Annotated in this window: 71 protein-coding genes and 1 tRNA gene (1 of these 72 cut by a window edge); 50 read left to right on the top strand and 22 right to left on the bottom strand. The window is 60.5% G+C overall.

The window, feature by feature from the left end:
• From HCU66_RS02945 to HCU66_RS02925, 5 genes are all read left to right on the top strand, one after another.
• A partial coding sequence (locus tag HCU66_RS02945) for an Ig-like domain-containing protein (protein WP_205887074.1) occupies nt 1-2,526 on the top strand: 2,526 nt, incomplete at its 5' end.
• Between the two features lie 41 nt (nt 2,527-2,567).
• Nucleotides 2,568-4,082, top strand: coding sequence for a TolC family protein (locus HCU66_RS02940; RefSeq protein WP_205887073.1), 1,515 nt, complete (start codon nt 2,568-2,570; stop codon nt 4,080-4,082).
• Nucleotides 4,066-4,671 carry an adenylyl-sulfate kinase gene (gene cysC / locus HCU66_RS02935; RefSeq protein ID WP_205887072.1) on the top strand — a complete coding sequence of 202 codons (606 nt, stop codon included), beginning with the start codon at nt 4,066-4,068 and terminating at the stop codon, nt 4,669-4,671. Before HCU66_RS02940 ends, cysC begins: the two co-directional genes overlap by 17 nt.
• Nucleotides 4,668-5,453, top strand: coding sequence for an aspartyl/asparaginyl beta-hydroxylase domain-containing protein (locus HCU66_RS02930; protein ID WP_205887071.1), 786 nt, complete (start codon nt 4,668-4,670; stop codon nt 5,451-5,453). The genes cysC and HCU66_RS02930 overlap by 4 nt, the downstream gene beginning before the upstream one ends.
• Complete coding sequence (locus tag HCU66_RS02925; protein ID WP_205887070.1) at nt 5,441-6,385, top strand: sulfotransferase family protein; 945 nt, start codon at nt 5,441-5,443, stop codon at nt 6,383-6,385. Before HCU66_RS02930 ends, HCU66_RS02925 begins: the two co-directional genes overlap by 13 nt.
• 47 nt (nt 6,386-6,432) lie before the next feature.
• Here HCU66_RS02925 and HCU66_RS02920 read toward each other — a convergent pair whose 3' ends face one another.
• Together HCU66_RS02920 and HCU66_RS02915 are read right to left on the bottom strand one after the other, a co-directional pair.
• Nucleotides 6,433-7,191, bottom strand: a complete 759-nt coding sequence (locus HCU66_RS02920; protein ID WP_205887069.1) for a slipin family protein — start codon at nt 7,189-7,191, stop codon at nt 6,433-6,435.
• A gap of 22 nt (nt 7,192-7,213) precedes the next feature.
• A complete protein-coding gene (locus HCU66_RS02915; protein WP_205887068.1) occupies nt 7,214-7,738 on the bottom strand; it encodes an NfeD family protein in 525 nt (174 codons plus the stop codon).
• A 212-nt stretch (nt 7,739-7,950) separates the two neighbouring features.
• Between HCU66_RS02915 and HCU66_RS02910 the strand changes: the two genes are divergently transcribed.
• The 15 genes from HCU66_RS02910 to pgaD all read left to right on the top strand — a co-directional run bounded on the left by HCU66_RS02910 (nt 7,951) and on the right by pgaD (nt 24,063).
• Nucleotides 7,951-8,418, top strand: coding sequence for an aminoacyl-tRNA deacylase (locus HCU66_RS02910; RefSeq protein WP_205887067.1), 468 nt, complete (start codon nt 7,951-7,953; stop codon nt 8,416-8,418).
• A 132-nt stretch (nt 8,419-8,550) separates the two neighbouring features.
• Entirely contained in the window at nt 8,551-8,796 is a 246-nt protein-coding gene (locus HCU66_RS02905) for a DUF2789 domain-containing protein (protein ID WP_007899563.1), read from the top strand.
• A gap of 145 nt (nt 8,797-8,941) precedes the next feature.
• Nucleotides 8,942-9,187: a type II toxin-antitoxin system Phd/YefM family antitoxin gene (locus HCU66_RS02900; protein WP_007899564.1), complete on the top strand. Its 246-nt coding sequence runs from the start codon at nt 8,942-8,944 to the stop codon at nt 9,185-9,187.
• Nucleotides 9,177-9,458, top strand: coding sequence for a type II toxin-antitoxin system RelE family toxin (locus HCU66_RS02895; protein ID WP_007899567.1), 282 nt, complete (start codon nt 9,177-9,179; stop codon nt 9,456-9,458). Before HCU66_RS02900 ends, HCU66_RS02895 begins: the two co-directional genes overlap by 11 nt.
• Before the next feature lie 396 nt (nt 9,459-9,854).
• Complete coding sequence (locus HCU66_RS02890) at nt 9,855-10,280, top strand: MarR family winged helix-turn-helix transcriptional regulator (protein WP_205887081.1); 426 nt, start codon at nt 9,855-9,857, stop codon at nt 10,278-10,280.
• A complete protein-coding gene (locus HCU66_RS02885) occupies nt 10,277-12,349 on the top strand; it encodes an FUSC family protein (protein WP_205887066.1) in 2,073 nt (690 codons plus the stop codon). Before HCU66_RS02890 ends, HCU66_RS02885 begins: the two co-directional genes overlap by 4 nt.
• A complete protein-coding gene (locus tag HCU66_RS02880; protein WP_205887065.1) occupies nt 12,346-12,555 on the top strand; it encodes a DUF1656 domain-containing protein in 210 nt (69 codons plus the stop codon). The genes HCU66_RS02885 and HCU66_RS02880 overlap by 4 nt, the downstream gene beginning before the upstream one ends.
• Nucleotides 12,552-13,439 carry an efflux RND transporter periplasmic adaptor subunit gene (locus tag HCU66_RS02875; protein WP_205887064.1) on the top strand — a complete coding sequence of 296 codons (888 nt, stop codon included), beginning with the start codon at nt 12,552-12,554 and terminating at the stop codon, nt 13,437-13,439. The genes HCU66_RS02880 and HCU66_RS02875 overlap by 4 nt, the downstream gene beginning before the upstream one ends.
• Entirely contained in the window at nt 13,436-14,884 is a 1,449-nt protein-coding gene (locus tag HCU66_RS02870; RefSeq protein WP_205887063.1) for an efflux transporter outer membrane subunit, read from the top strand. Before HCU66_RS02875 ends, HCU66_RS02870 begins: the two co-directional genes overlap by 4 nt.
• A gap of 81 nt (nt 14,885-14,965) precedes the next feature.
• On the top strand, nt 14,966-15,601 hold the full coding sequence (locus tag HCU66_RS02865; protein WP_205887062.1) for an NADH:ubiquinone oxidoreductase subunit N: 636 nt from the start codon (nt 14,966-14,968) through the stop codon (nt 15,599-15,601).
• Between the two features lie 238 nt (nt 15,602-15,839).
• A complete protein-coding gene (locus tag HCU66_RS02860) occupies nt 15,840-17,345 on the top strand; it encodes a YdgA family protein (RefSeq protein WP_205887061.1) in 1,506 nt (501 codons plus the stop codon).
• Between the two features lie 346 nt (nt 17,346-17,691).
• The gene (gene pgaA / locus HCU66_RS02855) at nt 17,692-20,172 is read left to right on the top strand and encodes a poly-beta-1,6 N-acetyl-D-glucosamine export porin PgaA (RefSeq protein ID WP_205887060.1); all 2,481 of its coding nucleotides are present in this window, start codon (nt 17,692-17,694) and stop codon (nt 20,170-20,172) included.
• 12 nt (nt 20,173-20,184) lie between these two features.
• The gene (gene pgaB, locus HCU66_RS02850; protein WP_205887059.1) at nt 20,185-22,182 is read left to right on the top strand and encodes a poly-beta-1,6-N-acetyl-D-glucosamine N-deacetylase PgaB; all 1,998 of its coding nucleotides are present in this window, start codon (nt 20,185-20,187) and stop codon (nt 22,180-22,182) included.
• Between the two features lies 1 nt (nt 22,183).
• Nucleotides 22,184-23,539 carry a poly-beta-1,6-N-acetyl-D-glucosamine synthase gene (gene pgaC / locus HCU66_RS02845; protein WP_205887058.1) on the top strand — a complete coding sequence of 452 codons (1,356 nt, stop codon included), beginning with the start codon at nt 22,184-22,186 and terminating at the stop codon, nt 23,537-23,539.
• Entirely contained in the window at nt 23,536-24,063 is a 528-nt protein-coding gene (gene pgaD / locus HCU66_RS02840; protein ID WP_205887057.1) for a poly-beta-1,6-N-acetyl-D-glucosamine biosynthesis protein PgaD, read from the top strand. Before pgaC ends, pgaD begins: the two co-directional genes overlap by 4 nt.
• Here pgaD and HCU66_RS02835 read toward each other — a convergent pair.
• The gene (locus HCU66_RS02835) at nt 24,060-25,589 is read right to left on the bottom strand and encodes an FAD-dependent oxidoreductase (RefSeq protein WP_205887056.1); all 1,530 of its coding nucleotides are present in this window, start codon (nt 25,587-25,589) and stop codon (nt 24,060-24,062) included. The genes pgaD and HCU66_RS02835 overlap by 4 nt on opposite strands.
• Nucleotides 25,590-25,729: 140 nt before the next feature.
• Between HCU66_RS02835 and HCU66_RS02830 the strand changes: the two genes are divergently transcribed.
• The 5 genes from HCU66_RS02830 to HCU66_RS02810 all read left to right on the top strand — a co-directional run bounded on the left by HCU66_RS02830 (nt 25,730) and on the right by HCU66_RS02810 (nt 29,597).
• Nucleotides 25,730-26,290 (top strand): YbhB/YbcL family Raf kinase inhibitor-like protein, encoded by a 561-nt coding sequence (locus tag HCU66_RS02830; RefSeq protein ID WP_205887055.1) that lies wholly within the window; start codon nt 25,730-25,732, stop codon nt 26,288-26,290.
• Nucleotides 26,291-26,378: 88 nt separating this feature from the next.
• Entirely contained in the window at nt 26,379-28,100 is a 1,722-nt protein-coding gene (locus HCU66_RS02825) for a vWA domain-containing protein (protein WP_205887054.1), read from the top strand.
• Nucleotides 28,101-28,108: 8 nt separating this feature from the next.
• The gene (locus HCU66_RS02820) at nt 28,109-28,690 is read left to right on the top strand and encodes an RNA polymerase sigma factor (protein ID WP_205887053.1); all 582 of its coding nucleotides are present in this window, start codon (nt 28,109-28,111) and stop codon (nt 28,688-28,690) included.
• Nucleotides 28,687-29,307 carry a hypothetical protein gene (locus tag HCU66_RS02815; RefSeq protein ID WP_205887052.1) on the top strand — a complete coding sequence of 207 codons (621 nt, stop codon included), beginning with the start codon at nt 28,687-28,689 and terminating at the stop codon, nt 29,305-29,307. Before HCU66_RS02820 ends, HCU66_RS02815 begins: the two co-directional genes overlap by 4 nt.
• A gap of 20 nt (nt 29,308-29,327) precedes the next feature.
• Nucleotides 29,328-29,597, top strand: a complete 270-nt coding sequence (locus tag HCU66_RS02810; protein ID WP_241015327.1) for a hypothetical protein — start codon at nt 29,328-29,330, stop codon at nt 29,595-29,597.
• Between the two features lie 330 nt (nt 29,598-29,927).
• On the opposite strand, the gene HCU66_RS02805 is transcribed toward HCU66_RS02810, so the two are convergent.
• Together HCU66_RS02805 and HCU66_RS02800 are read right to left on the bottom strand one after the other, a co-directional pair.
• Entirely contained in the window at nt 29,928-30,923 is a 996-nt protein-coding gene (locus HCU66_RS02805; protein ID WP_205887051.1) for a restriction endonuclease, read from the bottom strand.
• Between the two features lie 182 nt (nt 30,924-31,105).
• Nucleotides 31,106-31,182, bottom strand: a tRNA-Arg gene (locus tag HCU66_RS02800).
• Nucleotides 31,183-31,531: 349 nt separating this feature from the next.
• Here HCU66_RS02800 and gabD point away from each other — a divergent pair.
• From gabD to HCU66_RS02785, 3 genes are all read left to right on the top strand, one after another.
• Nucleotides 31,532-32,974 carry an NADP-dependent succinate-semialdehyde dehydrogenase gene (gene gabD / locus HCU66_RS02795; protein ID WP_205887049.1) on the top strand — a complete coding sequence of 481 codons (1,443 nt, stop codon included), beginning with the start codon at nt 31,532-31,534 and terminating at the stop codon, nt 32,972-32,974.
• Nucleotides 32,975-33,149: 175 nt separating this feature from the next.
• On the top strand, nt 33,150-34,427 hold the full coding sequence (gene gabT / locus HCU66_RS02790; RefSeq protein WP_205887047.1) for a 4-aminobutyrate--2-oxoglutarate transaminase: 1,278 nt from the start codon (nt 33,150-33,152) through the stop codon (nt 34,425-34,427).
• A 136-nt stretch (nt 34,428-34,563) separates the two neighbouring features.
• The gene (locus HCU66_RS02785) at nt 34,564-35,778 is read left to right on the top strand and encodes a response regulator (protein ID WP_205887045.1); all 1,215 of its coding nucleotides are present in this window, start codon (nt 34,564-34,566) and stop codon (nt 35,776-35,778) included.
• Nucleotides 35,779-35,910: 132 nt separating this feature from the next.
• Here the strand turns inward: HCU66_RS02785 and HCU66_RS02780 are convergent, their stop codons facing one another.
• Both HCU66_RS02780 and desA read right to left on the bottom strand, forming a co-directional pair.
• Nucleotides 35,911-36,900, bottom strand: a complete 990-nt coding sequence (locus HCU66_RS02780) for a GGDEF domain-containing protein (protein ID WP_205887043.1) — start codon at nt 36,898-36,900, stop codon at nt 35,911-35,913.
• 239 nt (nt 36,901-37,139) lie between these two features.
• On the bottom strand, nt 37,140-38,321 hold the full coding sequence (gene desA, locus HCU66_RS02775) for a delta-9 fatty acid desaturase DesA (RefSeq protein WP_205887041.1): 1,182 nt from the start codon (nt 38,319-38,321) through the stop codon (nt 37,140-37,142).
• A 148-nt stretch (nt 38,322-38,469) separates the two neighbouring features.
• Between desA and dibA the strand changes: the two genes are divergently transcribed.
• From dibA to HCU66_RS02730, 9 genes are all read left to right on the top strand, one after another.
• Nucleotides 38,470-40,395, top strand: a complete 1,926-nt coding sequence (gene dibA / locus HCU66_RS02770; protein WP_205887039.1) for a phosphodiesterase DibA — start codon at nt 38,470-38,472, stop codon at nt 40,393-40,395.
• A 154-nt stretch (nt 40,396-40,549) separates the two neighbouring features.
• Nucleotides 40,550-40,732: a sulfur starvation response protein OscA gene (oscA, locus tag HCU66_RS02765; protein ID WP_205887037.1), complete on the top strand. Its 183-nt coding sequence runs from the start codon at nt 40,550-40,552 to the stop codon at nt 40,730-40,732.
• A 140-nt stretch (nt 40,733-40,872) separates the two neighbouring features.
• A complete protein-coding gene (locus tag HCU66_RS02760; protein WP_205887035.1) occupies nt 40,873-41,886 on the top strand; it encodes a sulfate ABC transporter substrate-binding protein in 1,014 nt (337 codons plus the stop codon).
• A 71-nt stretch (nt 41,887-41,957) separates the two neighbouring features.
• On the top strand, nt 41,958-42,776 hold the full coding sequence (gene cysT / locus HCU66_RS02755) for a sulfate ABC transporter permease subunit CysT (protein ID WP_205887033.1): 819 nt from the start codon (nt 41,958-41,960) through the stop codon (nt 42,774-42,776).
• 13 nt (nt 42,777-42,789) lie between these two features.
• Entirely contained in the window at nt 42,790-43,659 is an 870-nt protein-coding gene (gene cysW / locus HCU66_RS02750) for a sulfate ABC transporter permease subunit CysW (protein ID WP_205887031.1), read from the top strand.
• Between the two features lie 3 nt (nt 43,660-43,662).
• The gene (locus HCU66_RS02745; protein WP_205887030.1) at nt 43,663-44,652 is read left to right on the top strand and encodes a sulfate/molybdate ABC transporter ATP-binding protein; all 990 of its coding nucleotides are present in this window, start codon (nt 43,663-43,665) and stop codon (nt 44,650-44,652) included.
• Between the two features lie 279 nt (nt 44,653-44,931).
• A complete protein-coding gene (locus HCU66_RS02740) occupies nt 44,932-46,302 on the top strand; it encodes a cytochrome C (RefSeq protein WP_205887028.1) in 1,371 nt (456 codons plus the stop codon).
• Nucleotides 46,292-46,804 carry a sorbitol dehydrogenase gene (locus HCU66_RS02735; RefSeq protein ID WP_205887026.1) on the top strand — a complete coding sequence of 171 codons (513 nt, stop codon included), beginning with the start codon at nt 46,292-46,294 and terminating at the stop codon, nt 46,802-46,804. Before HCU66_RS02740 ends, HCU66_RS02735 begins: the two co-directional genes overlap by 11 nt.
• Nucleotides 46,801-49,023 carry a GMC oxidoreductase gene (locus HCU66_RS02730; protein WP_205887024.1) on the top strand — a complete coding sequence of 741 codons (2,223 nt, stop codon included), beginning with the start codon at nt 46,801-46,803 and terminating at the stop codon, nt 49,021-49,023. Before HCU66_RS02735 ends, HCU66_RS02730 begins: the two co-directional genes overlap by 4 nt.
• Before the next feature lie 44 nt (nt 49,024-49,067).
• Here HCU66_RS02730 and HCU66_RS02725 read toward each other — a convergent pair whose 3' ends face one another.
• Nucleotides 49,068-49,586 carry an Mpo1 family 2-hydroxy fatty acid dioxygenase gene (locus tag HCU66_RS02725; protein ID WP_205887022.1) on the bottom strand — a complete coding sequence of 173 codons (519 nt, stop codon included), beginning with the start codon at nt 49,584-49,586 and terminating at the stop codon, nt 49,068-49,070.
• Nucleotides 49,587-49,670: 84 nt separating this feature from the next.
• Between HCU66_RS02725 and HCU66_RS02720 the strand changes: the two genes are divergently transcribed.
• Nucleotides 49,671-50,357, top strand: a complete 687-nt coding sequence (locus HCU66_RS02720) for a Crp/Fnr family transcriptional regulator (RefSeq protein WP_205887020.1) — start codon at nt 49,671-49,673, stop codon at nt 50,355-50,357.
• An 86-nt stretch (nt 50,358-50,443) separates the two neighbouring features.
• Complete coding sequence (locus HCU66_RS02715) at nt 50,444-50,809, top strand: response regulator (protein ID WP_205887018.1); 366 nt, start codon at nt 50,444-50,446, stop codon at nt 50,807-50,809.
• Between the two features lie 81 nt (nt 50,810-50,890).
• Here HCU66_RS02715 and HCU66_RS02710 read toward each other — a convergent pair whose 3' ends face one another.
• Nucleotides 50,891-51,895, bottom strand: coding sequence for an AraC family transcriptional regulator (locus HCU66_RS02710; RefSeq protein WP_205887016.1), 1,005 nt, complete (start codon nt 51,893-51,895; stop codon nt 50,891-50,893).
• 100 nt (nt 51,896-51,995) lie between these two features.
• Between HCU66_RS02710 and HCU66_RS02705 the strand changes: the two genes are divergently transcribed.
• The 4 genes from HCU66_RS02705 (at nt 51,996) to HCU66_RS02690 (ending at nt 56,053) form a co-directional block, all read left to right on the top strand.
• Nucleotides 51,996-53,069, top strand: coding sequence for a fatty acid desaturase (locus HCU66_RS02705; RefSeq protein WP_205887014.1), 1,074 nt, complete (start codon nt 51,996-51,998; stop codon nt 53,067-53,069).
• Between the two features lie 366 nt (nt 53,070-53,435).
• Entirely contained in the window at nt 53,436-54,017 is a 582-nt protein-coding gene (locus tag HCU66_RS02700) for an alpha/beta hydrolase (protein WP_205887012.1), read from the top strand.
• A 57-nt stretch (nt 54,018-54,074) separates the two neighbouring features.
• Entirely contained in the window at nt 54,075-55,007 is a 933-nt protein-coding gene (locus tag HCU66_RS02695; RefSeq protein WP_205887010.1) for a sigma 54-interacting transcriptional regulator, read from the top strand.
• Nucleotides 55,008-55,270: 263 nt separating this feature from the next.
• On the top strand, nt 55,271-56,053 hold the full coding sequence (locus tag HCU66_RS02690; RefSeq protein WP_205887008.1) for a MetQ/NlpA family ABC transporter substrate-binding protein: 783 nt from the start codon (nt 55,271-55,273) through the stop codon (nt 56,051-56,053).
• 73 nt (nt 56,054-56,126) lie between these two features.
• Here the strand turns inward: HCU66_RS02690 and HCU66_RS02685 are convergent, their stop codons facing one another.
• Nucleotides 56,127-57,287: an AAA family ATPase gene (locus tag HCU66_RS02685; RefSeq protein ID WP_205887006.1), complete on the bottom strand. Its 1,161-nt coding sequence runs from the start codon at nt 57,285-57,287 to the stop codon at nt 56,127-56,129.
• A 227-nt stretch (nt 57,288-57,514) separates the two neighbouring features.
• Here HCU66_RS02685 and HCU66_RS02680 point away from each other — a divergent pair, with 227 nt between their 5' ends.
• The 4 genes from HCU66_RS02680 (at nt 57,515) to HCU66_RS02665 (ending at nt 65,085) form a co-directional block, all read left to right on the top strand.
• The gene (locus tag HCU66_RS02680) at nt 57,515-58,618 is read left to right on the top strand and encodes an efflux RND transporter periplasmic adaptor subunit (protein WP_205887004.1); all 1,104 of its coding nucleotides are present in this window, start codon (nt 57,515-57,517) and stop codon (nt 58,616-58,618) included.
• Nucleotides 58,615-59,682 carry an efflux RND transporter periplasmic adaptor subunit gene (locus tag HCU66_RS02675; RefSeq protein ID WP_205887003.1) on the top strand — a complete coding sequence of 356 codons (1,068 nt, stop codon included), beginning with the start codon at nt 58,615-58,617 and terminating at the stop codon, nt 59,680-59,682. The genes HCU66_RS02680 and HCU66_RS02675 overlap by 4 nt, the downstream gene beginning before the upstream one ends.
• The gene (locus HCU66_RS02670) at nt 59,679-62,732 is read left to right on the top strand and encodes an efflux RND transporter permease subunit (RefSeq protein ID WP_205887001.1); all 3,054 of its coding nucleotides are present in this window, start codon (nt 59,679-59,681) and stop codon (nt 62,730-62,732) included. Before HCU66_RS02675 ends, HCU66_RS02670 begins: the two co-directional genes overlap by 4 nt.
• A gap of 100 nt (nt 62,733-62,832) precedes the next feature.
• Nucleotides 62,833-65,085: a glycoside hydrolase gene (locus HCU66_RS02665; protein WP_420908034.1), complete on the top strand. Its 2,253-nt coding sequence runs from the start codon at nt 62,833-62,835 to the stop codon at nt 65,083-65,085.
• Nucleotides 65,086-65,100: 15 nt separating this feature from the next.
• On the opposite strand, the gene HCU66_RS02660 is transcribed toward HCU66_RS02665, so the two are convergent.
• The 12 genes from HCU66_RS02660 to HCU66_RS02605 all read right to left on the bottom strand — a co-directional run bounded on the left by HCU66_RS02660 (nt 65,101) and on the right by HCU66_RS02605 (nt 77,470).
• Nucleotides 65,101-65,730, bottom strand: coding sequence for a class I SAM-dependent methyltransferase (locus tag HCU66_RS02660; RefSeq protein ID WP_205886999.1), 630 nt, complete (start codon nt 65,728-65,730; stop codon nt 65,101-65,103).
• A 96-nt stretch (nt 65,731-65,826) separates the two neighbouring features.
• Nucleotides 65,827-66,471 carry a methionine ABC transporter permease gene (locus tag HCU66_RS02655; RefSeq protein WP_205886997.1) on the bottom strand — a complete coding sequence of 215 codons (645 nt, stop codon included), beginning with the start codon at nt 66,469-66,471 and terminating at the stop codon, nt 65,827-65,829.
• A complete protein-coding gene (locus HCU66_RS02650) occupies nt 66,461-67,582 on the bottom strand; it encodes a methionine ABC transporter ATP-binding protein (protein WP_205886995.1) in 1,122 nt (373 codons plus the stop codon). Before HCU66_RS02650 ends, HCU66_RS02655 begins: the two co-directional genes overlap by 11 nt.
• Nucleotides 67,583-67,584: 2 nt before the next feature.
• Nucleotides 67,585-68,394: a MetQ/NlpA family ABC transporter substrate-binding protein gene (locus tag HCU66_RS02645; protein WP_205886993.1), complete on the bottom strand. Its 810-nt coding sequence runs from the start codon at nt 68,392-68,394 to the stop codon at nt 67,585-67,587.
• 147 nt (nt 68,395-68,541) lie between these two features.
• Entirely contained in the window at nt 68,542-69,894 is a 1,353-nt protein-coding gene (locus tag HCU66_RS02640; RefSeq protein ID WP_205886991.1) for an LLM class flavin-dependent oxidoreductase, read from the bottom strand.
• The gene (locus HCU66_RS02635) at nt 69,894-71,087 is read right to left on the bottom strand and encodes an SfnB family sulfur acquisition oxidoreductase (protein WP_205886989.1); all 1,194 of its coding nucleotides are present in this window, start codon (nt 71,085-71,087) and stop codon (nt 69,894-69,896) included. The genes HCU66_RS02640 and HCU66_RS02635 overlap by 1 nt, the downstream gene beginning before the upstream one ends.
• A 5-nt stretch (nt 71,088-71,092) precedes the next feature.
• Complete coding sequence (locus tag HCU66_RS02630) at nt 71,093-72,334, bottom strand: SfnB family sulfur acquisition oxidoreductase (RefSeq protein WP_205886987.1); 1,242 nt, start codon at nt 72,332-72,334, stop codon at nt 71,093-71,095.
• Nucleotides 72,335-72,693: 359 nt separating this feature from the next.
• Nucleotides 72,694-73,458 (bottom strand): hypothetical protein, encoded by a 765-nt coding sequence (locus tag HCU66_RS02625; RefSeq protein ID WP_205886985.1) that lies wholly within the window; start codon nt 73,456-73,458, stop codon nt 72,694-72,696.
• Between the two features lie 494 nt (nt 73,459-73,952).
• Nucleotides 73,953-74,702 (bottom strand): L-cystine ABC transporter ATP-binding protein TcyN, encoded by a 750-nt coding sequence (gene tcyN, locus HCU66_RS02620; protein WP_205886983.1) that lies wholly within the window; start codon nt 74,700-74,702, stop codon nt 73,953-73,955.
• Nucleotides 74,703-74,706: 4 nt separating this feature from the next.
• Nucleotides 74,707-75,372 carry a cystine ABC transporter permease gene (gene tcyL, locus HCU66_RS02615; RefSeq protein WP_205886981.1) on the bottom strand — a complete coding sequence of 222 codons (666 nt, stop codon included), beginning with the start codon at nt 75,370-75,372 and terminating at the stop codon, nt 74,707-74,709.
• The gene (tcyJ, locus tag HCU66_RS02610) at nt 75,372-76,166 is read right to left on the bottom strand and encodes a cystine ABC transporter substrate-binding protein (protein ID WP_205886979.1); all 795 of its coding nucleotides are present in this window, start codon (nt 76,164-76,166) and stop codon (nt 75,372-75,374) included. Before tcyJ ends, tcyL begins: the two co-directional genes overlap by 1 nt.
• 311 nt (nt 76,167-76,477) lie before the next feature.
• Nucleotides 76,478-77,470, bottom strand: a complete 993-nt coding sequence (locus HCU66_RS02605) for a D-cysteine desulfhydrase (protein WP_205886976.1) — start codon at nt 77,468-77,470, stop codon at nt 76,478-76,480.
• A 190-nt stretch (nt 77,471-77,660) separates the two neighbouring features.
• On the opposite strand from HCU66_RS02605, the gene epsC reads away from it, so the two are divergent.
• The 3 genes from epsC to mgrA all read left to right on the top strand — a co-directional run.
• Nucleotides 77,661-78,590: a serine O-acetyltransferase EpsC gene (epsC, locus tag HCU66_RS02600; RefSeq protein ID WP_205886974.1), complete on the top strand. Its 930-nt coding sequence runs from the start codon at nt 77,661-77,663 to the stop codon at nt 78,588-78,590.
• Nucleotides 78,591-78,932: 342 nt separating this feature from the next.
• Nucleotides 78,933-80,888, top strand: a complete 1,956-nt coding sequence (gene betT, locus HCU66_RS02595; RefSeq protein ID WP_205886972.1) for a choline transporter BetT — start codon at nt 78,933-78,935, stop codon at nt 80,886-80,888.
• Nucleotides 80,889-81,023: 135 nt separating this feature from the next.
• Nucleotides 81,024-81,348, top strand: the beginning of a protein-coding gene (gene mgrA, locus HCU66_RS02590; protein WP_205886970.1) for an L-glyceraldehyde 3-phosphate reductase. 713 nt of this gene lie beyond the right edge of the window; 325 of the gene's 1,038 nt are visible here — the first part of the coding sequence; the start codon lies at nt 81,024-81,026; its stop codon lies off the right edge, out of view.

Below are 81,348 nucleotides of genomic sequence, written 5' to 3'. Positions count from 1 at the left end.
TTTACCCCGACCAGCGCCATCACCGACACCAGCAACGTCATCACTCTGGATAACAGCGGCGTGCAAAACGCCTCGGGCAACGCCGGCAGCGGCACCACCGATTCCAACAACTACGCCATCGACACCGTACGCCCGACGGCCACCATCGTGGTCGCGGACACGGCGCTGGCGGCGGGCCAGACATCGGTGGTGACCATTACGTTCTCCGAGGCGGTGACCGGCTTTACCACGGCCGACCTGACGGTGAGCAACGGTACCCTGAGCAATCTGAGTACCAGCGATAACATTACCTATACCGCGACCCTGACACCGACGGCGAGCATCACCGACGCAACCAACCTGATTACCCTGGACAACACCGGGGTGACCGATGGGGCCGGCAACACCGGCAGCGGCACCACCGATTCCAACAATTACGCCATCGACAGCCTACGCCCGACCGCCACCATCGTGTTGAGCGATTCGACCCTGAAACCAGGGGAAACCGCCCTGGTGACCATCACCTTCAGCGAAGCGGTGACGGGGTTCGACAATAGTGACTTGAGCATCGCCAACGGTACCTTGAGCGCGGTGAGCAGCAGCGACGGCGGCCTCACCTGGACCGGCACTTTCACCCCGACCGCCGGGATTACCGACACCAGCAACCTCATCACCCTGAACAACAGCGGCGTCTCGGACGTGGCCGGCAATACCGGGTCGGGCACCACCAACTCGGCCAACTATGTGGTGGAAACCCAGGTGCCGACCGCTACCATCGTAGTTGCCGACAATGCCCTCAAGGCCGGTGAAACGTCGCTGGTGACCATTACCTTCAGCGAAGCGGTGAGCGGCTTCAGCAACGCCGACCTGACGATTGCCAATGGCACCCTCAGCAGCGTTTCATCCAGCGATGGCGGCGTGACCTGGACTGCGACCTTCACCCCGACCGCCAGCATTACCGACACAACCAACCTGATCAGCCTGGACAACAGCGGTGTGATCAACGTGTCGGGCAACAGCGGCGTCGGCGTGACCGACTCCAACAACTACGCGATCGACACCGTTCGCCCGACCGCGACCATTGCGGTGGCGGACAATAAGCTGGGCATCGGCGAGACCACCACGGTCACGATTACCTTCAGCGAAGCGGTGTCCGGTTTCGACCTGTCGGACCTCAGCGTGGCCAATGGCGTGCTGTCCAGCCTGGCCAGCAGCGACGGTGGCGTGACCTGGACCGCCACGCTCACGCCGACTGCGAGCATCAACGATGCGACCAACCTGATTTTGCTCGACACCAGCACTGTGCTCGACGTTGCGGGCAATGCCGGCGCCAGCATCGCCATCTCCAACAACTACGCGCTCGATGCGACTCGCCCGACCGTTACCATCGTGGTTGCCAACCCGAACCTGGGCATCGGCCAGACGACGCTGGTGACCTTCACGTTCAACGAGGCGGTCAGCGACTTCGATTTGTCGGACTTGAGCGTGACCAATGGTGAGCTGACCAGCCTGGCCAGCAGTGACGGCGGCAAGACCTGGACCGCGACCTTCACACCCACCGCGAACATCACCGACCCGAGCAACTTCATTGCGCTGGACACCAGTAATGTCGCGGACCTGGCGGGCAACACAGGCGCCAGCGTCGCGGTATCCAATAACTACGCCATCGACGGCGAACGACCGACCGCCACGGTGGTGGTTGCCAATCCGAACCTGGGCGTCGGCCAGACCTCGTTGGTGACGTTCACCTTTAACGAAGTGGTAAGTGGCTTTGACCTCTGCGACATCAGCGTGGCCAATGGCAGCTTGTCCAACCTGAGCAGCAGCGACGGCGGTAGAACCTGGACCGCGACCCTGACGCCGAACGCCAATGTCAGCAGTAGCAACAATGCGATCAACCTGAGCGTCGCTGGCGTCAGCGATGGCGCAGGCAATGCGGGTAGCGGTGTCAGCCAATCGAACAACTATGCAATCAATACCGTCGTTGTACCGTCGTCGCCGATCGTCGTGGCACCACCGGATCCGGAATTTCGCGTCACCGTTCCTGTCACCGTTCCCGCTCAGCCCAACGTGCCCTTGCAGCCCATCGTCTTCACCCCTCCCACCGGCGATCTCGGCTCACCGCTGACCTTTCCCCCGCTGTTCGAACAACGGGTGATCGGCAACGGCATTCGGCCTCTGGGCGACATTTTCATGAACCATGGGGCGCTGACGCCGAGCTTCATCGCGCAGGTGTTCAGCAGCAGCGCAAGCGGTGGCGATGGCTCAGGCCACGGTTTCCTCGGCTTTGGCGGTGGGGATGGCGGGGTCTTCGGCACCAGCACGCTGTCGAGCCTGTTCAATCAGGACACTGGCAGCGAGGAGTCGCTGAACGCCTTCGGCAACAATTCAATCAGGACGGTGGACGCTTCCCAAGGGTTGCGCGGCGTGTTTGGCGCACCGAGTCTTGGTCAGCAGTTGCAACAGCTCAAAGACACCGAGCAGCGGCAGGTCGACAGCCTGGCCGCGGCTTTGCAGCAGGTCGGCATCAGTGAAATGCAGGCTTGAAAAAAACATTGAAGCATTGCGGCACCGGGGGCAATACAAGGATGAAAAAAAGTCAGAAGTTGTTCGGCGCCAGCCTGCTGGCCCTGGCGATCGGTGGTTGTGCAGTCACCAGCGCGCCGATCGAACGCAGCGTCAGTCAGCAGCGCGCCAAAAGCGATCTGCAAAACATGTACAAGGGGCAGGAGCCCCTCAGCGGCCCGTTGACGCTGCACCAGGCCATGGCCCGCGCGGTGAAATACAACCTCGAAGGCCGGCTCAAGATCATGGAAGAGGCCCTGGCCAAGCGCCAACTCGACCTCGCCAGTTTCGACATGTTGCCGCGCATGGCGCTGGACGCCGGATACGTGGGGCGTAACAACGTCAGCGCCTCCAGCAGTCAGAGCGTGGAAACCGGCGCACAATCCCTGGAGCCGTCGACCTCCCAGGACCGCGATCGCGAAGTGGCGGACCTGACCATGGTCTGGAACGTGCTCGACTTCGGCGTCAGCTACATCAGCGCCAAGCAGCAGGGCGATCAGCGGCTGATTGTGCAGGAACGTCGGCGCAAGGTGATCAACACCATCGTTCAGGATGTGCGCTCGGCCTATTGGCGAGCCGTGGCCGCCGAACGTTTGCTCAAGCAAATCGACAGCCTGATGGCTCGGGTCGAAACCGCCCGCAACAATAGTCAAAGCATGAGCGAACAGCGTATCGGCGATCCAATCCAGTCGTTGGCTTATCAACGCTCGCTGATTGACGCCACCCGGCAACTGGAAAAGCAACGCCGCGCGCTGTCATTGGCGAAAACCGAACTGGCGACCCTGATCAACCTGCCACTCAATACCGAGTTGAAGCTGGCGACCCAGGACGATTACGTTATTCCGGAACTCAAGGTCGACCTCGCCAGCCTGGAGCAGGAAGCGCTGACCAGTCGGCCGGAGTTGCGTGAGCAGGATTACCAGACCCGCATCAGTGCCGCCGAAACCCGCAAAGCCATGCTGCGCCTGCTGCCGGGGCTGGAGTTCTCCGCTGGCGGGCATTACGACAGCAACTCGTTTCTGGTGGAGCAGAGCTGGGCGGATTACGGGGTGAAAGTCACCTGGAACCTGTTCAACGTGATTTCCGCGCCCGCCGCGATCGACGTCGCCAAGGCCGGTGAAGAAGTCGCCACGGCACGCCGTCAGGCGATGTCGATCGCAGTGCTGGCCCAGCTCTATGTGGCCAACGCCAACTATCGCGAAGCACTGCGGCAATTCCAGACCAATCAGCAACTGTCGAACATCGACGGGCAAATCGTCGGCCAGCTGCGCAACCGCTATCAGACGGCCGGATTGGGCGAGCTGGATCTGATCAAGGGCGAGCTGAACACCTTGAAGGCGGATCTGCGTCGTGACCTGTCCTATGCCGACCTGCGCAATGCTTACGGGCAAATCTTTGCCAGTGCCGGTCTCGATCCATTGCCGGTCGAGGTGCAATCGACCGAAGTCCAGTCCATCGCCACGGCACTGGCCAATCGCGAAGCGGCGTGGGCGGCGGGCGATATCACGGTGCCGGTGGCCCATGCCCCGGTCCGCTGACCTGCTGGCGCCGACGGCGAGCATCAGCCGCCTCCAGCGAGAGGCCCGCAACGGCCATCGCGGCACGGCGATCCTGCTGACCGGTTTGCCGGCGGCGGGCAAGTCGACACTGGCCCAGGCACTGCACGCCGAACTGTTCGAACGCGGCGTGCAGAGTGTGGTGCTCGATGGCGATGGCCTGCGGGTAGGGCTCAATCGCGATCTGGGGTTTACCGACAGCGATCGCCTGGAAAACATCCGCCGCGCCAGCGAACTGGCGGCGCTGTTGGTCGAGAACGGGCAGATTGTCATCCTCGCGATGATTGCGCCCTTGGTGGAGTTGCGCGAAGTGTTCGCCCGACGGTTGGGCGAGGATTACCACGAGGTCTGGTGCAGCGCCTCTTTGGCGGTGTGTGAACAGCGTGATCCCAAAGGTCATTACGCCCGGGCTCGACGGGGTGAGTTGGCGGGGTTTACCGGTGTTTCGGCACCTTACGAACCGCCGCCGTGCGCGTCACTGGTACTCGACACGGGCGCGCAGCCGATCGAGGCCTGTCTCGACCGTTTGCTGACCTGGCTCGGCGAGTGCGCGGTGCTGCCGAAACGATGAGCCGGCCGGCCTTCTCCCGATTGCCGGTGACGGTGGATTTGCCGTTGCTGCTGCAGGCTCTGGCGGCAATTGGCGAGGGCGACTGGCACGGTCATTTCAATAGCGCTTACTACACGGGCGACTGGAGCGGCGTGGCGCTGATTTCCGCAGCCGATGCCTTGACTGAACTGGCGCCCGGTCGCGATGAGCCTCGGTTGCGTGAACCCTGGCGGCGGGATGTTCGATGGCAGCAAGGGCTGCGGGATCTGCGGCTGGAGATCATCTGCGCGCGCCTGTTGCGACTCGGCCCGGGCGGGCGTATCCACGAGCATCGCGACTATGACCTGGGTGAACCGGATGCGGACTTGCGTCTGCACATTCCGCTTTTCAGCCCGCCTCATGTGGACTTCATGCTGGATGGCCAGCGCATGCCGATGACTGCTGGCGAATGTTGGTATCTCGATCTGGCGCGGCCTCATCGCGTGGACAATCACGATACCCGGGAGCGGATTCATCTGGTGCTCGATTGCCGGCCCGGTGCCTGGCTGGAGCAGGCGATTATCGACGGGGTGGCAACCACGCCGTCGCCGGGTTTCTGCCACGGGGCTTTTGCACAGTTCAAGGCACTGCTGGCCAGCGATCCGCAGCTGTGCAAGTCCTTGCGAGGTGTGCAGGACCACGAAGCCTTTATCGCCCGCACCCTGGAACTGGCCACCGAGCGCGGACTTGCGTTCACCCGCGAAGAACTGCGCGCGGCAATGCGCGACGGTCGCCGCCAATGGACTGAACAATGGAGCGCTTGAACCTCGAAGGCTGGTTGCCGATTCGCGTGTGGCAAGAGGCCGGGCAATGGCAAGTCGACTGGTGCTGGTTCGGGGACACGCGGCTGCATCAGCCGTTTTTCCGTGACGCTGTGGAGGATGCGCTGCGGCTGCCGTTCAATCAGGCGTTTCGTCGAAAAACGGCCTTGTCGACCCTCGTTGACTGGCAGGTTTGCAGCCCCGGTCTGCCGCCGAGCGCCTTCATCTTTCACGCCTCCCGCTGTGGCTCGACCCTGATCGGTCAGATGCTGGCACAACTCGACAATCACATCGTCATCAGCGAACCACCGCCGCTGGATGCATTGCTGCGCAGTGATCTACCTGCCGTCGAGCGGCGTGCCGCCATCAAAGGGTTGCTGTCGGCCTATGGACAACGCCGACTGGGTGCAGAACAAAGACTGGTGATCAAACTCGACGCCTGGAATATCGGTGAACTGCCGTGGCTGCGCGAGTGCTTCCCCGAAACGCCGTGGCTGTTTCTTTATCGCGATCCGCTGGAAATTGCTGTCTCGCATCTGCGTCGCCCGGGCGTGCACATGGTGCCGGGGATGATCGGCGCCAGTGTGCTGGATGACGAACTTGCGTTCAGCGGCCGTGAAGATTACATCGCTCGGCGATTGGCGCGGTTACTCGCGACGGGGTTGGCGCAATGCCGGGCGTTTGGCGGCTGGGCGGTGAATTACAGCGAACTGCCGCAGGCCATGGCGGGGCGGTTGGCAGCGTTCTTTGCGTTGGATACCGAGCAGCGCAGGCAGGTATTTGCGGTGGTGGGGCAACATGCCAAGCAGCCGTCGCAGCTGTTCGTTGGCGACAGCGATGACAAGCGTCGCGAAGCCTCGATGCTGCTTCATGAACGGGTGGAACACTGGGCGCGAGAGTCTTACGAGGCGTTGGAGCAGTTGCGCAAGATATGATCTTTTTGTGGTGAGGGAACAAGCTCCCTCGCCACAGCTCATGTGCATCAGGATTTCGTCGACAAATCCGCCATCCCCTTGAGCAATTCAATCGGCAGCGGGAAGACAATAGTCGAACTCTTGTCCCCGGCAATCGAACTCAGCGTCTGCATGTAACGCAACTGCATGGCACCCGGCTGACGCCCGAGCATTTCGGCGGCCTGCATGAGTTTTTCCGAAGCCTGCAATTCGCCTTCGGCGTGGATCACCTTGGCCCGACGTTCCCGTTCGGCTTCGGCCTGTTTGGCAATGGCGCGGATCATTGATTCGTTGAGGTCCACGTGCTTGATCTCGACGGTGGCCACCTTGATGCCCCAGGCATCGGTTTGAGCATCGAGCACTTGCTGGATGTCGACGTTCAGCCGTTCCCGTTCGGCCAGCAATTCATCGAGTTCATGTTTACCGAGCACTGCCCGCAACGTGGTCTGGGCCAGTTGGCTGGTGGCCATGAGAAAGTCTTCGACCTGAATGATCGCCCGTTGCGGGTCGAGCACGCGGAAATACAGCACCGCATTGACCTTGACCGAGACGTTGTCGCGGGTGATCACGTCTTGTGGTGGAATGTCGAGCACCACGGTCCGCAGGTCGACGCGGACCATTTGCTGGACCACCGGGATCAACAGGATCAGCCCAGGGCCCTTGACCTGCCAGAAGCGTCCGAGCTGGAACACCACGCCGCGTTCGTATTCACGCAGGATGCGGAAGGTCGACCCCGCCAGTGCAATCAGCAATAACAGGAGCGCGGCAAAACCCAGTTGCAGACCCATGACTATTCTCCGTCATCATTGTTCATGCGGGCGCCGCGTCAGCCGCGACCACTTCCAGCAGTAAACCCTTGCGTGCCACCACCCGGACTTGTTGCCCCGGTTGCAGCGGTGTTTCGCTTGAAACCTGCCATTGCTCGCCTTGCAGGTGCACCCAGCCGATATAAGCATTACCGGCCTGCAACGACGTTATCGGCGTCACGCTGCCCAGCAATTCGTCGTCGCCGCTGACGTTGCGGCGCGGTCGGGTTTTCAAGGCGCGGATCAGCAGGAAAGTCAGCAGCAGTGCGCTGATCAGTCCCAAGCCGATTATCAACGGAATGGGGACTTCGGCACCGGTCAGAATCACCGCCCCAATCACGAACATCACAAGGCCGCCCAGACCGACCACGCCGTAATTGGGCAAGGCCGCCTCGGCGATCAGAAACGCAATGCCGAACGTGATCAGCCAGAGCCCGATGGGATCGGGAACCAGCACTACGACGGTGTCCGCCGCCAATACCGGTCCGCTCAAGGCCAGCAGCGCAATTACACAGCAACGAATGTTCACTTGACCCTCCGGGAGAGTCATCCGTCCGCGAGCCGTTCGTGGCTCTGTGTACTAGTCTAGTTGAGCCTGTAGCTGTATGAATTTTGAACAGTTGTCGACCGTCCGACGGGCGGATTTCCCGCCGGATCCCCCCAGCGGGCCTAGACTTTTAATGGAGAGAAAAAATTCTAACCATCGCCCGCCATTCGTGGTGGCGGACACCGAGGTGCATCATGCGTATGGCAAAAACCGTGCAGAACAGCCTGGAAAAGGCGCACTGCGAATATGACATCGTTTCCCATCCGCACTCGGCCAGCAGCCTTGAAACGGCGCGGCTCGCGGGCATTCCCGCTGAACGGGTGGCCAAGTCGGTGATCCTCGACGATCGCCATGGGCATTACTTGATGGCCGTACTGCCGGCCAGTCGTCACCTGGACCTGAGCAAAGTCCGTGGCAGCAGCGAATGGCAAGTCACCCGGGAAAGCAACCTGCCGCACCTGTTCGACGATTGCGAACGCGGCGCCGTGCCTGCACTGGGCGAATCCTATGGAATGGACATGGTCATCGACCCGATGCTGACCCGGCAGAAAGACATCTACCTCGAAGCCGGCAACCACAACAACCTGGTACACCTGAGCGTGCCGGAATACTTGAAAATGGTGCCGCATGCCGAGGTGTGCGAGTTGAGTCTGTCGGCCTAGCGTCGACATCACTGCATCGCGGGCAAGCCTCACTCCTACATTCGACCGCGTGTCCCGGTAGGAGCGAGGCTTGCCCGCGAATGGCCGCGCTGCAAATCACCTGTCCAATACGCGATTAAAAAGGAGCCAAACATGGAATCCCCCACCCACAGCCTCCCATCTCTCTTCAAACAACTCGGCCTGCCTGATGACGCCGAAAGCATTGATAAATTCATCGCCACCCATTCACCGCTCAAACCCGAACTGCACTTGGCGGACGCGTTCTTCTGGAGCGAGAGCCAGGCAGAGTTGCTGCGTGAGGAAATTCTGGATGACGCGGATTGGGCGGAGGTGGTGGATCAACTGGATGTAATGCTGAGGAAGGGGCGTGGAGTGTAAAAAAATCTGAAGAAAAATGGCGAAATGTAAAAAAAACTGGTGCATGGTAAAAAAATCTGAGCAGAAACTGAATTTGTTAGCTTTTTCCAGGTTGCTCAGAAGCAGTCAATAGACCAGAATCTAGACCTTAATTGAGGTCTTAATTATGCAAAGTGTTCTGGCCGATATGGCGGTTAGCGTGTCCGAGTTGAAGAAAAACCCATCTGCGGTTCTAAGCGGTGCTCACGGTGGGCCTGTGGCAGTGCTGAACCACAATCGGGTTATGGGATACATGGTCCCGGCCGATGTTTTCGAGCAAATGATGGAGCGCCTCGATGATTTCGAGTTGGCGGAAATTGTTCGCTCTCGTAGAAATGAAACGCCGGTCCCGGTAAGCCTGGATGACCTATAAGCTTGAATTCCTGCCGTCCGCACGCAAGGAGTGGGACAAGCTGGGGCATACGTTGCGTGAACAGTTCAAAAAGAAACTGGCAGAGCGACTCGAATTGCCTCGAATCCCTTCCGACTCACTGCATGGGATGCCTGATTGCTACAAAATCAAGTTGAAGTCATCGGGATACAGGCTTGTGTATCAAGTTTTTGACGAACGAGTAGTCGTTTCTGTGGTGGCGGTTGGTAAGCGCGAACGCAGCGATGTATATGACCGAGCCAAGAAGCGCTGATAATTCCTAGATGTCCATTTCTGCCGCTAGCGCCCGCTTAGCGGTAAATTCAGTTTCGATCTCTTCATGACTGCGACACTGTCCACCGTGTCGCGAGAGTCGTGCCGCGTCCACTTTCCTTTGCAGGAAATTGTGGTAACGATCCACCCCTCCAAAATCGAAGATATTTTCAGTTTCTGTTGTATCCCTGACAGGCATTGTTTGACTCTCGGTTCGGATAGCGCACGTTACACAGATTTCAAACCCGGCAGCGATCCCCATCGAACTCTGCGTCTGGCCGTTGCTCGCCAATTTGTTTCAAAACTTGACCGACTTTCCCCTCCAATGCCATATTGATAGTTAGCAAACTAACAGTGTGTGCATTCCCCCGTGCCAAAGAATCTCGCCGCTCTCCAGATGAACATCAGCAGCTCCATGGTGGTGGCCGCCAGGCATTGGCGCAAAATCTGCCAGACCACGCTGGTCAATTATGGAATCTCCGAAGCCTGCGCCGTGCCGTTGTTGATGATCGGGCGTTTGGGCGAGGGTGTGCGGCAGGTGACGGTCGCGCAGGCGGCGGGGATGGAGAGCCCGTCGCTGGTGCGGTTGCTGGATCAGCTGTGTCATGCCGGTTATGTCTGCCGTACCGAAGACAGCCATGATCGGCGCGCCAAATGCCTGAGCCTGACTGCGACCGGTCGCGAGTTGGTGCAGTCGGTGGAAGCCGAGTTGGTGCGTTTGCGTCAGGGCGTGCTCGACGGGATCGATCAGAGTGATCTGGAAGCGGCGCTTCGGGTACTCAAAGCCTTCGAAGCGGCCAATCATTCGGTGGCCCACCCTTGAGCGGTTTTTTCACCGGCGTGCCTCCGGCGCGGGACTGGTTCTACGGTGTGCGTACCTTCGCGGCCTCGATGATCGCGCTGTACATCGCCATGCTCATGCAAATGCCTCGTCCGTATTGGGCGATGGCCACGGTGTATATCGTTTCCAGCCCGTTCGTCGGCCCGACCAGTTCCAAGGCGTTGTACCGTGCGGCCGGCACTTTGCTCGGCGCGGCGGCGGCGGTTTTTTTCGTGCCGATGTTCGTCCAGAGCCCTTATGTGCTGGTGGTGGTCATCGCGCTGTGGACCGGGATTTTGCTGTTCCTGTCCCTGCATCTGCGCACCGCCAACAGCTACGCCTTGATGCTCGCCGGTTACACCTTGCCGCTGATCGCCTTGCCGGTGGTGAATAATCCGTTGGCGGTGTGGGACGTAGCCGAAGCGCGCACTGAAGAGATCTTCCTCGGCATCGCTGTTGCGGCAGTGGTTGGCGCCATGTTCTGGCCAAGGCGGTTAGCGCCGGTGTTCAACGATTCGGTGAGCAAATGGTTTGCCGATGCTTCGATCTACAGCCTGCGTTTCCTCAACCGCAACGTGCAGCCGGACGAAGTCAGCGCCCTGCGTTCATCGATGGTGGCGAACTTCAACAGCCTGGAGTTGATGATCGGCCAGTTGCCCCACGAGGGGGCGCGGCCGCAGACGGTGCGCAATACCAAGGAACTGCGCGGGCGAATGATTCATCTGTTGCCGGTGGTCGACGCCCTCGACGACGCGCTCTATGCCCTTGAGCGACGCACGCCAGAGCTCGTGGATAAGTTCGCGCCACTGTTGACCGCGACTACAGAATGGCTTGAGCACAAAGACGCTGACCTCGATCGCTGGCAGGCCCTGAAAAACCGGCTCCAAGCGCTGCAACCCAGTGCCGAGGCGCTGGACGATCGCAAGCAGTTGTTGTTCTCCAACGCCCTGTATCGCCTCGGCGAATGGATCGATGTGTGGCAAGACTGCCGCAGCCTGCAATACGCCATTCAATGCGAGAGCCAGGACAGTTGGCGCGCGGTGTATCGGCATTGGCGCCTCGGTCGGCTGTCGCCGTTTCTCGACCGTGGATTGATGCTCTATTCGGCGGCCTCTACGGTCACCGCGATCATCGTCGCCTCGGTGCTGTGGATTCTGCTCGGCTGGACCGACGGCGGCAGCGCGGTGATTCTGGCGGCGGTGGCGTGCAGTTTCTTTGCGTCGATGGACGACCCGGCGCCGCAGATTTACCGGTTCTTTTTCTGGACCGCGATGTCGGTACTGTTCGCCGGCCTTTATCTGTTTCTGATCCTGCCGAACCTGCATGACTTCCCGATGCTGGTGCTCGCGTTTGCCGTCCCGTTCATCTGCGTCGGCACCCTGACCGTGCAGCCGCGTTTTTACCTGGGGATGTTGCTGACCATCGTCAACACCTCGTCCTTCATCAGCATTCAGGGCGCCTACGACGCGGATTTCCTCAGCTTCGCCAACTCCAACCTGGCCGGGCCCATGGGGTTGCTGTTCGCGTTCATCTGGACCCTGATCGCCCGGCCGTTCGGTGCGGAACTGGCGGCCAAGCGCCTGACCCGTTTCAGCTGGCGTGACATCGTCGGTCTGACGGAGCCGGCCACGCTGGCCGAACACCGGCACATGGGCGTGCAGATGCTCGATCGCCTGATGCAGCATTTGCCGCGCCTGGTCATGACCGGCCAGGACACTGGCATCGCCCTGCGGGAAGTGCGCGTGGCGTTGAATCTGCTGGACCTGCTCGCCTATTCACCGCGAGTGCCCGGTGCGCCGCAGGCGCTGCTGCGCCAGGTGGTGGCTGAAGTCGGCGTGTACTTCAAGGCCTGTCTCAAGGCTGGCGAACGTCTGCCGGCGCCGAGTCCATTGCTGATGACCCTCGATCGCACCCGCCGCGCCCTCTGTGGCCAAGGTGATGACGAAACCCGTCTGCACCTGCTGCACGCCTTGAGCGGCCTGCGTCTGGCGCTGTTGCCGGGGGTCGAATTTGTCGGCACGGGCGAACTCGAAGAACCGCTTCCCCAAGGCATCGATGGAGCGCCTTTATGATTGGTGATCTGGATATCAGTGGGGTTTTCCTGCCCACGCTGCTGGTGCTGATGGGCATGACCTACGTGTTGTTCCTGTTGGTGCATGGGGTGCTGACGCGCCTGCACTTTTACCGTCTGGTCTGGCACCGGGCATTGTTCAACGTGGCTCTCTACGCCGTGCTACTCGGCGCCGTGGACTCACTCAGTCGATACCTGATGACATGAAAAAACCTATTTTGACCCTCGGCCGCGTGGTCCTGACGCTGCTGATCGTGACCTTCGCCGTTGTCGTGGTCTGGCGCATGGTCATGTATTACATGTTCGCGCCCTGGACCCGGGACGGGCACATCCGTGCTGACATCGTGCAGATTGCTCCGGATGTATCCGGCCTGATCCAGCAAGTGGAGGTGCGCGACAACCAATGGGTGAAACGCGGCCAGGTGCTGTTCAGCATCGATCAGGACCGTTTCAAACTGGCGTTGCGCCAGGCAAAAGCTGCTGTCGCCGACCGCCAGGAAACCCTGGCCCAGGCCCAGCGCGAGGCCAAGCGTAACCGTGGCCTCGGCAATCTGGTCCCGGCCGAGCAACTGGAAGAAAGCCAGTCTCGGGTTGCGCGCGCCGAAGTGGCGTTGATGGAGGCCCAAGTAACGGTAGACAGCGCCCAGCTCAACCTAGACCGTTCGGTGATCCGCAGCCCGGTGGATGGCTACGTCAACGATCGGGCGCCGCGCTCCCAGGAGTTCGTCAGCGCCGGGCGCCCGGTGTTGTCGGTGGTGGACAGTAACTCCTTCCACATCGACGGCTATTTCGAAGAAACCAAACTGGACGGCATTCATGTCGGCCAGAGCGTCGATATTCGCGTGATCGGCGACCGTGCGCGCCTGCGCGGGCATGTCGAAAGCATCGTCGCCGGCATCGAAGACCGCGACCGCAGCAGTGGCAGCAACCTGTTGCCCAACGTCAATCCTGCATTCAGTTGGGTGCGGCTGGCGCAGCGGATTCCGGTGCGGATTGCTTTTGATGAGGTGCCGGAAGATTTCCGCATGATTGCCGGGCGTACGGCCACCGTGTCGATCATCGATGATCAAACCGGGGGGGCGGCGAAATGAGCAGGGCCTCGGGTTTGGCGGTGGCCGGGTTAGGGCTGCTGTTGTCGGCCTGTCAGGTGGTAGGTCCGGATTATCATCTGCCGGACGAGGCGGCGGTGCACCGTGAAGATTTTCAGGGCAACCTGGCGGTGAACGGCAAACATGTCGTCTCGGCACCGGTGCCCAGTGATTGGTGGCGGTTGTATCAGGATCCGCGCCTGGACCAATTGGTGCAGCAGGCCATGGCGTCCAACACCGATTTACGGGTGGCGGCGGCGAATCTTTCCCGGGCTCGCGCTCAGGTCGACGAAGCGCAAGCCGCGGGCGGTTGGAGCGGCGGCGTGAAGGTTGGCGCCCAGCGCTTGCAGGAGTCTGGCGAAGCGTTCTTGCTACCGGAGAAAGTGCCGGTGGCCAACGTGGGTGACATCGGCATCACGACCTCGTATCAGTTCGACCTGTTCGGCACCTTGCAGCGCGGCATCGAGGCGGCCAAAGCCAATGCCGATGCGACGCAGGCGGCAGCGGATACCGCGCGCATCACCCTGGTGGCCGATGTGGTGCGGGCTTACACCCAGATCTGCGCGGCCAACGAAGAGCGGGAGATCGCGCAGCATTCCCTCGACCTGCAAGCCCAGAGCACCACCCTGACCCAGCGTTTGCGCGATGCCGGGCGCGGCGATGAAACCCAGGTCACCCGTTCGCAAACCCAATTCAAGTCCTTGCGCGCCGAATTGCCGCGTTATGAAGCGGCGCGTCAGGCCGGGTTGTTCCATTTGTCGATGTTGCTGGCCAAACCGGTCGAGCAATTGCCGTCCGGAACCGCCACCTGCGCCGAGCTGCCGAAAATCACCCAATTGTTGCCGGTGGGTGATGGCGCCACGTTGCTCAAACGCCGGCCCGACATACGCCAGGCCGAGCGCAAATTGGCGGCCGCAACCGCCGGTATTGGCATTGCCACCGGCGAGTTGTACCCGGACATCAGCATCGGCGCGACTGTTGGTACGGTCGGGATACTGGAAAACCTCGGCAAACCGGCGACCAATCGCTGGGGCTTCGGTCCGTTGCTGACCTGGACCGTACCGTCCAACGGCTCCCGCGCGCGAATCCGTGAGGCCGAGGCGGCGACCCAAGGGGCGCTGGCGCATTTCGATGGTGTGGTACTCAACGCCATTCGCGAAACTCAAACCGGTTTGGCGCAATATTCCGCGCAACTTCAGCGTCGCGATGCGTTGGCAGATGCCGAACAGTCGGCGCAACGGGCGGCAGACCAGACTCACCGCTTTTTTCAGGCCGGCCGGGAGTCGTTCCTCGCGGATCTGCAAGCCACCCGCACCTACACCGACGTCCGGGCGCAACTGGCCTCGGCCAACACCCAAGTCGCCATGAGCCAGATCGATTTGTTCCTTGCTTTGGGTGGCGGCTGGGAAAGCGGACGAACGCAAGGTTCACAACCCGGCAAACCCTGAGGCCGTTGCTATGCTTTGAATGGATGGGGGCGCGCGGCGAACCCGTCGATCAAGGCTTGCGTTGGTCAGGGGGATCCAATAATGAAAAACCCTTACGCTCTCGGCTTCTGGTGCGCCATTACGGCATTGGTTTTGCTGACGGCCACCTATTTCTACGGCGTCATGCTGGCCCATCAGCTCGACAAGGCGCTGATATTCCTCGACAGCGTGGCAGCGCTGATCGCCGTGATGGCCATCGTGGTGGTCGCCTGGGCCTCGCTTCAGAGCCAGCGCATCAAGAAACGACAACTCGAACAAGGCAAGACCCTGGTGCTGATCTGGGACACCAAGGTGGCTTTGCGCCGGGTTGAAACGGTGTTCGACCGGTATTTCTGGGGCAGTTACTGGCAACCGGGGCGCACGTTCCAGGAAGTCATGGGCGAACTCACCGGCACGCCGCTGGAAAAAAGCCTCGAAACCCTGAAGAAACAATGCCTGGCGCTGGACAAGCAAGTGGCCGACGAGGGGTGGCACTGGCTCAACAACGCTCGAGAGCTGTCCGATGTCGCCAACGCCATGGCCCGCGAACGCTATCAACTGGACTTCTGCGACCCGCGCGCGGAAGTGACTGGCGGGGCGGTGATCAATCGGGATTTTGAAGTGCTGGTGTATACGTGGACCGCACGGCTCAAGAGTTTTGATCATCAATTGGATGAGATTGAAGTGCAGTATTCGTGAACCGAAAAGATCGCCGCCTACGCCAGCTCCTGCAGGGAAACGCATATTCCGTGCAGGCGCTGGCGTAGGCGGCGATCTTTTCCACGCTAATAGACACTCTTTCACCTTTAATCATTGGGCCGCCTCGCGGCGCAAATGCTAATCTCCTTCCCACTTTTAGCGCAGTCATGACCGCGACCTGTCATGGGTTCAGGGAAGACGACCACACTTTCAACAATGGACATTGATCGGGTACTTCATGAATAAATCAGCAGGCGTGCTTTTAGCAATTGTCGTGGCCATCGGTGCAATCAGCGCTGGCGGTGCGTGGTATACCGGCAGCAAACTCGATGGAGTGCTCAACAGCTCGATCGCCGACGCCAACAAAGAGCTGCAAGCCGCGCTGACAGGTTCCAACGGCACGGCGTCGCTGGAGCTGGTGTCGCTGGATCGCCATGTGTTCAGCAGCACCGCGCACTACCGCCTCAAGGGCGAGGGCGAGATGTTTGGTGAAGCGCCGGTCGAGCTGCTGTTCGTCGATCGCATCGAACACGGCCCGTTGCCATTCTCGCGTCTGGTGTCGCTGAAGTGGTTGCCGGTCCTGGCCACCAGTCACTACGAGCTGGAAAAGACGCCACTGACCGAGAAGTGGTTCGCCGCCGCCAAGGACAAATCCCCGGTCCAGGGCGTGGTCAACATCGGTTACGACAACTCCACCAAGGGCACCCTCGAATTTCTGCCGCTGGAAGCCGCACTGGATGACAAATCCAGGCTGACGTTCTCCGGGTTGAAACTGGATGTGGCCGCCAGTGCCCAGGCGCAAAAGGTCAAGGCCGACGGTTACATGGACAGCCTGAAACTGACCAGCGTGGCTGAAGATCAGACGCCGGTGCAGGTGGAGCTCAACGGCTTGACCGTGGCCAGTAACCTGAACAAAAGCACCTATGGCTATTACACCGGCGAAAACACGGTCGAGCTGAGCCACAGCAAAACCACTTTCGGCGCCAAACAGTCGGTACTCGGCTTCAAGAACTTTGAAATGAAGAACCGCACCGAAGAGTCGGGCACCAATGCTTCGGGGCGTGCCGATTACAAGGTCGGTGAAGTGTCCTTGAACGGCAAGGCTGTCGGTTCTGCGCAGATGGCCATGAGCCTGAAAAACCTCGACATCCCGTCAACGATGTCGCTGATGCAGATCTATCAGACCAAACTGCAACCCTACGAGAGGGCCGCGGCTGAAGCTGCTGCCGCCGGTCTGCCGGCGCCGGAGTTGAACCTGACCCCGGCCGAAGAGGCACAGATCAAGACCAGTCTGGAGAAACTGCTGGCCGCCGGCCCCCAGGTGGCCCTGGAAAACCTGTCGTTCAACACCAGCAACGGCGAAAGCCGCGCCAACCTGGTGCTGGACCTGGCCAAGCCGCAATCCATGGACCTGCCGCCGGACCAGTTGGCCAAGCAGTTGATTGCGCTGCTGGACTTCAACGTACGGGTGTCCAAGCCAATGCTCGTTGACGTGCTCACCGTGCAGTCGCAAATCGATGGCCAGACCGACGCCAAACTCATCGCCGATCAGGCGAGCGCCACCGCCGACATGTTCGGCAGCATGGCGGTCGGTACGCAACTGGCGAAACTGGACGGTAACAACGTTGTCACCAAGCTGCACTACGCCAACAATCAGGTGGACTTCAACGGCCAGAAAATGACCCTCGAAGAATTTGTCGGCTTCGTGATGAGCAAGCTCGGCGGCACTGGCGAAATCCAGTAAAACCTCAGGCTTGAGCGCAACGCCCGGCCTCTGCGACATGCAGACGCCGGGCGTTTTGCTGTCTGGCGTTTCGTAACGATCCCTGTAGGAGCGGGCTTGCCCGCGAAAGCGGTGTGTCAGGCAACATCAATGTTGACTGTGCCGCCGTCTTCGCGGGCAAGCCCGCTCCTACAGGGTTGCGCAAAGAGGAGAAACGAATCTGAAGAATTATTGTGACTTGAATAATTGACTACGCTTGCATGCAAGACTGCTTCGATAAAGCTTGGCCGGGTTTCTCGACCCGGCTTTCCGATACGAGTGGGCAAGGGACATTGCGACCCGGCTGGCCATGTAAGGATGCTGACGAATGCCGTGTATTGCTGGTCCCTTTATTCATTGTGGGCTGCGCCCCTTGTTTCGCGTTGCGCTGTGCGGTCAATTGCTGTGGCCGACGCTGGCGTTCGCCGACACCCCTTACGACCAAATGGTGCGCGATGCGCGGGCGGGGAACTACACGCCTGCGCTGACCGTGTTGCGCCAAGTGCCTGTGAACCAGGCCACCCCCGGCCAGATCAGCGATCACCTGCAGATCGCCAGTTGGGCGGGGCTGGATGCGGAAGTGGTCCAGGTCTATGAATCCCAAGGGCGAGATCGGGCGTTGCCGGTCCAGGCCCTGACCGCCACCGCGCGCGCCTATCGCAACCTCAAGCGCTGGGGCTCGGCGAGCCAGGTGTACAACAAGGCCCTGGCCCTTGAACCGCAAAATGCCGACTTGCAGCTGGGCCTGGCGATGACCCAGGCCGACGCCGGTAAACCTGACGAGGCGGTTGCCCGCGCCAAGGCACTGGTGGCGGCGAAACCGGATGACCCTTCCCGCCGCCTGGCCCTGGCCTACGCCTTGACCCGCGCCGGTGCCACTTACGACGCACTGTTTGAATACGACCAGGCTTTCATTCGCGCCGGCAGTAAACCCGAAGTCGCTCGCGAATACGTGATTGCCCTGCAACGTGCCCGTTTGCCGGAACCGGCCTTGCGCCTGGCGCGTCAGCGGCCGGGGTTGCTGGATCCGGTCACGTTGCGCCGTCTCGAAGGGGACATGGCCGCCGAACGCGTGCGTCTGGCTGAACTGGCCACCCGCAGCGAAACGGAACGGTATGTGATCGCCGATCGGGCGTTGGCCGATTACGACCAGTTACTGATGACCTGGACGCCGGATCCTGCGGCCCATGAGGACGTCATCCGCTGGCGAATCGACCGCTTGGGCGCCCTCAAGGCCCGTGCGCGCACCGCCGAGGTGATCGCCGAATACCAGAAGCTGCTCGCCGAAGGCGTGAAGGTTCCGACCTATGCCCTGCGTTGGGTGGCGTCGTCCTATCTGGACCAGCGTCAGCCGGAAATCGCCACCGACTTATATCATCAGGTGCTGGTCGCGCCGGTTGCCGACGTCGGCGACCATCTGGGAGGCAGCGCCGCGCTCTATTACGCCTTGCTCGAAAGCGACAAAGTCGATGAAGCGCGTCAGGTCGCCGAAAACCTGGCCAAGAGCCAGAAACCGCGAATCGAGCTCAAGGGCTTGCCGGTGGGCAATCCCAACGATGAGTGGATGGACGCGCAGCAACTCGCCGCCCAGGCCGGCATCTACGGCGCCGATCTGCCGTCGGGCGAGCAGCGTTTGCAGACGTTGGTGGATCAGGCTCCGGGCAACCTCAGCCTGCGTCTGGCTCAAGCCGATCTGTATCTGGCCCGGGACTGGCCACGACGCGCCGAGAGTCAGCTCAAGGAAACCGAAAGCATGGCCCCGCGAGATATCGGGCTAGAAGTCGCTCAGGGCCACACCGCCATGGACCTGCAGGAATGGCGGCAGATGGATGCACTGACCGACGATGTGGTCGCGCGCTTTGCGGACAACCGTCAGGTGCAGCGTTTACAGCGTCAGCGTGCGGTCCACGACATGGCCGAGCTGCGAGTGCGGGCCTACGGCGGTAAGAGTTATGGCGGTGGCAACGGGGACGTCGGGGCGGTTAACGGCAGCCGCGATTTCGGCATCGAAACCACACTGTACAGCCCGCCTATCGATGAAGACTGGCGCTTGTTCGCCGGTGCCGGTTACGCCACCGGCGATTTCCAGGAAGGCACCGGCCATCATCGTTTCCAGCGCGTCGGGCTCGAACGGCGCACTCGCGACATGAGCCTGGAAGCGGAAGTCTCCAACCATTCCTACGGCTTCGGCAACAAACAGGGTGCGCGCCTGGCGATTGCCCGGGACATCGACGATCACTGGCAGTACGGCGGCAGCCTCGAATACCTGTCGGCGCAAACGCCGTTGCGGGCCTTGAACAGCGACATCACCGCCAATGGCGGCAGCGGTTTCATCCGTTGGCGCGCCAATGAAAGCCGTGAGTGGAAACTGGCGGTCAGCCCCTCGCACTTCAGCGACGGCAACAACCGTGTCGAAGCAGTCCTCACCGGTCGCGAGGGCGTTTACCGCGCGCCGGGGCTGCAAGTCGACCTCGGCCTGGAGGTCGGCAGCAGCCATAACTCCAAGTCCGGTGACGTGCCGTACTTCAACCCCAAATCCGACTTCAGCGTGCTGCCGACGGTGAACGTCAACCATGTGCTCCATCACCGCTACGAAACCTCCTGGCGCCAGCAGTTTCAGGCGGGCGCGGGCACCTATAGCCAACGTGATCACGGCACCGGCGGCATCGCCCTGCTCGGTTACGGCCAGCGCTACAGCTGGAACGACGTGTTCGAGGTGGGCGGCCTGCTGAGCGTGATCAACCGGCCTTATGACGGCGACCGTGAAACCGATCTGCGTCTGCTCGTCGACCTCACTTACCGCTTCTAGAAGAGTTTGAAGATGCCTTTTATTTCGCGATTCATCCTTCTGCTGGGAGTGCTGTTGATCAGCGCCTGTGCCCAGCAAGCCCCGACCTTTGCACCGCCGTCCGAACGCCCGGTGTCGGCCAATGAAAAGCCGTGGCCGAAAAACCATGTGTTGGGGATCGCTTACCACGATGTCGAAGACCTCGACCCCGATCAGGCGGTGGTGGCCGTGCACACCGAGCGTCTGATCGAGCAACTGGCGTGGCTGCGGGAGAACAACTACAAACCGGTCACCGTTGATCAGATCATCGCCGCTCGCAATGGCGGCCCTGACTTGCCGCCACGGGCGATCCTGCTGAGTTTCGACGACGGTTATTCGAGCTTCTACACCCGCGTAATGCCGGTGCTGCGCGCCTATAACTGGCCCGCCTTGCTGGCGCCGGTCGGGGTATGGATTGATACGCCGCTGAACCAGCCGGTGGATTTCGCCGGTACACCGCGCAAGCGTTCGGACTTCCTGACCTGGGAGCAGATCCGCGAGATTTCCCGATCCGGCCTGGTGGAAATCGCCGCCCACACCGACGCCAGCCATAAAGGTGTGCTGGCCAACCCGCAAGGCAACCTGCAGCCGGCGGCCGCGACCCGGCGCTATGACGCCGCGACCGGGCGCTACGAAACCGAAGCCCAATTCCAGGCCAGGATGCGCGCCGACGTGGCGGCCATCTCGGAGAAGATCCGCAAGGCCACCGGTTACAAGCCGCGTGTCTGGGTCTGGCCGTACGGCGCGGCGGATGGCACCTCGTTGCAAGTGATCAACGACCAGGGTTATCAGATGGCCCTGACCCTGGACGACGGCCTCGATGCCCTCGACAACCTGATGAGCGGCCCGCGTTTTCTGGTGGCCTCGGACCCGGATGGCGCCCACTTCGCCAACAGCATCGTCGCGGTGCAGTCCCAATCGCCGATGCGCGTGGTGCATGTGGACCTGGACAACGTCTACGACCCGGACCCGGCCCAACAGGAAATCAACCTCGGCAAACTGATCCAGCGCATGGCCGATATGGGCCCCAGCACGGTGTTCCTGCAAGCTTTCGCCGACCCAGCGGGCGATGGCCTGGTGCATTCGCTGTACTTCCCCAACCGCCACCTGCCGATGCGTGCCGACCTCTTTGACCGCGTGGCCTGGCAGTTGCGTACTCGGGCTCACGTCAAAGTCTATGCCTGGATGCCGGTGTTAAGTTTTGCCCTGGATTCGAAGCTGCCGCGAGTCACCCGTTGGGACCCGAAAACCGGTACCACGTCGGTCGATCCCGACCAGTACAAGCGCTTGTCACCGTTCGATCCGAACGTGCGGCGCATCATCGGTGAAATCTACGAAGACATGGCGCGCCTGACCTCGGTCGACGGCGTCCTCTATCACGATGACGCGGTGCTGTCGGACTTCGAAGACGCCGGCCCCGAAGCGCTCAAAGTCTATGCCGCCAACGGTCTGCCCGGTTCGATTGCCGCCCTGCGCGACGCCCCGGCCACCTTGCAACGCTGGACGCGCTTCAAGAGTCGCTACCTGATCGACTTCACTCACGAGTTGACCGCCAAGGTCCGCGCCATTCGCGGTCCGCAAGTGCGCACGGCGCGCAATATGTTCGCCGAGCCGATGCTCAACCCCGAGAGCGAAGCCTGGTTCGCGCAGAACCTCGACGACTTCCTGGGCGCCTACGACTGGACGGCGCCGATGGCCATGCCGCTGATGGAAAAACAGAGCCGTCAGCAATCCGGCCCCTGGCTCGAAGCGCTGGTGGCGACGGTCAAATCCCGTCCCGGCGCACTCGATCGCACGGTGTTCGAATTGCAGGCCCGAGACTGGACGAAAAAATCCGACGCCGCCATTAACGGCGAGCAGTTGGCCGACTGGATGGGCCGCCTCAAGCGCCAGGGCGCCACCAGTTTCGGCTACTACCCGGACGACTTTCTCGAAAACCAGCCGGACCTGAAAACCGTGCGGCCCGCGCTCTCCAACAAGTGGAATCCATAACATGCTGGACAGACTTCTGGCCCTATTGGTTCTGGCGATCGTCCTGGGGGTTCCCCTCGGGCTGATCTTTCTGCTCACCGGGCAATTCCTGATGGACTTCGTGTTCTTCTATCCACTGTTCATGTCGGGGCTGTGGATCGCCGGCGGCCTGTATTTCTGGCTGCACTGGGAGCGCCACTGGCCGTGGCGGATCGACACCTTGCCGCCACCGCTGGCCGGTGAACCGCTGATCTCGATCCTGATCCCTTGCTACAACGAAGGCGACAACGCCGCCGACACCATCCACGCGGCGCTGGCCCAGCATTACCCGAACATCGAAGTGATCGCGATCAACGACGGCTCCAAGGACAACACCGCCGCAGTACTCGACGCGCTAGCGGCGCAGGATCCGCGTTTGCGGGTGCTGCATCTGGCGGAAAACCAGGGCAAGGCCGTGGCCCTGCGCATGGGCGCCATCGCGGCGCGCAGCGAATACCTGGTGTGCATCGACGGTGACGCGCTGCTGGCACCGAACACCGCGGCGTATCTGGTGGCGCCGATGCTCGACAATGCGCGTCTGGGCGCCGTGACCGGCAACCCGCGCGTCCGTACCCGTTCGACCCTGATCGGCCGCGTGCAGGTCGGCGAGTTCTCGTCGATCATCGGCCTGATCAAACGCACCCAGCGGGTGTTCGGGCGGATCTTTACCGTCTCCGGGGTAATCGTCGCCTTCCGTCGCACGGCCCTGAACCGGGTCGGCTACTGGAGCCCGGACATGATCACCGAAGACATCGACATCAGCTGGAAGCTGCAACTGGATCACTGGAGCATTTTCTACGAGCCCCGCGCATTATGCTGGATCCTCATGCCAGAAACCCTCGGTGGCCTGTGGAAGCAGCGTCTGCGCTGGGCCCAGGGCGGCGCCGAGGTGCTGTTCAAGAACATCCGTGGCATCTGGCAATACCGCCATCGTTACCTGTGGCCGCTGCTGTTCGAATACTGCCTGTCCACCGGTTGGGCCTTCACCTTCTTGCTGTCGGTGATCTTCTGGGGCGTTGGCAAATTCGTCGACATGCCGCCCGCCATTGCCGTCGATCATCTGATGCCACCGGCCTTTACCGGGCTGCTGTTGGCGGTGGTCTGCCTGGTGCAATTCGCCGTCAGTATCCTGATCGACCGCCGTTACGAAAAGGGACTGGGCAAGACCATGTTCTGGGTGGTCTGGTATCCGTTGGTGTTCTGGCTCATCAGCCTGCTCACCACCCTGGTCAGCTTCCCCAAAGTGCTGTTCGGCCGACATCAGAAGCGTGCGCGCTGGGTCAGTCCGGACCGGGGCATCAGGCCGCTGGATGACGATGAAGAGGAGGTCATCAAATGAAAATCATCAGAACCCGGCAACGGCCCTTTCTGGTCGTGATCGACGTTTTCTTCACCGTACTGGCGTGGATCGGGCTGCTGTATTTGCTGGCGCAGGGTGTGTGGTCGTTGATCGATACCCATGATGGCCCGCGCATCGATGCATCGTTTTTCGACGCCCTCGGCACGTTGCAGATTTACCTGTGGGTGGCGCTGTTGAACGCGGTGATCCTGATTGGCTGGGCGCGTTATCAACAGCGCAAAAGCAAGCGCTTCGCCCAGCGCCGTTTGCCGGCGCCGGTGGTGGACGATCAGGGGCTGAGCAAAAGCTTCAAGCTGACCGGTGATCGTCTGGAAAAGCTGCGCAAACCCGGCTCGATGACCATTCACAACAATCAGGATGGCGACGTGAGTCATGTCATTACGCACCTCTTCCCCGTCGACCCGGCCGAGCTACCACCGCCCTTGGCGCCGCTGGAGCATCCGTTCGTGATTCGCCTGCCGGCCGAAGATGACGACAATCGGGAGCCGATGAGCCACGTCTAGCCAAAATCCCGAATCAGCCGCCACGCCTCGTCCACCGACAGCGGTTGTTTCATCCGTTCGGCGAGCATCGCCATGGCCCGCTCCTGATCGCAGGCCACGGCCGCTGCCACCACGCCGTTCTTGCCGAACAGGCCGATAAACGGTGGATGGTCAGGGTCGCCTTTGAATTCAACCTCGTCCCAGGCCTCGGCGTGTCCGAGGTAGTCGTAGTTTTTACCGAAGTGCCAGGTCCAGAAATACGGCACGTCGAGGTAGCGTTCGTCGCCGCCGAGCATATTCGCCGCCGCAATTCGCGCCTGTTGCTGAGCCAGGCGCCAGTGTTCGATCCGTTGCGGCTGACCGTTGAGGGGGAAGGTCGCGATGTCGCCGACGGCCCAGAGCCCGTCGGTCACGCGCATTCCACCGTCGACCTTCAATGACTGATCTTTTTCCTGCGGCAGATCGGTAAACGGGGTGGTCGCCGGGGTGACGCCAATCCCGACCAGCACCAGATCCGCGGGCAAGCGCTGGCCGTTGTCCAACAGCACCGCTTCGACCTTGCCTGCACCTTCGATCTTCGCGACTTCGCCATCGGTATGAAATACCACGCCGTTGGCTTCGTGCAGGGCTCGAATCGCCTTGCCGACGGCATCACCGAATTGCGCCGCGAAAGGGATGGCGTGGCGGGCCAGGACGGTGACATCGAGGCCGTACTGACGCAGGGATGAAGCGGATTCCAGACCAATAAAGCTGTTGCCGACGATCACTGCCCGTTGACCGGGTTTCGCGGCACTCAGAATCTGCTGCGCCTGCGCTATCGAGCGCAGCACGAATACCTGCGGCAGATCGGCGCCGGGCAGCGACAGGGATTTGGGTATGCCGCCGGTGGCGATCACGGCGGCGTCATAGTTCAGCGATTGGCCATCGGCCAGGCGTAGGGTCCGGCTCGGTGCATCCAGGCCCAACACATCGCTGTTTATCCGTTCAATGCGCTGGTCGCGATAAAAATCTTCATCGCGCAGCAGCGGCACTTCGTCCGGCGGCATCTCTCCGGCAATCACGAATTTGCTCAATGCCGTACGGTCGTAACCGGCCTCGGGCTCACGGTCGATCAGCAACACCCGGCCGCCGAAGCCTTTCTCCCGCAGCGCAGCGGCGCAGGCCGTACCGGCGGCACCGGCTCCGATGATCACAAAGGTTCGCTGATCGTCCGCCGGCGGGGTGCTGGGAGTGGGCATCGGCTGGTCGTCGACCCAGACCTCATCGTCGCGGATTTCCAGTGGGTAGCGCCGCAGACTGTCCAGGGATGGCGGCTCGCACAACGCGCCGTCTTCGAGCCGGTAAGCCGCCTTGTGCCACGGGCAGATCAGCCGTCCCTCACACAGCGCACCTTTGGCCAAAGGGGCGCCGGCGTGGGGACATCTGCCCTGATAGGCGCGCAATTGATCACCCACCCGCAGCAAGACGATTTTCGTCTTGTCGATCCGGACTTCAAGGCCACGGTCGTGGGGCACATCGGCGAAACGGGCGACGCGGTGCAGTGCCATGATCGATCTCCAGACAGGTGTTTCAATTAGGAGTTTGGCGCTTATTCCGAGGTTCAGCCAATTGCCGCTGCCACCGCACGAACGGTCCGGCTATAGTTTGCCAGCCGACGACGGCCCCACCCCGCACAAGGTGCTCCGGTATGACCCGATTGACCTCTTTGAACCCTTGGCTGGCGGCCGTTGCAGTCGCCTTTTGCGTGCAGTTGCCGGCGCAGGCCCAGGAGCGTTTCACCCTCAGCATTCCCGGTGTTTCGGACAATCGGCTGTTCACGTCGGCACAGGCCAGCGATGCCAGCGGTTGCGGCGGCAAGAATCAGTCTCCGGCCCTGAGCTGGAACGCCGGCCCCCCGGGCACCCTCAGCTACGCCATCGTCATGCACGACCCGGACGGCCAGAAAGGCCAGGGCGTCGATCACTGGATTCGTTATGGCATCAAGGCCACGACACGGCAGATCCCGGCCGGCGTCGGCGCCAAATCCGCCTTCGAAGGCGTAGGCGGCACCAACATCAAAGGCACCACCGGCTACATCGGTCCTTGCCCGCCCGTCGGCGACAGCTCCCACCACTACATCATCCAGCTCTACGCCCTGGACCTGGCGCCAGACGCTTTGCCCGCCGGCCTGACCCGCGCGCAGCTGCTGGAACAGATCAAAGGCCATGTGCTGAAAAACAGCAGCGTGGTGCGGCGTTATCACCGCTGAAGATTTTTTTCCGGTGAGTTAACCCGAACCCGGCGGGCTGTCCGTCTCAGAGGATGAATGAGTCAATTTCCTCCTGAGGTCAGCCCCCATGTCCCTCCCTCTGCATGTCCTCCGCCCGGCCGCCCAGGGTTTCGCCGCCGGGTTGCTGCTGGCCATTGCCGGTTGCGGCGCATCATCCTCACCCGACTCGGCAGTGGTGGCGCCGCCGGCTCAAAGTGAACCGAAAACAGAAGCGCTGGTGCGTCGCGAAGCCGTCATGGCTGACTCTGCGATGGCCAAGCACAGCGCGCGACCGGCGCCGTCGGTCGCTTTCGCGCCAATGCCGGCCGGGGAGGCTTATCCACAGGGCTATCGGGATGAGCAGCGCGAGCAATATCAAACGCTGGCCGATAACCCGATTCACAGCGTGGCCGAGGCGCCGGTCTCGACTTTCAGCGCCGATGTCGATACCGGCGCTTACGCCAATGTCCGCCGCTTGCTCAATCAGGGGCGTTTGCCGCCGGAAGGAGCGGTGCGCCTGGAAGAAATGGTCAATTACTTCCCCTACGATTACGCCTTGCCCACCGACGGTTCGCCATTCGGCGTGACCACCGAGCTGGCGCCGTCACCCTGGAACCCGCATACCCGATTGCTGCGCATCGGCATCAAAGCGTCTGATCGCGCAGTGGCGGAGCTGGCCCCGGCGAACCTGGTGTTTTTGGTGGACGTGTCCGGCTCCATGGACCGTCGCGAAGGCTTGCCCATGGTCAAAAGCACGCTGAAATTGCTGGTCGATCAACTGCGCGAGCAGGACCGGGTTTCGCTGGTGGTCTACGCCGGACAATCCCGCGTGGTGCTGGAGCCGACTTCCGGACGGGAAAAAGCGAAAATTCGTACCGCCATCGATCAATTGACCGCAGGCGGCTCGACCGCCGGCGCATCGGGTATCGAACTGGCTTATCAAATGGCGCAGCAGGCGTTCATCCCCAAAGGCATCAACCGCATCCTGCTGGCCACCGACGGTGACTTCAACGTCGGCATCAGCGACTTCGACAGCCTCAAGCAAATGGCTGTGGATAAACGCAAGACCGGCGTGTCCCTGACCACCCTGGGGTTTGGTGTGGATAACTACAATGAACACCTGATGGAGCAACTGGCCGACGCCGGCGATGGCAACTACGCCTACATCGACAACCTGCGTGAGGCGCGCAAAGTGCTGGTGGATCAACTCGGCTCAACCCTCGCAGTAGTAGCGAAAAACGTGAAGCTGCAGGTGGAGTTCAACCCGGCGCAGGTCAGTGAATATCGGCTGTTGGGTTATGAGAATCGTGCCTTGAAGCGTGAGGATTTCAGCAACGACAAAGTCGACGCCGGAGAAATCGGCGCAGGGCATACAGTGACGGCGCTGTACGAAATTGTGCCCAAGGGCGAGAAGGGCTGGCTGGAACCCTTGCGCTATGGCAAATCGGCGGCCGATGTTTCCGCAAAAAACGGAGAAATGGCGATGCTGCGGGTGCGTTATCAGTTGCCGGAAGGTGGGAACAGTCGCTTGATCGAGCGGCCAATACTGAAGGGTGACGCCGGCAAACTCTCGGCCGCCAGCGATGATCTACGCTTTGCCGCCGCCGTCGCCGCGTTTTCCCAGCAGCTCAAGGACGGACGTTACACCGGTGATTTCAGCCTGAAAGACACAGAAGCCTTGGCCCGTGGCGCACGGGGGGACGATCAGTTCGGCCTGCGCGCTGAGTTCGTGCAATTGGTGGAATTGGCGCAGAGCCTGCGAACCTCCACCGCCTCGAATCAACCGCCCAACGACAACCGGATAGAGTGAAAGCTGACATGTCCGATCCAGCAATCAGCTCCGGCGCCGGCAGCGATGAATCGCTGCTGGCGCGTTATCGCTCTGGCGAGGGGGCAGCGTTCGAAGTTTTGTACGCCCGCCACCGCCAGGGCCTGTATCGATTCCTCCTCGGCCTCAGCGGCAAACCCGAACTGGCCGAAGAGGTGTATCAGGAAACCTGGCTGAGCCTGATCCGCAGCGCCAGTCAGCCACAAGGCCGGGCGAACTTTCGTACCTGGCTCTACCAGATTGCCCGCAACCGCCTGATCGATCACTGGCGCAAACACGGCATCCACAACCCCTTGCACGACAGCTATGACGAGCAATCACACGCCGTCATCGATGACGCCGCCGACCCCGAACAACTGCTGAGCCTGAGCCGCGACGGTCAACGCCTCGAAACCGCCCTGCAAACCCTGCCCGCCGACCAGCGCGAAGTGTTCCTGCTGCGCGCCCACGGCGACCTCGACCTGCCGCAGATCGCCACCCTCACCGAAACCCCGCTGGAAACCGTTAAAAGCCGCTTGCGCTACGCCCAGCAAAAACTGCGTCGGCTGCTGGCCGAGGAGGTACTGACATGACTGACGCCAAACAAACACCGCCATCGCCCGACGAAGAAGTGCTCAAGCACTTCCGCGACCACAGCAGCGGCGAACCACCGGCGCACCTCGACGCCTTCATCCTCGCCGCCGCACACCGCGAAGCTCCGGGGCCCAAGCCAAACCTGTGGCAACGCTGGCTCCACGCCTGCCAACAACCCCGCTGGCAAGTGGCATTCGCCAGCCTTGTTGGCGTGGCGCTGATGCTGGCATTGGTGCAACGCACGCCGGAGCAACTGCCGAGTTATGACTTCGCACCTGCGCCCAAAGCCTCCGCACCGCTCGCCAAACCGGAAGCCACTGCCCGCTCCCTGGATGAGCCGGTCGATGCTATGTCGGCTCCGGCACCCGCTGCGCCAATGGCGGAGTTTTCCGCACCGATGCAGCGTGAGTCGATCAATAGCGAAATGGCTGACGAAGCAAAACTCAGCAAACGCGCCACAGCGCCGGTCAAGTCTCTGGATGATCAATTACGTGAAGTGATACGCCTGCAAGACGTCGGACAAACCCAAGCCGCCGAAGCGTTGATGACGACATTGCACAAGCGCTTTCCCAAGGAAAACCTCGCGGCCCGACTCAAGGAATTGCAGAAAAAATGAGCTGAACAGCGGCCGACGATTTGGCAACAACACCCGAAAGCGCGCACTATCAGCCCATAGCCGATGCGTTGGAGGATGCCGTGGCCCAAAAAATCGACCGCATCGCCCAAATGCTCAACTGCCCGGTGAAGGGTGAAGAACTGCGGCGAGCAGTGACTGAGAGTCGTAAGGAGTTTCTTCTGGCGAAGCAGGCAGAAGAGGATCTTGAGGAAGACGTTCTTGATGATGAGTTGATCGAGGACGAAGAAGACGATGATGAGTACGACGAGTTTGACTGGACGACAGAATAACGAGTCTGCTGCTCACCCCCTGCCGCACCTGGCCGATCAGCAACGAGCCGCAGAAATACGTGAGTCTATTGGCGTCAGCCGTAATGACCCGCGTCCGGCTATTCCTGCCGAAACACTATCTGCCGAGCTTGATGCACTCATTGATGAGGTTGAAGCGGAGCGTAACCGTCGATGAAAACACTCATCCAAAAATTGCAGGCCCCGAAAAATCGGGGCGCATTTCAAGGGTGAGTGGCCGCTATTCTGCGGTTTGTGGCGTCGCCGTCTGCGGAGGTTGCGTCAGAACTTTCACCACATCATCAACCACTGCGCTGTCATGGGCCCTCTCGACTAGAGTGGCAAGTAAGTCAGCTTCAGTGGAATCAATCTCTTGGTCTCCGAATCCGTTTGGCCATAGTGCTCAATCAACGCACGCACGAGGTTGTCCAACGTCCAAAGCGTCAGCGGCACACTGGCCCGTTCTGCTTCGTAGTAGGCGTCCTTACTGAATCCGCCCGTGCTGACATAAAGCCCACGATCATCCTTATGCCGGCCTCCAAGAAAACTACGGATTTGTTGACTGCCCATCTGGTCTTTGCGGTGTTTGACCTCAACGATGATCCGCGGATTCTCAAAACCGAATCCATCCGGCGACGCGATGATGTCTTTCCCACGATCAGGGCCAGCAGGGGAGACCTGAGTTTTGTAGCCCATCGCACGCAAGATACCTGCGACCAAGCCCTGCATATCATCCCAAGGCAAGGCGTTGATCAGATCCTTGATGCGTTCGAGAGCCAGACTCTCCATGCCCGCCAGAGGATCGCTGTCGGGATACTCTTCTTCAGCCGGCGGTAACGCGGGCGGCTTATCTCCAGCCGCCATCGCTTTAAGCTCTTGGAGCGCGAAGTCCGGTACGACAAAGACTGTGAGTGTGGAGCCGAGACTGTTCTTGCTCGCAGCACTCAGGCTGTCGCGGTCGACTTCCTGAGCTTGCCATTGAACCGGGCGGGTCAGTGACATTCCGAGGTCGGCCAGGTCAGGATTGTGTTTGAAGTCGCCAGTGATTTTGCCCACTAAATAGGTGCGGTTAGCGGGCGAGTAGGTCACCACCCAATCACCGGGCTGAATTTCATTGATGAAGCGCCAGACCTGTGAGGCGCCTGAAATAGCGGTACCGGGTTTGATATTGGGTTCAATGTCTTGGTAGAGGCGAGTGACTTCCTTGCGCGTCATACCAGGTTTGGCCAGCGGCGCGAGTTGTGACCATCCAATTGCGGCGACACCGCGTTCACGGAAATCGTCGTATAACCGGCCAGACTCGCCACGAATCATCCACATTTTGGCCATGTCACTTCCTTAGTTCTTGTAGGTCGCACCGGTGCATACGCTATCTGGCGTTGATCGCCATATTGAAAGCGTGAGGAAAACGCAGGATAAGGTAGGTGTTTCAGGCGTCGACAGCAATTGCCGAATCTCAGACACAAAAAAGCCCCAGACCCAACGGCCTGAGGCTTTCTCGTTTCTACATATGGTGCACCAGGCGGGATTCGAACCCACGACCCCTGCCTTCGGAGGGCAGTACTCTATCCAGCTGAGCTACTGGTGCAATGCGGGCGCCATGATACTCATATGCGCTGCGGGCGTCCATGCTGCTGAATCGTCTGCGTTTTTCCAAAGCGTAACCTGCGTTTGCTACGCTGATCCGAAAAAATAGGCAAATGCGGCGTTTTCGTTCTTTTTTTCGAACAGCCTATTGTCCTTTACCCCCTTTGATCCTAGGATTCGTTTGAGATTTCAAACGCTCTTGTCTGGGTGCTGAACCGCACGAGTTCGATCAGTGCGCTATTTATGTGCTTCAGCCCGGTGAATGATTTCCCTGACGGCAGCCTTTAAGGCGCCTTTCAACAATCATAATTTGCTCCGCGCTGGCCGCGGTGCTGTTAAGGAAAGCCGACATGCAGCTTAAAGACACCCAGTTGTTCCGCCAGCAAGCCTTTATCGATGGCGCTTGGGTCGATGCGGACAACGGTCAAACGATCAAGGTCAATAACCCGGCAACGGGCGAAATTCTGGGCACTGTGCCGAAAATGGGCGCTGCTGAAACCCGTCGTGCAATCGAAGCCGCTGACAAAGCGCTGCCGGCCTGGCGTGCACTGACCGCCAAGGAGCGCGCGAACAAGCTGCGTCGCTGGTTCGAGCTGATCATCGAAAATCAGGATGACCTGGCTCGCCTGATGACCCTGGAGCAGGGCAAGCCATTGGCTGAAGCCAAGGGCGAGATCGTGTACGCCGCTTCCTTTATCGAGTGGTTCGCCGAAGAAGCCAAGCGCATCTACGGTGACGTGATTCCGGGCCACCAGCCAGACAAGCGCCTGATCGTGATCAAGCAGCCGATCGGCGTGACCGCTGCGATTACTCCGTGGAACTTCCCGGCCGCGATGATCACCCGTAAAGCCGGCCCGGCCCTGGCCGCCGGTTGCACCATGGTGCTTAAGCCTGCTTCGCAAACTCCATTCTCTGCATTCGCTCTGGCTGAACTGGCTCAGCGTGCCGGTATTCCGAACGGCGTGTTCAGCGTGGTGACCGGCAGCGCCGGCGACATCGGCAGCGAGCTGACCGGCAACCCGATCGTGCGCAAACTGTCGTTCACCGGTTCGACCGAAATCGGTCGTCAGTTGATGACCGAGTGCGCCAAGGACATCAAGAAAGTCTCGCTGGAGCTGGGCGGCAACGCGCCGTTCATTGTGTTCGACGACGCGGACCTGGATAAGGCCGTCGAAGGCGCGATCATTTCCAAGTACCGCAACAACGGCCAGACCTGCGTCTGCGCCAACCGCCTGTACATTCAGGATTCGGTCTACGATGCGTTCGCCGAGAAGCTGAAAGTGGCCGTGGCCAAACTCAAGATCGGCAACGGTCTGGAAGACGGCACCACTACTGGCCCGCTGATCGACGAAAAGGCCGTGGCCAAGGTTCAAGAGCACATTGCTGACGCCGTCGGCAAAGGCGCCACCGTGCTGGCGGGCGGCAAGAGCATGCAAGGCAACTTCTTCGAGCCGACCATCCTGACCAACGTGCCGAATAACGCTGCCGTGGCCAAGGAAGAAACCTTCGGCCCATTGGCGCCGCTGTTCCGCTTCAAAGACGAAGCCGACGTGATCGCGATGTCCAACGACACCGAGTTCGGTCTGGCCTCGTACTTCTATGCGCGTGACCTGGGCCGTGTGTTCCGTGTGGCTGAAGCCCTGGAATACGGCATGGTCGGCGTCAACACCGGGTTGATCTCCAACGAAGTCGCGCCGTTCGGCGGCATCAAGGCGTCGGGCCTGGGCCGTGAAGGCTCCAAGTACGGCATCGAAGATTACCTGGAAATCAAATACCTCTGCCTGGGTATCTGAGTCCAATTGCTTCAAGCGCAAAGGGCACGAGAGCGCTGTCCTTTGTGCGCTTCAAACGGAATTTTCTCTGTGGCCGGGAACGCTGTGGCAGTCGATCATCGCATGCTGCCGTAGTTGCTTCCCCGCCACTTAATCCTTGAGCCACGCCGACCGATGAGCGGCGAATGAGGAATGTATGAGCAAGACTAACGCTGAGTTGATGGCCCGCCGCACCGCTGCTGTACCCCGTGGTGTTGGCCAGATTCACCCGATCTTCGCCGACCACGCGAAGAACGCCACCGTGACCGACGTTGAAGGTCGTGAGTTCATCGACTTCGCCGGCGGTATCGCTGTGCTGAACACCGGTCACGTGCACCCGAAAATCATCGCCGCCGTCACCGAACAACTGAACAAGCTGACCCACACCTGCTTCCAGGTACTGGCCTACGAGCCGTACGTGGAAGTGTGCGAAAAAATCAACGCCAAGGTACCGGGTGATTTCGCCAAGAAAACCCTGCTGGTGACCACCGGCTCCGAAGCCGTGGAAAACTCCATCAAGATCGCCCGCGCCGCCACTGGCCGTGCCGGTGTGATCGCCTTCACCGGCGCTTACCACGGTCGCACCATGATGACCCTGGGTCTGACCGGTAAAGTCGTGCCTTACTCGGCCGGCATGGGCCTGATGCCAGGCGGCATCTTCCGCGCGCTGTACCCGAATGAACTGCACGGTGTGAGCATCGACGATTCGATCGCCAGCATCGAACGCATCTTCAAGAACGACGCCGAGCCGCGTGACATCGCCGCGATCATCATCGAGCCGGTGCAGGGCGAAGGTGGTTTCTACGTCGCGCCTAAAGAGTTCATGCAGCGTCTGCGCGCTTTGTGCGACCAGCACGGCATCCTGCTGATCGCTGACGAAGTGCAGACCGGCGCTGGCCGTACCGGCACTTTCTTCGCCATGGAACAGATGGGCGTTGCCGCCGACCTGACCACCTTCGCCAAATCCATCGCTGGCGGCTTCCCGCTGGCCGGCGTGTGCGGCAAGGCCGAATACATGGACGCCATCGCGCCAGGCGGCCTGGGCGGCACTTACGCCGGTAGCCCGATCGCTTGCGCCGCAGCCCTGGCCGTGATGGAAGTGTTCGAAGAAGAGCACCTGCTGGATCGCTGCAAAGCAGTCGGCGAGCGTCTGGTCACTGGCCTCAAAGCCATCCAGGCCAAGTACCCGGTGATCGGTGACGTGCGTGCCCTGGGCGCGATGATCGCGGTCGAGCTGTTCGAAAACGGTGACAGCCACAAGCCAAACCCGACGGCTGTAGCAGCCGTTGTGGCCAAGGCTCGCGATAAAGGTCTGATCCTGCTGTCGTGCGGCACCTACGGCAACGTTCTGCGTGTGCTGGTACCGCTGACCGCGCCGGACGAGCAACTGGACAAAGGCCTGGCGATCATCGAAGAGTGCTTCGCCGAGCTCTGATCCGTTTGTGATCTGATCGACAAAAAACCCGCTTCGGCGGGTTTTTTTATGGGGCTTGAAACACATCAGGGGCAATTGAGCTGTATCGAATGGCCAGCATTGACTAAGGTGCAAACATTGCCGTTGGAGTGTGCAGATGACTGCTGTGGAGTTACCCGCTGTACCGCGTGTGCTGATTGCCGAGGCCGACCCCTGGGCCCGCGACCTGCTCAAGCAAGTGTTGTTGAATGTGCGTTGCGACGCACGGCTGGACCTGTGTGCCGATGGCCAGGAGGCCCTGCACCTGTTGGCGGAAAATCCTTACGACCTGGTGATCGCCGACTGGGAGTTACCCGGCGTCGATGGTCTGAATGTGTTGCGCAGCGTTCGCCAGCGCAAACGTAATCCGCCGCTGCCGTTCATTCTGATGAGCAACCGCAATGACAGCGCCAGCGTGCGCGAAGCCTTGCCTCTGGCGCCGACGGCGTATCTGACCAAACCCTTGAACATGGAAAACCTGACCCAGCGCCTGCAGGATTTGCTGCTGAACGCCGGTGAAGAGGTGTCCTGCGAGGTGCCGTCATTGGCGCCGGGCATGACCTTGTCGGTGTACCTGGAGCGGCGTCGTGAGTTGGCGGACGGGGCGCCGTTGATGACCGACGTGGAAGTGGCGATCAAGCGCAGCCTCAATCCCGATGGCCTCAATCTGACGCGACTGGAAGACGAGATTCGCACCGATCCGCAAGTCACCGCTGTCTTGATCGCTGCCGCCAACAGCGCGGCCCAGCATCATGGCGCCGCCGTGCAAACCCTGTCCCAGGCGCTGCATCGTTTGGGCACCGGGCAAAGCATGAACCTGATTCTGGGCCTCGCCCTCAAGCGCAGTGCCCGGCTCAGTGATCCGCAACTGGCGGACTATGCCGAGCGTTATTGGGAGTTGTCCCTGCATACCGCCGAATACGCGCGGACGCTGGCGCGCTTGCTGGATCTGGATCAGGAGCGCTGTTATTGCGCGGGCATGCTGCATCGCCTCGGCGACCTGGCGTTGCTGCGCTGTTTGCAGGAGTGGAAGCAGGCCGGCGGTGAGCTGGATGAGCTGGAGGAAGTCGGCGATGCCTTGGCCGAGTTCGGCGCGGCCTACGGTTCGGCGCTGCGAACCCGCTGGCGCTTGCCCCTGGAGCTGCGGGAGTTGATTGCAGCGGTTTATCAGCTCGGTGGCGGGGTTTACTCCCGCGAAGCACTGGTGATGAACATGGCCGCGCAACTGGCGCGCCTGACCGAGCATGAGGGGCTCGAGGGGTTAGCGAAGAGTCGTACGGCGCGGTTGCTCAAGATCGGATTGCCGGAGTTGATGCGTTTACGCAAAAAATAGGCTTTGTAGATCGTTCCCACGCTCTGCGTGGGAATGCATCCTGTGACGCTCTGCGTCACGACTTGCGAAGGGACGCGGAGCGTCCCGGGCGGCATTCCCACGCAGAGCGTGGGAACGATCATGGCAAGTCGGTCAGCCGCAGATTATCCGGTTCTTGCCCTGGCGCTTGGCTTGGTACATCGCCGCATCGGCGCGGGCGAACAGTCTGTCGAGGTTTTCGTCCTCTCGCGTAAGGCTGCTCAGCCCCTGGCTGACGGTGATGCCGAACGTCTGGCCGCCATGGCTGAAGCTCAACCGCTGAATCTCCCGTTGCAGGCGCTCGGCCACTTGCATGGCCATGTCCGGTGCGCAGCCGGGGAACACCGCGGCAAACTCCTCACCGCCGATCCGTCCGAACAGATCACCACGCCGCAGGGCCGCGCGACCGCTCTCGGCAATGCGTTGCAGCACCTTGTCGCCTTCCGGATGGCCGTAGGTGTCGTTGATCACTTTGAAGTCATCGATGTCCAGCAGCAGGAAGGCCATCGGCTTGCCTTGCAGGCGCGCCTGCTCGAATTCGCGATGGGCGCCTTCGAAGAAGTGTCGACGGTTGCTGCTTTGGGTCAATACGTCGGTGGTGGCCAGGCGTTGCAGTTCGGTTTCCATCTGCTTCTTTTCGGTGATGTCTTCGGCAATGCCGACGATGATTGTCGATTGGCCTGGCTCGGCCTGACGGTTGATGAAGCACTTGTCGCTGAGCCAGCGCACCTGGCCGTCAGCGGCGATGATGCGGTACTCGCGGTCCTCGACGGCGCCTTTGACCAGCACTTGCGCCAGGCTGCGTTCGGCGTAGTCCAGATCGTCGGGATAGATACTGTCGCGCCAGTGCCTGTAGTCGGACAGCAACAGGCCGGCGGGTCGGCCGAAAATCCGGTCATAGGCCGGGCTGACGTAGAGCACCTGACGGGTTTCCCAGTTGAATGCCCAAAGCACCGCGTTGACGCTGACCAGCAGCGAGCTGAACAGCTGCTCGCGTTCGCTCAGGCGCGCCACTTCGCCCTGGGCATGCATCAGCGCCATCAGCGTTTGCGCGGCCTCGGGCCACTGGGGAAGGGATGTGTCTTGTAGGTTTTCATTGACCATCGGCACAACTCTCAAAGGGCGTGCCGCTAATTCGACAGCGGCCAACACAAAGCCCGCCTGGATGGCGAAGTGTCTTTGAGATAGGGGATTTGGGGCGAAGTTCCCGCTTTTTGTAACGAGGGGGCGTGCTCCCGCTGGGCGGTACTGGCGACGCGTTTGTAGGAGCTGCCGCAGGCTGCGATCTTTTGATTTTGCTCTTTCAAGATCAAAAGATCGCAGCCTGCGGCAGCTCCTACAGGTCAGGTGGCAGGGCGCAGGGAGTAGGTTTTCAACTGGTCGGCGAAATCACGCAGGGATTGAATCCCGCTGGCCTCGGCCTCGTGTACCCAATCCTTGATGGCGGCCAGCATGTCGTGACCATTTGAGCTGGTCTTGACCCAGATCTGCTGCAAGGCCAGACGTTTCTCGTAAATTACCTTCAACGCCTGGCTGTGCTCGAGCATGGTCTGGATGCGCACATGGTGCTTGTCATCCAGCAGGCTGGTTTCCCGGGAGAGCAGGCGCTTGGCCCGGTGGAACTGGTGACGGACCGAGTGATCGACCTTTTCCAGTTCTTGCTTGACCAGCGGCGCGATCACCAGCTTGCGGTACTGGGCCATGATCTGGAAGCGGTTGTTGAGGATTGCCATGGCGGTGTCCATGTCCAGGCTGCCTTTGCCTTCGACACGGTGGGCGATGGGCGCGACCCGTTGGACCTTGGCCAGACGCAGGAAGCTGAAGACCTGGATCCAGGCCCAGCCGAGGTCGAATTCCCACTTCTTCACCGACAGTTTGGCCGAGTTAGGGTAGGTGTGATGATTGTTATGCAGTTCTTCGCCGCCGATCAGGATGCCCCAGGGCACCAGATTGGTCGCCGCATCGCGGCATTCGAAGTTGCGGTAGCCGATAGCATGGCCCAGGCCATTGACCACGCCGGCGGCCCAGACCGGGATCCACATCATCTGGATGGCCCAGATGGTGATGCCGATGGTGCCGAACAACAGCAGGTCGATGACACCCATGATCGCCACGCCCAGCAGCGGGAAGCGGCTGTAGAGGTTGCGCTCGATCCAGTCTTCGGGGCAGTTCTTGCCGTAGATGCGCAGGGTCTCGGGGTTTTCCGCTTCGGCACGGTACAGCTCGGCACCTTTGCGCAGCACGGTGGAGAGCCCCTTGATCACCGGGCTGTGCGGGTCGTCGACGGTTTCGCATTTGGCGTGATGCTTGCGGTGGATAGCCGTCCACTCGCGGGTGTTCTGCGCCGTGGTCAACCACAGCCAGAAGCGGAAGAAATGTTTCAGGCCAGCATTGAGCTCGAGCGAGCGATGGGCCGAATAACGATGCAGATAGACCGTGACGGCAATGATCGTCACGTGGGTCATCAGTAGGGTGACTGCCACCAGTGACCAGGGCGATAAGCCAAGAAAACCTTCGTACCACATAGGCTATAGGGCCCTCGATAAAGAAAAAAACCGCCGTTGCATTATCACTAAGCCCAGAGATAAAACCAGTCGCCCTTTCAGATAAGAGTGGCCGGATGTTTCTTTAAACTATAATTCCAGCCTTTTTTGTAGGGACATGGACGCTCGAATGTCAGCCACATATCGCGATGCCTTGCGTGCAGCGCTGCTTTACCTGGTGCTTTCCGTCACCTGGCTCCAGTTTAGTGGTTATTTATTGAACAGATTCTTCGATAATTCCACCGACTTGCTGCGCTGGCAACTGATCAACGGTTATGCCTGGGTGGCGTTCAGTGCCGGGCTGATTTTCGTTGCACGGGCACGATTGTTTCGCTGCCTGGGCGTCGGCGCCAAATTGCGTGAGCGCAATGCAGACCGGGAGCGTTTGCGTCAGGCGGCCGCGGTGTTCGATTGCACCCGAGAAGGGGTATTGGTCACCAACAGCAAAGGGCTGATCGTCCATGTGAACCGGGCATTCATGGAAATCACCGGCTACCAGTGCGAGGAAGTGCTGGGTCAGCGACCGAGCATGTTCAAGTCGGGCCATCACCCGCCAGGCTTCTACCAGGCGATGTTCGTGACACTCGAGAGCCTCGGCGAATGGAGCGGTGAAATCTGGAACCGTCGCAAAAGTGGCGAGATCTACCCGCAATGGCAGACGATCCGCCTCGTTCATGACGAGCAGGGGCGGCTCAGCCAGTACGTGGCAGTGTTTTCCGACATCAGTGCGATCAAGAACTCCGAGGATGAACTGACGCGCCTGGCCCACCACGATCCGCTGACCGATCTGCCTAATCGGCTGCTGTTTACCGACCGGGCCGGGCAGGCCGTGGCTTCGGCGCAGGTCCATAAGCGCGGGTGTGCGTTGCTGATGATCGACCTCGATCATTTCAAGTTGATCAATGACAGCCTCGGCCACAGTGTCGGTGATCAACTGCTCAAGGCCGTGGCTGAGCGTTTGAAGGCCTTGTTCGGCCCGGGTATCACGCTGGCGCGGCTCAGTGGCGATGAATTTGCGGTACTGGCTGAAAATTGCCCGCAACCGGGGCACGCCGCAGCGCTGGCTCAACGGGTCATCGATGGCCTCAAGGAGCCATTCCAGATCGACGGGCATTCGTTGTTCATCAATGCCAGTGTCGGCATCAGTCTGTTCCCCAGCGATGCCTTGAGTGCCGAGCAACTGTTGCGCAACGCCGATTCGGCGCTGTTCAAGGCCAAGAGCGCCGGCCGCGACGGTTATGCCCTCTATACAGAAGAGTTGACCGCACACGCCCAACAACGCGTGGAGATTGCGTTCGAGTTGCGTCGAGCGCTGGAGCAGCAGGAGTTGCGGGTTTATTACCAGCCCGTGCACAACCTCAAAACCAGTCGCCTGATCGGCGTCGAGGCCCTGGTGCGCTGGGAGCATCCGCAACGCGGGCTGGTGTCGCCGGCTGAATTCATCCCCATTGCCGAACGCACCGGGCTGATTGCCGAGATCGATGCCTGGGTCATGCGCCAGGCCTGTCAGCAAATGTGCCAGTGGCAAGCGGGGGGCGTGGCGTTGTCGTTTGTCGCGGTGAACGTTTCTTCGCGCCTGTTCGCCCGCCGCGAGTTGTATCAGCAGGTGGCTCAGGTGCTGCACGACACCGGCCTGGATCCGGCGTATCTGGAGCTGGAAGTCACCGAAAGTGCGGTGATGGAAGATCCGGAAGTGGCGCTGGAGCAGATGCATCGCTTGCGCGAGTTGGGCGTGCGGCTGGCCATCGATGACTTCGGCACGGGCTATTCGTCGTTGCTACGGCTTAAGCGCTTGCCGGTGCAAAAGCTCAAGATCGATCAGGGATTCGTCGCAGGCTTGCCGGGTGACGAGGATGACGCGGCAATCGCGCGGGTGATCGTTGCGCTGGCGCAGAGCATGGGGATGCAAGTGCATGCCGAGGGGATTGAACAGGTCGAGCAGGCGGCTTTCCTGCTCGAGCACGATTGCGATCTGGGGCAGGGCTACTGGTTTGGGCGGCCTGTACCGGCGGCTTCCTTGGATTGGGTTCGGGCGCCGGTGATTCTACCGCGCTGATCGTTCCCATGCGGAGCATGGGAGTGATCATTCTTCTGGTTATATAAAAATTCTTAAATAGTATTTTTAAGAATATGTGCGCCTATCTACTATTGCTCCACGCCTTAAGCAGTGCCCGCCACTGCCAGGCATATCTCATTAAAGGAGCAGCACCATGAGCGCATCCCTACGCAGTGTTGACGGGCAGGACGAAGCCACCATTTTGCGTGAAATCCAGAGTGCCCTGCGCGATCTGCGCTTTGGTGCTGTGGAGATCACCGTGCACAACGCCCAGGTGGTCCAGATCGAACGCAAAGAGAAATTCCGTTTGCAGCATCCGGCCAATAAGTCGAGCTAAAAGATCGCAGCCTGCGGCGGCTCCGACAGAAGCACGCAATCTCCCGTAGGAGCTGCCGAAGGCTGCGATCTTTTGTACGGGCAACCCGTTCCAGACCATAAGAAAAAGCCACCACACCCAGAATTCCAGGAGCTTTCACCATGTCGTCGATTCGTCATTTTGCTTTGGCCGCCCTGGCCAGTGCCCTTTTTGCTGGTTCCGTGGTTGCCAAGGATTACGAACTGCTCAACGTGTCGTATGACCCGACCCGTGAGCTGTATCAGGACTACAACGCCGAGTTCATTAACTTCTGGAAGAAAGATCACGCTGGCGACAACGTGAAGATCCAGCAATCCCACGGTGGTTCAGGTAAACAGGCTCGCGCAGTGATCGACGGTCTGCGGGCCGACGTGGTGACCCTGGCCCTGGCCGGTGACATCGACGAAGTCGCCAAACTCGGCAAGTCCCTGCCGGTGGATTGGCAGAAGCGTCTGCCGCAAGCGAGCACGCCGTACACCTCAACCATCGTGTTCCTGGTGCGCAAGGGCAACCCGAAAGGCATCAAGGACTGGGGCGATCTGACCAAGAACGGCGTGGAAGTCATCACCCCGAACCCGAAAACCTCCGGCGGCGCACGCTGGAACTTCCTCGCGGCCTGGGCCTATGGCCTGAAAGCCAACGGCGGTAACGAAGCCAAGGCCAAAGAGTACGTGCAGACCCTGTTCAAACACGTGCCAGTGCTGGACACCGGCGCTCGCGGCTCGACCATCACCTTCGTCAACAACGGTCAGGGCGACGTGTTGCTGGCCTGGGAAAACGAAGCCTTCCTGGCCTTGAAAGAAGACGGCGGCGCCGACAAGTTCGACATCGTTGTGCCGTCGCTGTCGATCCTCGCCGAACCACCGGTGGCCGTGGTCGACAAGAACGCCGAGAAAAAGGGCAACACCGAGCTCGCCGAAGCGTACCTCAAGCACCTGTACAGCCCGGCCGGCCAGGAAATCGCGGCGAAAAACTTCTATCGTCCACGTGACAAGGACGTGGCCGCCAAGTACGCCAAGCAGTTCCCGACCCTGGAACTGGTGACCATCGACAAGGACTTCGGCGGCTGGAAAACCGCGCAACCGAAATTCTTCAATGACGGTGGCGTGTTCGATCAGATCTACCAGGCGCAGTAACCTGAAATAGATCAGCCAACGGGCCCCGACTTCACCGTTGGGGCTTAGTGCGTTCTCAACCAAGGACTTTTATGTCGCGTCGTATCTCCCCCGTCATACCCGGCTTCGGGCTGACGCTGGGCTACACCTTGGTGTACCTCAGCCTGATTGTGCTCATTCCACTGGCGGCGATGTTCGTGCACGCCGCTCAACTGACCTGGGACCAGTTCTGGGCAATCATCTCGGCCCCTCGGGTGCTGGCGGCGTTGAAGCTGAGCTTCGGCACGGCATTGTACGCCGCGATCATCAACGGCGTGATCGGCACGCTGCTGGCCTGGGTGCTGGTGCGCTACACCTTCCCGGGGCGCAAAGTCATCGATGCGATGATCGATTTGCCGTTCGCATTGCCCACCGCCGTGGCCGGTATCGCGCTCACCGCGCTGTACACCCCCACAGGCCTGGTGGGTCAGTTCGCGGCGGACCTGGGCTTCAAGATCGCCTACACCCCCCTGGGCATCACCCTGGCGCTGACTTTCGTGACACTTCCATTCGTAGTACGTACGGTACAGCCTGTACTGGCCGATATCCCCCGTGAAGTGGAAGAGGCGGCGGCGTGCCTGGGGGCAAAACCGCTGCAGGTTTTCCGTCATATTCTGATGCCGGCGCTGCTCCCAGCCTGGCTGACTGGTTTCGCTTTGGCCTTTGCCCGCGGGGTCGGCGAGTACGGTTCGGTGATTTTCATCGCCGGCAACATGCCGATGAAAACCGAAATTCTGCCGCTGCTGATCATGGTCAAACTCGACCAGTACGATTACACCGGCGCCACCTCCATTGGTGTACTGATGCTGGTGGTTTCCTTTGTCTTGTTGCTGCTGATCAACTTGTTGCAGCGGCGCATCGAAACCCCATAAGGAGGCGCGAAAAATGTCCCAATCGTCTATTGCAGCGGCCTCCTCGAACGCCGCCCGCCGTGGCAGTGCCACGTCGCGGCGAATCCTGATTGTCCTGGGCTGGTTGATCTTTGCGATGTTTCTGTTGCTGCCGCTGTTCATCGTGGTGTCCCAGGGCCTGAAGCTGGGGCTGGGTGCGTTCTTTACGGCTATCTTCGAGCCGGACGCTTTGTCGGCGCTGAAACTCACGGTGATTGCGGTGCTGATTTCGGTGCCGCTGAACCTGGTGTTCGGTGTCAGCGCGGCGTGGTGCGTGAGTAAATACTCGTTCCGCGGCAAGAGCATGCTGGTGACCCTGATCGATCTGCCGTTCTCGGTGTCGCCGGTGATCGCGGGTCTGGTCTATGTGTTGATGTTCGGCGCCCAGGGTCTGTTCGGCCCATGGTTGCAGGACCACGACATCCAGATCGTCTTCGCTTTGCCGGGCATTGTGCTGGCGACGATTTTTGTCACCGTGCCGTTCGTGGCCCGTGAACTGATCCCGCTGATGCAGGAACAAGGCACCCAGGAAGAGGAGGCCGCGCGCCTGCTCGGCGCCAATGGCTGGCAGATGTTCTGGCACGTCACCGTACCCAATATCAAATGGGGCCTGATCTACGGTGTGGTGCTGTGTACGGCCCGGGCCATGGGTGAGTTCGGTGCAGTGTCGGTGGTTTCCGGGCACATTCGCGGGGTGACCAACACCTTGCCGCTGCACGTCGAGATTCTCTACAACGAATACAACCACGTGGCCGCGTTCGCCGTGGCGAGCCTGTTGCTGATCCTGGCGCTCTTCATCCTGCTGCTCAAGCAGTGGAGCGAAAACCGTATTAACCGCCTGCGCGCCAGCGCCGCGGAGGAATAAGTCATGTCGATCGAAGTGCGTAACGTCAGCAAGAATTTCCACGCGTTCAAGGCGCTGGACAACATCAGCCTGGACATTCAAAGCGGCGAGCTGGTGGCGCTGCTGGGGCCGTCCGGTTGTGGCAAGACCACGCTGCTGCGGATCATCGCCGGCCTGGAAACCCCGGATCAGGGCAACATCGTGTTCCACGGCGAAGATGTCTCCGGCCACGACGTGCGGGATCGCAACGTTGGCTTCGTGTTCCAGCACTACGCCCTGTTCCGGCACATGACGGTGTTCGACAACGTCGCGTTCGGCCTGCGCATGAAGCCGAAAAACCAGCGTCCGAACGAAAGCCAGATCGCGGTGAAAGTCCACGAACTGCTGAACATGGTGCAACTGGATTGGTTGGCCGATCGCTACCCGGAACAACTCTCCGGCGGCCAGCGTCAGCGCATCGCCTTGGCCCGTGCTTTGGCGGTAGAGCCGAAAGTGCTGTTGCTCGACGAGCCTTTTGGCGCCCTCGATGCCAAGGTCCGTAAAGAGCTGCGTCGCTGGCTCGCACGGCTGCACGAAGACATCAACCTGACCTCGGTCTTCGTGACCCACGATCAGGAAGAGGCGATGGAAGTGGCCGACCGGATCGTGGTGATGAACAAGGGTGTGATCGAGCAGATCGGCTCGCCGGGTGACGTCTATGAAAACCCGGCCAGTGATTTCGTCTATCACTTCCTCGGCGATTCGAATCGTCTGCATTTGGGTGAAGACCGGCACGTGCTGTTCCGTCCACACGAAGTGTCGCTGTCGCGCCATGAACTGGAAGACCACCACGCCGCTGAAGTGCGCGATATTCGTCCGCTGGGTGCCACCACGCGGGTGACGCTGAAGGTCGAAGGCCAAAGCGAGCTGATCGAGGCGGAAGTGGTGAAGGATCACGATAGCCTGGTTGGATTGGCGAAGGGCGAGACGCTGTTCTTCAAGCCGAAGGTCTGGCAGAAAGTCGGCAACCTCTAAGGTCAAAAGCATCGCGAGCAGGCTCGCCCCCGCAGTGGATCGGTGTTGACCACAAATCTGTCGGCACCCAAAGTCCTTGTGGGAGCGAGCCTGCTCGCGAGCGTCTCCAAGAACACCTACCCAATCTGTAATAACACCGCCCGGCCTTGCGTCGATCGGTTCTACTCGGGCAATTTTTTTGCCTCAAACCCTACCTAGACTCTGACTTGCCAGGAGGCAGTGAGAGTCCATGACGGACCGGTGTTATCTCCTGGCGCCCTGATGCCAAGGAGATGAAGCATGAGAAAGGAAGTCAGTCGGCATGGCCCGTTTGGTTGTGCCTTGTTGAGCGTTTTGCTGAGCCCGTGCGCCAGTGCCGCCCCCTCGCTGTCGCCGCAGATACCCTTCGATGTCACGGTTACCCAACCCGTTTCTCTGCCCAGCCTGCAGGCCAATTTCGATGACTTGTCGTGGCAGACCTTCATCGCCCTGAACTGGCCGGCACTGGACAATGGTGATCCAGATACCGGCACCCCCATCGGCAAGCAGGATGGAGCCACGGTGTGGGAAAGCTGGAAGGAGAGCTACCAGATCTTCCGGGCCAAGGGCCAGACACCGCTGCCCTGGAATGCCCCGGCAACTCTCCCCGAAGCGTGCAAGTCGCTCAAGCCTGGTCGCCTGTTGCAACAGATGGGCAAGGTGCCCGATGTGCTGGATGAGTTTATCCAGCCCTTCGAGAGCGGCCCGCTGGTGGATCAGAACGGCGTCTATACGCGCAACGAAATCGTGGTCAACCAATCGATGTTCGACGGGATTGTCAACAACGGGCTGTACAGCATCGAAGGGCAGCAGAAGTTTTTCGCCGCAAACCCGAGCAACGCCGTGGCTTTCAGTTGTGGCTCCGCCGAGACGAAACAGGTGGGTGCGGTGATGGTGAAGGCGTCGTGGAAAGTGCTTGGCCCCAATGATCGCCGAGAGGATTTCCACGCCGTCGATGCGCTGGTCTATACGCCGGGCAACAGCGATCCGAGTCATGGGCCGATTGTCGAGGAATCGTGCGTAGCCGAGCCGGTCGGGCTGGTGGGGTTGCACATCGTTCATAAGACCGCCAATGCCGCGCAGTGGGTGTGGTCAACCTTTGAACATGTGAAAAACGTACCGGAGAAATCCACGCCTCCTGCCCAGCGGGTGGGCCCGTACCTGTTCTACAACGCCAACAGCAAGAGCGAAGTCAACCAGCCTCCGCCACGGCCGTGGAACCCGGCAGTCAAGGCGACGCCCTCGCAGATCGAGCGTGACGCGCCGCTGACCGATGCCACCAAAACCCTGAACAGCACGTACCAGGCCCTGTTGCGGACGGTCAATCCGCAGAGCGTCTGGGCGAACTATCAATTGATCAGCACCCAGTGGCCGTCAGCCCCTCCACAGCCCAATTGCCAGATATTGGCGACCAACCCACTGGGCAGCCCTGCGCCTTTGTTCCTGGCCAACGCCACGCTGGAAACCTACATCCAGGGCACGGTGCCCCAGACATCTTCCAGCTGCATGGCTTGCCATGGCAATGCGGCCACCCACGTCACCGAATCCCCGCGCACCAGCTTCGCGGATTTCACCTACCTGCTTGAACGCGCACAGTCCACGGGTGGACAAGGAGTCAGCCATGAGCAGTGATCTGCAGAACTTCGTTGGCCTTTCATCGGCCCTCACTGGCATTCCCGCCGATCGACTGGCACCGGCCATCGACCAGGTGGGCTTGCCGCCGATCTTTCTCGAGTTCATCACGCCGCGCATCACGCCTGATGTGCTCAACGCCTTGCTGACTCAGTACGCGACGCTGGCGGCGGACCTTGAGCCCCCGGACCGGATCGCCCAGGCGGTACTGATGAATGGGACGCTACCGGCGACCACCCAAACGGCCCGAGCGGCGCGTTCGATCATGAAGCTGTGGTTGTTGGGTGTCTGGTACCAGCCTTATGACGCAGGAAATTTCAAAAAGGGTGATTCGACGGTGGTTTCCGATCAGGCCTACATCCACAGCTGGGCCTGGAAAATTGCCCAGGCCCATCCCATGGGCTACAGCGAGATGTTTTTCGGCTATTGGAACACCACGCCGCCGAGCCTTGAGGATTACATCGGGGTACCCGCCAACTCGCAGAAAGGAGCCGCGTCATGAGTATCGAACAAGCGGACGTAGTGATCGTTGGCGCAGGCCTGGCCGGTAGCATCATCGCTTATCAACTGGGCATGGCCGGGGTGGAGGTGCTAGTGCTCGAGTCCGGCCCTGAGATTCCCGCCAACCGCTCGCAATACATGGAACGCTTCTACACTTCGACGCTGAAAACCCCGGAATCGCCTTACCCTCCGGTGTCGAGCCTGGATACGCCGCGTGACCCGACCAAGGAAAATGCCCCTCGGGCCACCATCGCCGACCTGATCCTTGGCTGGGACCAGCCGCAAGTCAGCTACCTGGTACAAAAAGGCCCGCTGCCCTTCAACAGCACCTATGAGCGGGTGGGCGGCGGGACGACCTGGCATTGGGTCGGGACGTGCCTGCGCATGGTGCCGAACGATTTTCGCCTGAAGACCAAGTATGGCGTCGGGGTGGACTGGCCGATCGGCTATGACGATCTGCAAAGTGCCTACTGTCGGGCGGAAGCAGAGATCGGTGTGGCGGCCAATGTCACCGACCAGGCCTATCTGGGCATGACCTTTCCCGAAGGTTATTCATTCCCGATGCACAGCATTCCGTTGTCGCTGGTTGATGGCAGTTTTGTCAGCGCCGTGACCGGGCAGACGTTCGACGGCTTGCCGTTGGTGGTCAGCCCGACGCCGGCGGGGCGCAACTCCCAGCCCTACGCCGGGCGCCGGGTGTGTGCTGGCAATACCAACTGCACGCCGATCTGCCCGATCCAGGCCAAGTACGACGCGACCGTGACCATGAACAAAGCCCTGGCCACCGGCAAGGTCCGCGTGCTGTACAGGACCGTGGCGAGCAAAGTGACAGTGGGAACGGACAGCAATATCAATGGTGTGGAGTTCATTCAGTATCAGCTTGGCGAGGGGCCGCAGACGGGAACCGGCGTGGCCATCGGGCAGCGTTACGTGATCGCTGCCCATGCAATTGAAACCCCTAAATTGTTGCTCAACTCCAAGAGCCCGGCCTGGCCCAGAGGAGTGGCCAATAGCAGCGGGCAGGTAGGACGCAGTTTGTCCGACCATCCGATTTACCTGGCATGGGGGCTGATGCCTGAAGGCAAGACGGTTTTCCCGTATCGCGGCCCGTTGTCCACGGCGGGCATTGAGAGCCTGCGTGACGGCGACTTTCGCAGCCAGCGAGCGGCATGGCGCATCGAAATCGGCAACGAGGGCTGGAACTGGCCGGTTGGCGACCCTTACGTCACCGTGGCCGATTTTATCGACGGGACGAACACAAGCTGCACCAACCCGTTGCCATCGAAAGAGACACCGCCGCCGCCCAGTGAAGCGCTTTACGGCACGGCACTGATCAAGAGGCTCAACGGCCTGTTTATCCGCCAGTTTCGGATCGGATTTTTGGTGGAGCAGGTGGAGGACCATCCCGACCAATCCAATAGCTACATCGTGCCTTCGACGGATAACTATAAGGATGGGCTCGGCATTCTTCGGCCGGAAATCCACTACGACCTGTCCGATTACACCAAGGAAGGTTTCAGGCAGGCGAAGATATTGGCGACCCACATCATCAAGGACCTGCTCGGTGCCGTGGAGCTGACGGCACCCATTGGCAAAGGGACATTCACATACAAAGGTGACGATTACAGCTTCCAGGGCGCCGGGCACCTGATGGGGACCTATCGCATGGGCGATGATCCAACCAAATCGGTAGTCGACAAATACCAGCGCAGTTGGGACCACAAGAACCTGTTCCTGGTGGGCGATGGCGTCTTCCCCAGCACCGGGACCTCGAACCCGAGCCTGACGATTGCCGCGTTGTCGTTCCAGGTCGGGGACACCGTGGCCAACGATCTGAAGGCGGTGACGATGCAGGTCCAGGCCAACAAGGCCTGGCAGGGCACCGGTGTACAGGTCAACGGGCTGGTGCCGCGCCTGGTTCGCTACGTCAGTGGGCTATGGTGTGCCAGCCCGCAAGGCGGCAATGTGGATGGAAACGGCGGTTCGAGGCACATCAGCTATGACAGCTATACGCTGCCCGGTGCGGCGGAAGGCGCCTTGATCGGTCGAGTGGGCAACGGTGGAACACCATTCCTGGTCGGTGATCTGGCGCAGGTTCCAAACGGCCAGCAAGGGGAGCTGCAATTGTGCATCAATGATGACCTGACAGGGCGTTACGGGGCCGGCCTGACTGACAATACGGGCGCGCTGACGATCCGGGTCGAGTTCGGCGCGCTGTGAAGCCAGGAGCGGTAACGGCATCGATCCGTTACCGCTCTCTTTTTTCAGGCGGCAGAGTGGTGGTTGCGCAAGGCCACTGGCCCGGCGCGTTCTTCGATGGCTCGTTTCAGCTCGCCCCGAAGCCCCAACAGGAAACCTGCTTCCACCACCACAAACAACGGCCCGACAATCAACCCCGTCACATCATCGATAAACGCCGGTTTGCGTCCCTCGTAATGATGACCGACAAACTGAATCGCCCATCCCACCACAAACATCCCGATGCCGCTGGCAAGCCAGATGAACGTGCTCTGCTGCGCAAGCACATGCCCCAGCCAGACAGACAGGCCCAGCAATACTGTCATCAATACCCCCAGCCGCAATTCCAGCCTCAGGTAAAACCACGCCGACGCCAGTGACACCAGCACTGCCGGTGACAGCCAGCCCCCGGCCCATTGCGGACGCGACAGCAGCACGGCCACCGCCACCACGATCAACGGAATACCCACGAAGTGGCTGGCGATATTGCGCGGGTCGCGGTGGTAGGCGGCGTATTGACTGAGATGGTCAACGAGGCTTTTCATTGTTATTCCTCCTGTAGGGTGATGGATGATGCCCCGGGTTCATCTCTCGCTCTGTCAGCCAGGCGACAATCTCCAGGAGTTTTCATGGACATGCAGGTTTGGCGTTCGCGCCTGATGATGGGGCAGTGGTTCAGTCATTTACCTGTTTCTTTACAGGATAGTCTGCTGACAATCGCCCGGGTTCGGCGGTTGTCGCCGGGGCAGCGGCTGTTCCAGCGCGGTGATCCCCCTTGCGGGGTGTACGCGGTGCTCGAAGGGGCGGTGCGCATTGGCGCGGTGAGCGAGCAGGGCAAGGAAGCGCTGTTGAGTCTGGTGGAGCCACCGCACTGGTTCGGCGAAATCTGTCTGTTCGATAGTCAGCCGCGAACCCATGATGCCTATGCCGTGGGCCAGTGCATCCTGTTGCACATCCCGCAAACGACGCTGCTGGCGTTACTCGACGAACACCCGGTGTACTGGCGGCAACTGGCATTATTGATGAGCCACAAACTGCGCCTGACCTTCATCAACCTCGAACAGCTGAGCCTGTTGCCAGCTCCTGCACGCCTGGCTCATCGCTTGCTGATGATTGCCGAGGGTTATGGTGAAATCGACCTGCCGCGCCGTGTGCTGCAACTGCCCCAGGAGCAACTGGCGTCAATGCTGTCGCTGTCGCGCCAGACCACCAACCAGATCCTCAAGGACTTGCAGGGGCAGGGGATTCTGAATCTCAGGTATGGCGAGATCGAGATTCTGGATGCGCAGCGGTTGCGGGAGTTGGCGGTGGTTTGATGTGCACTTGCAGGCGCTGTCGATTTTATTGATGGGCTTTGTCCATGAACGCGCCTAGCCTGTGAAGACGACAATCGAGGTGTGCCATGCGTGTGCTGTTAGTGGAAGACGAACCCGAGACCGCCAGCCTCCTGGCCAAAGGCCTGAGCGAAGCGAGTTATGCGGTGGATGTAGCGCTCAATGGCATGGACGGCCGGCGCTTTATCGAATCTGGCGAATATGAATTGATCATCCTCGATGTGATGCTGCCGGGGCTCAACGGCTGGCAGTTGCTGCAGCAGATCCGCAAGCTCGGCGATACACCGGTGCTGTTGCTCACCACCACGGACGGCATCGAGGACCGGCTGCGCGGGTTGGAGTTGCATGAGGATGATTACCTGCTCAAGCCGTTTACCGTCAGCGAGCTGGTGAAGCGGGTGCGCAAGGTGTTGCGGCGGGATCGGGGGCGATAGTGGTTCTGTGGTGTTTGAGACATCGCTATCGCGGGCAAGCCCGCGATGGGGCCGGAAAACCCGACACGCCTTCCGGATCTATCACCGCAACCCATCCCGAAACTGCCCCGGGGTCATCCCGGTCCAGCGCTTGAACGCGCGGCTGAAGCTGCTAGTGTCGGCGAATCCCAATAGATAACTGACCTCGCTCAACGAGCATTGCGGGTCGCGCAGATGCAGCAGCGCCAGGTTTTCCCGACTTTCGTTGAGCAGCGTATCGAACCGACAACCCTCGTCTGCCAAGTGCCGTTGCAGGCTGCGCAAACTCAAGTGCAGCGCTTGGGCGATGCGTTCGGCCGACGGTTCGCCCTCGGGCAATTGCTCTTCAATGGCATCGCGAACCTTGCGCTCCCAGGTCAGGAGTTTGAGTTGCGTCAGGGTGCGTTCGAGCACGGTTTCGTTGTGTTCGGCCAATTCCGGGTTGGCATCGTCCAGGTGGCTGTCGAAATCCACCAGGGCGAATTCCAGTCGGTCTTCCTCGGCGGCGAAATACACCGGCGAACGGAACACTTTGTGCCATTGATGCGGGTCGGCTGGTTCCGGACGGCGCAGATAAACCGCCAGCGGCGCGTAGTCACGGCCCAGCCGGTTACGGCAGGTGCGCACGTAAATCGCCGCGAAGGCGTCAATGGCTTCGAAGGCTGGCGCGGGGTTGCCTTGGGGGATTTTCAGGCGGAAGCGGTAGCGATCCTCGGCGCGGGTCAACTCCAGGTCCAGCGCATCGCTGACCACCTGGTGATAACGCACGATGCGCTCGAACACTTCCCGCAAGCTGCCGCTGGCCACCAATGCATACCCGAGCGCATGGAACGTGGTCGGGCTGACAAACCGCGACACCCGCAAGCCAATCGCCGGGTCGCCACTGACCTGCACCGCGATTTCCCACAGGCGCGTGGTGCCCGACAACGGGTAACGGGCGTTCGGGTCGTCCATCAACTGCGGGTCGAGCCCTGCCTGTTGGCACAGGGCGGCGCTGTCGAGCCCCAGCGCATCGAGCTGCTTGCGCAGGGCACGGGTCCAGCTGGCGAGGGAGGTCGGTTCAGTCATGTCGATTGGCGCGTCCAGTCAACAGGTTGGCGTTCACGGCTACCGTTCAGTTAAGCATTACAGGGCAGGATGCGAGCATCAATAACCAGAGGATGGAAGCATGGACGGTACTTCTGCAAGTCCCCAGCGACTGAATGCAGCACAGCGATCAGCGCATATTCGCCAGGTGGTGCTGGCCAAGGGCGTCGAATTGCGTCAGCGCTACCCGATTCTCAACCATCAGGACGCCTTGGGCGCGGGCATCCTGGCCTTCGCCCTGGCCGGGATGATCGGTTCGGCAGCGCTCTACATCAGCGGGTACATGGCCTGGTGGGCATGCCTGTTGCTCAACGCGTTTTTCGCCTCGCTGACCCATGAGCTGGAGCATGACCTGATCCACAGCCTGTATTTTCGCAAGCAACGCATACCGCACAACCTGATGATGGGCCTGGTCTGGCTGGCGCGACCGAGCACCATCAACCCCTGGATCCGCCGCCATTTGCACCTCAACCACCACAAGGTGTCCGGCACTGAAGCCGACATGGAAGAGCGGGCGATCACCAACGGTGAGCCTTGGGGTTTTGCGCGGCTGTTGATGGTCGGCGACAACGTGATGTCGGCATTCATCCGCCTGCTGCGGGCCAAGACCCGGGCGCATAAATTCAGCATCCTCAAGCGTTTTCTGAAGGTTTATGCACCGCTGGCGCTGATGCATTGGGGGGCGTGGTACGTGTTCCTCGGTTTTCACGCCGTCAACGGCATCGCGCATCTGCTGGGTGCGTCTATCGACTGGTCGGCGACGACATTGGCGGTGATGCAGGTGATCGATATCGCTGCCGTGGTGATCATCGGCCCGAATGTGTTGCGCACGTTCTGCCTGCACTTTGTCAGCTCGAACATGCATTACTACGGCGACGTGGAGCCGGGGAATGTGATTCAGCAGACTCAGGTCTTGAACCCTTGGTGGATGTGGCCGTTGCAGGCGTTCTGCTTCAACTTCGGCAGCAGCCACGGGATCCATCATTTTGTGGTGAAAGAGCCGTTTTACATCCGCCAGATGACCGTCCCGGTGGCGCATGCGGTGATGCGCGAGATGGGCGTGCGGTTCAATGATTTCGGGACGTTCGGACGGGCGAACCGGTTTGTGCGCAAGGACACTTCAGCGATGCAGGAGGTGCGTGCCGCTCAGGTTTGAAAGATGCATTCGGAAACTCAAACCCTGGTCATCAATTTGACCCAAAGGGACGCTACGTTGTGACGCAAGCAGTGATGGCTTGGCGGTCATTGCAGTTATATGCGATTTTGGCCTAATAAAGTAATTAAATATTCCTTTATTGGATAACCGTTTTGACCAATTATCGCCTTCCAGCGATGTCGTTTGCGCAAACAGATTTTGAGTTTCCGGGGCCGTCTCCTTGGCAGGGTGCGGCCCCTTTTTTATTGCTCGGGAAAACACGCATATTCTATATGGGTCTTAATAAATAGCTTCTTATTCCTTAACGAGTATAACTCTCCTCCCTATACTCGATCGGGAACAGATACGCGGCAGGAGAGCTCCCCCATGCGCAACGAATCAATTCGCTACCTGATTGTGCCGGGCTGGCAAGGATCGCCAGAAGATCATTGGCAAACCCACTGGCAGAACAGCCTGCCAAACAGCGCGCGGGTGGAGCAGGCCGATTGGCTGACGCCTCGTCGTGAAGACTGGGTCGCAGCGTTGGCCGAAGCGATTGCCGCCGACAGCACGCCGGTGATTCTGATTGCCCATAGCCTGGGTTGCATCACCGTTGCCCATTGGGCGGCCACCGCGCCGCTGCAATTTTTGCGTCAGGTTCGCGGCGCGTTGCTGGTCGCGCCGGCAGACGTCGAGCGCCCGGCCTGCGCACCGGCCCTGCGCAACTTCGCGCCGATCCCGAACCATTTACTGCCATTCCCGAGCCAGGTCGTCAGCTCTGACAACGACGCCGCCGTGAGCGCGCCACGTGCGCTGGAACTGGCACGCCAGTGGGGCGCAGAGGCGGGGATTTTGTCGGGGGCAGGGCACATCAACGTGAAGTCCGGTCACCGGCGCTGGGAGCAGGGTTTTGCGTATCTCTATCGCCTGCAAAACCGCATGGAACAGCACGCCCTGCGTCGCGCTTGAGCCCTTTCTTTTTTTACAACGCCCCCGTCTCCCGGCGGTTTTGGGCGGGAGTCTGCCATGAGCTTGCATGAAACCTTCGGTCAGCCATTGCTGACCTTTCCCGATGCGGAGAAAAGCCCGCTGAGCATCCGTGCCAAGGCGCTGGTGTTTGTCGATCCGCGTTCCCGGCAGTTGCGCCAGGAGCTGGAACAGCTGGCGCCACGTTCGATCTCAGTGTTGATTCGCGGTGAAACCGGCAGCGGTAAAGAACTGCTGGCACGGCACATCCATCGCGCCAGTGATCGTGGCGGGTTGTTCGTGTCCGTCAATTGCGGCGCGATCAGCCCGACTTACGCCGATGCTGAACTGTTCGGCTATGCCGCCGGCAGTTACAGCGGTTCGGCCAGCAGTCGTGCCGGCTGGTTCGGCTCGGCCAACGGCGGCACCCTGTATCTGGATGAGATCGGCGACCTGCCGCTGCCGATCCAGATCAAGTTGCTGGCGGCCCTGGAAAATCACGAAGTCATCCGCGTCGGCGCACACCAGCCCAGCCCGGTGGACGTGCGTCTGGTGGCGGCCACCAGCATCGATCTGGCCCAGGCAGTGGCGGCCGGAAAATTCCATGAGCGGCTTTATCACTATCTCAGCGAGGGCCAGCTCAAACTGCCGGCCTTGCGTGAGCGGGTGGGCGATATTTTATCGCTGGCCGAATACTTCCTCGGCATCTACAGCCAGCGCCTCGACCTGCCGGTGCCACTGATCAGCGAAGCCGCGCAGCATCTGCTGGAGCAACACAGTTGGCCGGGCAACACCCGGGAGCTGGAAAACGTCATTCACTTTGCGCTGCTGGTGAGTACTGGCGATGAGATTTTGCCGGAGCATTTGAATCTGCCCGAGGCGCCGGCATCGTTGCTACAGATCGAGCAGCAACTGAAAAAAATCCTCGGCAGCGGCTCCGCCGCCGAAAAAGAGGCCTTGAAAGACCTGCTCAAAACCACGGGGCTTCTGTAGGAGCGAAGCTTGCTCGCGACAGCGGTGTGCCAGGCAATATTGATGTCGGCTGACACTCCCTCTTCGCGGGCAAGCCTCGCTCCTACAGGGTCGTTCGTGGATTGGACTGTATAAACAAAATGGAATATGAAAGTGAATAAAAGATATTGTTCGGGAATAAAAAATCCCGGTATTGTCCGCGTCACGCCAGCGATAGCACTTCACTGGCACCTAAACATTTAGCCGTCGTCGATGACGACCGTGATTTTCGATAAGGACACTGCATGAAAAAGGTTCTGTTGTTCACCGCATTGGCGGCTGCCTTGACCGCGGGCCTGGCCCAGGCTGGCGAGAAACTGGTGGTGGCGGCGACACCGGTCCCACACGCCGAGATTCTGGAACTGATCAAGCCAACCCTCGCCAAAGAAGGCGTGGACCTGGAGATCAAAGTCTTCACCGACTACGTTCAGCCGAACGTGCAGGTCGACCAGAAGCGTCTGGACGCCAACTACTTCCAGACCCTGCCGTACCTGAAAAGCTTCAACGAAGGCAAAGGCACGAACCTGGTGACTGTGATCGGCGTGCACGTCGAACCGTTCGGCGGCTACTCGAAGAAAGTCAAAAGCCTGGCTGAGCTGAAGGACGGCGCCACCATCGCCATCCCGAACGAAGGCAGCAACAGCGGCCGTGCCCTGATCCTGCTGCAGAAGGCTGGCCTGATCGAGTTGAAAGACCCGAAAAACGCTTTGGCCACCCCGAAAGACATCGCCAAGAACCCGCACAACTTCAAGTTCAAGGAACTGGAGTCGGCCATGCTGCCGCGCGTTCTGGACCAAGTCGATCTGGACATGATTAACACCAACTACGCGCTGGAAGCGGGTTTGAACCCGGCAAAAGACGCGCTGGTGATCGAAGGTGCCGATTCGCCTTACGTGAACTTCCTGGTGGCTCGTCCGGACAACAAGGACAGCGTCGCCATCCAGAAACTGGCCAAAGCATTGACCAGCCCGGAAGTGAAGGCGTTCATCGACAAGAAATACAACGGCGCGGTACTGCCGGCGTTCTGATTCACCGCCGTCCCGAACCCCTTCAAGGTTTCAAACGCCGACGGCTTTCGATAGCGTCGGCGATCAGTGTGCCTCAGTCAGGCCAATACCACGCCGGCTCATCCAGCATCCGCTGCCCGACCATTCCGGTCTGGCCGAAGTTCTTTTCCAGCACAATGCAATTGCACTCCGGGTCCTGCTGCAACGCCGAGATCAAGCGCCGCGCATGGGACACCACCCACACCTGGCACTGTTCGGACGCTCGGATAATCAACCGTGCCAACGCCGGCAACAGGTCCGGGTGCAGGCTGGTTTCCGGCTCGTTCAGCACCATCAGCGTCGGCGGCCGGGGTGTCAGCAATGCCGCGACCAGCAGCAGATAACGCAACGTCCCGTCCGACAACTCGGCGGCGGACAACGGCCGTAACAACCCTTCCTGATAAAACTCGATCGCAAACCGCCCACCCTGCAGTGGTGCGATGTTCAATCTCGCGCCGGGGAACGCATCGCTGATCGCTGCCTGCAAGGCTTCGGGATCGCCGATTTCGCGGATGGTCTGTAACGCCGCGGCGAGATCGCGACCGTCGTGGTGCAACACCGGCGTGCGGGTGCCCAGTTGCGGTTGTCGCGCCGGGGCATCGGCATCGCTGCGAAAGTGATCGTAGAAGCGCCAGCGGCGGATGAACTCACGCAATTGCAAGACTTCCGGCGAGGTACGGAAGCTGCCGACCTGGTCGAACAGGCTGTCGAAGTTCGGCGTGTGCTGGGCCAACACTTCCCAGCTGCGACCTTCCCGAGCGCGAATCATCGGGCCGTCGCGATCCACCAGCAGGCTGGCCGGACGATAGAACGGCCCGGACCAGATGCATTCCTTTTTGATTTCCGGGTCCAGAGAAAAGAACGACTGTGTCGGCTCCGAAAGGCCCAGCGCGATCGAATAGCTGAAGTCTTCACCGGCAAACCCCAGGCGCAGCCGCTTGGGCCCGTGACGCACGGTGGCTTCGACCGGGACTTCACCGTTGCGCATGCGTCGGGTGATGTTTTCCGGCCCGGCCCAGAACGTCGAATCCAGCCCACCCTCACGGGCCAACCCATTGACCACCCCGCCCTGAGCGGTTTCCGCCAGCAGCCGCAAGGCGCGGTAGAGGTTGGACTTGCCGCTGCCGTTGGGGCCGGTGATCAGGTTCAACCGTTCGAGCGGAATCACCAATTTATTGATCGAGCGGTAATTGGCCACCGCGAGGGTTTTGAGCATGGGAAGCTTCCTGCTGCAGAGTCATTGATCGTTCCCACGCGCAGCAAAGGAATGCATCCCGTGACGCTGCGCGTCACAGTGGACGCAGAGCGTCCATGGCGGCGTTCTCACGCAGAGCATGGGTACGATCGATGGAGTATAAGGATCGCTCGTGCAGACATGGAACCCTGTTCTAAGCTCACAGTCGTATCGTCGCTGGCACGCCCGTACAACGCAAAGGAGTCTGCATGGTGGGTCCCGGATTGAAAACAGTGCTTGGCCTGAGCCTCTTCGCCTTGCTGACCGCTTGCGGCGAAAAAGCACAGGTCGAGAAGGACCGTCCGCGCGTCTTCGTGCAAGAGGTCAAGCCCACCGATTACGCCGCTGCGGTGACCCTCACCGGCGACGTTCAGGCGCGGGTACAGACCGAGTTGTCGTTCCGCGTGGGCGGCAAGATCATCCAGCGCATGGTCGACGTCGGTGACCGGGTTTCAGCCAAGCAAGTGCTGGCCCGACTCGACCCCAAAGACCTGCAAACCAATGTCGACTCGGCCCAGGCCCAAGTGGTTGCCGAACAGGCGCGGGTCAAACAAACCGCCGCAGCCTTCGTTCGCCAGGAAAAACTCCTGCCCAAGGGCTACACCAGCCAGAGCGAATACGACTCCGCCCAGGCCGCCTTGCGCAGCAGTCAGAGCGCATTGACCGCTGCTCAAGCGCAATTGGCCAACGCCCGCGATCAACTGAGCTACACCGCGCTGATTGCCGAAGCCCCCGGGGTGATTACCGCGCGCCAGGCCGAAGTCGGCCAGGTTGTGCAAGCCACGGTGCCGATTTTCAGCCTGGCCCGGGATGGCGAGCGTGACGCGGTGTTCAACGTTTACGAATCGCTGCTGGCCGAGCCGCCGTCGGACCGATCGATTGTGGTCAGCCTGCTCGATAACCCGAAGATCAAGACCACGGGCACCGTTCGCGAAGTCACGCCAGCGGTATCCGCGCAGACCGGCACGGTGCAAGTCAAAGTCAGCCTCGACAGGCTCCCCGAAGGCATGCAGCTCGGGTCGGTGGTGAGCGCCACCGCCAAGCCCGTGGGAAAAACTGCGGTGGAATTGCCCTGGGCAGCCCTGACCAAAAACCTCAGCGATCCGGCCGTGTGGCTGGTGGACGCCGAGGGCAAGGCGCAGTTGCACACGGTCACCGTCGGCCGTTACCTGACCGGTAAGGTCATCGTCAGCGCCGGCCTCAACGGTGGCGAAAAAGTCATCATCGCGGGCGGCCAATTGCTGCATCCGGGCGTGCGGGTGGAGATTGTCGAAAACACCTATAAGACGCCAACGACAGGAGCCCAGCCATGAAGCGCCTGTTGCTGTTGTCCGCCGCTGTACTACTGGTCGCCTGCTCCGATGAGGAAGCGCCGCCAGAACCGGTTCGGCCGGTATTGTCGGTTGAGGTGAAAGCGCTCAATCAAGAAAACCTCGGCCGGTTCGCCGGCAGCATCCAGGCCCGTTACGAAAGCAACGTCGGGTTCCGGGTGCCGGGGCGTATCGCCAGCCGTAACGTCGATGTCGGCGCCGAAGTGCAGCAGGGCGCCTTGCTCGCCACCCTCGACCCCACCGATCAGCAGAACCAGTTGCGCTCGGCTCAGGGTGATCTGGCCCGTGTCCAGGCGCAGCTCATCAACGCTCAGGCCAACGCCCGGCGTCAGCAGGAATTGTTCAATCGCGGAGTCGGCGCCCAGGCGCAACTGGACATCGCCCAGACCGACCTGAAAACCACCCAGGCGTCCCTCGATCAAGCCAGGGCCGCGGTCGATCAGGCGAAGGATCAACTCAACTACGTCGAGCTGCGCACTGATCACAAAGCCATTGTCACCGCGTGGTACGCCGAAGCCGGGCAAGTGGTGGCCGCCGGCCAACAAGTGGTGACCCTGGCGCAGCCGGACATCAAGGAAGCAGTGATCGACCTGCCCGATACCCTGGTCGATCAGTTGCCGGACGACGTGCTGTTCCAGGTCGCCTCGCAACTGGACCCGAGTATCACCAGCACCGCCATCGTGCGTGAAATCGAACCCCAGGCCCAAAGTGCGACCCGTACCCGTCGCACCCGTTTGAGTCTGACCGATACACCGCCGGGCTTTCGCCTCGGTACGGCGATCAGCGTGACCCTCAGTTCCGCGATCAAGCCACGCCTCGAACTGCCAGTGAGCGCGCTGCAGGAAGTCGATGGAAAGTTGCGGATCTGGATCGTCGATCCGCAGACGCAAACCGTTGCGCCACGGGAGGTCAACCTGATCAGCCGGACCGATGCCACGGTGGTCCTGGCCAACGGCGTGAACGCTGGCGAGCGGGTGGTCAGTGCCGGTGTGAACAGCCTCAAACCGGGGCAGAAAGTGAAAATCGACGAGGACAGCCCGCAATGAAAGGGAGTTTCAACTTATCCGAATGGGCCCTCAAGCATCAGTCGTTTGTCTGGTATTTGATGTTTGTCGCGCTGCTGATGGGCGTGTTCTCGTACCTGAACCTGGGCCGCGAAGAAGACCCGTCGTTCACCATCAAAACCATGGTGATCCAGACCCGCTGGCCCGGCGCGACCCAGGAGGAAACCCTCAAGCAGGTCACTGACCGGATCGAGAAAAAACTCGAAGAACTCGACTCGCTCGATTACGTGAAAAGCTACACCCGACCCGGTGAATCAACGGTTTTCGTGAACCTGCTCGACACCACCAGCGGCAAGGACATTCCGCAAATCTGGTACCAGGTGCGCAAGAAAATCAACGACATCCGCGGCGACTTCCCGGCGGGCCTGCAAGGGCCGGGCTTCAACGATGAGTTCGGCGACGTGTTCGGTTCGGTGTATGCCTTTACCTCCGACGGCCTGTCGATGCGCCAGTTGCGCGACTATGTGGAACAGGTGCGTGCCGAGATCCGTGAAGTCCCGGGATTGGGCAAGGTCGAGATGGTCGGCGAGCAGGATGAAGTCTTTTACCTGAACTTCTCCCCCCGCAAACTCGCCGCCCTTGGCATCGATAGGCGTCAGGTGGTGCAGAGCCTGCAATCGCAGAACGCCGTGACCCCGGCGGGGGTGATCGAAGCCGGTCCGGAGCGGATTTCGGTGCGCACCTCAGGGCAATTCGTCTCTGAGAAAGATTTAGCCAACGTCAACCTGAAGCTCAACGACCGCTTCTACCGCCTGGCTGATATCGCCGACATCAGCCGTGGCTACGTCGACCCGGCCACCCCGGAGTTTCGCTTCAACGGCCAGCCGGCCATTGGCCTGGCGATCGCCATGAAGAAGGGCGGCAACATTCAGGACTTCGGCAAGGCGCTGCACTTGCGCATGGACGAGTTGACGGCCGACCTGCCCGTGGGGGTTGGCGTGCACAACGTTTCCGACCAGGCCAGCGTGGTGGAAGAAGCCGTCGGCGGCTTCACCAGTGCCTTGTTCGAGGCGGTAGTGATTGTGCTGATCGTCAGCTTCGTCAGTCTCGGCGTGCGCGCCGGGCTGGTGGTGGCGTGTTCGATTCCGTTGGTGCTGGCGATGGTCTTCCTCTTCATGGAATACAGCGGCATCACCATGCAGCGGATTTCCCTCGGTGCATTGATCATCGCCCTCGGCCTGTTGGTGGACGACGCGATGATCACGGTGGAGATGATGGTCACGCGCCTGGAAATGGGTGAAACCAAAGAGCAAGCGGCCACCTTCGCCTACACCTCGACCGCGTTCCCGATGCTCACCGGCACGCTGGTCACTGTCGCCGGTTTCGTACCGATCGGCTTGAACGCCAGCTCCGCCGGTGAGTACACCTTCACCCTGTTCGCGGTGATCGCGGTGGCCATGCTGGTGTCGTGGATTGTCGCCGTGCTGTTCGCCCCGGTGCTCGGTGTGCATATCCTGAGCGCCAAGGTGAAACCTCACGACACCGAGCCTGGGCGCATCGGTCGGGCATTCAATGGCGGCCTGCTCTGGGCCATGCGCAATCGCTGGTGGGCCATCGGCATCACCGTGGCGCTGTTTTTGCTCTCGGTGTTTTCCATGCAGTTCGTGCAGAACCAGTTCTTCCCGTCTTCGGACCGCCCGGAAATCCTCGTCGACCTTAACCTGCCGCAAAACGCCTCGATTGCCGAAACCCGCAAGGCGGTGGACAAGCTCGAAGCGACGCTCAAGGACGATCCGGACGTCGTGCGCTGGAGCACCTACATCGGCGAAGGCGCGATCCGTTTCTACCTGCCCCTCGACCAACAATTGCAGAACCCGTACTACGCGCAACTGGTGATCGTCAGCAAAGGCCTGGAATCACGCACGGCACTGACTGCGCGTTTGCAAAAGCGCCTGCGTGAAGAGTTCGTCGGTGTCGGCAGTTACGTCCAGGCCCTGGAAATGGGTCCGCCGGTGGGGCGGCCGATTCAGTACCGGGTCAGCGGCAAGGACATCGATCAGGTGCGCAAACACGCGATCGCCCTGGCCACCGAACTGGATAAAAACTCGCACATCGGCGAGATCATTTACGACTGGAACGAGCCGGGCAAAGTGCTGCGCATCGACATCGCCCAGGACAAGGCGCGGCAACTGGGGCTGTCGTCGGAAGACGTGGCGAACCTGATGAACGGCATCGTCGTCGGCACGCCGGTGACGCAGGTTGATGATGATATCTATCTGATCGACGTGGTCGGCCGCGCTGAAGATGCCGAGCGCGGCAGTCCGGAAACTTTGCAGAATCTGCAGATCGTCACCCCCGGCGGCACCTCGATTCCGCTGCTGGCGTTCGCCACGGTGCGCTACGAACTGGAGCAGCCACTGGTGTGGCGTCGTGATCGTAAGCCAACCATCACCATCAAGGCTGCGGTGCGCGACGAGATTCAGCCGACCGACCTGGTGCAACAGCTGCAACCGGAGATCGACAAATTCGCCGCCGGTTTGCCGGTGGGCTACAAAGTCGCCACTGGCGGCACGGTGGAAGAAAGCGGCAAGGCCCAGGGGCCGATTGCCAAGGTGGTGCCGTTGATGCTGTTTTTGATGGCGACCTTCCTGATGATCCAGTTGCACAGCGTGCAGAAGCTGTTCCTGGTGGCCAGCGTCGCGCCGCTCGGGCTGATTGGCGTGGTGCTGGCGCTGATCCCGACGGGCACGCCGATGGGCTTCGTGGCGATCCTCGGGATTCTGGCGCTGATCGGCATCATCATCCGCAACTCGGTGATCCTGGTGACCCAGATCGACGCCCTCGAGAAGGACGGTTACACGCCGTGGGACGCGGTGCTGCATGCCACGGAACACCGTCGCCGACCGATTCTGTTGACGGCCGCGGCGGCGAGCATGGGGATGATCCCGATTGCCCGGGAAGTGTTCTGGGGGCCGATGGCCTACGCGATGATTGGCGGGATCATCATCGCCACCTTGCTCACGCTGCTGTTTTTGCCGGCGCTGTACGTGGCCTGGTACAAGGTGCGCGAGCCGAAGAAACAAGTGCAGTAATGGATGCGTGGAGCGTTCCCGAGTGAAGCTTGGGAACGGTCCTACTTACATGGCCGGTGCGTTGTTGTACGGTCCCTTTCCAATTGGAGGAGGGACGGCGATGTCACCGATGACCTATTGTCTGCGCTATGTGCTGTTGCTCGGCACTCTGTTTTTTTCACCCTCGACGCTGGCCGGCAGTGTGCTGGAAAATTCGTTGTGGCGCGTCGAACTCGATCCCGCCACGCTGGCGATCCGCGTTATCCCCGCACACCATTGGCCCGTGCAAGCCTCCTCGGGCGTTATTGGGCATAAGGTCAGTGACCTCAAGCAAAGCGCCAATCGCCTGGACTGGCGGTGGGATGACGGCGCCTGGACGCTGAGTGCCACTCTCGATCAGCGTGACCTGTCCCTGTCCATCACGGCCCGCGATCCCGGTGAGCTGAGCTTTCTCAAACAGACTGGCAGTGCCATGGGCAAAGGACTGATCTGGCCACTGGCCGAGGGGCGTTACGTACCCGCCGGTGATTCGCTGTGGCAAACCTTTTTGCTCGATCAGGGGGCGTTCAACACCACCCAAGACCTGAGTTTGCCGCTGTGGGGGGTTGATCACGGTGGTTTCACGCTGAACTGGCTGATGACCAACCCTTACAACAATCGCTTGAGCTTCAGCGCCGAAGACAAGACCCTGGCACTGGCTGCGCGTCATGAGTTCACTTCTCTTGAGCCCCGCGCGCCGCTGACGTTCAAGTTGTCGCTGGGCGATGCCGATCCGTTGGCCGGTGCCAAGCGCTATCGGCAATGGTTGATCGATAATGGGCAATACGAAACCTTGAGCGACAAACTGCGGAAAAACCCCGAGGCCAAAAAGCTACTGGGGGCCAGTCATGTTTATCTGTGGGGCAACGACCTGCTTGGACCTGACGATGTGCGCAGTTGGCCGGCGCTGCTGAAGGTCTTGAGAGGGAGCGGCGCATTGGCCAGTGAGTTGCGCGGTAGTTTCGACGCTGAAACCCGGCAGATTCTTGTCAATGCCCCACCGCAGCTCAAGCCTTATCAGCAAACGACGTTGGTGCGCAGCCTCAACCGCGCGCTGAACAAAAAGGCACGAAGCCGTTGGCAGTCAGTCGTCGAGCCGGACATGCAAAAACTCGCTGACGGCTACGGCCAGTTGCGTGCGCAACTGGCGACAGCGTTCGCCGAGGCATTGACCGCTACCCCTGAACGCTGGGGCAGTACGCTGTCGCCGGGAACCTTTGAACAATTGAAGGCTGCCGGGTTGCCGCGCTTATGGTTAGGCCTCGGTGAGGGTTGGGAGGGCGGTCTCTGGCATCCCGAAACCGTGCGCCAAGGTGTTGCAAACGGCTATTTGATAGCGCCTTACGACTCCTATGAAACCGCGCTCGCGATCACTGAAAATCCGGACTGGACCACCGCGCATCTCGGCTCCCGGGCGAACCTGGAGTGCGCAATTGTTTTAAGCACCGGCGCGTTCAAAAGCGGTTTCCAGCAATCAGGGCATTACACCGATCCGCGTTGTGTGCGGCCATTGCTTGAGGCTCGAATCAGAGCAGTTCAGGCCAAGGCCGGGTTCAATAGCTGGTTTCTCGATGCCTATGCCAGCGGCATGCTGTTCGACAGCTACCGTGTGGGCGCCACCCTGACTCAGGCGCAAAATGCCGAGGGCAACATTGACGCCTCACGCTGGGTGAACGAGGCAATGCAATTGCCTGCCGGTTCCGAAGACGGCAACGCCGCCACATCCCGGGGCGTGCTGTTCACGCATGGCATGCAGACACCGGTGATCGGCTGGGGTGATGTGGATATGAAAGATCCAAAGTCGCCCTATTACCCGGGCCGTTGGTTCCCTGATGAACAGCCGCAGGTGTTTTTCAAATCCGTGCCGCTCAAGGACCTCTTTCGTACGGTTCACTTTGCACCGAAAACCCGTCTTCCGCTGTACCAGGCGGTTTTCCACGGCTCGGTGATCAGTACCCATCATTGGCTGTTCGATAGTTTGAAACTTAGCAATGTACGGGTTGAAAACGAGCTGACGCAGTTGCTCTACAACGTGCCGCCGCTCTACCACCTCAGCGCGGCTACGTTAAAGCAGCGATTACCGGTGATTGCACGTCAGGATGCTTTCTTCCGTCCGCTGCATGAGCGTCTGGCGACGCAGGCGATGACAGATTTTCGTTGGCTGACCGAGGATCGTCAGGTGCAGCAGACAACGTTTGCCGATGGGACACGGTTGGTGGCGAACTTTGATTGGCGCGAACGTGAGGCTGATGGGCAGCGGCTGGCGGGGCAAAGTATCACCGCGTTTGATGCGGAGGGGGGCGTGGCGACCTATCAGGTCGCCGTGCAACGCTAAAAAACGGGAAGCTGATTACACCGGCTTACGCCAGACACTCGCCAACCAAGGCTGCTGCTCCCGTGGCAGCCCCGCCGGCCGGTAATAATGTTCCAGCTCCACAAACCCCGCCTCGGTCAGCATTTCCTGCCACACCGCCAGGTCGTAATACGCCCCATAACGCGGCCCGTTCCAGCCTTCCTGATTCTCGCCACGCGGATTTGAACTGAACAACACACCGCCCGGCTTCAACGCCTCGCGCAGCTGCTTCAACACTCGCGGCAATTCCTGGCTCGGCACATGAAACAGCACCGCATTGGCAAAAATCCCGTCAAACCGCTCAGCCGGCAAATCGAGTTTCAGAAAATCCTGCTGCCAGACTTCGCAACCACTGTCCTCCCGCGCCATCTGCGCAAACTTTTCCGAGCCGTCGAGGCCCACGGCGGTGTGACCCATGCGAGTGAAGGTTTTCAGGTCGCGGCCAGGGCCGCAGCCAAAGTCGAGAATGCTGAAGGGCGCTTCACCCTGAATGTGCCGCAACAGGGCATCGATGTTCTGGCTGACATCGTGATCGCGAGTGCCTTCACGGAAGTCCTCGGCCACTGCGTTGTAATGGCCCAGGGTGGTGGAGGTGATCTGCTCCAGGTCGGCGGGAGTCTGTTTCATGGTTGGCTGCGCAAAAAAAAAGAATGAAGCACTGACTATAAGCGCTTTCGCGCTTTAAAGGATCGCTGCCGAAGGCTGCGATCTTTTGATCTTGATTCAGCGCTTATTCAACCCCCGCGCCAACCGATCCCCGCCCAATTGAATCACCGCCACCAACACCACCAGCAACACAATCACCGTCAACATGATCTGGCTGTCAAAGCGCTGATACCCATACCGATACGCGATGTCCCCCAACCCACCGGCCCCAATCGCCCCGGCCATGGCCGATGAGTTGATCATCGTCACCAACGTAATGGTGAACCCGCCGACAATCCCCGGCAGCGCTTCCGGCAGCAACACATGCCAGACGATGTGCCTGCGCCGGCAACCCATCGCCTGCGCCGCTTCGATCAACCCATGGTCGACTTCCCGCAGGCTGACTTCGGCGATGCGCGCGAAGAACGGGGTCGCGGCAATGGTCAGTGGCACCACGGCCGCCCAGACACCGTAAGTGGTGCCGACGATCAACCGGGTGAACGGAATCAGCGCCACCATCAGAATCAAAAACGGAATCGAGCGGAACAGATTCACGAACGCGCCCAGTGCGCGGTTCAGCGCCGGTGCCTCGTAGATTCCGCCCTTGGCGCTGGTGACCAGGATCACCGCCAGCGGAATCCCCGCCAGCAGCGCGATCAGTGACGACACGCCGACCATCAGGAAGGTGTCGATGAAACCTTGCAGCAACCGATCAAACCACATAACCCAGCACCTCTACCTGTTGTGCCCAATTACCGGCGCGCTGACGCAATTCCTCGGCGCCGAGGGACGAACCGGTCACCGCCAGCAGCCATTGCCCCAGCGCATGGCCCTGAATCCGTTCCACGCCCCCTTGCAGCAAGCGCACGCGGCCACCGAGGGCGCTGAACAGCGCCGCCAGGTCCGGCTCGTCGCGTGTGCTGCCGGTGAATTGCAAACGCAGCACCACGGCGGCGTCCGAAGACGGCGGCTGCGCCCGCAAGCGGTTTTGCAGCTCTTCCGGGAGGCCGTGTTGCAGCGGCGCGAGCAAGGTCTTGCTGACCTCGTGCTGCGGGTTGCCAAAGACTTCCCAGACCGGCCCTTGCTCGACGATTCGCCCGTGTTCCAGCACCACGACCCGATCGCAGATATCGCGGATCACTGCCATCTCGTGGGTGATCAGTACGATGGTCAGGCCCAGGCGTTGATTGATCTCGCGCAGCAGGCCGAGGATCGATTGCGTGGTCTGCGGGTCTAGGGCCGACGTCGCCTCGTCGCACAGCAGAATTTGCGGGTCATGCACCAGGGCGCGGGCGATGCCGACGCGTTGTTTCTGCCCGCCGGAAAGCTGCGCCGGATAAGCCTTGTGCTTGCCTTGCAGGCCGACCAGCTCCAGCAGTTCACGAACCTTCTGCTCGCGTGTTTCCTTGGGCACACCGGCGACTTTCAGCGGCAACTCGACGTTCTGCCAAACCGTCTTGGCCGACATCAGGTTGAAGTGCTGGAAGATCATGCCGATCCGCCGACGAAGCGCGACCAAGCGATCTTCATCGAACTCGCCGATGTCCACCTGATCGATCAGCACCCGCCCGCTGCTCGGTTGTTCGAGGCGGTTGATGGTGCGGATCAGCGACGACTTGCCGGCGCCGCTGCGCCCGATGATGCCGAACACTTCGCCGCGCTGGATCGCCAGGTCGATACCGTGCAGGGCCGCCACCGGACCTTGCTGGCCGTTGTAGGTTTTGCCCAGGCTGATGAAGCGCACATGGGCGCGGTTCAGTTCGGGGTGCAGCTCGGTGCGTTCAGCACTGTGTGGCTCTGGAGTCTCCAGTCGCCGTTGGATGGCGGCGGTCATGTTCAGCTTTCCCAGCCCGCTTGATAGAGCTTGCCGTGGGCCTTATCCAGCGCCGCGCGAACGGCTGGCGAGTGCTGATAGATGTCAACGAATTTGATCAGCCGTGGGTCGGTTTTGCTTTTCGGCTGGATCACGAACTGGATCACGTATTCCTTGTGATCGAGACCGTCGAACAGCAGGGCGGAGCTGGCATCGAAGGTCTTCGACAGGCGGATGTAGGCCGGGTAACCCTGGACCAGATCGGCGTCGTCATAAGCGCGCACCAGTTGCACGGCTTCGACCTGGAGGATTTTGATTTTCTTCGGGTTGGCGATGATGTCTTCTTCGGTGGCCTTGTAGCCGACGCCCGGTTTGAGGGTGATCAGGCCAGCCTTGGCCAGCAGTTGCAGGCCGCGCCCGCTGTTGATCGGGTCGTTGGCGATGGCCACGCTGGCGCCTTCGGGCAACTCGGCGAAGCTTTTGTATTTTTTCGAATAGAGGCCGACGTTGTTGATGATGCCCGGGGCGAACGGCACCAGGTCAAAACCGGCGGCGGCCTTGGCGTTTTCCAGGAACGGGATGTGCTGGAAATAGTTCACGTCGATGTCACCCGAGGCGAGGCTGACGTTGGGGGCGATCCAGTCGCTGAATTCCACCAGTTCGACTTTAAGGCCTTGTTTGTTGGCTTCTTCTACGGCGGCTTCCAGGGGAATGGCGAAGGCGGCGGTGGTGCCGACCTTCAGTGGTGCGTCGGCGGCGAAGGTGACGGAGCTGAAGAGGCCGAGGGCCAGGGCCAGTGCTTTGACTGGGTGGGTTAAGAGTTTTCTGGTCATGGGATGTCTTCCAGTCAGTTAAGGTACGGTGTTCGATCGTTCCCATGCTCCGCGTGGGAATGCAGCCCGGGACGCTCTGCGTTCCACGAGCGGACGCGGAGCGTCCGTTGAGGCATTCCCACGCGGAGCGTGGGAACGATCAAGGAGTCAGTGTCGGTAGTGGGAGCCGGTATGTTGCTCAGGCAAATGCGCGTCACGCTGAAACAGCTTTTCCCGCAGGCTGCCGTTGTCGTAAGCGGTCTTGTACGACCCCCTGCGTTGCAACTCCGGAATCACCAGCTCAATGAAATCCACATAGCTTTCCGGCGTGACAATCCGCGTCAGGTTGAAACCATCCAGCCCTGTTTCCGCGATCCACGATTCCAGCTCATCGGCCACCTGCTGCGGCGAGCCGACGACGGTGATGTAGCGGCCACCGAGGGCGTGTTGTTCCAGCAGTTTGCGGCGGGTCCAGTCGTTGTTTTGCAGGTTTTTGGTGGCGGACTGGATGGCGTTGCTCTTCACGTACTGGATCGGTTCATCGAGTTCGTACTCGGAAAAATCAATCCCGGTGGAGGCTGAAAAATGCGCCACGCCGGCCTCGGCGCTGGCGTAGCGCAGGTACTCGGCATGCTTGGCCCAGGCCAGCGCTTCGGTGGCGCCAACGATCACGTTAAGGCCCATGAACACCTTGATGTCCTCAGGCTTGCGCCCCGCTTCGACGGCGCTGGCGCGAACCTTGTCCACCTGAATCCGGGTTGCTGGTTTGTTCTGGCCGCTGATGAACACGCACTCGGCATGCCGACCGGCGAACAGCAAACCGCGATCGGAACTGCCGGCCTGGAACAGCACCGGCGTGCGTTGCGGCGATGGCTCGCAAAGGTGATAACCCTCGACCTGATAGAACTCGCCCTTGTGCTCGACCTTGTGCACTTTGTCTGGCTGGGCGTAGATCCGCTGCTCGCGGTCGTTGAGCACCGCGCCGTTTTCCCAGCTGCCTTCCCAGAGTTTGTAGAGCACTTGCAGGTATTCGTCAGCCTGGTCGTAACGGCGGTCGTGTTCCACCTGTTCGCGCAGGCCCATGGCCTTGGCGGCGCTGTCCAGATAGCCGGTGACGATGTTCCAGCCGACCCGCCCATGACTCAGATGATCGAGGGTCGACATACGCCGGGCGAACAGATACGGCGGCTCGTAGGTCAGGTTGGCGGTCAGGCCGAAGCCGAGGTTTCTGGTGACCGCGGCCATGGCCGAGACCAGCAGCAGCGGGTCGTTGACCGGCAACTGGATCGACTCTTTGAGCGGTACGTCCACCGAGTTTTGATAGACGTCGTACACGCCGATGATGTCGGCGATGAACAAACCATCGAACAGTCCGCGTTCCAGCAATTGAGCCAGTTCAGTCCAGTATTCGATGGTTTTGTATTGGGTGGAGTTGTCCCGTGGATGGGTCCACAGGCCATGGTTGATGTGCCCGATGCAGTTCATGTTGAACGCGTTGAGCAGGATCTTCTTTTTGCTCATTAAATGGTCCCCCGCAACGGCGGGTTTTCATCGTTGAGGTAGTAATTGCCCACCGCGTGATACTTCCAGCGCACCGGGTCGTGCAGGGTATGCACCCGGGCGTTGCGCCAGTGACGATCCAGGCCGTGCTCGGCCAGAGTCGCCTGGCTGCCGGCCAGTTCAAACAACGTGCTGCCGGCGGCCAGGGACGTTTCGGTGCTGATGGCCCGGGCTTCGGCAACCGCAATCGACGCGGCGGCGACGGTCTGGGCGTTGGTGTCGGCCTGAGCCTGGTCGAGGAATTCGCCGGCTCGTTCCAGCAAGGCTTCGGCGGCGTGCAGGCGAATACTCAAGTGACCGAAACTCTTGATCGTCAGCGGATCTTCGGTGGCTTTTTCATGGGTGGCGTCGATCCACGGCCGGGTTTTGGTGCGCACAAAATGCAGCGCATCTTCATAGGCGGCGCGGGCGATGCCGGTGTCGATGGCGGCATGGAGAATCTGCGCCAACGGGCCGACGGTGGTCGGGCGCTCGAAGGCGCTTTGAAACGGGATCACGTCCTCGGCGGCGACATACACGTCTTCGAACACCACCGAACCGCTGCCGGTGGTGCGCTGGCCGAAGCCGCTCCAGTCGTCGATGACCGTCAGGCCTTTGCTGTTGCGCGGGACGAAGGCCAGTTGCTGCACGCCGTGTTCGTCCACCACTGATGTGGGAATGCGCTGGGCGTAAATAGCGCCAGTGGCGTAGAACTTGCGGCCGTTGATGCGATAGCCGTCGCCGTCACGGGTCAGGCGGGTGACGCGATCATGGGCGGTTTTGGTGCCCAGCTCCGCCAGGGCGTTGCCGAAACGCTGGCCCGCCAGCACTTCGGCGTACAGGCGCTTTTTCTGCTCCTCGGTGCCGTTCACACGGAGCACCTCGAGGGCGTAGAAATGGTTTTGCGGGATCTGCCCGAGTGAACCGTCGGCCTGGGCGATCAACGCGATCACCTTGGCCAGGGTGACGTTGGAAACCCCGGCGCCGCCGTATGCTTTTGGCACGCTGATGCCCCAGAGACCCGAACGGGAAAACACTTCCAGTTCAGGGTGCGGCAACCGACGTTCGCGGTCGCGCAGGGCGCTGTCGCGTTTGAAGTCGTCGGCCAGGTCACTGGCGACGATCAGGGCTTGCTCATCGCGGGTGATGACCGCGACGTGGTGAGAAAGAGTCATGGTCGTTAAATCCAGGAGTGGCGAGCGGGGAGTGTGCCGTTGAGGCGATAGGCGCCAACCGCGTGATACTTCCAGCGCACCGGGTCGTGCAGCGTGTGCACCCGGGCATTGCGCCAGTGGCGGTCGAGGTTGAACTCGGCGAGGGTGGCGCGGCTGCCGGCCAGTTCGAAGAGTTTTTCGCTGGCCAGCAGCGAGATCTCGGTGGTCAGCACTTTGGCCTCGGCAACGGCAATCGAGGCGCGTGCCGCAGACTCGGCGGTGAGCGGCGCGGCGCTGACCTGATCGAGCACTTGCCCGGCCTTGCGCAGCAGCGCTTCGGCGGCGTGCAGTTCGATTTTCAGCTTGCCGATATCAGCGATCACGTAGAGGTCGTCGCTGGCCCGTTCGACCTTGGCGTCGATCCAGGGCCGGGCACGGGTTTTCACGAACTCGATGGCGTCATCGATGGCGCCCCGGGCGATGCCGGCGTCGATGGCCGCTTGAATCAGCTGTGACACGGCGCCCTGAATATTGGGGCTGTCGTTGATCTTCCAGTTATCCACCACTAGCTCGGCATCGACCCGCACGTTGTTGAGCAAAAGGGTGCCGCTGGCGGTGGTGCGCTGGCCGAAACCTGACCAGTCATCAACGATGCGCAAGCCCGGTGTGCCGCGACGGACGAAGGCCAGCACTTGCTTGCCGTCGTCGTTCAGCGCCTTGACGGCCACCCAGTGGGCGAACAGGGCACCGGTGGAATAGAACTTCTGCCCGTTGATGACGAAGCCATCGCCGTCGGTGGTGATGCGCGCCTTGAGCTCCAGGGTATTTTTGGTGCCGCGCTCAGGGCCCGCGTTACCGATTCGCCAGCCTTCGAGCACACTTTTGAACAGCTGCTTTTTCTGCGCCTCGGTGGCGCTGCCCAGGATCAGGTTGAGAATCCCGAACTGGTTCTGCGGGATCTGCCCCAAGGCCGGGTCAGCCGCGGAAATGATCGCGAAGACTTCGGCCAGGGTGACAAATGAAACCTGCGGGCCACCGTACTCACGCGGGATGGCAATGCTGCCCAGGCCGCTGCGGGTGAACTGCTCGATTTCCGACCATGGCAGCTTGCGCTGCTGGTCACGTTTGGCGGCATGCAGGCGGGCGACTTGCGCCAGCTCATGGGCCGCCTTGATGGCTTGTGCGTCGTTGCGCAAGACCTGCGCGGGCAACAACAATGGGGCGATGTCCAGGTCACTCTGGACGATTGCATCTGCCAGACTGGACATCAGTGCCGCTCCTTGGCTGCACGCAATGCCCTGGCGATCTGCACTGGGGTGATTGTGTTCCGGACCATACCTACCTCACATCTCATGAAAGCGCCGCAAGGGTTGCGGCGAACGAAAAACACGAATGTCCGGTGGTCCGGTGTATATACCCTAAACGCGTATAAATAATTAATGAACTAACTTTTAGGAATATAGATAGAAGAGGTATCAGTCTCTTCCCTGTAGCAGCTGGCGAAGCCTGCGTTCGGCTGCGCAGCAGTCGTAAATCCTGAGCCCGCGATCAACCTGAATGACTGCGGTACACGGTTTTTGCGACTGCTTCGCAGCCGAACGCAGGCTTCGCCAGCTGCTACAGGGCCTCACCGCTTTCTGGGTTCTGCGGCTTTGAGCACTTCTTTGGGCGGCACTTTCAGGTAAGGATTGGCACAGCCGATTTTCAGTGTGCGCGCCGGTGCCCAGCGCGAGTTGTTACCCACGCGATCGAGGATGCAATAGGTCACTTCCAGTCGAAGGTCTTCGCCGGCTTCGAGAATGATCGCCGGGGGCACCCAGACCTGAATCGGCTGACCCACATCGCAAGGCTTGAGCTTTGGCAGGTCCATGCGCACATCGCCCCAGCGCAGGGTGATTTCGTCGTCGGCCGCCATGTTCAGGTACGGTTCGATGGTCAACGGCACGCCGCGTTTGACCTGATTCGGATTGACCCCCTGACGGCGAATGGTTTCAGGGATGAATACGGGCGCCAGGCTCTGGTTTTCTTCATCGTAAAGGGGGGAGGGCAGGCCGCCCGGGCAATCGAGTTTGATCTGGACGCGTGCCGTCGGCGATACCGCCGGCCCTTGCCCGACCTGCATCACCTTGTAATGGACGCGTGCAGAACCATTGGCAATGAAGCTTTCCGGCACCCGCAGGCTCACCGCTTTGCCGACATGGTCCACCCGCAACACGCTGGAGGCCACGTAGCAGCTGTTCCAGAACAGCTCGATCAGGTCGCCTTCGTCCATGCCTGGGTAGGGCGGCACATCGATCATGAGGTGAGCGGCCGAGGTGATGTTGATGCCGGCCTTGTGGCTTTGCGCCAGGGTCGGGGCTGCAAGTTCGGGTTTGTTCGAAGTGCTTGTCATGGGGTTTCTCTCCTTGAAGCCTTGCCGCGAAGTCCGTTTCTGAAAGTTTGAAAGGCGTGAATTCCCCAGCAACAAAACGATTCACTATTAATGCGCTTGAATAATGATTGAGTGTGATGACTGGCGCCTGTTGGGGACTAGATAAGAGCGCGTTCGAATAGGTGTCAATAGCGTTCGTTGGTTAAAGGTTGGCGCTTGGGTTATTCAGAAAATTCCTACGCGGTACAGTTAATAAACCACATGGCTCTGTCGAATTTAGTCTGGAATTTAGTGGGTTTTACGTCTGGTCGGCTGCAACCCATTGACTTTTAGTGGCGAGGAAATTTACGGATTTCAGGCGATATGAATATGTTGCAGGACATATATATGTAACGCATGGGATAACGGAAAGTTATTTAAGGTTCGGATGGATAAAATAGACGGTTGAGAGGTTTTTAGAAGAAGGGAATGTCACTTCCATCCATGGAAGTTGACGATTTTTTAGTGGGGTGCAATTAAGCGTTATTAAGGAACTTGCTGAGAAATTGCTTCGTCCGTTCTTCTTTCGGGTTGGCAAACAACGCCTTGGCTTCGCCCTGTTCGACGATCACACCCTTGTCGAAAAACACCACGCGATTGGCCACGTCCCGGGCAAAACCCATTTCGTGAGTGACGATCACCATGGTGCGTTTCTCCTCGGCCAGGCCGCGGATGGTCGCCAACACTTCGCCCACCAATTCCGGGTCCAGCGCTGAGGTCGGTTCATCGAACAGGATCACTTCCGGTTCCATCGCCAGCGCCCGGGCAATCGCCACACGCTGTTGCTGACCGCCGGAGAGACGACGCGGGTAAGCGTCTTCCTTGCCCGCCAGGCCGACCTTGGCCAACAGCTTTTTACCCAGGGCAACAGCGTCGGGCCGTGGGATCTTTTTCACCACGATCGGTCCTTCGATGACGTTTTCCAGGGCCGTGCGATGAGGGAACAGGTTGAAGTTCTGGAACACAAAACCCACGTGCTGGCGCAGGCGTCGCACCAGGCTCTGCTGCTGGTTCAGGGGGCGGCTGCCATCGATCTCGATGTCGCCGACCTTGATCCGGCCGCTGGAAGGTTCTTCCAGAAAATTCAGGCAACGCAGGAAGGTGGTCTTGCCCGAGCCGCTGGGGCCAATGATCGCCACCACCTCGCCTTCCTTCACCTGCAGATCGATGCCATTGAGCACCACTTGACCCTTGAATTGCTTTGTCAGTTTTTCCACGACAATCATGGGGTCAGGACTCCTGGTCGTGCCGATTGACCCGCGCTTCCAACTGATTCTGCAGGTGCGACAGTACCGTCGCCAGAACCCAGTAGATCAGCGCGGCGGCCAGATACATGGTGAAAATTTCGAAAGTACGGGCGGTGATCAGCTGCGCCTGGCGGAACAACTCCGGCACCTGAATCGTGGCTGCCAGCGCGGTGTCCTTGACCAGCGAGATGAAGCTGTTGCCCAACGGAGGCAGGGCTGTGCGCATCGCTTGCGGCAGGATGGCCCGGCGCAGGGTTTGCGCGCGGGTCATGCCGATACTGGCAGCGGCTTCCCACTGGCCGCGCTCGATGGAGCTGATTGCGGCGCGCAGGATTTCGCAGGCGTAGGCCGCCATGTTCAGCGAGAAGCCGATCAGGGCCGCCGGCAGCGGATCAAGTTCGATGCCCAGTTGCGGCAAGCCGTAGTAGATCACGAACAGTTGCACCAGCAACGGCGTGCCGCGAAAGAACGACACGTAGATGCGGGCGATCCAGCTCACCAGTTTGAAGCGCGACAGGCGCATCAATGCCAGGCCGAAGCCCATCAGCAGGCCGAAGAACATCCCGCCCAGGCTCAAGATGACCGTGTAGTACGCGCCCTTGAGGAGAAAGGGCGCGGAGTCCAGCGCAAGTTGGAAAGCTGCTTCCATTATTGAGTGACGTCAGCGCTGAAGTATTTTTCCGAAAGCTTTTTCAGCGTACCGTCGGCACGCAGCTTGTCGATGGCCTTGTTCACCGCGGCCAGCAGCTCAGGCTCGCCTTTGCGTAGGGCAATGCCGGCTTCCTGGCGGGAGAACGGTTCGCCGGCGGCGGCAGTGTCCTTGGCTTTCTTGGCGTATTCCAGCGCGGCGAGGCGGTCGATCAGAATGGCGTCGATGCGGCCGACGCGCAGATCCTGGAACTTGGTCGGATCATCTTCGTAGGTGCGGATGTCAGCCTTGGGCACATTTTCTTTCACCCACTGCTCGTAGTTGGTGCCCAGGCCTACGCCTACTTTCTTGCCGGCCAGATCGGCGGCGGTCTTGATGGTGTCTTTGTTTTTGGTCAGGGTCAGCGCCTGAATCCCGGAAACGGTGTACGGCTCGGAGAAGTCATACTTCTTCTTGCGCTCTTCGGAGATGGTCACTTGGTTGACCACCGCGTCCAGACGCTTGGACTCCAGGGCTGCGAGGATGCCGTCCCATTTGGTCGGTTGCAGTTTGACCTTCACGCCCAGTTCTTTGGCCAAGGCTTCGGAGAACTCGACTTCGAAGCCGGTCAGTTTACCGTCGGCATCGACGAAACTGAACGGTGGATAAGTACCTTCCAGACCGACGTTGATCACGCCTGCGTCCTTGATTTTTTGCAGTTGCTCACCGGCAACCGCTTGCCCGAGCAGGCCGGCGCTCAGCGCCAGGCCCAACGAGCCCACCAGCAGATTTCGACGTAGTGCGGAAAAATTCATGACAAGCCCCTGTGTTTTCTTATGGAAGACGCTTAAGGAAAGTTGGCAAATTCGGGATTTGAACGACTGCGATATCCTGCCCTAAAGCAGCTTATGCGTCTCGCTGCAAATTCGCCTGCGGCGTGACTATATGATGTCGTTTTTAGATGGGAAAATAATAAATATTAAGTTTGTTATTCTATTATGAGATATACGGGGTTGCTTGGAGATCGTTCCCACGCAGAGCGTGGGAATGCCTCTAGGGACGCTCCGCGTCCAGTGACGCGGAGCGTCACGGGCTGCATTCCCACGCTCTGCGTGGGACCGATCGGTTACAGAAAGTCTTTGTAGGCAAACAACGCCGGTGCCCCGCCGGTGTGCAGGAAAATGATCGGGCCGTCATCGAAGCGCTGACGCCCGATGCCGTCGAGCAAACCGGCCATGGCCTTTCCGGTGTATACCGGATCCAGCAACAACCCTTCCTGGCTCGCCAACAGCTTCACCGCCGCCAGCGTCCCGGCATTCGGCTCGCCATAACGCGGGCCGAAATATTCGTCCCACAATTCGACTTTGAAACTCGCCGGCAGGCTCACACCCAGCAACTCGGCCGTGTGCTCGGCGAGGCCTTGGACTTTCGGTCGTTGAGCTTCATCGCTACGTGAAACGGTCACGCCGATCACTGGCAAATCCGGCAGTACTTCGCTCAATGTCAGCGCCAGACCGCTATGGGTGCCGGCACTGCCGGAGGCCAGGACCACGGCGGCGAATTGCAACCCGGTGTCCTTGATCTGCTCGGCCAGTTCCAGACCCGCACGGACATAACCCAAAGCGCCCACTGCATTGGAGCCACCAATCGGCACCAGATAGGGTTTCTTGCCGTTGCTGCGCAGACGTGCGGCCAGCGCTTGCAATTGCTCGTCAGCGTTGTCGAGGTTTTCCACCAACTCGACCTTGGCATCGAACAGCTCCAGCAACAGCCGATTGCCATTGCCGACGTAGTTGCTATCGTCAGTGCCGAGCGGATTCTCCAGCAGCGCCACGCAGCCCAGGCCAAGCTTGGCCGCAATGGCGGCGGTCTGGCGCACATGGTTGGACTGGATCGCGCCAGCGGTGATCAACGTATCGGCCCCCTGGGCCAGGGCATCGGCGGCGAGGTATTCGAGTTTGCGCAGCTTGTTGCCGCCCAGTGCCAATGGCGTCAGGTCATCGCGTTTGACGTACACATCGCGGCCCAGCCAGGTCGACAGGCGTTCGAGTTTTTCCAGGGGCGTCGGGTGGCCAAGCAGGTCGAGGCGGTTAAAACGGGCAAGCTGTTGTTTGATCATGGGTCCGTACTGGCGGAGGAAGATGTCAGGACTATAGGCACGGGTATTTAGTGGGGCAACTGCCAATCGCTTATAGCCAAAAGTATTGATCACAGCACTATTGGTTCTTAATTCGGCTGCAAGCCGTTGCCGTAAAGTAATCGCCGTTGACGCGGCCAGACAGTCCGGCCGCCCGTGAGGAGTTTTTACCGTGAGCGAGCGTTCCAGCCATTGGCAATTGCAGACCATCGTCAGCCAACTGCGTACCGCGCGCGACCAGTGGCGCGCACAAAACGGCCGCGCCAGCGGCGAGCAGGGCGGTCGCGAGTTACCGTCCCGAGCGGCCATGGCGGACATTCTCGAAGCCTTGTGCGGTGCGTTGTTCCCGATGCGATTGGGGCCGGTGGATTTGCGCGAGGAGAGTGAGGACTTCTACGTCGGCCACACGCTGGACGTGGCCTTGAACGCGCTGCTGGCTCAGGCGCGACTCGAACTGCGCTACGCCGCTCGTCACGGTGGTGCTCAGGCCGATACTGAGGTCGAGACCAAGGCTGTTGAGATCATTCAGGACTTCGCCCTCGCGCTGCCGGGGTTGCGCAGTCTGTTGGACACCGACGTACTGGCGGCTTATCACGGCGACCCGGCGGCTCGCAGTGTCGATGAAGTGTTGCTGTGCTATCCGGGAATCCTGGCGGTGATTCACCATCGCCTGGCTCATCATTTGTACCGCGCCGGATTGCCGTTGCTGGCGCGGATCAGTGCGGAAATCGCCCACTCGGCTACCGGTATCGATATCCACCCTGGCGCGCAGATCGGTCGCAGTTTCTTCATTGATCACGGTACAGGTGTGGTGATTGGCGAGACCGCGATCATTGGCGAGCGGGTGCGGATTTATCAGGCCGTGACGTTGGGCGCCAAGCGCTTCCCGGCGGACGAAGACGGCCAGTTGCAGAAGGGCCATCCGCGGCATCCGATCGTCGAGGACGATGTGGTGATCTATGCCGGTGCGACGATTCTGGGTCGCATCACCATCGGCAAGGGCTCGACCATCGGCGGCAACGTCTGGCTGACCCGCAGCGTGCCGGCCGGGTGCAACCTGACCCAGGCGAATCTGCAGCATGATGATGGGACGCAGAAATAAGTCCCCAGCTTTGATCGTTCCCACGCTCTGCGTGGGAATGCCTCAAGGGACGCTCGCGTTCGCTCTTGGTGTGACGCGGAGCGTCACGGGCTGCATTCCCACGCAGAGCGTGGGAACGATCGTGTACTAGCGTAGGAAAGTTACCGCCCAGCCCTGCGATTAGTCCTTAGCACCCTATTCATGTTTAACTTGAACGTTCATTCAAGTTAAACCGGTGGTTCGCCGCCCGCTCACAACAGGAGGCTTGCCTTTGCTGAGTCCGATTTTTACAGCCACGTTTTTCCCCCTCGAGGTGCACCTTTGCTGAGTGCATCGTCCATCCCCGCAAGCGGCCAGGTCCGCATGAATCCGCCGGTGTTTTACTTCGCGGCGACCTTCATTTTGTTATTCGCCGTCGTGGTCATGGCGATCCCCGAACAGGCCGGTGCCTGGCTGTTGCAAGCGCAAAACTGGGCGGCCAATACGGTCGGCTGGTATTACATGCTCGCGATGACGCTGTATCTGGTCTTCGTGGTGGTCACCGCCTTGTCCGGCTACGGCAAGATCAAGCTCGGTGCCGACCACGACGAGCCCGAATTCAGTTACCTGTCGTGGGCCGGCATGTTGTTCGCCGCCGGGATCAGTATCACGCTGTTTTTCTTTTGCGTGTCCGAACCGCTGACGCACCTGGCGCAACCGCCCCAAGGTGAGGCCGGCACGGCGGAGGCGGCGCGTCAGGCGATGCAGATTCTGTTTCTGCACTGGGGCCTGCACGGCTGGGGCGTGTTCGCTTTCGTCGGCATGGCACTGGCGTATTTCGCCTACCGACATAACCTGCCGCTGGCCCTGCGTTCGGCGCTGTATCCGCTGATCGGCAAGCGCATCAACGGCCCGATCGGTTATGCAGTGGACGGCTTCGGCATCATCGCCACGGTGTTCGGCCTCGGCGCCGACATGGGCTTTGGCGTATTGCACCTCAACTCGGGCCTGGACTACCTGTTCGGCATCGCTCATACCCAGTGGATTCAGGTCGGCCTGATCACGCTGATGATGGGCGCGGCGATCATCGTCGCGGTGTCCGGCGTCGATAAAGGCGTGCGGGTGATGTCCGACATCAACATGCTGCTGGCCTGTGCGCTGCTGCTGTTCGTGTTGTTCGCCGGCCCCACCCAGCACTTGCTCAACACGCTGATCCAGAACCTCGGCGACTACCTCGGCGCCTTGCCGATGAAGAGTTTCGACCTCTACGCCTACGACAAACCCAGCGACTGGCTGGGCGGCTGGACGGTGTTCTACTGGGCCTGGTGGATTGCATGGGCGCCGTTCGTGGGCCTGTTCATCGCGCGGATTTCCCGTGGCCGGACCATCCGCGAATTCGTCTTCGGCGTGCTGTTGATCCCGCTCGGTTTCACCCTGGCGTGGATGTCGATCTTCGGCAACAGTGCCATCGACCAGGTCCTCAATCACGGCATGAGCGCGCTCGGTATGTCGGCCATCGACAACCCGTCGATGACGCTGTACCTGCTGCTGGAAACTTACCCATGGAGCAAAACCGTGATTGCGGTCACGGTGTTTATCAGCTTCGTGTTTTTCGTCACCTCCGCCGACTCGGGCACCGTGGTGTTGTCGACGTTGTCCGCCAGGGGCGGCAACCCGGATGAGGACGGGCCGAAATGGTTGCGAGTGTTCTGGGGCGCGATGACCGCGCTGGTGACCAGCGCGCTGCTGTTCTCCGGCAGCATCGACGCCTTGAAGTCAGCGGTGGTGCTGACGTCATTGCCGTTCTCGATGATTTTGCTGCTCATGATGTGGGGGTTGCACAAGGCGTTTTATCTGGAGTCGCAGAAGCAGATCGCGCAACTGCATTCCCTTGCGCCGGTGTCCGGATCACGGCGCGGTGGATGGCGTCAGCGCTTGAGTCAGGCGGTGCATTTTCCGTCTCGGGACGAGGTCTATCGCTTCCTCGATACCACGGTGCGCCCGGCGATTGAGGAAGTGACGGCGGTGTTCGTTGAGAAGGGTCTGCACGTGGTCGCTCAGCCTGATCCGGCCAATGACAACGTCAGCCTGGAGATCGGTCACGGCGAACTGCATCCGTTCATCTATCAGGTGCAGATGCGCGGTTACTTCACGCCGTCGTTCGCCCGTGGCGGCATGGGCTCCAAGCAACTCAACAACCGTCGTTACCACCGGGCCGAAGTGCATTTGAGCGAGGGTAGTCAGGACTACGATCTGGTGGGTTACACCAGGGAGCAAGTCATCAACGACATCCTCGACCAGTACGAACGGCACATGCAGTTTTTGCATTTGGTGCGTTGATCGATCGGTGGCCAGGCTTTTTGAAACGTTTCAGCATTTTCTCGAGTCCGAGGTTTATCGTCGCTTATCCGGGCGTATGCTGGGCAACTTGCAAAGCAGTCGATACCACATTCAAGACCGACAAGAGAGGATTCGATGACCTACACCGCTGCCGAAAACCGCTACGATTCCATCCCTTACCGCCGTGTAGGCCGCAGCGGGTTGGTGCTGCCGGCACTGTCCCTGGGCTTGTGGCACAACTTCGGCGACAGCACGCCGATCGATACCCAGCGTTCGTTGCTGCGCACGGCATTCGATCTGGGCATCAACCACTTCGACCTGGCCAACAACTACGGCCCGCCGTACGGCAGCGCCGAGATCAACTTCGGTCGTTTGCTGCGTGAAGACTTCAAGCAGTACCGCGACGAGTTGATCATCTCCAGCAAGGCCGGTTGGGACATGTGGCCGGGCCCATACGGGC

The sequence above is a fragment of the Pseudomonas frederiksbergensis genome (assembly GCF_017114915.1).
GTDB lineage: Bacteria > Pseudomonadota > Gammaproteobacteria > Pseudomonadales > Pseudomonadaceae > Aquipseudomonas > Aquipseudomonas frederiksbergensis_I.
The sequence above is the reverse complement of the archived record's forward strand: the minus strand, read 5'-3'. Positions and strand labels throughout refer to the sequence as shown.

What these genes read in the sequence shown, in the direction of transcription:
- HCU66_RS02860 (WP_205887061.1), top strand. Translation starts at nt 15,840, where the DNA reads ATGAATAAATCAGCAGGCGTGCTTTTAGCAATTGTCGTGGCCATCGGT.
- HCU66_RS02645 (WP_205886993.1), bottom strand. Translation starts at nt 68,394, where the DNA reads ATGACCAGAAAACTCTTAACCCACCCAGTCAAAGCACTGGCCCTGGCC.
- HCU66_RS02920 (WP_205887069.1), bottom strand. Translation starts at nt 7,191, where the DNA reads ATGGGTCTGCAACTGGGTTTTGCCGCGCTCCTGTTATTGCTGATTGCA.
- HCU66_RS02695 (WP_205887010.1), top strand. Translation starts at nt 54,075, where the DNA reads ATGAGCTTGCATGAAACCTTCGGTCAGCCATTGCTGACCTTTCCCGAT.
- cysC (WP_205887072.1), top strand. Translation starts at nt 4,066, where the DNA reads ATGCCCCGGTCCGCTGACCTGCTGGCGCCGACGGCGAGCATCAGCCGC.
- HCU66_RS02900 (WP_007899564.1), top strand. Translation starts at nt 8,942, where the DNA reads ATGCAAAGTGTTCTGGCCGATATGGCGGTTAGCGTGTCCGAGTTGAAG.
- HCU66_RS02865 (WP_205887062.1), top strand. Translation starts at nt 14,966, where the DNA reads ATGAAAAACCCTTACGCTCTCGGCTTCTGGTGCGCCATTACGGCATTG.
- gabD (WP_205887049.1), top strand. Translation starts at nt 31,532, where the DNA reads ATGCAGCTTAAAGACACCCAGTTGTTCCGCCAGCAAGCCTTTATCGAT.
- HCU66_RS02870 (WP_205887063.1), top strand. Translation starts at nt 13,436, where the DNA reads ATGAGCAGGGCCTCGGGTTTGGCGGTGGCCGGGTTAGGGCTGCTGTTG.
- HCU66_RS02910 (WP_205887067.1), top strand. Translation starts at nt 7,951, where the DNA reads ATGCGTATGGCAAAAACCGTGCAGAACAGCCTGGAAAAGGCGCACTGC.
- HCU66_RS02690 (WP_205887008.1), top strand. Translation starts at nt 55,271, where the DNA reads ATGAAAAAGGTTCTGTTGTTCACCGCATTGGCGGCTGCCTTGACCGCG.
- HCU66_RS02835 (WP_205887056.1), bottom strand. Translation starts at nt 25,589, where the DNA reads ATGGCACTGCACCGCGTCGCCCGTTTCGCCGATGTGCCCCACGACCGT.
- HCU66_RS02635 (WP_205886989.1), bottom strand. Translation starts at nt 71,087, where the DNA reads ATGACTCTTTCTCACCACGTCGCGGTCATCACCCGCGATGAGCAAGCC.
- HCU66_RS02740 (WP_205887028.1), top strand. Translation starts at nt 44,932, where the DNA reads ATGAGAAAGGAAGTCAGTCGGCATGGCCCGTTTGGTTGTGCCTTGTTG.
- HCU66_RS02605 (WP_205886976.1), bottom strand. Translation starts at nt 77,470, where the DNA reads ATGATCAAACAACAGCTTGCCCGTTTTAACCGCCTCGACCTGCTTGGC.
- HCU66_RS02875 (WP_205887064.1), top strand. Translation starts at nt 12,552, where the DNA reads ATGAAAAAACCTATTTTGACCCTCGGCCGCGTGGTCCTGACGCTGCTG.
- HCU66_RS02880 (WP_205887065.1), top strand. Translation starts at nt 12,346, where the DNA reads ATGATTGGTGATCTGGATATCAGTGGGGTTTTCCTGCCCACGCTGCTG.
- HCU66_RS02925 (WP_205887070.1), top strand. Translation starts at nt 5,441, where the DNA reads ATGGAGCGCTTGAACCTCGAAGGCTGGTTGCCGATTCGCGTGTGGCAA.
- tcyJ (WP_205886979.1), bottom strand. Translation starts at nt 76,166, where the DNA reads ATGAATTTTTCCGCACTACGTCGAAATCTGCTGGTGGGCTCGTTGGGC.
- HCU66_RS02700 (WP_205887012.1), top strand. Translation starts at nt 53,436, where the DNA reads ATGCGCAACGAATCAATTCGCTACCTGATTGTGCCGGGCTGGCAAGGA.
- HCU66_RS02805 (WP_205887051.1), bottom strand. Translation starts at nt 30,923, where the DNA reads ATGGCCAAAATGTGGATGATTCGTGGCGAGTCTGGCCGGTTATACGAC.
- cysW (WP_205887031.1), top strand. Translation starts at nt 42,790, where the DNA reads ATGTCCCAATCGTCTATTGCAGCGGCCTCCTCGAACGCCGCCCGCCGT.
- HCU66_RS02675 (WP_205887003.1), top strand. Translation starts at nt 58,615, where the DNA reads ATGAAGCGCCTGTTGCTGTTGTCCGCCGCTGTACTACTGGTCGCCTGC.
- HCU66_RS02730 (WP_205887024.1), top strand. Translation starts at nt 46,801, where the DNA reads ATGAGTATCGAACAAGCGGACGTAGTGATCGTTGGCGCAGGCCTGGCC.
- oscA (WP_205887037.1), top strand. Translation starts at nt 40,550, where the DNA reads ATGAGCGCATCCCTACGCAGTGTTGACGGGCAGGACGAAGCCACCATT.
- dibA (WP_205887039.1), top strand. Translation starts at nt 38,470, where the DNA reads ATGTCAGCCACATATCGCGATGCCTTGCGTGCAGCGCTGCTTTACCTG.
- HCU66_RS02895 (WP_007899567.1), top strand. Translation starts at nt 9,177, where the DNA reads ATGACCTATAAGCTTGAATTCCTGCCGTCCGCACGCAAGGAGTGGGAC.
- HCU66_RS02830 (WP_205887055.1), top strand. Translation starts at nt 25,730, where the DNA reads ATGACCCGATTGACCTCTTTGAACCCTTGGCTGGCGGCCGTTGCAGTC.
- pgaC (WP_205887058.1), top strand. Translation starts at nt 22,184, where the DNA reads ATGCTGGACAGACTTCTGGCCCTATTGGTTCTGGCGATCGTCCTGGGG.
- HCU66_RS02630 (WP_205886987.1), bottom strand. Translation starts at nt 72,334, where the DNA reads ATGTCCAGTCTGGCAGATGCAATCGTCCAGAGTGACCTGGACATCGCC.
- tcyN (WP_205886983.1), bottom strand. Translation starts at nt 74,702, where the DNA reads ATGATTGTCGTGGAAAAACTGACAAAGCAATTCAAGGGTCAAGTGGTG.
- HCU66_RS02735 (WP_205887026.1), top strand. Translation starts at nt 46,292, where the DNA reads ATGAGCAGTGATCTGCAGAACTTCGTTGGCCTTTCATCGGCCCTCACT.
- HCU66_RS02825 (WP_205887054.1), top strand. Translation starts at nt 26,379, where the DNA reads ATGTCCCTCCCTCTGCATGTCCTCCGCCCGGCCGCCCAGGGTTTCGCC.
- HCU66_RS02815 (WP_205887052.1), top strand. Translation starts at nt 28,687, where the DNA reads ATGACTGACGCCAAACAAACACCGCCATCGCCCGACGAAGAAGTGCTC.
- HCU66_RS02650 (WP_205886995.1), bottom strand. Translation starts at nt 67,582, where the DNA reads ATGACCGCCGCCATCCAACGGCGACTGGAGACTCCAGAGCCACACAGT.
- pgaD (WP_205887057.1), top strand. Translation starts at nt 23,536, where the DNA reads ATGAAAATCATCAGAACCCGGCAACGGCCCTTTCTGGTCGTGATCGAC.
- HCU66_RS02760 (WP_205887035.1), top strand. Translation starts at nt 40,873, where the DNA reads ATGTCGTCGATTCGTCATTTTGCTTTGGCCGCCCTGGCCAGTGCCCTT.
- HCU66_RS02680 (WP_205887004.1), top strand. Translation starts at nt 57,515, where the DNA reads ATGGTGGGTCCCGGATTGAAAACAGTGCTTGGCCTGAGCCTCTTCGCC.
- pgaA (WP_205887060.1), top strand. Translation starts at nt 17,692, where the DNA reads ATGCCGTGTATTGCTGGTCCCTTTATTCATTGTGGGCTGCGCCCCTTG.
- cysT (WP_205887033.1), top strand. Translation starts at nt 41,958, where the DNA reads ATGTCGCGTCGTATCTCCCCCGTCATACCCGGCTTCGGGCTGACGCTG.
- HCU66_RS02720 (WP_205887020.1), top strand. Translation starts at nt 49,671, where the DNA reads ATGGACATGCAGGTTTGGCGTTCGCGCCTGATGATGGGGCAGTGGTTC.
- HCU66_RS02655 (WP_205886997.1), bottom strand. Translation starts at nt 66,471, where the DNA reads ATGTGGTTTGATCGGTTGCTGCAAGGTTTCATCGACACCTTCCTGATG.
- HCU66_RS02930 (WP_205887071.1), top strand. Translation starts at nt 4,668, where the DNA reads ATGAGCCGGCCGGCCTTCTCCCGATTGCCGGTGACGGTGGATTTGCCG.
- HCU66_RS02665 (WP_420908034.1), top strand. Translation starts at nt 62,833, where the DNA reads ATGTCACCGATGACCTATTGTCTGCGCTATGTGCTGTTGCTCGGCACT.
- HCU66_RS02745 (WP_205887030.1), top strand. Translation starts at nt 43,663, where the DNA reads ATGTCGATCGAAGTGCGTAACGTCAGCAAGAATTTCCACGCGTTCAAG.
- HCU66_RS02715 (WP_205887018.1), top strand. Translation starts at nt 50,444, where the DNA reads ATGCGTGTGCTGTTAGTGGAAGACGAACCCGAGACCGCCAGCCTCCTG.
- tcyL (WP_205886981.1), bottom strand. Translation starts at nt 75,372, where the DNA reads ATGGAAGCAGCTTTCCAACTTGCGCTGGACTCCGCGCCCTTTCTCCTC.
- HCU66_RS02785 (WP_205887045.1), top strand. Translation starts at nt 34,564, where the DNA reads ATGACTGCTGTGGAGTTACCCGCTGTACCGCGTGTGCTGATTGCCGAG.
- HCU66_RS02685 (WP_205887006.1), bottom strand. Translation starts at nt 57,287, where the DNA reads ATGCTCAAAACCCTCGCGGTGGCCAATTACCGCTCGATCAATAAATTG.
- HCU66_RS02640 (WP_205886991.1), bottom strand. Translation starts at nt 69,894, where the DNA reads ATGAGCAAAAAGAAGATCCTGCTCAACGCGTTCAACATGAACTGCATC.
- betT (WP_205886972.1), top strand. Translation starts at nt 78,933, where the DNA reads ATGAATCCGCCGGTGTTTTACTTCGCGGCGACCTTCATTTTGTTATTC.
- HCU66_RS02670 (WP_205887001.1), top strand. Translation starts at nt 59,679, where the DNA reads ATGAAAGGGAGTTTCAACTTATCCGAATGGGCCCTCAAGCATCAGTCG.
- HCU66_RS02660 (WP_205886999.1), bottom strand. Translation starts at nt 65,730, where the DNA reads ATGAAACAGACTCCCGCCGACCTGGAGCAGATCACCTCCACCACCCTG.
- HCU66_RS02710 (WP_205887016.1), bottom strand. Translation starts at nt 51,895, where the DNA reads ATGACTGAACCGACCTCCCTCGCCAGCTGGACCCGTGCCCTGCGCAAG.
- HCU66_RS02820 (WP_205887053.1), top strand. Translation starts at nt 28,109, where the DNA reads ATGTCCGATCCAGCAATCAGCTCCGGCGCCGGCAGCGATGAATCGCTG.
- pgaB (WP_205887059.1), top strand. Translation starts at nt 20,185, where the DNA reads ATGCCTTTTATTTCGCGATTCATCCTTCTGCTGGGAGTGCTGTTGATC.
- HCU66_RS02705 (WP_205887014.1), top strand. Translation starts at nt 51,996, where the DNA reads ATGGACGGTACTTCTGCAAGTCCCCAGCGACTGAATGCAGCACAGCGA.
- HCU66_RS02780 (WP_205887043.1), bottom strand. Translation starts at nt 36,900, where the DNA reads ATGGTCAATGAAAACCTACAAGACACATCCCTTCCCCAGTGGCCCGAG.
- desA (WP_205887041.1), bottom strand. Translation starts at nt 38,321, where the DNA reads ATGTGGTACGAAGGTTTTCTTGGCTTATCGCCCTGGTCACTGGTGGCA.
- HCU66_RS02905 (WP_007899563.1), top strand. Translation starts at nt 8,551, where the DNA reads ATGGAATCCCCCACCCACAGCCTCCCATCTCTCTTCAAACAACTCGGC.
- gabT (WP_205887047.1), top strand. Translation starts at nt 33,150, where the DNA reads ATGAGCAAGACTAACGCTGAGTTGATGGCCCGCCGCACCGCTGCTGTA.
- HCU66_RS02625 (WP_205886985.1), bottom strand. Translation starts at nt 73,458, where the DNA reads ATGACAAGCACTTCGAACAAACCCGAACTTGCAGCCCCGACCCTGGCG.
- HCU66_RS02725 (WP_205887022.1), bottom strand. Translation starts at nt 49,586, where the DNA reads ATGAAAAGCCTCGTTGACCATCTCAGTCAATACGCCGCCTACCACCGC.
- HCU66_RS02940 (WP_205887073.1), top strand. Translation starts at nt 2,568, where the DNA reads ATGAAAAAAAGTCAGAAGTTGTTCGGCGCCAGCCTGCTGGCCCTGGCG.
- HCU66_RS02890 (WP_205887081.1), top strand. Translation starts at nt 9,855, where the DNA reads ATGAACATCAGCAGCTCCATGGTGGTGGCCGCCAGGCATTGGCGCAAA.